Raw genomic sequence first — 110,582 nt, 5'->3', positions numbered from 1 at the left:
CGTCGGGTGGCCGAGGCGCTGGCGGTGACCGGACTCACCGCCTTTGCCGATTGTGCGCCCGCGCAACTGTCAGGCGGGCAACGGCAACGGGTGGCATTGGCGCGCTGTCTGGTGGCCGATCCGCGCGCCTTTCTGCTGGACGAACCGCTGGCCAATCTGGATCTGTCGCTGCGGGCCGCGATGCAAGACGCGTTCAGCGCCTTTCACCGCCGCCCCCTTTGATCCGGCAGCCCGGTTCCTGATCTGCGACACGCCCAACGCCGATGGAGGCATGGCCTAGCGCATCGTGCAGGACTGGCGCGACCCTGACTCTTGGCGGACGGACGCTGCTGTGATCCTGCCAGCCAAAGACTTCTGCCTGATCCGCCATGGCGAAACCGACGCCAATCGCGACCACCTGATCGCCGGGCGGACCGAGGCACAGCTGACCCCGGCAGGTCTTGCCACCGCAAGGGCGCTGGCGCGACATCCCTGGCCCGCCGCCATCACAGTTTTCACCAGCCCGCAGCAGCGCGCGCGGAACTGGCATTTCCCGCCCGGTCGGTTCATGTGGTGGCGGACCTGCGCGAACGTGATTGGGGCCGGTTCGAGCTTTGCCCACTGGCAGACCTGCCGCCACGCACCGCCACACCCGAAGGGGGCGAAGGTTGGGAGCCGCTGCTGACCCGCATCGCCGGGGCGCTGTGTCTGTGCTTGGAGCAGGCGCACGGCGCGTTGCCGGTCATCGTCGCGCATTCCGGGGTGATCCGTGCCGCCCGCGCCCTGACCGGTGGTGATTTCACCGGGCCTTCGGCCCCCAACGCCACCCCGCTGCTGTTCCGCGCGCCTTGTGCCGGATCAGGTGGGCACTGGCGGGAACAACCGATGTTTGCAGAACGGAGTCTGTCATGACCTGTGTGATCTTTGATGTCGATGGCACCCTCGCCACCTTTGACGCCGACCGGCTGGGCCATCTGGTGCATGGGGTGGAAAAGCGCTGGGATGATTTTCATGACGCCATGACCGATGCCCCGGCGATCCTGCCCATCGTGCGGCTGTTGCTGCATCTGAAGGCGCAGGGTGAGGGCATCGTGATCTGCTCTGGTCGCCCGGCAGGCTGGCAGCCCCGGACCGAAGACTGGCTGCACCGCGCAGGCGTCCCCTTTGACGCGATCTACCTGCGCCAGCCCGACGAGGATGCCTTGCCCGACCCGGACGCAAAGGCGCGTGCGCTGGAGCGCATCCGTGCCGATGGTCACGCGCCCTGGTTGGTGGTGGACGACCGCACCTCGGTCGTGGCTTTCTGGCGCGCCGCCGGGCTGACCTGCCTGCAATGCGCGCCGAGAGATTTCTGAACCCTGTCTTGCTGCAAGCTGCTGTCAGTGCCTGTCATGTTTGTTGAATCACAAGGCGATATATCTTATTGATTATTCAAATCATGCTGGCGCATTGATTTGCAGGGGATATATGTTGCTGACATTAAAGCACTATGAGTTGCTGTGCGCTCTGGCAGAAGACCTGCATTTCGGTCGTGCCGCGATGCGTCTGGGAATATCACAGCCTCAGCTTACCCAGCAGCTGAAACAAATGGAAGATATTGTCGGCGCGCTGCTGTTTGACCGTACCCGTCGCCGGGTGTCGATCTCGCCTGCCGGGCTGCTGATCCTGCCCGATGCCCGTGCGGTCGTGCGCCATGCCCGGCGGGCCGAGGATGTCGCCCTGCGCGCCGGGCGCGGGCTGCTGGGAGAGCTGTCGCTGGGCTATGTCGGTGCGGTCGCCTTCAACGGGGTGCTGACCCGCATTCTGGCCAACTTCCGCTCACGCGCAGCGCAGATCGACCTGCGGCTTGTGATGATGGATCTGGACCGCCAGTTCCCCGAAGTGGCGGCGGGCAATCTGGATGTCGGTCTGGTGCGGCTGCCCTATCCCGACGTCCCGCCCGAGATCGTCGCCCGGACCCTGCACCACGAAGCGCTCTGGATCGCTTTGCCCGATGGCCATCCGCTTGCCGGTGAGGCCGAGGTCAGCCTGTCCGATCTGGGTGGCGCGGATTTCATCGCCACTCACTTGCCGCCAAACACCGGCTTTTCCGCCGCCGCCCATGCCGCCTGGGCCGAGGCTGGCATCACGCCGAACATCGTGCACCGCGCGCCGCAGTTTGCGGCGATCGTGGCACTGGTCGGGGCCGGTCTGGGGGTGGCGATTGTGCCGGAATCGATGCGCAATGCGCTGTTGCCGGGTGTGGTTTACCGCCCGCTGCGCGGCACCACGGCGACCGCCCCGATTGCCCTGATCTATCGCCGCGACCGCGAAAGCCCGCCGTTGAACCTGTTTCTCGCCAGTATCGAGGCGATTGCGACCGAAGGACTCTGACATGCCGACCATGACTTCCGAAACCTTTACCGCCTGCGATGGCCTGCACTTTGGCTACCGCCCCGCACAGGGCGCGGCCCCGGTGCTGGTGTTTGGCAATTCGCTGGGCACCGACCTGCGGGTCTGGGACCGGGTCATCGCCCGCCTGCCCGCAGACTGGGGCATTCTGCGCCATGACAAGCGCGGCCATGGCCTCAGCGTCGCGCGCACCGGGCTGAGCATCGAGACGATGGCAGATGATGTCGAGATGCTGCTGGATCATCTGAACATTGCCCGCTTTGTCGGCGTGGGCCTGTCTGTGGGCGGTCTGATCCTGCAGCGGCTGGCCCTGCGCCGGTCGGACGCGATGCCGCACCTGGTGCTGTCCGATACCGCCGCCAAGATCGGATCGCCCGAGATCTGGAACCCCCGCATCGCGGCGGTGCTGGATCAAGGCATCGCCTCGATTTCCGATGCGATCCTGTCGCGCTGGTTCGCCCCGGGCTATGCGGCCACGCCAGATTTCCAGATGTGGCGCATGATGCTGGAGCGGACCCCGGCGCAGGGCTATGCCGATGTCTGCGCCGCGATCCGCGATGCGGATTACACGGATGATCTGGCGCGGATCACGGCAAAGACGCTGGTGGTTGTCGGCAGCGACGATGCCTCTACCCCGCCCGCGCTGGTGCGCGCCATGGCAGACCGCATCCCCGGTGCTGCCTTTGCCGAAATCGCGGATGCGGGCCACCTGCCTTGTGTCGAGCAGCCCGACGCCTTTGTATCGCTGCTCAAGCAGCACCTGGCCTGAAACGGCAGGTCCGGCGGCTGCGCTCAGTCGCCGGACAGGCCCACGGTCACCCCGCCGCAGACAAACAGCGTCTGCCCGGTCACAAAACCGGCGGCGGGCGCGCAAAAGAACGCCACCGCATTCGCCACATCCTCTGGCTCGCCCATCCGCCGCACCGGCACCTTGTCGATGATCTGGCGGGTCAGCGGCGCGTCTGGCGGATTGTTGGCCCAGAACGCCTGCGTGCCAATCGGGCCGGGGGCGACGCAGTTCACCGTGATCCCGAACGGCGCCAGTTCCAGCGCCCAGGTCCGCGCCATCGCCTGCGCCGCGCCCTTGGTTCCGCTATACAGCGTGCGCAGTTCCTTGCCCAAGGTAACGCGGCTGGTGTTCATCACGATCCGGCCCTGCCCCGCCGCCTTCATTCCCGGCACAAAGGCCTGCGCGCAGATCAGCGAGGTCCGCAGGTTGATGTGGAACAGCCGGTCAAAATCTTCCAGCGCCACATCCTCCAGTGCCGCCGGGGCGACCAGCCCGACATTGTTCACCAGACAGCTCACCGGCTCCGCCGCTGCAATCGCCGCAGCCGCTGCGACCGCCGCCCCGGCGTCAGACAGATCCACCTGCACGAACTGGTCCGGTTGCCCTTCGGGCCGGGCGATATCCAGAACGATGGTCCGAAAGCCATCTGCCGCCAGCCGCGCGGTGATGGCAGCCCCAATCCCGCGCGCGCCCCCGGTGATGACAGCGGTTTGCGTCACCTGTCATCCTCATGGATCGACGAGGGGTGACGGCACAATGGCACCACATCCATCTTCATCCAGGGGTACAGCGGCAATCCGGTCAGTACCTCATGCAGATGTGCGTTATCACGGCAATCAAAGATCGAGATGTTCTTGTACTGCCCGGCAACCCGCCAGATGTGCCGCCAGATTTTCTGCCGCTGCAGATCCTGCGCATAGGCCTTTTCGCGTGCCTTGATCTCCGCCATTTCGGCCTCGGGCATATCCGTCGGCAGAAGAACGGTCATTTCCACTTGATACAGCATTTATCCCTCATTCAGCGTGTTGCGTCGGTCCAGATAGGCTTGCCGCCAGCGGGTCACGAACACCCGCTCGAACAGATCGCCCTGATGAAACGGGTCGGCGGCAATAAAGGCCTCGGCCTCGGCACGGCTCTCGACTGCCACCAGATACAGCCCGCCACTTGCCGCCTGCCCGTCATCCGAAAGCTTGGCCCCGCAGGCCAGCAGCAGGTGCCGCTGCGCCTCCAGATACTCCAGATGCGCGGGCCGAAGCCGGAGACGCAGGTCTCCGGCTTCGGCTTTGTCGAATGTCTCGATCATGTATGGCATCAGATCAGGCCCCCATCTGACCCCAGATCACGACGGCCCCGCCAAAGATCACGCCCAGATAGAGCAGAATCAGCACCATATAGCCCATGATGTCGCGCAGCTTCAGCCCCGAGATCGCCAGTGCCGGCAGCAGCCAGAACGGTTGCACCATGTTGGTCCACTGATCACCGATCTGCACCGCAACAGCGGTCGCGGGGATCGGTGCTCCCAGCTGGCGCGCGGCTTCCATCATCACCGGGCCCTGAATCACCCACTGCCCGCCACCCGAGGGCACAAAGATGTTGATCAGACCGGCCGAGATGAACGACCAGATCGGCAGCGTCTCGGCGGTCGAGATGCTGACAAACCAGCTGGCAAAGGTCACGATCAGGCCAGAACCGGACAGGATACCCAGGATACCGGCATAGAACGGATACTGGATGATCACGCCGCCCAGAATCTTCACCCCGTCATTCAGCGCCGCCAGAAAGCGGTTGGGCGTCACAAACAGCAGGATGCCGAGGAACAGAAAGACGGTGTTGACAAAATTCAGCGTGATGGCACCGCCGTTCCACAGATAGAGAACGGCATACAGCACCCCGAACAAGCCGGTGCCAACGCCGATGATCACACTGTTGTTCAGCTTTTCGGCAATCGAGTCGCGGCTCGTATCCGGCTCGGTCACCCGCGCCTGCTCACCGGCATTCACCTCTTTGATGTCAGCCGGATCTTTCGGCAACAGCATCGCGTTGAAGAACGGCAGCGTCAGCACCACCAGCGCGCTGGTGATCAGCATGATCGGCGAAAAGATCGTCTCCGACAGTGGCACCAGTCCGATGGTTTCTTCCAGAAAGTGTCCGGGGGTGTTGATCAGCAGCGGCACCGAGCCCGACAGGCCGATGCCATAGATCGCAAAGCCGGAATAGCCCGCCGCAATCACCAGCGGATAGTGCAACCCCTTGACCTTGTGCCCCAGTTTCTGCGCGATCAGCGTACCGATCACCAGACCAAAGCCCCAGTTCATCCAGGTCGCCACCCCCGCAATCATGGTGGCGGCAATGATCGCCCCGCGTGGGGTGGTGACCGGCGCAATCAGCTTGTCCATCAGCCAGTTCACCAGCGGCGTCCGGGCCAGGATATAACCCGCCAGCAGAATGATCGTCATCTGCATGGTAAAGGCGAGCAGGCTCCAGAAATCCTTGCCCCAGTATTGCGTGGCTTCCAGGAATCCTGTGCCCTGACCGAATACGGCAAGGACGATGGTCAGCGCCGTCAGGATGATCGCCACAACCAGCGGGTCGGGCATGTAGCGGCTCATGATCCGCATGAAGAAATTCGCAAGCGTGTTCATCTGTTCTCCTTCAAAGGCTTCCCCGAGCCTTATGTTATATGCTTATCAAAACTTATCAGTTATATTGTCAACGTATAAATTGACCGGAGCATATGATGCAGAACAGTGTGACCATACTGGGAGCCGGTGTGATGGGCCTTGGCCTCGCGCGGCATTTCTTGCGGGCGGAGTTTGTGGTCGCGGTGATCGACCCATCGCCCAAGAGCCTTGAAAACGCACGGGTTCTTTTGGCGCCCGCCGTATTATCAGGCCCCACGCCCCTGTTGGTAACTGCCTTCGCCGACCTGCCTGACAACTGGCGCGACTGCCCGCTGGTGATCGAAGCCGTGCCGGAACGGCTGGACATCAAACGGGCCGCCCTCGCCGCGGTGGAATCGTTTTTCCGGCCCGATACCCTGATCGCCTCCAACACATCGGGGCTGACGACGACAGAGCTGACCGAAAGCATGGCCCACCCGGAGCGGCTGGCCATCGCGCATTTCTTCAATCCGGCGGATGTGATTCCGGTGGTGGAACTCGTCGCCTCGGCCAGTATGCCCGCAGCGCGGCTGGACGATCTGGCCACGCTTCTGCGCCGGTCGGGCAAGCTGCCCGCGATCCTGCACCGCGAAGTGCCGGGCTTTGTCGCCAATCGCATCCAGCACGCAATGATGCGGGAATGCTTTCACCTGCTGCAGGAAGGTGTCGCCGATGCCGCGACCATTGACGACATCCTGCGCTGGTCGATCGGGGTGCGGATGGCGGCCTTTGGTCCATTTCTGCAACGCGATCTGAACGGGCTGGACACCCATCTTGCCATCGCAGATTACCTCTATCCCGGCCTGTCATCCACGACTAGCCCGGCTCCGACCCTGCGGGCCAAAGTGGCGGCGGGGGATCTGGGCCGCAAAACCGGGCGCGGCTTTTACGACTGGGACGCGACGCGCGAACAGCGGGTCCGGACCGCAGAAGCGGCGCTTGCGGGGCTGATCCGCGATCTGACCGCGCAAGAGATGAAAGAGGGAGAGTAGAATGCAACGCTGGAAACACCGCCCCGACGGGTCCAACTGGGGCCGCTTTGGCCCTGATGACGAGCTTGGCACCCTCAACCACATCGGCCCCGACCAGCGCCGCGCCGCTGCCGCCGAAATCCGCGAGGGGCTGGCGTTCTGCCTGTCGCTGCCGCTGGACATTCCCGGCACCGTCACCATTCACCCGCGCCGCAAACCGCCCCGGCTTCAGCCGACCTTTCTGGGCGACACGCCCTATATCAATTACCCGCTGGAGAATGTCGCAGCAGGGCTGCAGGACGTGCTCAGCGATGATCAGGTGCTGCTGTCGACCCAGTATTCCACCCAATGGGATTCTCTGGCACATGTCGGCGCGCTGTTCGACGCTGACGGAGACGGCGTGGCCGAGCCGGTCTATTACAACGGATTCCGCGCCGGCACCGATGTCGAGGGCCAGACCGAGGGCAGCCCGCATGGATCGTTTGCACGGCGGCTGTCGGTGTCGGCCATGGCGCAAAGCGGTGTGCAGGGGCGCGGCGTGCTGGTCGATCTGCTGCGTGCCTTTGGCCCCGACCGGCGGATCGTCGGCCTTGACGATCTTCTGTCGGTGATCGCGGCCCAGCAAGTCGAGGTGCGGCAGGGGGACATCCTGATGCTGCGGACCGGCTATGCCGAGGCGCTGTGGGACATGCAAAGCGCGCCCGACCCCGAACGGCTGGACCAGACCGGCGCGGTGCTGGATGGCACCGATGAGGCCTTGAAAACCTGGATCAGCGACAGCAACATCGCGGCGATTGCCGCTGACAATTACGCGGTTGAAAACCCGCATCTGTCGCCGGATGATTGTTGCTTCAGACTGCCGCTACACCATCATTGCCTGTTCAAGCTGGGGATGCCGCTGGCCGAGCTGTGGTACCTCCGCGATCTGGCCGGGGCTTTGGCCGAACGCGGGCGCAACGCGGTCTTTCTGACCGCGCCGCCGCTGCGCCTTCCGGGCGCGATCGGATCTCCCGTCACGCCCATTGCAACGATCTGAGTAACCTCGGTTGCGCCTGTCCGCTAGGGTCGCTGTGCGCCGGTGGTGGTCAGGTAGATGGCATAAAGCGACGATGTAGCGGTGATAAACAACCTGTTGCGGCGCGGGCCGCCAAAGCACAGGTTTGCCACCGTCTCGGGCACCAGTATCTTGCCCAGACGATGCCCATCCGGGCCAAAGCAATGCACGCCATCGGCAGCGCTGGACCACAGATTTCCGGCCAGATCGGTGCGGATGCCATCCGGCACGCCTGCGTCGATCAGCGCAAACACCCGGTCGCGCGACAGTCTGCCATCCTGCACATCAAAGGCGCGGATATGGCGCGGCGTGTCGGGGTCATGGCTTGCGCCAGAGTCGGCCACGTAAAGCGTTGATTCATCGGCTGAAAACGCAAGCCCGTTGGGTTGGGTGAAATCATCAGCAACGCGCGTGATTGCGCCGGTTGCGCCATCCACCCGGTAGACGCCACGAACGGGTTGTTCCGGCGTGGCCTGATACCCCTCATAATCCGACAGAATCCCATATGTCGGGTCGGTGAACCAGATGCTGCCGTCGGGGTGAACCACAACATCATTGGGAGAGTTCAGCCGCTTGCCCTGATACGCCTCGGCCAGCACGGTGGTTGTGCCATCGGTTTCGGTACGGACCACCCGACGCGTGCCGTGTTCGCAGGTGACAAGACGCCCCTGACGGTCACGGGTCTGCCCGTTGGCAAACTGCGATGGCTGGCGAAAGGTTGTCACGCTGCCCCCCCCGCCGACAGCCGATGCCGCATCTGCTGCCCAGCGCAGAATACGCTGGTTGGGAATATCGCTGAACAACAGGCATTGCAGATCGTCAAACCACACCGGACCTTCGGTCCAGCGGCAGCCGGTGTAAAGCTGGTCCAGCGCGGCTGACCCGATAATTAGGTTTGAAAAGGCGGGATCATCGATCTGATAGAGAGGGGCGGCCATGGGAAGTCCTCTTAGCGGATGGCGTCTTTGCGGCCACTGGCCAACAGGATGACGGTGATGATGATAACGCCGGTCATGATCAGGCGGACACCGGCGCCGACGCCGTAGGTGTTCAGCATCGACACAACCAGAAACATGAACAAAGACGCGCCCCAGATGCCCGGCACGTTGCTGTCACCGCCCGCCACAGCGGTGCCACCGATCACCACAACGGCAATCGACATCAGCAGGTATTCGGACCCCATATTCAGCGCCGCCCCACCCGAGAAACAGGCCAGAAGATAGCCGCAGATGGCGGCGAGAATGGCGCAGAACAGGTAGGTGACAAAACGGTTGCCATCCACCGCAATGCCCGCCATCCGGGCGGCGGGCAGACTTTGGCCGATGGCCATGATCCAGCGGCCATAAGGGGTGCGATGCAAAAGCACCCAAGCAACCGCGGACATCAGCAGCGCAACAAGGGCAATGTTGGGAATGCCAAGGCTGGTCGATGTGGTAAAATCGGCGAGCACTTGCGGCGGTTTGATGCGCAGCCCACGATTGGTCCAGATCGCGGCGGATTGCACGACAAAGCTCATGGACAGGGTGGCGATGATCGGCGGAATGCGCAGTGCCTTTATCAGCGCATAATTCAGCGTGCCGACGCCGCCCCCGATGAAGATCGCGATGATCAGGCCGTGCAGAACCAGACCGTTCTGACCGTCCATGTATTTCAGCGCCACGGTTCCGGCGAGCGCCATGGTGGCAGGCACCGAAAGGTCGATATTACCGGGGCCGAGTGTGATCACGAACATCTGCCCGATCCCGACCAGCACCGAAAACGCGGCAAAGGTCAGCGCGGCCTGACTGAGACCGACGGTTGAGGCCCCGCCCGTGACGCCGATGGTGGCAAGCCAGACCGACACTGCGGCGACAAAGGACCAGATCCATGGCTTTGCAAACAGGGCTTTCATCGCGCACCACCTTTGCTTTCCAGACGGTTCAGTAGCAGGCGCACGGCCAGCACGATGATCAGTATCCCCCCTTGTGCGCCAATCTGCCAGTCGGGCGAGATCCGCAGGAATGACAGGAACGACCCCGCCAGCGTCAGCGTCAGCGCGCCGATCACCGCACCGACGGGTGAGATACGGCCGCCGGTAAACTCACCGCCGCCCAGAATGACCCCGGCAATCGACAGCAATGTGTAGCGCAGCGCGATATTGGCATCTGCGCTGGTGGTCAGCCCGACGAGGCAGATGCCAGCAGCGACGGCAAAGCAGGCCGCCAGCGCATAGGCCGAAGCGCGGGCCGCAATGACGGACCATCCTGCGCGCTGCACCGAACGCTGGTTGCCCCCGACGCCCCGGATCAGCACACCCAGCGATGAGCGCATGATCAGCAGATGCGCAAACACCGCCAGCAGCACACTGGCGATGATCGCCATCGGCACCAGCGGCGGTTTCGAGATCATTACCGCCCGCGCCCATTCCGGAGCCGTGCCCCCCGGCGCAGGCAAGATCAGCACAGCCAGCCCACCCCAGACAAAACTCATCCCAAGGGTGACGACAATCGACGGCAGATCGCGCAAATAGATGATCACCCCCAATGCCGCATAGGTGGCGATGGCCCCCAGCAGCACCAGTACGCCTAAGATCGGCGTATCATGCAGATAGGTGGCGGCCACGCAGGCGACAAAGCTGACAAAGGTGCCCATCGACAGGTCAAGATCGTTCACCGCCATGATCAGCATCTGCGCAATGGTGGCCAAGGCAATCGGTACGGCCAGATTGAACAGCAGGTTCAGGCCGTTATAGCTCATCGCCCGGGGCTGCAGATAAAACACCCCTGCCAGCAGCAGCAGCAAAGACGCCACCGGAACGGCGATACGAAGCATGTCAGTGGAAATCCTCATGCTGCCGTCCCCTCGAATGAGGCGGCCAGAATGTTGTGCTCACTGATCGCGTCGCCGGTGAGTTCGGCCACGATGACCCCTTCGCGGAAGACATAAACACGGTCGCAAAGCTGCATTTCTTCCATCTCGGTCGAGTACCAGACAAAGGTGCGGCCCGCTTCGGCCTCGGTGCGGATGATGCCGTATACCTCTTGCTTGGTGCCGACATCGACGCCGCGCATCGGATCATCCATGAGAACGACAGGCGCGCGGGTGGACAGGGCACGGGCGAACAACACCTTTTGCTGGTTGCCGCCCGACAGAGACAGGATCGGGTTTTCCATATTGGCGGTGCGGATCTCAATCCGGGTCTTCCATGTGGCCCCTCGCGCAGTTTCCGCCCCGTCCTGCAACAGCCCCCGGCGCGACAGATCGCTCAGCGTTGCAATTGTCATGTTCTTCAGGATGCTCCAGCGGTCAAAGATGCCGTTCTCGCGCCGGTCCCCGGCAACAAAGGTGACGGCGGGGTCACGGCGCGGCCACCATTGCGGGGCGTGATGATCGAACAGCGCCAGCAGCATCCGGGTCTGGCCATGGCCGCCTAGACCCGCCAGCCCGACAACCTCACCCTTGCAGGCGCGGAACGGCTGGCCTTTGGCCATAGGCAGGTCCAGCACAGACTGGCTTGCACCTGTGCTGCGGCGGGCTGTGGCCTGATGTGTGGCAACACTGCCCATCGCCTTGACCAGTCCGGCATGGTCAAAACCACCTGCGGCCCGTTCGGCAACGATTTTGCCATCCTTCATCACCACGATGCGACTGGCGGTCTCAAGTATTTCATTCAGCATGTGGGAAATCAGGATCACGGCCCCGCCCGCCGCCACAAAGCGGCGGACATGGGCCAGCAGTTGCGTGGCAAGCCCGGCATCGAGGGACGAGGTTGGCTCGTCCAGGATCACCAGACGTGGCGGCTGGCCTGCATCAGAAAACGCCATGGCGATTTCCACCATCTGACGCTGCGCAATCGACAACACCCCGACCTGATCGCCAACATCAATGCCATGGCCGGGAAACACGGCATCAAGGCTGGCCGCTATGATCGCGCGCGCGCGCGCACGCCAGCCAAAGCCGCCCAAAGTGCGGTGCATGATGCGCGTATTCTCGATGATGCTCAGGTTCGGACAAAGCGACAGCTCCTGAAACACACAGCGCACACCGCGATTGCGTGCCACGCCGATGCCGTAGGGCGCAAGCCGGGTGCCATCGCTGAAAATCTCGCCCTGCTGCGGGGTCAGGCCACCGTTGATGACCGAGACGATGGTGGATTTGCCCGCGCCATTATGGCCGACAAGGCCAATACATTCACCGGGCAGAATCGCAAGCGACACCCCGTCAAGCGCCCGCACCTCGCCAAAGCGCACGGCGGCATCGGAAACTTCGAACACGGCTGGGGGCAAGAGCATGGGGGTCTTTCGATCGCGACAGGTGCAGGACATCCGCCCATGGCGGTTGGGTGCCAGCGCGACGCATCGCGCTGGCTGTCAGGGCATTATTTCGCGGCGTCGATCACCGCGATGGCATCAGCCTGACTGTATTCGACATTGGCAACGCCACCCGCCTGCGTGTTGGCAAGGTTGTCTTCCAGAGTGTCCTGATCAATGCGCAGGAATGGCACTGTCAGATCTTTCGGCACCTCGTTGCCGTCAAGGATCTGCTGCGCAACCCAGAACGCCAGCGTCGAGACGCCGGGGGCAATGGACACCGACATGGTGGCATAGCCGTTGGCGTCTTTCTGCTCTTTCCACCACTTTAGCTCGTCTTCGCGGTTGCCCATCACGATGACCGGCATCGGGCGATCCGTGGCAGCAATCGCCTGTGCCGCGCCGTAGCCGTCGCCGCCTTGGGTCACAACGCCTGCAATCTCGGGCAGCGAGGGCAGGATGCCGGCGACAGCCTTTTGCGCCACGTCCTGTGCCCAGTCGCCATGCACAGAACCCACAATCTTGAATTGCGGGAACTGCGCCACCCCTTCGGCAATGCCAGCCGAGATTTCATCATCGACAAACACCCCGGCAAGCCCCCGGATTTCCAGCAGATTGCCGCCTTCGGGCAGTACCCCTGCAAGGTATTCAACCTGACTCCGGCCCATTTCCTTGAAGTTCACCGCAATGCGCCAAGCACAGGGCTCGGTCACGATACCGTCGAATGACACCACGGTAATTCCCGCATCGCAGGCCTCTTTGACCGCACCGTTCAGGGCAGTGGGCGACGCTGCGTTCAGCACGATCGCATTATAGCCCTGCAGGATCATGTTCTGAATCTGGGCCGCTTGTTCGGTGGCCTGATTTTCAGCCGTGGTAAATGCGTCAGCGCCCGCGACGGTGCCATCCGCAACCGCCGGGCCCGTGATGGTTTCCCAGCTGGTCAGCATGGCCTGACGCCATGAGTTACCGGCATAGTTGTTTGAAAGGGCAATCGTTTTATCAGAGGTCTCTGCCAATGCGGGCATCGCCACAGCAAGGATCGTGGCCGAGGCCAGCAACATCGTTCTGGTATTCATGTCTCTCTCCCTAAGTGTGCTGCGCGCGTGGCAGCCTTTCTTTTGCCGCCTCGCGGGGCGGCCGAATTCTGCTTGTCTTCCTGTTGAGCTTCCTCCTCCCAACAAGATCAGGATGGGCGAGAAGCCAGAGTCTGTACAGGTTTTATCAGGCAGTACATTTGCGGGATTTCGCCGCGAATCTGCGGGTTCCCGCAAGGGCGGTGCGATGAATGCTGTAGGTCTGGCGAGACTTCTCTGCGATGATGACTCGTTGACGGAGGTTGCTTTAGCAGAGGGTCCAGGATGGTCGAAACCTCTCCCGCGGTTCTGCTGAAACATCTGTTCAGTATCTCGCATCTGATGGCCGGGCAGCTTGATTTCCGGTCTGCCATTCAGGCGGTCGCGACCGAAATTGCACAGATATTGCCGCATGATCATCTGGATGTGTGTATCCTGGGCCTGAACGGACAGTTTCATACCGCCTATGAAAGCGGGATCGAAACCGACTGGGGCAAGAAACCGCACGCGCCCATCGCCAACAGCCCGATCCGGGAGTTGTTGCAGGGGACGGTTGATCACATCCTGACCAAAGACGCCTGCATGGACCCACGGTTTCAATGTGCAGGGGAGTTTTACAAGCCGATCCATGACCACGGATTGCGCGCCCGCATTCATGTGCCGATGATGGTGCATGGCGAAGTGATCGGGGCCTTCAGTGCCTCCATGCAGCGGGCCGAGGCTTACGATTCCGAACACGTGCGCATCGCGCGCTATATTGCTGATCTGCTGTCACCGTATTTCTATGCCCTCCGTGCGGCAGAACAGGCCCAACATTCGGCAATCATCGAAGCTGCGGCGCGCGCGCGTGAAGAAGGGTTGCGGCTGGGGGCGCTGAAGCTGACCGAGGCGCTGGAAAGCGAACGTCAGCGGATTGGTATGGATCTGCACGATCAGACGCTGGCCGATCTAACCCGGCTGGCCCGCCATCTGGAGCGTCTTCCCCATGCCAGCCCAGCCCCGGCAGAAGCGTTTGACCCGGTCATCCGCGGCCTGCACCGCTGTATGCAGGATCTGCGTCAGATCATCGAACAGGCCAAGCCGTCCGTGCTGCAACTGTTCGGCTTTGCCCATGCCGTGGAACATTATCTGGATCGGGCAATCCGCGACTCGGGCCAAGGGATAGACTGGACGCTGACCGACGAGTCCCACGGGGCATTCGATGCGCTGGAACCGGCGATCAGCGTCGCGCTGTATCGCATCGCGCAAGAGGCGATCAACAATGCGGTCATTCATGCCGAAGCAGGCCGCATCACGGTTCAGCTGACGGCAACGCCTGTGCAGATTTCGCTGGCTGTCAGCGATGATGGCTGTGGTATTGCGAAAAAGCGCACCCGGATTGGCAGCGGAATTGACAATATGAAGACGCGGGCGCGGCTGATCTCGGCGCGATGCACCTTGTCTGCAGGAATTGGTGGCGCCGGAACCAGCGCCAGTATTGTGCTGCCGTTGGCGGCAGTGAGACAGGACGTGGCGGAATGAATGCGGCCCATATGGAAGTTCTGATTGTCGAAGACGACCTGTTGCACCGGATCTATCTGCGCGAACAGGTCAGTGCCGCGCTGCCGGAATGCGACACCATCTTTGAGGCCGAAAACGGCGCGCAGGGCGAAACGCTGGCGCGCGCGCATCGCACGGCCCATATCGTGATGGATTTGCAGATGAACGCCCGCAACGGCATCGAAGCCGCGCGCACGATCTGGCTTGAACGTCCCGACACCCGCATTCTGTTCTGGTCAAACTATGCCGACGAAGCCTATGTGCGTGGCGTCAGCCGGATCGTGCCAAATGGCGCAGCCTATGGCTATGTTCTGAAATCCACCTCGGAAGAGCGGCTTAAACTGGCACTCCGCAGCATATTTGTCGAAAATCAATGTGTGATCGACAATGAGGTGCGCGGCATGCAGCAGCGCAGTTTTGCGCAAGCCTCGGGCTTCAGCGAATCCGAATACGAAATCCTGATGGATATTGCGCTGGGGATGACCGACCGAGCAATTTCAAAGCGCAGGCATCTGTCGCTACGGTCGGTGCAGAACCGTTTGCAGCAGATCTACAGCAAGCTGGAAGTTCACCAACCTCCCGAAACCCTCCGTGAGGATGGCGCCTTCAATCTGAGGGCCAGAGCTGTCACCGTTGCAATGATGCGCAAACTGCTGAACTACGGCGCATTGGAGAAGGCCGAGGCAGAGCTGCAATCCTGGCTCAAGGGGAGCTAGCGGCTGCCCAAGGACACCAAGGCCATGTCATCGCATAGCCTTGCGATCAGGATCGGACAGGCGTTGCCGCAGCGTGCAGCGCAAATGGCCTGTCAGTGATTGTGCCTTGGCAGCGTGCTGCTGATCCGCACGAATTTGTCGGCCCCCTCGATGGTGGCGCCATCGACAAGCTGGGTAACCGTTGCCCGGTACATTTCTTGCCACGGCGTCGCCGAGGCGGGCACGGGCGGCAGACCCTCTTGCGTTCGGGCGGCAATCTCATCCTCGTCCACCAGCATGTCACAGCGCCCGGCATTCAGGTCAATCCTGATCCTGTCGCCAGTGCGCAGCCATGCCAGCCCGCCGCCCGCCGCACTTTCGGGTGAGGCGTTCAGGATCGAGGGGCTGTCCGCCGTGCCCGATTGCCGCCCGTCGCCGATGGTGGGCAGGCTGGTGATGCCCCGCTGAATCAGGCGATCCGGCGGCTGCATGTTCACCACTTCGGCAGAGCCGGGCCAGCCAAGCGGCCCTGCGCCCCGGATCACCAGAATCGAGCGCTCGTCGATCTCAAGCGCGGGGTCATTGATGCGGGCATGGTAATCCGTTGACCCGTCAAAGACAAAGGCCGTGCCCTCAAACACCCCTTCGCGTCCCGGTTCAGACAGGTAGCGGGCGCGGAACTCATCCGAGATCACACTGGTTTTCATGATGGCGAAATCGAACAGGTTGCCCCGCAACACCATGAACCCCGCCCGCTGCATCATCGGCTTTTCATAGGGACGGATCACCTCACGGTCGGTCGCCTCGCGCCCGGCCAGATTGTCCGCAATGGTTTTGCCCGTCACGGTGGGGCAAGTGCCATCCAGCGCCCCGGCCTGAAGCAATTCCCACATCACCGCAGGCACGCCGCCCGCGCGGTGGAACCGTTCGCCCAGATAGGCCCCGGCTGGTTGCACATTGGCCAATAGTGGCACGTCATAGCCGTGAGTCTGCCAATCCTCGGGGTGCAGTTCGGCACCGGCATGACGCGCCATCGCCATCAGATGCGGTTGCGCATTTGTCGATCCGCCAATGGCCGAATTGACCCGGATCGCGTTCAGAAATGCCGCCCGTGTCAGGATCTGCGACGGGCGCAGATCCTCATGCACCAGTTCCACCGCGCGTAGTCCGGTGCGATAGGCAATCTGGCCCCGCTCCCGATACGCCGCCGGAATGGCCGCACAGCCGGTGAGTGACATGCCAAGCGCTTCGGCAATGGCGTTCATGGTCGAGGCCGTGCCCATCGTGTTGCAGTGCCCGATCGACGGCGCGGAATCGAGCGCTGTCTGCAGGAACTCGTCGCGCGTGATCTCGCCTGCCGCGAACTTGCGGCGCGACTGCCAGATGACAGTGCCGGACCCGACCAGTCGCCCCTCGTGCCAGCCATCCAGCATCGGGCCGCCCGAAAGCACGATTGCGGGCAGATCGACCGTCGCGGCGGCCATGATCGCCGAAGGCGTGGTCTTGTCGCAGCCGGTGGTCAGCACAACGCCGTCAAACGGGTAGCCGTACAGCAGTTCCACCAGACCCAGATAGGCCAGATTGCGGTCCAGCGCAGCGGTGGGGCGCTTGCAGTTTTCAAACAGTGGATGCGACGGGAACTCGATAGCGATGCCCCCCGCATCGCGGATGCCGTCGCGCACCCGCTTGGCCAGATCCAAATGGTGGCGGTTGCAGGGGTTCAGGTCGCTGCCCGATTGCGCGATGCCGATGATGGGCCGCCCGGAGCGCAGCTCTTCCGGCGTTGTGCCATAGTTCATGAACCGCTCAAGATACAGCGCAGTCATGTCGGCATGATCGGGGTTGTCGAACCAGTCCTGGGAACGAAGACGGCGGGGCGACGGGTCGGTCATGGCATGTCCTTGTGTTCATAGGCGGGCATCGGATGGGCCTTAGCGCGGCGCTTCAAGTTCGTCTTCGATATGGGCGCGGATGATCTGGTCAAAGCTGTCCTCGGCGGTGAAGCCCAGGGCGCGGGCGCGGGCGGCCTCGAAACCGGGGGCCCAGCCTTCGCACATGCGGGTGATGGTGGCGTCGGGTTCGCGGCGGATCAGGGCGACGGCACTTTCCCCCGCGACACGGCGCAGGGCCTCGATCTGCTCACCCACTGTAGCACTCAGGCCCGGCATCGACAGGTTGCGGTGTGGTCCAAGTTTGCCCAAATCCATTGTCGCTGCATGCACCATGAACCCCACGGCAGAGCGCGGCGAGGTGTGCCAGTGCCGGATGCTGTCGGGCACCGGCAGGATGGCGGGCTTGCCCACCAACGGCTCGCGCAGGATGTTCGAGAAAAAGCCCGACGCCGCCTTGTTTGGCGTGCCGGGGCGAATGCAGATCGTGGGCAGGCGGATGCCGATGCCGTCGAAGAAACCGTGACGGGAATAGTCGGCCAGCAACAGCTCGCAGATCGCCTTTTGCGTACCATAACTGGTGAGCGGGGTGGTGTGAAACGCGTCCGGGATAGGATAGGGCAACGGCGCTCCCATCACCGCGATGGAGGAGGCAAAGACCACACGCGGATGATACCCGTCGGCTGCATGCGCGTGACGGATGGCGTCGAACAGATCGCGCGTGCTGTCCAGATTGATGCGGTAGCCCTTTTCGAAATCGGCCTCCGCCTCTCCTGAGACGATGGCGGCCAGATGAAAGATCACGTCCGGCCTGCCGTCGATCAGTTGTTGCGCGATGCCGGATGCCGACAGGTCTGCGCTGAAGGCATCGAGACGTCCGGGGAACCCGGCAGGCGCCTCTGGCACGACAACATCAACCAGTGTGAGCGCGGAAACCTCGTGCCCACCAAGACCGTCGCGCATAAGCCGGTCGACAACCTTGCGGCCCAGCATGCCAGAAGCGCCGGTGATCAGGATGTGCATGTACGTCCTCCGCGATACTGGGTGACAATCCACCCTCTTGAGTTCGTATGATTGTCTGATAACCTGAAAACTACAAGCGGAGAGAAAGCTCACCATGACTGGCGCACTCACCCAGATCAGCCGAACTGAACATCTGCCTGCCCGGATCGCAGCCCAATTTGCGCGGCAGATCCAGGAAGGTGACCTGAAACCGGGCGACAAGCTACCCACCGAAAACACAATGTCGAAGAATTTCGGCGTCAGTCGCACGGTGATCCGCGAAGCCATCGCCCAGTTGCGCAACGAAGGGATGATCGAGACACGCCAAGGTGTCGGTGCATTTGTGATTGACCGGCCAACCCGCCACATCCGTCTTGATGATCGCCGTCAGATGGACACACACGGCTTTCGCGACTTGTTCCAGCTGCGTGTGCCGTTGGAAATCGAAGCGGCGGGATTGGCCGCAACCTATCACAGGGCCGAGCATTTGCGGCAGTTGGATGAGGCCCTGCAACGTATGAGCGTCGCCGGCGGCGATGATGGCATCGTGGCAGATCTGGATTTTCATCGGATCATCGCCGCAGCGACGGGAAACGATTACTTCGTGCAGTTTCTGGGTGCGGTGTCGGATCGGATTCTGCAAACCATTGTCGAATCACGGGAGCGGACCCGTCTTGACGAGATCGTGGCCATCGTGAACCGCGAACACACCGAGTTGCGTGATGCCATCGCGGCACGCGATCCGGTTCGGGCGCGCGCCGCAATGCGCGCGCATATGGTCGGATCGGCCGAGCGCATTGCCTTGCGGCTGGAATTCTACCTCTGACTACCGTTGGCTGGTGTTTGAAAAGATTCGGTGGACAGGCCCGAGTTCTCTCAAGTAGAGTTTAGTCATCATGTTGTCTGACATCATCAGACCGTTCAGTGCTGGAGGCGCTGACGTAAGCGGGGGAGACTGAATTTGACTTCACGGCAAGCTTTGGCGGCTTTCGGGCTGTTGCCCGACGATGCTGCAAGCGCGACCCTTGTGGGCCGGGTCTGGTCTGATCAGCAAGCCGGGCCTTGCCCTGTTGTGCTGCGGGATGGGCATGTGTTCGACCTGACCAGCGTTTCGGCCACAATGTCGGGCCTGCTGGAACGCAGCGATCTGCATGCCGCACTCACCACCCTCGGCCTGCCGGATCTTGGGCCGCTTGACGGGTTTCTGAACGGGGATGCAGGCCATCTGCTGGCCCCGGTTGACCTTCAGGCGATCAAGGCTGCGGGTGTTACCTTTGCCGACAGCATGCTGGAACGGGTGATCGAAGAACAGGCGCGCGGTGATTCTGCCCGCGCGTCCGAGGTCCGTGCGCGGCTTGCGCCGGTGATCGGCGACAGCCTGCGCGGTGTTCAGGCAGGTTCAGAAAAATCGCGGCAGGTCAAAGCCCTGCTGCAGGAGATGGGCCTTTGGTCGCAATACCTTGAGGTTGGCATCGGCCCCGACGCCGAGATTTTCACCAAGGCGCAGCCGATGTCGTCAATGGGCTGCGGCGATCTGGTCGGCATCCATCCGATGTCGGAATGGAACAACCCGGAACCTGAGGTCGTGCTGGTGATCCGTTCGGATGGCACCATTCTGGGTGCCACGCTGGGCAATGACGTAAACCTGCGCGACGTGGAGGGGCGTTCGGCCCTGCTTCTGGGCAAGGCCAAGGATAACAACGCCTCCTGCGCCATCGGCCCGTTCATCCGGCTGTTTGACGCGGGCTTCACCCAAGCCGATCTGGATCAGAGCACGGTTTCGCTGCATGTCGAGGGCGAAGACGGCTTTGTGATGACCGGCGAAAGCCTGATGGGCGCGATCAGCCGCACCCCGACCGATCTGGCGGGTCAGCTGCTGAACCGCTCGCATCAATATCCTGACGGCGCGGTGCTGTTTCTGGGCACCATGTTTGCGCCGGTGAAGGATCGTCGTGGCGCAGGTCAGGGCTTTACCCATGAAATCGGCGACCGGGTCGAAATCGCCTCGCCCCGTCTTGGCCGACTGGTCAACTGGGTGGACCGGACCGACCGTTGCCCGGAATGGACCTTTGGCACCCGCGCGCTGATGCAGAACCTGATCGCACGCGGTCTGGGCGACAGGGTGTGACATGACAAGGGTGTCGCGGTTCTTCTTCCGGTTCCTGGACATCCTGCTTGCCCTGCTGCTGTCAGCCATGGCTCTGATGGTGTTTGTAAACGTCGTCATGCGCTACACGATGAATTCGGGACTGCCCCTGTCGGATGAGTTGTCACGCTTTGCCTTTGTCTGGCTGACCTTTATCGGCGCGGTCGTGGTTTACCACCATCGTCAGCACATGGGGATGGAAACCGTTGTCGCGCAGTTCGGGCGTCGCGGGCGGCTGGTGCTGATGGGTCTGTCAGACATGCTGATACTGGGCTGTGCTGTTGTGCTGACTCATGGCACCTGGAAACAGCTGCCGATCAACGCGTCGATGAGCGCGCCGGTCTCGGGCCTGTCGATGGCATGGGTCTATGGCATCGGGTTGTTCACAGGGGCAGGGATCATCCTGATCACGCTGGAGCGTCTGTACCGTCTGGCCACGGGTCGCATTACCGAGGCAGAGATCCGCGGATTTGGCGGCGAGATGGATGATCTGTACAACACCGCTGAAAGGCCGCCGGTCAAGGCCGGGGAGCGCGGAGAATGACCCTTTTGGTGTTCATCGTCTCGCTTCTGGCGTCGATGGCGGTTGGCGTGCCGGTGGCCTTTGCGCTGATCTTCTGCGGCGTGATGCTCATGACCTTCATGGGCATGTTCAACACCCAGATCATCGCGCAGAACATGCTGATCGGCGCAGATACCTTTACGCTGCTGGCCATTCCCTTCTTTATCCTTGCTGGCGAGCTGATGAATGCCGGCGGATTGTCCAAACGCATCATCGAATTTGCCATCACCTGTGTCGGCCATATCCGGGGCGGGCTTGGTCTGGTTGCGATTATTGCGGCGATCATCATGGCCTCCATTTCGGGATCAGCTGCGGCAGATACGGCGGCGCTCGCCGCGATTCTGATTCCGATGATGGCAAAGGCGGGCTACAACGTGCCGCGTTCGGCGGGGCTGATTGCGGCGGGCGGGGTTATCGCTCCGGTCATCCCGCCATCCATGGCCTTCATCATCTTTGGTGTTGCCGCCAACGTCTCGATCTCACAGCTTTTCATGGCGGGCATCGTGCCGGGGATGCTGATGGGTTTGTCCCTTGTCGTGACCTGGCTGATCGTGGCGCGGAACGACAATGTTGAAACATTGCCACGGACCGGATGGGCCGAACGGGGCCGCGCATCTGGCAGGGCAATCTGGGCGCTTGGTATGCCGGTGATCATTCTGGGCGGCATCAAGATGGGTGTGGTTACCCCGACCGAAGCTGCGGTGATCGCCGCTTTTTATGCGCTGTTCGTAGGCATGGTCATCTACCGCGAGCTCAAGATTTCAGACTTGCCCGGCGTGCTGATCGCGGCAGGTCGGACCACGGCGGCAATCATGTTTCTGGTCTGCGCCGCGCTGGTTTCGGCATGGCTGATCACGGCGGCTAACATCCCCAATGAAATCATCGGCTACATCGAGCCACTGATCGAGAGTCCACGCGTGTTGATGCTGGTCATCATGCTGCTGATCCTTGTGGTGGGCACCGCGCTGGATCTGACGCCGACAATTCTGATCCTGACGCCGGTGCTGATGCCGATCGTCGCCAAGGCCGGGATCGACCCGGTCTATTTCGGGGTGATGTTCATCATGAACTGCTGCATCGGCCTGCTGACACCGCCGGTTGGCGTGGTGCTGAACGTGGTCAGCGGCGTGGGCCGGGTGCCGCTTGGAAAGGTCATCCGGGGGGTATGGCCGTTCCTCATCGCCCAGATTCTGGTGATCCTGTTGCTGGTGGCATTCCCCAACATCGTGATCGTACCGGCAAGATGGTTTTACTGACGACACATTCCTGGGAGGGAAACTATGAAACACTCTGCACTGAAAACGGCACTGTTCCTGACAACCATCGTCGCGGCGGCCAGCCCGGCCTTTGCGCAGTTCACCGAGCGGTCATTCCGTGTCTCGAACGGCATCAATGAGGATCATCCGGTCGCCGTGGGCATGCAGGCCATGCAGGCCTGTCTGGACGAGAAAACCGGTGGCATGATGAAGATGCAGGGTTTCTGGGGCGGCGCTCTTGGCGGTGACCTGCAGGCCACGCAAGCGGTGCGCAGCGGGCTGCAAGAGGCGGTTGTCACCTCCTCCTCGCCGCTCGTCGGCATGGAATCCGCACTTGGCGTCTTTGACCTGCCCTTCCTGTTCCGCAGCCCGGAAGAGGCCTATGCCGTGATGGACGGGCCATTTGGCGAAAGCCTGAACGAAAAGCTGGATGCCATCGGGCTGGTCAATCTGGGCTATTGGGAAAACGGCTTCCGCAATATGTCCAACTCTCAACGGCCCATTGAGACCTGGGAAGATTTCGAGGGCATGAAGGTGCGGGTGATGCAGAACAACATCTTCCTCGACACGTTCTCGAACTTTGGCGCCAATGCCACGCCGATGTCGTTTGGCGAGGTGTTCTCGGCGCTGGAAACCAAGGCGATTGACGCACAGGAAAACCCCTATGTGACCATCGACACCTCAAAATTCTACGAGGTGCAGTCTTACATCAGCGAAACCCGGCATGCCTATACGCCGTTCCTGTTCCTGTTCTCGAAGGCGATCTTCAACACCTACTCGCCCGAAGAGCAGCAGGCGCTGCGCGATTGCACCATCGTCGGACGCGATGTCGAGCGCGCGGCGATTCAGGAGCTGAACCTGAAATCACTGGCCAAGATGGAAGAGGCTGGCTTGAAGTTCAACACCATCTCGCCCGAAGATCAGGCGGCGATGCTGGAGAAATCGCAGGTCGTTTATGAAAAGCACAAAGCGACCATCGGGGAAGATGTTGTGGATCAGGTTCAGCAGATCCTGACCGAACTGCGTGCCGCCCAGTAACCGCCGCAGCGAAAGCGTCTTTCACTGACCGGGCACCCGGAGGCCGATACCAGCCTTCGGGTGCCTGAATGACAACGGGGCCTTGGAATGAAATCGGGACTGACCGGCAACATGGCCGGCGCACTTTTGATGCTGCTGGGCATGGCGGCTTTTGCCGGGAATGATGCGATCGGCAAATGGCTGGTTGCCGATTATGGTGTGGCGCAAGTGATCCTGCTCCGCTCTCTGGCGGCCTTGCTGATCATGGCACCCCTTATCCTGCGCGGCGACCGCGTTGTTGCGCGTCTTCGCTCTGCGCCCCGGCCGGGCTTGCAGGCGCTGCGCGCTGTATGCGCAACGGCAGAGGTGTTCTGCTTTTACTTCGCCGTGTATTACATGCCCCTCGCCGATGTGATGGCGTTCTGGATGGCCGCGCCGATCTATGTTGTGGCAATCTCGCCTTTTCTGTTGGGTGAACGCGTCGGCAAACGCACGTGGATGGCCGTGGCCGTCGGCTTTGTCGGCGTGCTGATCCTGCTTGCCCCATCGCTACAACTGTCCGGTCCGGGCGCATTCTTTGCATTGTTGGGCACCGCTGCCTTTGCCGGGATCATGATCCTGGGCCGGTCACTGCGCGAAACGGCTGATCGTGATCTGGTCTTGTTCCAGCTGGCGGCGGCGGGGCTTGCCGGGCTCGTGTTCGCGCCGTTTGACTGGCAGCCCCTGCGTTCGGGTGGCGATCTGGCGCTGCTCTTTCTGCTGGGGGTGGTGGCGACGGCGGCTCATATGCTGGTGACCCGCGCGCTGAAGCTTGCCGATGCCTCTGTCGTCGCACCGCTGCAATATTCCTTGCTGGTCTGGGGCGCTGCTTTCGGCTTCCTGATCTTTGGTGATGTACCCGCGCCGGCCATGCTGATCGGCGCGGCGCTTATCGTTGCGTCAGGTCTGATCGTTCTGCGACGCTGAATGGCGTCGGAAAAGCGGGCGAGCTTTTGTATGGATGGAGAATCGCAAGGCATCGGCGGAAAGTTGCAAGCGTAAGAGATATGGCTAAACAACCAATTGGATTTGAACGATACTATATCAGATGCAGGCCGAGTCGCAGCTTTGGGCCATGGGTTCATACGAAGGGGGGCTTGGCCCTTCCCGCCGGGCCTGATGTAGCACAGGGCTTTTGACACGATACGGATACAAGATGCAAAGTCTTACTGGCCGCAATGTCATGATCGTCGAGGATGATTTTCTGATTGCCGCCGACTTGGCAGATCACTTTCGCGCAGCACGCGCGCATGTGCTTGGACCGTTTTCCACTGTTGCCGCTGCGCTTGACCATACAGCCAAGGCAGAAATGGCAGTGCTTGACCTGAATTTGCGGGGCCACAAGGTTTATCCTCTGGCAGATGAATTGATGGATGCCGCAGTTCCGTTTGTTTTTTATTCCGCGCAGGATCTTGCGGCGATTCCCCGACGTTTTGCCCATATCGCGCGGCTGCCCAAACCTCTTGTTGCGCAGGAAGCCGCCACGCAACTGAGCCGCAAGCTGCACGAAGCCAGCATAATCGCCCTGCTGCCACGGCTGCGCCTTTCGGCGCGGCTGATCCTGAAGGATTCTCTGGCCGCCGATCGGCTCGTCGAGGCCACGCTGACGCTGGCGCTTGTGGAAAACCGGGCTCTTGGTGAAACTCCGCAGCTGGCAGAGTGGTTGCATGTCCTGATGGACAAAGCACTGAAGACGCGTGGCCGTGAGCTGATGAACTGAGGAAATCACCGGCACGCAGGTCAGTACCATAGCTTGGCCTGTCTGATCGACCTCGGCATAACAGATACGCGCGAGGGGTCTTGTCCGAGGGAACGTTTGACCCTTGGAATGGATTACTCCTTACCGAAGGAATAGGAGTACCCGATGACCAGCCACCCAGAAAAACCAACTGAGACCACAGACCAGCCAGCTGACGATCAGGTGCCGGTTTTTGATCAGGCCCGCGATGACCTGCCTTGGCCGCAGGATGATACGCTCCCGGCTGACGAAGAGGGCAATATCCTGCCAGGAAATGACCCTTTGGACGAAGATCCGAACGACAACGGGCAAGACGAACAGTTCGACCCCGAGGATATACGCCGCAGGCGCGATCTGGGGGATGGGACCGCAAGCATATCCCCAACCCCGACCGGTAAACCCCCACAGAACTGACTGCAACCAGTACGCGCGCCTGTGATTTCATCCGCGCCGAAAGCCTCCCGCCGGAGGCTCCGACGAAAAGATCGGATGCCTGCGGCAGGGGGCTTTGGACGCAAATGACCCGCTCGGCAGCGGCTGGTCCTTGCTCTCGAATGTCGCCAGAGAAAACACGGTCGACCAAGGCCGGGCAGACGCGCGACCTATGCACCGGCGCAGAGAAAGGCGGTCGGAGGACGCGGGTTACGGGTCTGAACGTGGGAGCTTGTTTTGCATCGCATCTATAAGCCGTTGCAAATGCTCAGGCAAAGGGGCCGTCACATCGGTCTCAAACGCACGCCGCAGGCAGCGATCAAGCTGATCTGCGCATTCTGCCGTGGGGCTGATCTGCCGCGTTGGTTCACCTGCCACTGTGTGCTCCTGCTTCACTTTGTTATTGTTGAAGGTGGTCCGGTTGGTCCTGGTCCTGTTTCATGAGGTTAGTGCGGCCGCGTGCCCGTGTGCGCAGTGACGTTGAACGATTTTCTCAGCCATTCCATTGTTTGGCCTGTGTTGCGGGGGTCTGGCGGATGGCGCCACAGGCGGGGCATCGGCCCGGATCGTCGCGCAACAACCCACAGCTGCAGCAACAGTTTTGCCCATCTCCGGGAGGGACAGTTCCCAGTTCTGGCGGTGGAACGATGGGAAGACCCAATCCCGGCTGTTGTGCAGGAAAGGCCGACAGCTGGCCCGACGGTTCGATATAGGCGTGGCTGACTGAAGCAAGGTTCATTACACCTTTCATCCGCAGCATTTCCATCAATTCGAAGGCGCCGATCCTGTGAATGTTCAGACCATCATTCAGGATCTGGCCATTGTGCAGGACTTCATGGGGCTGACCGTCAATCACCGCTTTGACCTTGGTCCACCGGCGGATCACGACATCAACCAGTTTATCCAGGCAGACAATGCCAAACACCACCAACATGGCATGCACCAGTGGTACATCCGGGTAAAACAGCGAGTCGCCGACAGCCGATCCCAAGGCGATGACAAGCAGGAATTCGGTCAGCGACAGCTGTGCGATGCTGCGTCCGCCGATCCATCGCAACAGCGCGAGGGTCCAGAGCCATATCACCCCGATGCGAAAGACGATTTCCACGAGAAACAATGGCGGCGCATCCCCCAGAAACATGCGCATCCAGTCAAAGGCGACGACCGGCTGATCCATTCTTATCTCGATTTCTTGAAGGGGTGAGGGTGTCCCGGCGCATGCGAGGGGAAGATGTCACGCGCCGGGGTGAGCTCAGTCTGTATGCTCTGGCAGGTCTTTCAGCTGGTCTTTGGTCCATGGCGTCGTGCCATGCACCTTGCCATTTTCGTCGCGCATCAGATTTAGCTGATCTACGCTGACCAGCACCTGTTTGGAGCCGATCCCGAGAAACCCGCCGACATCCAGCACAACATGCATTGTTGGCCCTTGACCGTGAACATGTGAAACCGTTCCGACCTTTTCGTCATCCGCCCCGTAGATCGGGGCATTGGCAAGAAGAGCTTCGTTCAGTTCATGCGAGGGGATTGCAGTGTGTTTGCTGTGGTCCATGACGACCTCCTGTGTTGCTGGTGCGTTGCAATGCACCCGGTAAAGAAATGCCACCTGCGCGGCAGCGATCTCACCGTGACAACAGATCAGCCGCGGAATTGTTCCGCCCCGACCTGAACTGCATCGCGGTCGGCGGATTGGCCGGGAACATTGGCTACTTCCGGTGGTTTGGCCATCAGGATGAGTGACGGAAAGGAAACGCTATGAATGTCGAAATGTTGACGGCTGTGGTGGTTTTTGGCAGTCTTCTGGGGATCGCGCTCGTTGGCCTGACCCTGTCTAACCGGGAGGCCGAACGGCTGGCTGACCGCCTTCATCGGCGTGACCGGATGGCATCCGGGGAAAGTGTCAGGGCGGACAAGGACAAGTTTCCGCCGATCCCCAGCTAACCACAAAATCATTCGCTGCATCCGTCCAGCAAATCAGCCGGCCTGCGCTTTCGGTGGGCGCTACTGTGCCGTGCTCGCCCCATCCGGGTTCATCGTGGTCTGTGCCCGCACAGCGGCACGCACGATCTCGCGGATTTCCACTGCCATTGCCCCTTCGATGATTTCCGGGCCGTCAGGAACCGCGCCGGGATCTTCCTGATGATCCTGCATGACCGATACAGTATCCAACGCGTCACGCAGATCGCGTCCGCCATCCTGCCTCAGCAACTGGGCAAGGATCAGCGCCAGCACCTTGCGCTGGGCCAGAAGGCGGCCTTCGACCGCTTCGATGGACAGGCTTGTGGCGGCACCGGCCGTGCCGGGATCTGTGCGGTTATCTGATGTTTGCGGCATGATCGTCTCCATTTTGCGGGGCAGATGTATTTCAAACCAGACGCAATAAAGGTGGCCCCGCAGTGCGCGGGACCACCCTCTGCCGTCGAAAGCAAGGGAACAGAGAGCGGGATTGCTTTCGAAAGCTCAGGCAGCTTCGAGCGCAGCCTGATTGACAGAGCCATCAGCCAATCCGGTCAAGGCTTCGTCAGTCGCCGATTCCTCTTTCAGGGTGGCGTCCAGCAGCTTGGCTGCATCTTTCATGCCGAGAACCTCGGCCCAGCGTTTCAGAGTGCCATAGCGGGCGATCTCATAATGCTCGACAGCCTGCGCAGCAGCGACAAGGCCCGCATCAATGGCTGGCATGCCCTTGAAGGTCTCCAGAACCTCTTCGCCTTCTTCGATGATCCCCTCAATGGCGGGGCAGGTCTTGCCGACAGCCCGTTTGCCGAGGATTTCGAACACCTGCTGAAGACGCTCCACATGGGTCTGGGTTTCTTCGGCATGTTTTTCAAACGCAGCCTTCAGATCATCGGATTGCGCCCCTCGGGCCATCTTGGGCAGCGCCTTCAGGATCTTGCGTTCTGCGTAGTAGATGTCTTTCAGATTTTCGAGAAAGAGATCGTTCAGGGTCTTGGTTTTCATCGCTCACTCCATCGGTTTCGTCTGCTTGAATTGCTGCCTTGCAACTCCTGTTGATCAACCGAGGGAGGGTGCGTTTGTTCCCGTGACCCCACCTGATATCAGAGCCGGAAAACAGAACGACCCGCCGGCAGAACCGGCGGATCGTTGGCGTTACAGGCGGGCCCGTTCAGCCTGCAAGCGTTGGCTCGCGGGCCCAGAACCGCAGAGAGGCGCAGTTTTCCAGAAAGGGGGCGATGTCTTGTGGCATCTTGATCTGGAAGTATCCGTCATCAAGCATGGCACTCAGCCCTGACGCCTCCACCAACGCATCTGCCTGATGCAAGGCGATGAATTTACAATGCGCATGGGCGTCGCGCAAAAAGTCCTGCGCGTCCGGGTTGGCAGCGACGGGCTTATCCGTCTTGCCGAACAAGATCGCGACCGCATCATACAACACCGAGGGGCCGCCGCCGATTTTTTCCTGTGCCGGATGCAGTGTGCCGGCGCTGTCGGTGATGCCGCCGATGCTGGGGGCTACCAGCTTGACCTGCACGCCTGCCTTTTCCGCTGCCTCACGCAATGCGGCCAGAATGTCAGCATCCGCCCCGTCAGACACCAGCAAGCCGATCACACGGCCGGAAAAATCCTCCGGGCCGTTCAACAGGATGCTGAGCGCAGGGGAGGCTGGCAAATCCTGCCGGGTCGGCCGCGCGGCGGGGACGGGTTCGGGCATCTGCGCCAGGCCCAGACCGGTTGAGACCGCCGTTGCCAGCTCGGTGTCGATCCGCAGCAGATGCGCGACGATGCGGGCGCGGATGTCTGCAACCTCGCATTTTGACAGCTCAAAGATCAGCGCATCGCGGATGTGGCCTTTTTCCACCTGGGTCTGGCTGATGTAGAACTGCCGGGCCTGACTGTAGTGATCGGCGAAACTCTCCGGGCGCAGGCGGCGTTTTTCGCCCGCTGTCTTGTCGACAAAGCTGACATAGCCTTCCAGCGGATGCGCGCGCGGCCCCACGCCCCAGCCGTTCGGTTCATAGTTCACGCGGCCCTTGCGGTTCGCGGTCTGCATGTGCCCGTCCTGTTGAAAGTTGTGAACCGGACAGCCACGCGGCGCATTGACCGGCAGTTTGGTAAAGTTGGGGCTGCCCAGACGTTTCAACTGGGTGTCGAGGTACGAAAAGTTGCGGCCCTGAAGCAGCGGGTCATCGGTAAAGTCGATGCCCGGCACCACATTCTGGGTGCAGAACGCGACCTGTTCGGTTTCGGCAAAGAAATTGTCCACCACCCGGTCCAGCGTCAGCGTGCCGATGATCTCGACCGGCACCTGCTCTTCGGGGATCAGCTTGGTCGGGTCCAGCACATCAAAGTCGAAACTGTCGGCAAAGGCCTGATCGAACATCTGCACGCCAAGATCCCATTCGGGGAAATCGCCACGCTCGATCGCTTCCCACAGATCGCGGCGATGCCGGTCGGGATCGGCCCCGTTGGTTTTTACTGCCTCATTCCACGTCACGGATTGCAGCCCCTGACGCGGCTTCCAGTGGAATTTCACAAAGGTCGACTCGCCCTTCGCATTCACAAAACGGAAGGTGTGAACGCCAAACCCTTCCATGGTACGGAAAGATCGCGGAATGGTGCGGTCAGACATCTGCCACATGATCATGTGCATGGATTCAGGGGTCAGCGAGATGAAATCCCAGAAATTGTCATGGGCCGATTGCGCCTGCGGAAAGCCCCGGTCGGGCGCGGCTTTGACGGCATGAACAAGATCGGGAAACTTCATCGCATCCTGAATGAAGAAAACCGGAATGTTGTTGCCGACCAGATCCCAGTTGCCTTCGTCGGTGTAGAACTTGACGGCAAAACCCCGGACATCACGGGCCAGATCAAAAGAGCCTTTCGACCCCGCCACAGTTGAAAACCGGACAAAGGTTTCGGTGATTTTGCCTTCGGTCTGAAACGGGGCGGCACGGGTGATTTCGGGGATGGCGCGGGTGCACTCAAAGATGCCATGTGCACCAAACCCACGCGCATGAACCACCCGTTCCGGAATACGTTCGTGATCGAAGTGAAAGATCTTTTCGCGCAGCACGAAATCTTCCAGCAGGGTCGGTCCAGGTGCGCCCGCGCGCAGCGAATTCTGGTTGTCGGAAATGGTGACACCCTGCGCTGTCGTAAGGCGTGGGCTGTCTTCAGCTGCATGTTGATGGATTTCGCCGCCGGCCCCGTAGTCAGAGACCAAGGGTTCGATGGTACCCGGCGGTGTGGCGGGCGCAGTCGGATGCTCTTTTGACATGGAGATTGCCTTTCTGAATGGGACGTCGCGCCAGACCGCGTGGGTTTGTCCGGGGCGATCAGCGTGCATTCCGGGCCAGTTCTGAAACCCGGCGATGGGGTGGATGCGATGCGGTATGCGGTCAGACGGCTGGGACGACCGCCTGACCTTGGGCCTCAGACCTTTGGCTTGTCTTTGGGCTTTTCCCCATGAAGCACCGGTTCGACCTGATCTTTGGCCTCATCAACGGCGGCCTGAGCCACATTGCTGAGTTTTGATGCCAAAGTCTCCCCGTCAGAGGGAAGCAGCCCTTCATCGCGGGCGGCATCTACTGCGGCGTCATAGGTATGCTGCGCCGCATCAACCGCCCGGTGCTTCAAAGCTACAGACGCCGCCTTTGCTTCATCCCGCAACTGATCGCCTTGCGAGCCGATCCATTCATCTTCGGTCCGGGTGCGGGGCAGGGCCGCGCCAACCACCGCCCCCATAAGAACCGCCAGACCACCGATCAGCAGCGGATGATCTTCCAGCCGGGTGGCCACGCTTTGCTGCATCTGTCCTGCGGTGTCACGGGCCTGTGCCATGCCGGTCTGCAAGCGATCTTCGACCGAGGACGTCAGATCGGCGGCCCGCTCGGTCGCGTGGCTGACAGTTTCTTTAACCCGTTCGATACCATCATTTGCCGCAGCCATAGCATGCGACATGGCACCGGGTTCTGACGTGTCGTGCCGGGTGGTGTTCGTGCTGCGGGATGGCCCTGCACTGCGGGCATCGCCGCCAAAAGCAAGCCATGCAACGCCCAGTCCGATCATACCAAAGGCAAGCGGGTTCGATTGCACCTGCTGGCCCATGGTTCTGACAGTGGCGGCGGCATCATTCACCCCAAAGAACCGACCGGCCTCGCCAATGATCTGGTCAAGGGACATGCGGTCTTTCAGCTCATCCAACGTGCTTTCCACATTGGCACGCTGCGTTTGGGCGTCCTGTTCCAGTTTGTCTGCGGTATTCATCACAATTGCTCCTTTGCAAGCTGTACGTCGCGGCGCACCTGCTCCATTGTCCGTTCAGCGCTGACACTGGCGGAGCGGAGTTCCGCGCGCCCGCGCAAGATCAGGGCGATGCCGATCACGACCAACAGGCCGCCGACCAGCAGTGAGGCCCAACCACCGCCCATCCATGTCGCAAGCGCAATCACCAGCGCTTGCACCAGAACCAGCAGCGCCACCATCATCAGAACACCCCCTACGGCGATGATCTCGAGTCCGGCACCAACGCTCCGGCCTGCTTCGATCATTTCTGCGCGCAGCAGACGGCCTTCGGTCAGAACCAGCCCATTCAGGTTGCGGAACAGATCAGCGAGCAGTTCGGGGATTGTCCGGTTTCCCGGCGGCATAGGGTCTTCAATTGCCATCAACCCCTCCTCTGCTCGCATATGCCTGACGCGGGTCGGGCGCGGTGCCGGAGGACTGGCGCATGCCAGAGTGGGTGGCGGGTTGCGACGTGGCCGGGGACCGGGTGCTATCGCTGCTGGTGGACTTTGAGCCGTCGCCGCTGGCCACCATGAGTCGGCCAATGGCGAGACCCGACAGCACACAGCCCGCGACAAAGAATGCCGGATTACGGCGGCTGTAATCGGTCAGAATGTGGCGGATATCATCAACCGAATGGGTTTCCAGCGTGGCGCGGGCACTTTCCATGACATGGACCGCCTGACTCATCAGCGGCGACGGAGCCTCTGCCCTTTTCGAAGCATCGCGGACCGCATCTTCCAGCGCCTTTACCTCTTTGCCCAGGGATTCCCGGCGTTTGTCCAGTTCGTCGACGATCAGGTGCGACATCGTTGCCCCTGTTTTGCGCCTCTCGTCCTGAAGTCGCTCGCCGGCTTCGCCGACACGTTTGCGAAGATCGTCCACCTCGCGGCGCGCCGCTTCGGCAATGCCGCTGTGAAACGCGGCATCATCCGTTTCCGGTGCTGGGGTGCCTGTCTGCTTGGTCGTTTGCATAGCATTTTCCTCTCTGAAGGCGATCGCAGGGCCCTCGAAAGGCTCCTGTGTTTGCCGCTTTGTGTTGGGTGAAACCGCCAGAGGCGGGATTTGTTCGCGCCGGATACAAACATCGGTCTGGCCCTGCACTTTATTATGTATCGCAGGTCACCCCTGATGATCGGCGGAGCAGCGGAACAAAGCCGGGCGCATCTGGTTCATCCTTCAAAATGGAAATGGAGGACGGCATGACGAAATCTCTGCCAGAGAATGAAGCGCTACGGCGTAAGGGGCCGGTGCTGGATCAGCGGCAACAGCAGATTGATCCGGCGGGACAGCATAGGGTTGATCAGGACGAGGTCAGCGCCAAACGCTCGCAAAAGCAGCCGGGTCAGTCGCTGACCGATCCGCAAGAGGAGCCTGACGATGCCAAATGAACCCGGACCTGCCAAGGAAAAGCGGCCAGAGCCGCCAAAGCGCAAGAATGCGCAAGACGATCACGAAGGTTCGGCGCACCGGCCTGAGGAGTTTCAGCGCGGTGACCCTACTCCGGCGAAAGATCCGTCAAGGCCTGCGTAGTTCCGCTGGTCAGAACGGACGGCTGAGATAGGGTGATTCTGCTTGGCCAAAGCGCCAATCAAGTTCGGTTGCGCGTGAAATGCCGATGCGCGGGCCTTGCACGATGTCGGGGGTGTGATCTGCCCCAGACAGGAAAAAATCCGTGCGGTCAAAGGGTCGAAAATTGTCGCCCGGGGTTATTCCCAAAGCCTGAGACAACCGGCCAGGTCCGGCGCAAAGCTGTCGCAAAGGCATCTGACTGCGGCGCTGCGTCATGATGTCTTGACCCGTCAAAGGTTCCAGAGCACGCAACAACACGGCTTCGCCTGCGGCACAGACGACATTCAGGCACAGGTGCAACCCGTATGACCGATAGACATAGGCGCATCCCGCCGGGCCGAACATGGCAGCATTGCGCCGGGTCGGACCGCGAAAGCTGTGCGAAGCCGCGTCATCCTGCCGGTACGCCTCGGTCTCGACAATCCGCCCGCTGACACCCCGGACGTAAATTGCAGCCCCCACAAGATCACGCGCCACAGTAACTGCATCGCGCCGAAAGAATCCCTTGGGAAGCGGCGCAACAAAGGGCACGTTACCCGTCATGATGCTGATCCGATGTTCTGCTTTCAGAGCGCGTCGGCACCCAGCGCCTCTTTCACCAGTTGGCGCGCCCGGATGACCCTGCTTTTCACAGTTCCTACGGCACAATTGCATAAACTGGCCGTCTCTTCACAGGACGCGCCGAGCACGACGACCAGAATAAGCACCTCGCGGTAATGCTGTGGCAAGCGGTTGTGTGACTCAGGAAACGTATTCGTGCTGGCGAAGTTCCATCGCTGCTCTATATAAATCAGCGTTGTGAGAATTCAGGTAAAACGATGTCGGTTAAGAACCACGATACGGATCCCTCTGCAGAAGATCTTGTTGATCTGGCGTCGGAACTTTTGAAGGGCATCGCCGCAGAGCCCGTGCCACACCATCTTGTCGTGTTGGCGCAACAGCTGCAGGCAGCGCTGGAACACCATGCCGGCAAGGGTCATAAACACGCAGACATGCCAGAGCAGTCTGACCCCGATCAATCTTGTACATGACATCACCGGCTTGGCTATTGCACGCACTCATTGGTTCGCAAATCCTCTTTTCTGACGTTGGCAACAGGCTCAGGTAGGCATCGCTGATGTTTCTGAGACCGTCATCAAATGCAGATAGGTCTCCGGGATGGCCGTTTTGACCGGGCACTCCCGCATCCACAGCCGTTATCAAAACAGCTCCGCCTGTCGGTGCTAGGTCTGCCGCACATCCGGTCAGGAGGTTCGTGCCAGTTGTTTCAGCCAATCATGAACTTCGGGCACGGTTTCCAACACATGCCGGGCCGCTGTCGGCTTTGCCGGGCCAACGCGCACAGAGACGCCGCCGTTTTGATTGGTCCATTCAAAACCGATCTCATCGGATGTGTCGTCGCCCAGAAAGACCGGCACACGGTCGCGGAACGGCGGGCGGTTCATGAACCATGCAATCGCAGCGCTTTTCGTCGCCCCTTCGGGCAGAAACTCCACTCCCGCGTGGCCCTCGACAAGTCGGTAGCCATCGGGCAGCAGCGGCAGGGTTTCCCGGCACTGGGCGATGACCGCAGGCAACGCCTCGGGCGCTGCGCGGGTGTGAATGGCAAGAACCGGGCCTTTGTGCTCGAAATAGACGCCATCTGCTGCCGCAAATTTCTCTTCAAGGGCGGTGAACGCCGGGGCGACGAGGGCGGCGGCCTCGTGCCCGGTTTCGCGCTCTTCGCCCAGCATCAGCTCGATCCCGAATGTCCCGGCTGCCGCCAGGCCGATCTCTCCAAAGAGCCGTTCGACCATTGCCAGATTCCGGCCTGTCACAAAGGCGACTGCGCCATCAAGCTTTTGGTTCAGGTCACCCAGAATATGCGCCAGTTCCGGCGCTACGCGAACTGCATCAGGATGGCTGGCGTGTTCAACAAGTGTCCCGTCAATGTCGAGAAACAGAGCGGTTTCGGACAGCTCAGGAACCGGGGGTTTCTGCATCGTTTTTCCTTGTCGTCTTGCGGAGTGAAATTTCGGACGGGCTGCGCAGCGGCGCACGGGCCAGACGGTCTTGCGTCTGCGCGCCGCGTCGCAGCAATTGGTTGCGGGCGCGCACATGGGCCGCGTCTTCCAGCAGCCGCCCGGCCCATCGGTAGATATTCTTGCTGCGCACGGTTTCGCGCATCCGCCGCATGCGTTCGGTTTGTTCCGTCCGGGGCATTTTAAGCGCGGCCCGGAGCGTGGCTGTCAGCTTCGACAGATCGAACGGGTTGACCGCCAGCGCCTCGGGCAGTTCCTGGATCGCGCCAGCAAAACGGGACAGGATCAAAACCCCCTGTTCATCTTCCCGCTCGGCCACGAATTCCTTGGCGACCAGATTCATGCCATCGTGCAGGCTGGGAACAACGCAGACATCCGCCTCGCGGTACAGCCTGCTCAGCTCATCGCGGTCGGCGTGACGGTCGGCAAAAAGCAACGGTTTGTAATCTTCGGTGCCAAAGCGGTCATTGATCGCCTGACTGATCCGCAGACAGTCTTTGTGAAGTGTGCGATACGATGTCACCTCACCCCGACTGGGCGCTGCGACATAGTAAAGATGGACCCGACCGCAATGCTCTGGATGCTGGGTCAGAAGATCTTCGAAAGCCTGAAGAAATTCGGGAATGCCTTTTGTATAGTCCAGCCGCCCGACCGCCAGGATCAGCTTTGCTCCCGGCTTAATGCCCAAGGCTTCGCGCGCGGTGGGAGAGGATATGGCCGTCCGAAGCGGCTGGTCCGGCCATGCGATGGAAATCGGATAGGTGCGGACCTGTGAAGTCTTGCCGCCATAGCGCACCGACCAGTTTTCGTGATTGATCCGGCTTTCCAGCGTGCGGTCGATGCATTCGACAAAATTGATGCGGAACAACGGCACCTGAAACCCGATGATGTCAGACCCCAGCATCCCGTCAAGGATTTCCGTGGCATGGGGACAGATGCCAAAGACCTCTGCATTGGGCCAGGGGATATGCCAGAAGGTCACGATGGTGGCGTTCGGCAGGCGTTCGCGGATCATGCGGGGCAGCAGGGAAAAATGGTAGTCTTGCACGATGACGATCGGGGCCTCGGTGCGGGCCTCCTCAATCACAGCATCGGCAAAACGGGCATTGACGGTCTTGTAATGGTTCCAGTCATCCTCGCGGAAGATGGGCCTGACGAAAGCGTTATGGCACAGCGGCCAGAGGCCCTCATTCGCAAAGCCCAGGTAATAGCCCTTTTCCTCTTCGGGGCTGAGCCAGACCCGGCGTAATGCATAGCTGGGATTGTCGGGCGGCACCTGAATCCGGTCCTGATCATCCACGGTTTCCCGGTCTGCCGATCCGCTGCCATGGGCAATCCAGGTGCCGCCACAGCCACGGGCAATCGGCTCCAGCGCCGAGACAAGCCCACCGGCGGGGATCGCACAGCGGATACCATCCGGTCCGGCAGAGTGGATATAGGGTTCGCGGTTTGAAACGATAATCACATCCGATCCGGCCAGTTCCTGCCCGATCAGGGTCCGCAGTCGCGCCAGATCCCAGTCATTCGGATTATGGGCAATGGTTGACTCTGCCCCTGCAGCATCGGGCCGGTTCAACCGGTCAGAGATGGCCGTTTTCGCATCTGCAAGAGCTCTGCTTACGGCAGAGGTCAGCTTGCCCGGATCAAGAAAGGTGCGCAACCGGTTCAGCCTGCTTCGGTGAGGATCAATCAAGACCGACTGAAGGGGATCAAGGTCAGAGTTGTTGTCCTGCACGTTCATCTTGTCCTGCATTGTTGTCGCGCGTCAAAACCACGCTTGAAAGGGACCGGGCGCACACGGAATGAAGGGAAACCAGCATCGATGAAACAAAACGCCCTGCGTTGATAACGCTGGCCACGCCAGATGGTTCCGCTTTGGCGGCATGTTCAGTCAATGTGATAAACAAGTGCCGGAACAGATGCACCGCCCGAACGGGTGACAGTGCAGGTCACCTGATCGTATTTCCGCTGGAATTCGACACTGACCTTTGTTCCGCCCACATCAAGGTTCCTGACGCTGAGCTGGTCGATCCCGGCAGGCAAGCGTGGGTTGATCACCCGCACATCTCGCGCATAGGCATCAATATCCAGCCCCAGCGTTGTTTTCAGCAACAGAAAGGCAGAGGCCGCGGCCCACGCCTGTGGCACACAGGCGACAGGATAGGCCACCGGCCCTTCACCCGGCACGCGTGCAAAGCCGCAGAACAGTTCAGGCACGCTTTTGCCGAAATGAAACGATGCCTCGAACAGCCGGGCAAGGGCGCGTGGGGCACTTTCGGGTTCGGAATAATGGTCGATCCCGGCGCTGCAGATCGCCGTGTCATGGGGCCAGACCGAGCCGTTATGATAGGAAAGCGGGTTGAAACGGGACTCGCCGATCGCGACTGTACGCAGACCCCAGCCCGACAGAAAGTCAGGTTTCAGCAAGGCACGCGCAACCGCCTGCCCGCGGTCCGGCGACGGAAGGCCAGAGTAAAGCAAGTGGCCGGCATTGGTTGTCCGCACAGCACATTGCCGGGATGCACCGTCGAGCGCCAGAGCGTAGAACTCGGCTTCCGGCATCCAGAACAGATCTTCGACGGCCTGTTGCAACTGCCGGGCACTGACCTGCAAGGTTTCGCTATAAGCGTTATCCCCGCGCCGGAATGCCATGTCTGCCATGCCGGTCAATGCACGATAGGTATAGCCCTGCACCTCGACCAGACTGACCGGACCCTCTGCCAGTGTCCCGTCGGCATGGAAGACGGCATCGGCGCTGTCTTTCCAGCCCTGATTGCGCAGGCCGGTTCCACGCCCGCGGGCATAGGAAACCAGACCGTTTGCATCGCGTGCGCGCGTGGTCTCGATCCAGGAAATCGCACGTTTGAGTGAGGGCCAAAGCGTGTCTACGAAAGCATCATCGCCGGTTCGGCGGGCGTATTCTGCGGCCAGATGCACGAACAGCGGCGTTGTATCCACGGCGCCATAATAGCGCCCGAAAGGGACTTCGCGCAGATGGGCCATTTCGCCGCCGCGGATCTCATGCAGGATCTTGCCCGGCGCAGCATCAGAGAATTCGTCGTATTCCGTCGCCTGTGTCTCGGCGAGAAAGCGCAGCACCCCTCGTGCGAGGTCAGGATCGAGCCAGAGCGTGGCGAGGGCGGTGATGATCCCATCCCTGCCAAAGGCGGTGGAAAACCACGGTATACCAGCAAAGGGGTACGGGCCGGTGTCGAGGTCAGACGAGAGCAGGGCGATATCGGCGCGGGTCCGACTTAGCCAATCGTTGAACAAGGGGCCAGAGGTCTGGATAGATGCGCCGCTCTGACGCTTGGTCTTCATTGCACGATGGGCGGCGGCGCGGTTGATCCGGTGTCTTGTCCGCCCCGGATCTGTCCGTCCGGCACCCGCCTCCAGGTACAACAACCGCCGCGCGCCACGCGGCACATGCATCACAAGACGGATTTCGTCGCCTTCCGGAGTCGCTGTGATGGGTTGCGACAGGCTCAGTGTCAGTGCCCTGCTGGCACCATCCAGACCCTCATAGCCAAAGCCGATATGGGTGCGACCGGTTTCAATCGGCAACACCTGGCCCCGCGCTGCACGTTTCATACCCCGCACTTCGAAGATATCGCGGAAATCGGCGGCAATCTGAAAGCTCAACGGCAAATCCACCGGCCCGAGGCTGTAATTCGTGACCGCAATCCGCTCGAACATCCGGCCATCGCGCAAAAACCGAGTTCGGTTCACATGCAGATTGCCTTGAGCCAGCGTATCGCCATGGTCGAGCTCAACACTGGCATTGGTCAGGTTGGCCTCGAAATACACATGGTCGCCAGACAATGCCGCCCCCAGAAGCACTGGCCGACGCCCGCCGATGCGCAGCACAAAGTGCGACAAAAGCCGGGTGTCATTGCAGAAGTACCCATCGGCAAACCCCTTGATATCGCCGTGATCATTTGCCAGCAGGAAACAGGTTTCGTCTTTCAGCGAGAACTGGCTGATGCCGGGGTTCAGGGCGTCATTCTGGTCATCGGCGATCATTGTCAGCGGATCGACCATATGTTCGTCAAATGTGGTTTGTTGGGCATCCATCGGCGGCCTCCGGTATGCGGGCATGGGAAAATTTGTGCGAAGTCAAAAGACTGCGTTTACGGGCTCAGTTTGGCGACCCAACACTGCGTAAGCTGCGACGTAATCATCCACCATCCGCGCGGCATCGAACCGACGCTCAAAGCACTTCCGCACTTCACCACGATCCAGCGCAAGGGTCAGCGGAACAGCTGCAATAGCCTGTTCCAGTGTATCGACCACAAAGCCCGATACGCCATCGTCAACGATTTCTGCCATCGCCCCGTTGCGCCAGGCAATAACCGGCGTGCCATGCGCCATCGCCTCGATGACCACCAGACCGAATGGCTCGGGCCAGTCGATCGGGAACAGCAAGGCTGCGGCATTGCCCAGAAACGCGGGCTTTTCAGCTTCGGATATTTCTCCGACATAATCGACGCAGTTGCCATCAATCTGCGGCTCGATTTCGCGATGAAACCACGCCCGGTCGTCATCGTCGATCTTGGCGGCAAGTTTCAGTGGCAGACCGGCGGCCTTGGCGATGGCGATGGCACGGTCGGCCCGCTTGTCCCGTGAAAACCGTCCGATAAATGCCAGATAGGGCGCGATACCGGCGGCGGGTCGTCCCGACAAGGGCCGGTAAAGATCACGCGGCAAGCCATGATAGATATTGGCCACCCAGTTCGCCTGTGAAAGCGGTTGCCGCTGGTTCAGCGAGATGGAGTTCATCGCCATATCAGGCCATCGCGCCAATGCTGCGGGCAGATCTGCGTAATCCAGCCGACCATGCGGCGTGGTCAGCGTTTTGGCCGCAAAACCTTCGAACAACGGGAAGTGCTGAAAATGCGACAGGTGGCAGTGGATCACGTCAAATTCCGCCTGCTGCGCACGCACCTGATCAAGCATGGCCAGATGTGCAGCGATGGGGGAAACCCTTGGCGCAGGGTCTTCGCGCAATCCACAGGCGCGGGATTCGACCAGAGTTGCAGCCGTTGCGGACCCGGCCGCAGCGAAAAGGGTCACGTCATGCCCGCGCGCGACAAGGTGATCACACAGGGTGGCGATGATGCGTTCGGTGCCGCCATAGGCGCTGGGTGGAACCATTTCGAAAAGTGGCGCCACTTGAGCGATGCGCATAAGTATATTCTCCCACTCGACTGAATGATGAACGCGCCAGAGCCGCATTCCGTTCCCGGCATGGCGGGCAAGTTTGGCCCGTGAGGGTCTGCCAAGGCACGTGGCGGGAACCAACACGCCTGCTTCCGGTTACATTCCTGACCCCAGAAACCGGAGGATTTCACGATGACCCGTCCATGTATTGCCGCAAAATTCGCTCCTTGCCTGCTGGCAATTGGCCTTGCCGCTCTGCCCTCTCTTGCGTTCGGACAGATGGCACAGACGACGCAGACAGCAGAGGCCACATTTCTCGATGGCGAGGGGGTCCAAACTGGCAAAGGGTATTTGACAGAGACGCCCTCGGGTGTGCTCATCGGGCTGGAGATAAATGGGTTGCCGCCCGCTCGCTGGGTTGCTTTTCATGTGCATGAAACCGGCTCGTGCGACCATACCGGCCAGCATGAAAGCGCAGGCGGGCACTTTAACCCAAGCAATGTTGAACATGGTTTCCTGAGTGAAACCGGACCACATGCTGGCGATATGCCAAACATCTGGGTTGATGATGCTGGTACCGCGCGGGCCGAGGTGTTCAATCCCTTTGTCTTGCTGGCCGAAGGGGAAAACAGCATTCTTGGCCGGGCGCTGATGATTCACGCAGAACCAGATGATCACAAATCCCAACCTTCTGGCGCAGCGGGGGAGCGTCTGGCCTGTGCCGTGATCGAATGATTGAACCGGCATGGGGCCGTGATCTGCCTTTGCATGCTTTCGGCCAATTTCATCTTGCGGTGAGGATACAAAGGTGCGTGTTTAAACGATGAAGCAGGCATCATGACCCCATTCACCGATCTCCGCCCGCTGCGCTGCGCCCTGATGGCGCTGACTTTGGCATTGTTCCTTGTGTTTCCGGCTGCGGCCCAGTCGGACGATCCGGCCAGATTGACCGATGCCCCGATTACAACCACGCTGACCGCGACCGAGGACAACCTTATCCGGGATCGCCTGCAAGACGTGCTGCAAAGCCTGCAAGGCTATGAAAATGTCACAACAGCAGTGCGCGGTGGCGTGGTCACGCTCACCGGCAGGGTGCTGAGCTATGATGAAGTCGAGGCGCTGGATCAGATTGCGGATCGCGTCGAGGGGGTGGTGGCCGTTCAGAACTCGGTCGAGGTGACCACAGATGTCCGTGAACGGGTCTCGCCTGTTCTCGACAGGATGATGCGACGTTTGACGGCTTGGATCGCGGCGATTCCGGTTCTGCTGATTGCGGTAGCGGGCGGAGCGTTGGTGGTTTGGGCGGGGTTTCGGTTTGCGCGGCTCAGTCAGCCGTGGAACCGTCTCGCCCCAAACGAATTTGTGGCCGAGGTGTTGCGGCAGGTCGTGCGGGTGGCAGCGGTTCTGGCGGGTGTTGTGGTCGCTCTGGACATTCTGGGCGCATCGGCGCTGCTGGGCACGGTGCTGGGGGCGGCGGGGATTTTTGGGCTTGCCGTCGGGTTCGCGGTGCGCGATTCCGTCGAGAACTTCATTGCGTCAATCATGCTGAGTCTGCGAAGCCCGTTTCGTCCGCGTGACCTGATCGAAATTGGCGGCGATGTCGGCAATGTTGTCCGGCTTACCTCGCGCGCGACCATTCTCATCTCGCCTGATGGCAATCATATCAGTATTCCTAATGCGACAGTCTTCAAATCGCGGATCATCAATTACACCCGGCACCCCAACCGGCGGTTCAGTTTTGATATGGATATCACGTCAAACGGGGCCCTTACCGGCCTCGACAAGGTCATGCTGGCCGCGCTGCAACAGGCGGATTTCATCCTCACCGAGCCGGGGCCATCGGTCTGGGCAACCAATATCGGAGATACCGGGGTCCGGTTTCATTGTGTCGGCTGGATCAGGACGGCCGGAGCCAGCTTTGAGGGTGCCCGCAGCGACGCCCTGAAACGCGTGGCCGCAGCTGTCGAGGAGGCTGGGGGACAGATCGGGGCGATGCGGCTGAGACTTATGGAAGTCGATCCACTGGACGCCACGGATTCTGCGGACATGACCCAGACCGAGGCGATCAGTCATATCATCGAGGCAGAAATCAACAGCGGCGAAGGCACCAACCTGCTGACGCCGGAGGTGGAGCGGGAGTAAATCAGACTGCCGGTTTCCGCACTCTGGCAGGTTTTCATACAGCATCCTCATTCTTCTTGCGGGTCTCGGCAGCCTTTTTGGCGGACGCCGAACGCTCTGCCGCGGAACGCGCAGCCGACGCTTCACCACCCTTTTTCCCACCCTTCTTTGCGGCGGGGTTTCCAGTTTGGGTGCCCCGCCCAGAGCCGCTTTTATTGCCGCCCCCATCATCCTTGTTGACGGTGGCCCAAGCGCGCTGTTCCGCCTCTTCTTTCCCGACGCCGCGCTCTTCATAACTGTCGGCAATGTGCTCGGCCTTGCGCTTTTGCTTGTCGGTGTATTTGGACTTGTCTCCCTGGGGCATGCGGATCATCTCCTTTGCTGCTGCTCACGCTACTCAATCGTCCTTGTGACGGTTGCGGTGACGCTGCCATGGCCATCGGCCCTCAATCTCTACTTCCAGCGTAAAGCTCAGGAAGGTGCGGATCAGAACGATCATTGCCAGTTTGCCCAGGCTTTCTGTCGTGGGGTCTATGGTGACCGTTCCGACAATATCTGCCGCGATCAGAAACTCGACCCCGATCAGTATGCTTTTGGCCAGACGGGTGCGGAACAGATCAAAGATCTTTTCCCCCTCCCGGTGCCGGACCAGGTTGCGCACGGCTTCGCACAGCGCAAATGCGGTTCCTGCCACAATGGCCAGTACGCCGCAGACTTCAAGAATTTGAGCAACAGTATCGAGATAGACTTGCCGCAGCTCCAGAACCATATGTGCGGGCCTTTCAGCGCCATGGGCCGGGGCAGGCCCTTTCCTGCCCCGGCGGCTTTGTTCAGCGGATCAGAGATCGGTGACGAGCGTGCAAAGCTGGCTCATGTTTGCCGAGGCTTGATCCACGCTCAGGGTGCCGGTTGCAGACATGTCACCCGTTGCAGTCGTCTCACCGGTGGTGGCATCACCTGCCGTGGTGGCATCGCCTGTGGCGGTCGTCGTGTCACCCGTGGTTGCGGTGTCGCCGGTTGCGGCAGCGCCATCTGTCGCCGTGTCATCCATGGCGGTGTCATCTTTGGCGGTCGCGCCATCGGTGCTGAGGGCGCCGTCAGCGCCCGCGACAGGTGCTGCGGTGGCCGGATCACTGGTGCCGGTGTCGCCGGTCGAGAGGGTGTCGAGGGCTTGGGCACCGTCAGCCCCCGTGGCATCTGCATTCACCATTTCGCAATGCTGGCGCACGCGGTCCTGCTGCTCGGGTGTCAGGCTTGCCCAGTTCGTGGTGATCTCATCATCGCCGCGCAGCGTACCAGCCGTGGTGTCGCTGAAAAACGCTTCATTGATCGTGTCATCCCAGTCAAGCGGCGTGCCTGTCGCGCCGGCGCCGGTATCGGTCCCTGTCGTGGCGTCCTGCGCAAAGACAGCAGTGCTGGTGCCAAGGGCGATGACAAGCGGAAGGGCGAATGCGGGGGTGAGTTTAAGGGTCATTTTATCTCCTCCTGAGGGGTGATGCCTCTTTCGAGGCGTTCAGTCAGTCAACATCAGGGCTTTCGGCTTGTTCCTGATGCGAGGGGGTGGTTCTTGTTGTGATTGCGCTGGCCGCCTTGTTCATTCAGCGAACCAGCACCGGAAGCGACGAGTCGTAGCCGCTTCCGTCTGGGCCGTACCGGCCTCAGATCTGGGTGCTTGTGCCGCCTGTAAGGTCCGTGCCCATGCGCTTTACCCGCAGGTTGTTCTGCACATGGGTCACGCCGGAAACGGCGTCGGCGCAGTCTTCGGCATAGCGCTTGGCATATTTGGATGTGACTTCGCCCGCCAGGGTGACCTCGCCGCTTTCGACGGTCACATCAATTTCACTGGCATCGACACGTGGGTCATCGCTCAGCCGGTCGCTGACATCTTCGCGGATGCGCTCATCCGAACGCTGATAGCCGCGCGGACCTTTGCCGCGATGGTCCTGCTCGCGTCGGCGGGCGGCCTCTTCGTCACCAAACCATGATGCGATTTCATCGCCAGCGCGGGTCAGCATACCGCGTTCATGATCGCGGGAGGAGCCATAGTCACGGGAATACCCGGCATCCCGCCGGTCATACCCGCCAGAAACCCCGGCACCATAGCCCAAGCCACCAGAGGCCATACCGCCACCGTAGCCAAAACCCGCGATGAACGAATCTTCGGGGTGGCGTCTGCCGTGCGCAGGGCTGTCGTAGCGGCCGCGCTGGTCTTCATAGCCCCGCCGCTCTTCGAAACCGCCCCGCTGCTCAAAGCCGCCCTGTGCGCCGCGCCGGTCATAATCGCTGTTCCAGTCGCTTTGGCGTTGAGGGGTCTGACCCTCGCTTTGCCAGTTCCTCTGATCGTCGTCATGGTTCCCGCGCTGTTGGCTGCGGTCGGATCTGCGGTTGTCATGTCGTGAATTGGCCATGTCCATTTTCCTCCTGAATGGCATTCGTCCTGACCCGCGATGGTCGCGGATGTCGTACAAATGAAACCTTCAGGGGTGGCGAATGTTCCGGCTTATGTCGCGTCAGAAAGGCCCCCACACGGCCCTGTGAAGTGCGTCAGCTCTGCAAGCCCGCGATGATCTTGTCAGGGGTAGCGGGCAGTTCACGGACCCGGACGCCACAGGCATTGTGGATCGCGTTCAGGATCGCCGCACCGGCCCCGCAGATGCCCAGCTCGCCCAGACCCTTGGCGTGCAGCGGGCCGACATAGGTGTCGCTTTCGGTAAGGAAATGAACCTCCAGCGGTGGCACATCGGCGTGGCAGGGGATGTGATACTCGGCCAGATCGCGGGTGACGATGTGGCCATCCCGCGGGTCATGCGCCATCGCTTCGGTCAGGGCCATGCCAAGGCCAAAGGTCATGCCGCCCAGACATTGCGAGCGGGCGGTCTTTTCGTTCAGCACACGCCCGCAGGCAAAAACCCCCAGCATCCGGCGCACACGGACCTCCCCAGTCCAGCGGTTGACCGCGATCTCGGCCCAATGGCTGCCCCATGTGGCCTGCCGTACCGTGTCTTCGGTCTTGCCGGGTTCCAGATGGCCGTCGCCTGTCAGCTCACCCGTCAGCAGCGCGTCCAGCGGGCGCGAGACATTGCCCGTACGGACCTGACCGTTCTGCAAGGTCAGATCCGCCTCGTCACAGCCGATCAGGGCGGCGATCTGGCTGCGGATTTCGGCGCAGGCAAGGTAGACGGAGGTGCCGCTGGAGGCCGCGCCGAACGACCCACCAGAGCCGGAGGCGGGCGGGAAGTCGGAATCCCCCAGCCGCACCTCGACCCGGTCGACCGCCAGCCCCAGCGTTTCGGCGGCGATCTGGCCAAGGATCGTATAACTGCCGGTGCCGATGTCGGTCATGTCAGTTTCGACAATCGCCCGCCCATCGGCTTGCAGCGTCACGCGGGCGCGGGATTCGATGAGCGAGTTCACCCGTACCGCTGAGGCAACACCCATGCCGATGTACCAGTCGCCCTCACGCCGCTGGCCGGTCGGGCGGCGGTCGGACCAGTTGAAGCGGGCCGCGCCTTCGCGCAGCGCTTCGGCCAGTTTGTGGCTGGAAAACGGTCGGCCGGTGCAGGGTTCGGTGTCGGGGATGTTGCGCAGCCGCAGCTCAACCGGGTCTATGCCCGCCGTTTCTGCCAGTTCATCCATGGCGCATTCGAACACCGTCGCTCCTACCGCCTCGCCGGGCGCGCGGACCGAACCGGCGCAGCTGCGGTGAACGCGGGCGATGGCATGGACGATCTGCCGGTGTGCGGCTTGATAGGTAAAGGGCGTGGCCTGAGTGACGGGTTCGGAAAAGCTTACGCCGGGAAGGTTTGACACCAGCGCCTCATGCCCGATGCCGGTCAGCTTGCCTTGCGTATCGCAGGCCAGCCGGATGCGCTGGCGGGTTTCCGAGCGGCGGTGTGCCAGATCGAACACCTGTTGGCGCGTCATCACCACCTGAACCGGCCGCCCCAGCTGCTGTGCCGCAATCGCGGCAGCAACGGAGTCGGCGTTGATCCCGAGTTTCGAGCCAAAGCCGCCGCCGACATAGGGGGCCAGCAAACGCACCTGATCGGGCTTGATCCCAACAGCATCGGCCAGCTGTTCGCGGCTGGTGGCCAGCATCTGATAGCCCGCCCGCACAGTCAGCGTGTCGCCCGACCATTCGGCGGTGGCGGCATGCGGTTCCATCGCCGCTGCGGTGTGCGACGGCGTGTGCCAGATCTGATCGAGCGTGTGGGACGCATCCTGCATCGCGCGGTCCAGATCGCCGGTGGCGGATTGCTTGTCTTCGGGCCGTTCCGGTTCGACCGCTTCGGGATCAACCGGCACATCCTTGGCCTCGTAAGTAACCTGCAACGCCTGTGCCGCCGCCTGTGCGGCCTCAAGGGCTTCGGCCACCACGACGGCGATGGCCTGACCCATGTATTCCACCTCATCCGGCCCGGCTGTCGGACCCTCAGTCGCCATGCCCTGTGCTGCGTAGCGGATCAGGCGCGGATCGTGGATCACCACCATCGCGCCGGGGGCGTCGCCGATGCTCAGCACCTTGCCCGCCGGGATCGCGGCCTGCACCAGCACGCCATAGAGCAGCCCTTCGGGCCGGGCCTCGGCGGCATAGGTGGCGCGGCCGGTGACCTTCAGCGGCCCCTCCAGCCGGGAGACGGGTTTGCCCAGCACCCCCTGCGCCATGTGATCGAGCGGGCTGTCGGGGATGGGGGCATCAACCTTGAGGTGGCGGGTCATGCTGTAGCCTCCATGCCGGTCGCATCGCGTAGCGTGGCAATCAGGGTGCGGCGCAAGAGCGGGATCTTGAAATCATTGCCGCCATACCCTCCCGCGGATTGCAGGATCAGGTCAGCGGCCCGGCCAAACAGCGTGTCCGAAGGTTCCTGACCGATCAGCAAAGCCTCTGCCCCGGGATCGCGCCACGGCTTTGCCGCGACGCCGCCAAAGGCCAGTGCGGCATGGGCGATGCGGTTGTTTTCCATGCCGATGATCGCCGCCACCGACACCAGCGCAAAGGCGTACGACGCGCGGTCGCGCACTTTGCGATAGCGTTGCTGGCCCCCGGCGGGGGCGGGCAGCAGGACGGCGGTGATGATCTCACCGGGGCGCATCACGGTTTCCACATCCGGCGTGTCGGCCGGCAGGCGGTAAAACTCTGACAACGGTACCTGACGCGGGGCGGGGCTCTCGATTTCCACCTCGGCATCCAAAGCGCGCAGGGCCACCGCCATATCGCCGGGATAGGTGGCGATGCAGGCGGGCGAGGCGCCCAGAATGGCATGATTGCGGTTGACCCCGCCGATGGCGGCACAGCCCGAGCCCGGTTCGCGTTTGTTGCAGGGCATCCGTGTGTCATAGAAATAGGGGCAGCGGGTGCGTTGCATCAGATTGCCGCCGGTTGTGGCCATGTTGCGCAACTGCCCGCTGGCCCCGGCCAGCAGCGCGCGCGACAGCAGCGGGTAATCGCGCCGGATCACCGGATCGGCGGCCAGATCGCTGTTGCGCACCAAAGCGCCGATGCGTAGCCCGTCGCCGTGCGCTTCGATCCGGTTCAGGTCCAGTGCGGTGATGTCGACCAGCGCCTTTGGCGTCATCACCTCGTGCTTCATCAGGTCCAGCAGATTGGTGCCCCCGGCGATGATCGTCGCCCCGGCGGGGCGGTCTGTCAGAGTGCTGGCGCGGTGATAGGTAAAGGGCTTCATGCGGCATCCCCCTGCGCACCGGCGGCCTGCCGGATGGCGTCGACGATATTGGCATAGGCCGCGCAGCGACACAGATTGCCGCTCATCCGTTCGGCGATTTCGGCATGGGTCAGCGCGATGGGGCCGGTCAGATCCGCGCTGGCGTGGCTGGGCCAACCGGCGGCGATTTCCTTTAGCATGGCGGTCGCCGAACAGATCTGACCCGGTGTGCAATAGCCGCATTGAAAGCCGTCATGGTCCAGAAACTGCTGTTGTAGCGGCGACAGCGCCTCGGGCGTGCCCAGACCTTCGATGGTGGTTACGGGCTGATCCTGCACCATGCAGGCCAGTGTCAGGCAGGCGCTGACCCTGCGGCCATCCAGCAGCACGGTACAGGCCCCGCACTGGCCATGATCGCAGCCCTTTTTGGTTCCCGTCAGGCCCAGATGTTGCCGGAGAGCGTCGAGCAGAGTGGTGCGCGGATCAAGGGTCAACTCATGCGAGGTACCGTTGACGGAGAGGGAGATCTGCATGGGGCCTCATGAGTCTGGCTGGGGGCTGGACATGGTGCTGTGTCACCGGCGGGGCCGGGTGGAGTGTGTTCGGGTGCAAAGACCGCCGACCGCTATTCCTGCGGCAGCGGTGCCGGTTCGTCTGGTGCGGCGGCGTCGGCTGGCGGGGGCGGTGTCGCGTCGGTCTCGGGCGTGGCGGGGCCATCTTCTGCGGGGGCTGCCGGGGCCGCTCCCTCTGGTTCTGCAGGTGCCGGGGCTGCAACACGGTCGCTGTCAATCGGCGCCTCGGTGATGCGCCCGTCTGCGGCAGCAACGCGCCAGACGGTGTTGCCGGCATCATCTGCGATCAGCAGTGCGCCGGTGCCGTCAAGGCCAAGGCCGACCGGGCGGCCACGGGCCTGATCCTCGTGCAGAAAGCCGGTCACCACATCCTGCGCCATGCCGTCTGGCACGCCATTGGTAAAGGGCACGTAAGACACCTTGTAGCCGTTGAACGTGTCGCGGTTCCAGCTGCCGCGCTGGCCCACAAAAGCCCCGTTGGCATAGGCATCGGGCATTGCCGCGCCGTTGGTGAACACCAGACCCAGCGCCGCGACATGGCTGGACAGCGCATAGTCGGGCGCGATGGCGGTGGCCACCAGATCGGGCCGGGCCGGGCGCACCCGCTCGTCAACATGGTTGCCGAAGTAGCTGTAGGGCCAGCCGTAGAACGCGCCGTCCTGTACCGAGGTCATGTAATCCGGGACCAGATCGGGGCCAAGCTCATCCCGCTCGTTGATGACCGCCCAGAGCATGCCAGAATCGGGATTGAAGGTCAGCCCGTTGGGATTGCGCAGGCCCGAGGCATAGATCCGCGCGGCACCGGTGGCGCGGTCAATCTCCCAGATCGCGGCGCGGCCCTTTTCCGCCTCCATTCCATTTTCGGCGGCGTTCGAGTTCGACCCGACGGACGCATAAAGCATCGTGCCGTCGGGGCTGAGCGCCAGATCCTTGGTCCAGTGATGGTTCAGCGGCCCACCGGGCAGCGGCGTCAGCACCGTTGGCGGCGCGGTGATGGTGTTCTCCCCCAGCGCGTAGGGATAGCTTTCGACGCCATCCGCCGCCGCGACATAGAGCGTGTCGTCGATCCAGGCGAGGCCAAAGGGAGAGTGCAGGTCGGTCAGCAGATCATGGCGTTCGTCTACCACGCCATCGCGGTCAGTGTCGCGCAAGAGGGTGATCAGATTGGTGTCACGATCCGGCCCGTCGCCCCCGCCCGCAGCAAAGGCCATGACCCAGTCGCGGATGTAGTCTTTTGGCCGAAACCGCGGCTTTTCCTCGGGGGCGCGGGACTGCACCACCAGCACATCGCCATTGGGCAGGGTGTGAACGGTGCGCGGGTTGACCAGATCGGTGGCATAAGCCGCGATTGTCAGCCCGTCGGGCACGGTCGGTGTTTGCCCCTCGGCCCAGCCCACCACCTCGGCCACCTTTACCGTGGCCAGAAGATTCACGTATTGCGGTTCGGGCAAATACGGATCAGGGCCGATCTGGCGGGTGATGTCAAACTCACCCGATCCAGCGTCCTGCGCATGGGCAGGATGGGTCAGGGCGAGGATAAGCAGCATCGCCGTGCCGGAAAGCATCAGCCTCTGCTGCGGGAAACGGGTGGCGCATGTCACAGTGGATTTCGTTGCGGATGTCATCGGGTGTCGTCCTTTTCGGGGCGAAGGTGCAGGGCAAAGCGAGCGCTAGAAATAGGGGCGGTGAACAATTGCGCGCCGCCGCAGCACGGCAGAGCCGAGCATCAGCAAACAGGTCAGTGCCGAAAGACCGACCCCCCAAGGGACAATGGCTGTCCAGCCATCACCGGCATGAAGCAGGCTGTTGAGAAGCGCACAGATCAAGACGGCCACGTTCAGGGCAACAATGCTGCCCATCGGGCGGTGACGATGAACGGCAAGATCAACCAGCCAAAGCAGGGCGGCAATACCACCCGCAATCAGGCCGAAAAACAAAAGCCAGGAAGAAAAATCTTTCCACATCAGCACTGTGGTCTGAATGTAGGCAATATCTGTCAGCAGGGTAAGCGCGAAAAACGCGGCAGCAAAATAGCTGAATGTGGTCAACCCCGGCACCGGGACATCTGAAACGCCATGATAGCGGGAGTGGGTGGAGTTCATCCGGTGTCCTTTCGCAAGCGATGCCAGACAGAAACACCTTGGGCGCAGTTTTGTTCCCCCCGATGTGTTTCCCGAGAGGGATCTCGTTCGCGACCAGTGGCATTGCCTGCGCCACCGGGGCGGGAATCAGAACCCTTCCCACAGGCCGGGGGTTGTCGCCACCTCCAGCATGTTGCTGTCAGGATCGCGGAAATACAGGCTGTGGCCGCCGCGTTTCCAGTCTGACGTGCCTTCGATTTCGATGTCATTCGCAGCCAGATGCGCGCGCCATGGCTCTAGCTGATCGGCCGCGATGGCAAAGGCCATGTGGATCTGACCGTTTGCGTCATGCGGCGGGATCAGACCGCTAGCGGTGCGTACAGGCGCAGTGGTGCCACCGCGCAGGAACAACAGCAGCACCGAGCGCCTTTTCACATCATAGGCCCGCATCCGGTCATCCGCATGCAGGACGGGCAGGCCCATAACCCCTTCGTAAAACGCTGCTGCCCGGTCAAGGTCATCGACATAAAGCGCAGTTTCCAGAATGGACAACATCTCGGGCATGGTCGTGGTCACTCCTCTCCGGTGGCATACAGGTGCAGAATGCGATCTTCGTCGATGCCGCCAAGGGCGGTAAAGCCGTCGCCGCGCTGAAAATCGTCGATCCGCAGGTGGGGAAAGACGAAGTACTTGGGGGCCACGTGGTCCTGCGTCGCGGCAAAGATCACCCGGCTGATCCCGGCAAAGCGCATCGCCGCAAGGCACATCTCGCAGGGTTGCAGGGTAGAGATCAGGGTGCAGCCGGTCAGGTCAGTGGTGTTCAGCGCCTGCGCCGCGCGGGTGATCGCCACCATTTCTGCATGCTGGGTCGGGTCAGACTGAAGATGCACCTCGTTTTCACCCGTGGCGATAACACTGCCATCGCGGATGATGCTGGCAGCGATCCCGGCCTTGCCGGTTTCAGTCTGTGCTGTCAGCGCCCGGTCAATGGCGTCGCGCATTGCATCGCGCTCGGATGGGCTGATGGAGTGAGCGGTAGCTTTTGTCATGCCTGTACCGTATCAAATGAAAGGGTCAGGTGATCATACTCGCCTGTTGTCGTATGGGTGATCGTCTCGAACCCGCGATGCGCGGCGAGTTCGGCGCAGAACAGGTCACGCGCGGCATTTGGGGTGAGCGTGGTCTGGGTGTCGCCCTGCCAATGTACCAGAACGCACTCGGCCCCATCGCGCGCGTCGCGGGCTACCAACTTTGCTGTCTGTGAGATCTGATCCGAGGTGAGGTAGTAGATGAATTCTGACAGCATGATCAGATCATACCCGCCCACTGGCCAGTCATCCGGCAGGGTGGCGCGACGGGCCTGCGCATGGGGAAACGGGGCCAACGCCTTGACCGCCTGCGCAACCGCCAGATCCGAGAAATCCAGCGCCAGAAGCCTGTTGCAACGACGCGCCAGCCGTGCGCTGAGCACACCGATGGAGCATCCTGCTTCCAGCGCCGAGTCGTAATGCGCACGGGTCAGCGCCGCCAGCGTTGCATCATATTTGCGCCGCTCATAGGCACTGCTTTGGTAATCCCAAGGGTCGGGATTGGCGCGATAGAGCTGGTCAAAGTGGTCTGAGCTTTGGGTCATGCTATCCCCTCACGCAGGAAAAGCTCTGGCGTGGTGATGAAGTGCTGCTGCAGGATGTCGCTCATCCGGAACCCGGTCGGGTCATCCGTGATCAGCCCGGTCATCTGCGAGGCGTGCGCCGCGACCGCTCTGGCCTTGCGGTCCTGCCAGGTCTGCGTGTCAAACTTGATCATCGCGGCGGGATTCAGCGTGGGGATCTGTTCCAGAAAACGCCCCCAGATCGGATAGGACCAGTAGGCCAGATGGGGAAGCCGAGCCGTAACAGCGGCTGCCATGCGGGCGACGCTGATGTGGTCATGGTGCGGATCGCTGCCCCACGCAGCCCAGAGCGCAGTTGTCGTTTCACTGACAAGCGGAACAATGCGGTCTGCTGCCGCCGCGATAGCATCGTCATCCTCAGGGGTGGCGGCATCGGGGTAGTTCAGCATGATGGGGGCCGGCCCGTGCCCCCCGGTCAGGATCGCCACAGCCTGCTGCACCTCAGCCTCCCTAAGCTGGCGCAGCTGCTCCGTTGGGTACAGGCGCGAGCGTGGGTGTGAATGGCAGCCGTCGGTCACCACCACCACCTGCACCTTGCGTCCGGCCTCGGTCAGTGCGGCAATTGCCCCGCCGCAGCCCAGAGTTTCGTCATCGGGGTGCGGGGCCAGCAACAGGACATCACCATTGCCGGACACGTTGTTGATCGTGGTCCAGGGCGCCAGACGGGCCGTTTGGAGCAGGGGTGTCATGTGATGCACTCTCCCAATGGGGCGGTCCGGGCCAGCAGGCTTGCACCGGCCTTTGCCAGCTTGCCATCCAGATTTGCCTGCCGCAGAAAGAACGCCAGATCCCGGCGGATGCGGTCGGCAGGGTTTTGGGTGGCAAAGGCCTGTGTGCCCAGAATGCGTTCCGCCAGTGCAATGCCGGACTGGCAGGCCTGTTCCACCGCTTCACGCGCCAACAGGGCCTGAGTCACGCATTGGTCTGTGGGCGCATCGGTGGTGATCGACCTGCAGCACGCCTCGACCCAGAGCCGGGTGGTCTGCGCATGGATCGCCAGCTGCGCCAGCCGCGCCCGCTGATGCGGGTCATCGCCCTGCTGCCGCGCAAGGATATGGCGCCGGGCCTCTTCGGCCAAAGCCTCAAGCCCGCCACAGTGCAGCGCGCAATACCGCCAGATCCCGCCTTCGAAATGCGGCTCTTGCGTGTAATCACCGGGCAGTCCCAGCGTCTGCGCCGTCACCCCGGTCAGATCATAGCGACCTGATGCGGTTGCCCGCATGCCGCTGACCTGCCAGGTCGACAGATCGCCGCGGTCGGAATCGCGCACATCGACCAGAAATAGTTGCGGCCCCTCTGGCAAAGTGACCGGTACCACCGCCCAGGACAGCAGGCCGATGCCCGAGCAAAACTGCTTTGCGCCGGAGAGGGTTACTGTATTGCCATGCTGTGCGGTCACGGTGACCGGGTCTTTGCCCTCGGCCCCCCAGACGCCAAAGATCGCGCCCGCGCCCGCGCCAGCGGTGACCTGCATCCGCTGCGCGGAGGTGCCGTAAAGATGAACGAGCAGCATCGCATTGGCGTGGCCTTCAACGATCCGCCCGACCGCTAGACTGGCCCGACCGATCCGGCGCAACAGCGTGGCACCCGCCAGCGCGTCGCCGCCCGGTGAGGTATGCCGCACCAGTTCCGACAGCAGCCCGCAGTGGTGCAAAAGCACCAGATCGGCGGCCAGCGTGACCTCGCCCCGTTCAGCCGCCGCCGCATGGGCGGCGACCGTGGCAAGCGCCTGGCCAACGGGGTCTGTCGGCGAAAATTTTGCCTGTGTCATCTTAGCCCGCGCTCCGTTGGCGCAGCGCAGGTTCCGCCGTGCGTTCGTGCTGCCCGGCAAGTGCCGCCTGCAGCAGGGGCAGCTCGGCCCGGCACCCGCTCATCCGCAGCCGGACACGGGCCAGCGCCGGTGAGCTGGCTTCGATCCGTGCGAGAAAGGCACCCAGCCGGGGCGGCAGGGGCGCGGACATCAGACGCACCGCCTCGGCAAATCCCAGCAGGTCGGCAAGCCGGGCCTGCAGCGCGATCGGGTCGGGCCATGCGGCGCGCAACTGGCCGCGCAGCCGGTAGCGCAGGACAAAGGTGGCGGCAGGTTCCAGCCATTCATCGGCCAGCGGGTCGCTCTCGACCGCGCGCGCCCGCAGCGCGCCCGCCATGCCGCCGCCGGTGCGCCCGGTCATCCGGCACGAGGTCTCGACAATCACCGTATCGGAATGGCGCAGCCGGAAGTCGTGTTCTTCGGCAAGGGCCGCAAAGGCGCGGTCTTCGCTCATGGCAATGGCGGGCATGCCGCCGACAGTTTCATACAGCTCTCGGGTAAAGGCGAGGCTGGCCCCCGGCGCGGTGAGATGCGGCGGGTCGGGGTCATGCGACTGCGGGTCCAGAAGGGCCGCGACTTTGACGGCAACAGACATGTAATCGGTCTCTACGGTGCAGTGCCGCGCGACCGCCTCTGGCAAGGTGCTGGCCTCTGCCGGATCGGCGACGAACCGTCCGCAGATCAGGTCTGCCTGTGTCAGCTCATGCAGGTTCCGGGTGATCCAGTCGGGACGCACCGAGCTGTCGGCGTCGGTTGTCATCAGCACGCCATGGGCCGGCACCCGCTTTGCCGCAAGATCCAGCCCCACCCGGCGCGCCGCCCCCGCATTGGCCTCCTCGGGCGCAAACAGGCAGGCGACCAGCACCAGCGGCACCTCAGGATGGGTGAGCGCCCAAACAACGGCATGGTCATGGGTGGCATCGGTTGAATTGTTGACCACCACGATCAGCCCCGTCACCACGGGCTGCGCGGCGCGGATCGCCACCGCTGCCGCATCAAGGCAGCGGACAATCCGCTGCGCCTCGTTTCGGGCTGGGATGACGATCGCCGCAGACCACGGGCCGGTCGAGCCAAAGGCGGTGATCATCGTACTGAGCGGACAAGGGGCCTTTGACATCGGGGCGTACACTCCTCTGAACAGTGTTCGGATCGACAGGTCGGTTCGTGCGGCCTGATTTTGGCAATGACCGCCTCCGTCACGGAGTCTCGGGATTGTTCAGAAAAGGTCGCGTTTAGAGTCGTTTGGGAAGAACCGGAGACAGGACGATTTGTTCCGCAGCACCAAAGCAGATTTGTGCTCTTCCGTACCAAAGACCGGTGCGATGCCGGGAGCATTCGGACCAGGATGAAGACGCCGCGGGCAAACGATTGCCCTATCCGTTCACGACCATGGCAAAGCCAAGCGCCATCGCCAGCGCAAAGGCGACGAGGGCGGCGGCCAGAAGACGGGCGTAGGTTTGTCGCATGCATTACACCAGATCAAAGATTTCGGAACTGATCCGGCGCGCGGGCACACCCAGCGCGGTCAATCCCTTTGACACCGCCTCCAGCATCGGGGCCGGACCGCAGAGCATGTGCGGCCAGTCGTGGGTCATGTCGGGCAGGTGGCGGGCGAGCAGGTCTTTGTCGATCATCCCGGTTTCGCCCTGCCAGTCTTCGGGCGCCTCTTCGGGCACATGCACGATGGTCAGGTCGATATCCTGCGCGATGGCGCCAAGTTCCTCGCGGAAGGAGGCCTCATCCAGCGTGCTGTTGGCGTAGAGCAGGATCACCGGGCGCGGGTCGTCGCGCGATTGCAGAGCGTGCAGGTTTGACAGGATCGGGGTGATCCCAACGCCGCCGGCAATCATGACAAAGCCCTCGGCGGTGGCCTCGCGGTCAATGGAAAAGGTGCCGAAGGGGCCATCGACATAGGCCAGAGTGCCGGGCGGGGTTTTGGCCATGCGTTCGGAATCGTCGCCAAGGGGCTTGATCGAGAAGGAAACCTCTGGCCCCCGGTCCGGTGCGGTCGAGATGGTAAAGGGGTGTTCACGCAGGGCCCACGGCGCGTGGCCGATGGTCAGCCAGGCGAATTGCCCCGGCTTCCACGCACGCAACGGCTGACCCTCGGGGCGCAGGGTAAGGGTGTGGACGCCGCCACGCTCGGCCTCGTTCGAGGTCACGCGCCACGGGTTTCGGGCCAGAACCATCGGGCGCAGCAGGCGGGACCAGGCGAGGAAGGCGGCCCAGACCAAAGCGATGCCAAGCCACAGGGTGCGGCTGCCCGCCATTGCGCTGTACTTGCCGACGCCCAGCACATGCGCCAATGCCGCAAAAGTGCCGGTGACGGCGAGGGCGATGTGGAGGATGCGCCAGCCGTGATACTCCAGCCCGACCCGTTTGCGCAGTTCAGAGCTGAGGATCAGCGCCCCGAAACAAACCAGTGCAACGCGGCCCGCTGTCAGCTCCCACCGGGCGGTCAGGGGGTTCAACTCGCCCAGGGCGGGTTGATACCAGATGTAGAGGATGCCGAAATGCGTCAACATCAGCCCAAGCACCCCCCAGCTGAGAAAGCGGTGGAACAGGTAGATGATATCGGCGCCAAACGGCGTGGTCAGCAGCTTGACCCGTCCGGTCAGTGCGAACTGAGCAATGGCGAGGGTGAGGGCGGCGAACCCGCAGCCCATGGCGAAATCCCACAGCGGGTGGACTGCGGTAGGGCGGTCGCTGCCAAGCAGGATCAGCACAAAGGGCAGAGCGATGATGCCAAGACCGGCGATCAGCCAAAGACTGGCGCGCAGCGCCACCACCAGCGGGCGGTCGGCGGTGCGGACAAAGGCCTGCGGATCAGGGTGATCGGGTGCGTTCATTTACAAGGAACGGGCTGTGCGCCGGAAACGTTCCGTGAAAGCCATAAAAATCTGAAGAAACCGGGGTGTTGGACGAAAATTACGGGAAACCTATGGAACGAACCGGCGCGGTTCTGGTTGGTTTACCGGCGAGATGTGATGCGCGGTAGCGGGCTCGTCAGGATTGAAGACAGATTGGGATTTAAACGATGGGTGTTGACGCCGTGCCATATTGCGGCCCCCTGATTGCCCCGGAGGCGCTGATTTATGCGTGGAACGGCGATCCTTGGCTGCTGTTTGTGCTGGCTTGCGCGGGTTTTGCAGCGCTTTGGCTTCGGTCGCGGGTTGGTTTGACCGCTGGGCAGGACCGGGCGCTGATGCTGACGGGAATTGGGTTGGTGGTGGCGTTTGTGTCGCCGCTTTGTGCCGCGACGGTGGCGCTGTTTTCAGCGCGCGCGTTGCATCATGTGGTTCTGGTGTCTTTTGTAGCTCCGGCCTTGGCTGTCGCGCTTCCGTGGCGTGCGCTGCCTGCGGCTGTGGCGATGGGATTGACCTCGGTGGTGTTGATCCTGTGGCATGTGCCTGCGGTCTATGATGCGGCCTGGGCCAGTGTGGCGGTGTACTGGGGGATGCAGGGCGCGCTGTTGCTACCGGCCTGGCTGTTCTGGTCGGCGGTTCTGCACCCGGAACAGCGGGCGGAGGGGCTGTTTGCCCATGCGCTGGGCATCGGTGGGCTGGCGGCGGTGATGGGGTTCATCGGGGCGGTGCTGACCTTTGCTTCGACCGCGCTTTACCCACAGCATCTGGTTGGAGCGGAAGCATTCGGGCTGACACTCCTGTCCGATCAGCAGCTGGCGGGGCTGATCATGTGGGTGCCGGGGTTTCTGCCGCTCGCAGGGATTGCATTCTGGATGGTGCGGCGCGGCTGGAAACAGGGGTTCGCCGCGTGATCGCCTCGCTGAAGTTTTTGCATATTTCGGCCTTGCTTTGCTGGTGCGCGGCGCTGATCGCGCTGCCGCTGTTGCTGCATCATTATCGCGGAGCGCGCAGTCAATCGCGGTTCACCGAGTTCCGGCTGATCACGCATTCGGGCTACATTGTCTTTGCCACGCCCGCTGCGGTGATTGCGATTGCGGCGGGAACCGCGCTGATCTTTGTGGCAGAGGTGCGGGCCGAATGGCTGTGGGTAAAGTTGATCTTTGTCTGCGGCATGACGCTGGTGCATGCGTGGATCGGTCATCTGATCCTGCGGTCGGGTGAAGGCGAGGGAAACTATCGAATGCCGCCACCGCTGATCGCGATTGCCTTTGTGGTGCCGCAGATTGCGGTGGTGCTGTGGCTGGTGCTGGATAAGCCCGATCTGGCGTGGATCGTGACGTTGTTGCCCGCGATACTGCTGGAAACTCAGGGGGGATCTCTGTGATCATTCTGGGTGCCGATCTGATAATCAAACACAAGCTTGCCGCCATGCCAGCCGGTGATTGCGGTCATGCCTGCGGTCACGGTGGACAGCAGCACCCCCCAAGGCAGAACGGCTGCGGCGGCATCGTCAAGCCGGATGATCCAGTTCACGCCCAGCATGGACAGCAGCATGACAGCAAGGATGAAATGGGTCCAGCTGGCCGAGCGGATACGGATGCCGGGTACGGCCAGCAGTTCCATCGTGCCGACGATCCCCGCCAGCACGCCGACCAGAAAGCCGACGCCTGCCGCCCAGAGCGCCACGCGCGGCCAGAACAGATCGCCGGTCCACCAGTACAAAGCATCGGCGGCAAAGGTGCAAAAGGCCAGCGTGATCGGGAAAGCGACCATCATCGCATGCAGCGGATGACCGGCGATGGCGATCTTCGACTCGGTCGCGTTGAACGAGGCGCGTTCCTGAATCGGGTCGGTCAACGGCTTTGGCGGTTTGGGTGTCATATGGGTGCAGCGCCTCAATCAGATGGTCGGGGGTATGGGTATAAGGCCGCAGTTGCCGGTTTGGTTCCGCTATTGGCGGGCTGTCAGGGATCGTTGTCAACGCTGGACCCTGCCGGGCCCTCGGCCTCGCTGGTGGCCGGGCTGTGGTGGGCGATGCTGATCGGGGCGGGGTTGATCACCGCATTTGTGCTGATCTTGCTGGCGGTGGCCTGGCGCAGGCCCGAGGGCAAGGGCGCTGATGAGCGGGTCTGGACGCTGGGTCTGGGCGTCGGATTTGTGATGACCGTGCTGGTCGCGCTGGTCGGCTACGGGTTCTGGGTTGGCGAGCGGATCCTGCCGCGCGATGACGGCGCGGTGCGGGTGACGGCCGAGGCCCGGCAATGGGGCTGGACCTTTACCCAGCCAGGGCCGGATGGGGCACTGCTGGAAACGCGCGATGTGCTCTATGTGCCCGCAGGCGTGCCGTTTGATATCGAGATCACGGCAACGGATGTGATCCACAGCTTCTGGGTGCCGCGTCTGGGCGGCAAGATGGATGCGGTGCCAGGCCGGGTCAACGTGGCGCGGCTGATGGCGGATGCGCCGGGCGAGCATGAGGGGCTGTGCGCCGAATTCTGCGGGATCGGGCATAGCGTGATGCGATTTACCGTGGTGGTCTACGAGCCGGGGGCGTTTCCCGATCTGACAGTGAGCGGGGGCGACGATGAGTGATGCAAAGCGCAGCGATGTGACACCACAGGCGAACCCGCCGCAACGGGCGCTGACCCTGCACCGCGAGCTGACAGCAGTGTGGAGCGATCTGCCGGGGTGGCGGGGGGTGCTGGCTTCGGTCAACCATACCACCATCGGGCTGCGATTCATGGCGACGGCCGGCGTGTTCTTTGCCATCGGCGGCGTGCTGTCGATGCTGATCCGGGCGCAGCTGGCCACGCCGCGTGGGGCGTTCCTCGATACCGCACTCTACAACCAGATTTTCACGATGCACGGCAGCATCATGATGTTTCTGTTCGCCATTCCCATGCTGGAGGGGCTGGCGCTGTGGTTGTTGCCAAAGATCCTTGGCGCGCGGGACATGGCATTTCCGCGCCTCTCAGCGCTGGGATACTGGTGTTATCTGTTCGGCGGCACGATCATTCTGTTGTCGCTGCTGGCAGGCGTGGCCCCGGATGGGGGCTGGTTCATGTATACGCCGCTGTCGGACAAGACCTATACGCCGGGGATCAACGCCGATGTGTGGCTGCTGGGGATCACCTTTGTCGAGATTTCCGCCGTGGCGGCGGCGGTCGAGATCACGGTGACCATTCTGCGCTGCCGCTCTGCCCATATGCCCCTTTCGCGGATGCCGCTGATGGGATGGTACATGCTGGGCACAAGCGTGATGATGCTGGTGGGGTTCCCGCCGCTGATCCTCGGCTCGATCCTGCTGGAGATGGAGCGGGCGTTTGGCTGGCCATTCTTTGACGTGGCGCGCGGCGGCGATCCGCTGCTGTGGCAACATCTGTTCTGGCTGTTCGGCCACCCCGAGGTCTACATCATCTTTCTGCCCGCGGCGGGCGCGCTTTCGACCATCATTCCGGTGATGAGCCGGACCACCATCCTTGGCTATGGCGCAGTGGTGGCGGCGGTGCTGGGGTTGGTGTTCCTGTCGTTCGGGCTGTGGGTCCACCATATGTTTACCGTGGGCATCCCGCATATGGCGCTGGCGTTCTTTTCTGCCGCGTCGGCGCTGGTGGCAGTGCCGACGGCAGTGCAGGTCTTTGCGTGGATCGGCACGATCTGGAAGGGGCGGCCGCAGCTGAAGCTGCCGATGCTGTATGTTCTGGGGTTCTTCCTGACCTTTGTGATGGGCGGGCTGACCGGGGTGATGCTGGCCATCGTGCCGTTCAACTGGCAGGCACATGACACCGCCTTTGTCACCGCGCATCTGCACTATGTGCTGATCGGGGGATTCGTGTTTCCGTTGATGGCGGCGCTGACCTATTGGATGCCGCTGATCTGCGGGCGCGCGCGGGTGCCAAAGTTGGGCGAGGCCGCGTTCTGGCTGATCCTGATCGGGTTTCACGGCACATTTTTCATCATGCATCTGACCGGGCTGCTGGGGATGCCAAGGCGGATTGATATCTACCCCGACAACCCGGAGTGGGTGCTGCCCAATTTGGTCTCATCAATCTTCAGCATGGTGCTGGCGATGGGGTTTGCCCTCTTTGTCTTTGACATGGTGATGCAATGGTTTTTCGGCGCACTCAGCCGCCGGAATCCGTGGCAGGCGCCGACGCTGGATTGGGCGATGGCGCTGCCTGCCCCGGCGTACAACTTCGCCTCTCTGCCCGCACCGGGGCGGGACGATGCCGCTGCTGCCGTGCCACTGGCGCGGGGCGAGGGGATTTTGCCCGGTGCGCCGCGCGGTTGGCGCGAGACGCTGGTGGTCGAGCCGGGAAGCGGGCGGCCGGATCATATCGCGGTGTTGCCGGACAACACGATACTGCCCTTGGCGACGGCGGCGGTGATCGGCAGTTTTTTCATGCTGATGCTGGCGGGGATCTATTGGCTGACCCCAGTGGCGATCATGGCCATTGTTCTGGTGGTCTGGCGCTGGGGCATGGTGATGGGCACCGGGCAGGATCACGCGCCGGTTCACGCGGCCCCCGGTCTGCCGCTGCCGCTGCATTGGCAGGTGCGGGGCACCTTGGCCTATGGCGGCGCGGTGGCAACGCTGGTGGCGGACGGGTCGCTCTATGCCTGCCTGCTGTTTGGGGTCGGGTTCTTGTCTGTGGTGGCTCCGGGCTGGCCTGCGCCGGAGTCGGGCCTGACGGGGGTTTGGCCTGCGGTGTTGGTGGCGGTGGCATTGGGGGCGATGGCCGTGGGTTCGGTCACGGCGCGGCTGGCAGAGGCTGGGCGCGGGGGTGATCTGGCCCGACAGCGCGCGCTGCTGGGCGTAGCGGCAGGGGTGCTGGCGCTGGTCGCGCTGGCTGGGCTGGCGCTGCTGCTGGATGATCCGAGGCGCCATGCGCGCGATGCGCTGCGCGGAGTCTTGCTGGGCTTTGCCGTGGTGCATGGCGTAATCGCGGCGCTGTTGGCGCTGCGCACCTATGCCGATGCACGGGACGGGCGGATGGGGCCTTCGCGGCGCGGGGCGACTCCGGTGTGGCGGCTGTGGCAGGATTTTGCACTGGCCACCACGGCTGTCTCGGCGCTGCTGGTCGCCGGGCAGGAGTTGTTCTGATGCGCTGGGTGGTGGGAATGATGGCGGGGCCGGTGTTGTGGGCAGTGCTGTTTGCCGCTGTTTATGCACTGCACGGGATCGGCTGCGCGTGGGGCTGGACCGGCGTAGCGGCACCGTTTGGCAGTCTGCATATCGTGGCGATGGCCGGGGTCTGGCTGGCGGGGCTTGTCCTCCATGTGGGGATTCTGGCCGCCGCGCCAAAGGGCCCCGCACGGGAGGCGCGGTTGCACCGGATGGGTGCGTGGATCGGGCTGGTGGCGAGCGGTCTGACGCTGCTGCCGGTGCTGCTGACCTCGACGTGTGGTTGATGCAACCGAAAAAAGTCAGCAGGCCTCGTTGGTCCTGATCCGTGACCCAGACAGAGCAGCCGCTTACATGCCGATCGGACCGTCGCTGCGGGGGGGCATGTCATCGGTCAGCGGTACGGTCTGACGCTCGATCAGGCGATGAACCCGCTGCTCCCCCTCTGTGCTGCGATGCAGGGATTTGAGCTGATTGGAGTTTTCAGCATCGGCAAGGGTGCGACGTGCGTTATGGCGCAGGTAGTCGATCCATGTCGGCACATGATAGCTTTCGATCCAGATTTCCGTCCGTTCGATATCACGCATCAGGGTCCAGTGCCGTGCCCCGTCGCGCAGCCGGATACGGCGACGTTCGCGCATGAGTTTCAGGAAAAGCTCGGTGTCCTTATGGGCGATGTTGTGATCAATCATTATCATGATCGGGCCGGAGCGGGGTTTGAGATCTATCATCGGCTCAGGCGCACGAAAGCGGCCCAGCGGGCCAAGTTCATCGGCGGGAAAGGCCGGAAGTGGCAACCACAGGCCAAGAACCCCACCCAGCCCCAGCAGAGCTGCGGCCAGAGCAAAAGCGGTTGGCAGGCCCTGCGCCTCTGCCAGCGCGCCCCAGAGCCAGGAGCCGAGGGCCATGCCGCCAAAAGTTGCCGTCTGGTAGAATGAAAGCGCCCGCCCCACCACCCAACGCGGTGTCGACAGTTGCACCGTGACGTTGAACAGCGCCAGCGCCAGAACCCAGCTCGCGCCCGCCAGAAGCAGCGACAGGCAGGCCACAATCAGCGAGCCTGAAAACCCAAGCCCCAGCAGCGCCAGCGCATAACCGGCAAAGCCCAGACGCACGACCGATTCATTTTGCAGGCGGCGCGCCAGCTGGGTATTGGCGATGCCGCCCCCGATGGCCCCCAGTCCGAACACACCCAGCAGAATGCCGTAAGTCTGGGCCGTGCCTTGCAGCATATCGCGCGCCACAAGTGGCAACAGCGCCAGCGTGATCACGGCAGCGGTGCCAAAGATCGCGCCGCGCAGCATCACGCGCAGCAAAGCAGGTGACATCATCACATAGCGCAGCCCGGCCCCGATGGCAGAGCCGACATGTTCGGGCGGCAGATCGGCGCGCGGATAATCGGGACGCCAGACGATCAGTGCGCGGATCAACGGCAGGGTCAGCAGCGCGTTCAGCACAAAGGCCACCGCAGGCCCGGCGATGGCCACGATCATGCCGCCAAGCGCCGGGCCGACGCTGCGCATCATGTTGAAACTGAGGCTGTTCAGTCCCACAGCGGCGTGCAGATTTGCGCGGGGCACGATATCGCCCATCGAGGCCTGCCAGGTGGGATTGTACAGAGCTGATCCGCAGCCGACCAGAAAGGTGAAGCCCAGCAGCATCCACGGGGTCAACCCGCCGGTCCATGCGGTTACCGCCAAAGCGGTCGAGGCCAGTACCATTGCCATCTGGGCAAAGATCAGGATGCGGCGGCGATTGTAATTGTCGGCCAGCGCCCCGGCAATCAGGGAGAAGGCCATGATCGGCAATGAATTCGACGCCTGCACCAGCGACACCATGGCGGGAGAGGTCGTAAGCGTGGCCATCAGCCAGCCTGCACCCACCGTCTGAACCAGAGTGCCAAGATTGGACATCATCGTTGCGGACCACAGGCGGCGATAGGTCTGATGCCGCAGCGGATCAAGGAAGACCGGCAGCTTCATCGGGTATGCTGCATCCGCTGGGCGGGGGCGCCGGTGCGGTCAGTGGCTGGTGCGCCGATGGTCAGGTTTGTCATATGGCAGTCAGCCCCTCTTGCGCCGGGTCCGGTGTGCCAAGGCTGGCGACGTGCTGGGTCAGCCAGTCTTGCAGCATAAGAATGGCTGTAGCAGGGGTCGGATGCTTTCGCCAGTCCAGATCGTGGCTTTTGCTTGGTCGGCGGGCGTGATTAAGCTGGCGGACCTGGATAGGTTTGGGATCATGATTTCTGTCTGTAAAGAAAGTGTTGCGCGGATGAGGGCGAATGCAGCCTGATGTGATCATCATCGGCTCTGGCATGGGCGGGGCCACATTGGCGGCTGCGCTGGCACCCACGGGGCGGCGGGTTGTGATCCTTGAACGGGGGGAGCATCTGTCAGACTGTCCCGAAGCGCGTGACCCCGGTGCGATCTTTGGCCGGGGGCATTTCCGGCCAAAGGAAACCTGGCACGATGCGGCGGGCGCTGCGTTCAATCCCGGCAACTATGCCTTTGTCGGTGGCAATACCAAGTTCTACGGCGCGGTTCTGCTGCGCTGTAGGGTCGAAGATTTTGCGCCGTTGCGCCATATCGGCGGCACAACGCCGGGCTGGCCCATCGGCTATGACACGCTGGAGCCGTGGTATGGCCGGGCCGAGGTGTTGTACCGGGTGCGCGGCGATGTGGCGGGCGATCCGACCGAACCTGCGCATTCCAGCCCATATCCGTTTCCGCCGGTGCCGGACGAGCCGGATATCGTGACGCTGCGCCGCGCCTTTGCGGCGCAGGGGCTGCATGTCAGTGCCTTGCCGCTTGGTGTCGATCTAGACAGCTGGCTGGCCCGTGCGCCAACCACATGGGATGCGTTTCCCGATACCACAGGGGCCAAGTCTGACGCGGAAAGCTGTGCTCTGGCCGCGGCTTTGCTACACCCGAATGTTACGCTGCAGACGGGGACAAAGGTGGTGCGCCTGCTGTCCGAAGGCCGCCGCGTGACCGGGGTCGAGGTGGAGCGGAACGGTCAGCGCGAGGTGATGACCGCCCCTGTGGTCTGCCTGTGCGCGGGTGCGGTGATGTCGGCGGCGCTGCTGCTGGCTTCGGCCAATGCAGACCATCCGACCGGGCTGGCGAACAGGTCCGATCAGGTGGGGCGGAACTTCATGAACCATAACCTGACCGGAATGGTCGCGTGGAACCCTTTGCGGCGAAACCGGACTGTTTATGAAAAGACCATCCAGATCAACGATTTCTACCTGACGGGTGGCCCGAATGGCGAGCCGCTGGGCAATATCCAGATGCTTGGACGTATCACCGGGCCAATTCTGGCGGGTGAGGCCGGGCTGCCGCTGTGGTTGGCGCGGCACATTGCGGATCATTCGATTCACATCATGGCCATGTCAGAAGATCTGCCGGACCCGGACTCTCGTGTGATGTGGCGCAATGGCGGTGTGGTGCTGGACTGGCGGCGCACCAACGTGGCGGCGCATGATCTTTTGGTCAAGCGGCTGACACGGGCGATGCGCAAGGCGGGCTGGCCGATTGTACTGTCGCGGGGGTTCCCGAAATCCAAACCCAGCCATCAATGCGGCACAGCCCGCATGGGCAACGATCCGGCGGCGTCGGTGGTGGATGCCAACCTGCGGGCGCATGACCTAGACAATCTGTATGTCATCGATGCCTCAGTCCTGCCGACCTCGGCTGCGGTGAACCCGTCGCTGACCATTGCCGCCCTTGCCCTGCGGGCGGGCGATCATATTGCGCAAAAGGGCTAGGCCCGGCCGCTTGAGTCAGAGCGGGGTCAAAGCTTGTCGATCTGGGTAAAGACCTTTGCCAGCACGCTGTTCAGGGCGACCCGTTCGGCGGGGGAGACGGTGAAAAAGCTCAGGTCAAACACCTGACGTGCCTCTTCCAGCGCAAGTGCGCGCAGGCGGTCGCCCTTTTCTGTCAGGCAGGCTTCGGTCACGCGTCCATCGGTTGGCCGGACGCGGGTGGTGACCAGCCCGTCCGTAATCATGCGCTGCACCACCTTTGTCGTGGTGTTCAGCCGCATGGTCGACAGTTCGGATATCTCGGAAATCGACAGATAGTGTTCTTCGTACAGCGAAATGAGCACACGCCAGTGCGGCACGTCGATGCCAATCGGTTTCAGCCGCTTTTCCAGAACCTGCACATAGCGGGCATTGACCCGGCTGATCCAGTAAAACGGCCAGTCTTCCTTGGCGAAACGGGAGACATCATCGGTCACGGGCAGCACTTTCCTGCGAGAGTCATCTGATTTGCTAAGGTGTTGGCAAAGACTGCTGCAGTTTAGACGTGTGTCGCTGCAAGGTAAAGTAATCTGAACGTAACAGGTCACGTTCCGCCTTATGTCAGGCCTTGAAACGATCAAAGCGATAGGGTGCCGGATCGACTATTGGCGTATAGGCTGACACGAGATCAGCGGCCAGATGGCCCGCTGCGGGGCCGGTGCCAAAGCCGTGGCCGGAAAAGCCTGTGGCGAGGGTCAGGCCGGGAATTTGCGCGACAGCAGAAATCACCGGATCGGAATCCGGCGTCACATCGATGGTTCCGGCCCAGGACTGCGCGATCTGCGCCGTCTCAAACACCGGCCAGGCGGCGCGCAGATTGCGCAGCGCTTCGGCGTTCAGGTCGTGGTTGGGCAGCGGATCGGTGATGCGCTCCTTCTCGAACGGGCTGGCGGCGTCGGGTGCCCAGTGCCGTGCCGTGGCAAGCTCGCGCAGAAACGCCTTGCCCAGCCCGATTTTCAGCGCGCCACGTTGCGCGCGCAGCTGCGGCAGATATGCCAGACCGATGCGCAGATGATCGGGGGTGAGCGGGGCATCAAGCCTGCCACGCTGGGTGATGGTAAAGCCGCCGTCGAGCCGCTTGCGGAAGGAAAAGTCGGGCGCGCCGATGGCAATCTCGGTCGGTCCGTCCATGGGCATGGTGCGCAGAACGGAACAGACCAGCGGCAGCGTCGGCAGAGAAATGCCCATGTTGCCAAGGAAACGGCGGCTGCCAAGGCCACCGGCCAGTAGTACCTGATCACAGGCAATCTCGCCGCGTTCTGTGATCACAGCGCTGACCTTGCCGCCTGCGGTGCTGATCGTGCGAACGGCACAATTTTCCACGATCAGCGCGCCTTTGGCGATGGCAGCGCGGGCGATGGCGCTGTTGGCGAGCGTCGGTTCGGCCCGCGCGTCAGACGGCGTATAGATGCCGCCCGCCCATGTGCCACGCCCGCCGGGAACCAGTTCGTTGATCTGAGACGGTGTCAGCAAGCACGACCCCAGATCCAGATGGGCGACCGAGGCGAGCCATTTTTCGTACAGTGCCATCTGCGTACCGGAGCGCGCGGCGAACAGAATGCCGGTCTGTCGGTAGCCGCCATCCTCGCCCGTGCGGGCGGGCATCTCGGCCCAGAGCCGGTCCGCCGCCAGTGCCAGTGGCACATCGGCGGCGGCGCGGCTGGTTTTGCGCACCCACCCCAGATTGCGTGAGCTTTGTTCGGCCGCGATCCGGCCCTTTTCCACCACCACCACCGGAATGCCGCGTTCGGCCAGCGTCAGCGCCGCCGAAAGACCGACGATTCCGGCCCCGATCACGACCACTGTGGTTTTCGCGGGGATATCAGCGGTGGTCTGAACGGCAGAGATGACGGGGGCCATGCAGGGCTCCTTCCGGGGTCAGAGGGTGATGGAAAGCCGTTCGGTGTCAGCCGTGGCTGCCCCGCGATAGGCAGTGACCTCGATCTCGACCTTGTAGACGGTCGAGCCGAGCGGCGGGCAGGTGACGGTCAGCGCCGGGTCAACCCCCCGGAACATGTCACCGAAAATCTCCATCACTTTCGGGGTGTCAGATGGCTCCTGAATGAAGACGCGGGCCGAAATCACATCGGCAAGGCTGGCCTGTACTGCCGCCAACGCCCCGGAGATATTGGCGAACACCTGCCGGGTCTGATCCTCGACTCCTTCGGGAATCTCTTTGGTGGCCGGATTGCGACCTGCGGTGTTGGAGACAAAAATCCAGTTGTCGACGGCGACGATGCGGGAATAGCTGCTGATCTCTTCCAGCCGGTTGCCGGTCTTGACCTTGGTGATGCGGGTCATGGGATATCCTTCTTGATCGGGAATGGGTCAGCGCAGAACAGGGGTTTCCCACAGGTTCAGCGGCACGCCGATGCCGGCGGCAATGGCGTTGCGGTAAACCACAGTGCCCCAGGCCACATCTTCGACCGGCATGCCGCCAACCGACATGATGATGATTTCGTCATCGTTCTGACGGCCGGGGGCGTCGCCTGCGACGATCTTGCCGATGTCTTCCAGCTGATCGGCCTGCATGATGCCTTCGGCGATCATATCCATGAATTTCACACCGATGATCGGCACATGCACATGGGCGGGCTTTGGCAGTTCTTCGAACCACGCTTCGTACAGGCCGGTGTTGTCCACCACCTTGCGCACATCGGGCGATTGCATGGCGTCATCAATGTTGCACAGCGCTGGCATGGCGAGGAAAGCGCCGGGCTTGACCCATTCGCGCTTTACCATCGGGTAGGTTGCGGGGTCGCCGACGGCGCCCGAGTTGCAATAGGTCACCAGATCAGAGCCGCGCACCACCTGTTCGATGGTGTCAACGATTTCAATCGTGGTCACCTGCGGATAGGTTTCCTTTAGCCAGGCGGTGAAGCTGTCGAGGCTTTTCTGACCCCGTCCCTTGATCTTGACGGTGTCGATCAGCGGGCAGGCGGCGATAAACGCGGCGAGGGTGGTCTTTGCCATAACCCCCGGCCCCATGATGCCGACAATGCGCGAATCCTTGCGGGCCAGATGCCGCGCGCCGACGCCGGGAATAGCCCCGGTGCGATAGGCCGAGAGCAGGTTGGCCGACATCAGCGCCAGCGGTGCGCCGGTATCGGCATCATTGAGGATAAAGGTCAGGATCGAGCGGGGCAGGCCCTTTTCGCGGTTGGCGATGTTTGATCCGTACCATTTCATCCCGGCCATCCGAAAGCTGCCGCCCAGATAGGCAGGCATTGCCATGAACCGGCGGTCGGCGGTGGGTTTGGGCATATCGGGAAAGGGCGAGTTTTCGGGAAAGCTGATCGCCGCGCCGTGGCTGTCGCTGTTCGGTCCGGCCATGCGATAATCGCCGTGATAGAGCAGGCCGAACATTTCCTCCATGCAGTCCACACAGGCTGGCATGTCGGTGACACCGGCCCGGATCATGTCCTGTTCGGACAAATAGATAAAGTCGATGCGGGTCGATTCGGTCATCGGCGGGTCTCTCCTGCTATGGGGGAAGCGGCTGTTGACCTAGTTCTGCCGAACCCGCCCGGTCGCGCCATCGCACAGAGCGCCAGAATTTCGATATTTCACGCCAAGACGCCGCATCTTGCGCAAAACCGTGGTCAGGGAGCGGAGGGGCGGCGGCAGGCGCTGGGCTCTTGCCCGGTCCAACTGCGATAGGCGCGCCAGAACACGGTGCCATCGGCATATCCAAGAGTAAGAGCCACCTGTGACAGCGGCATGTCGGTTTTCTCCAGCAGCGTGCGGGCCAGATCGGCGCGGTGTTCCTGCACCAGAGCGCGGATGCTGGTGCCCTCTTCGGCCAGATAGCGTTGCAGGCTGCGCGCAGACATCCGCAAATTCGCGGCGACGCTGGTCAGCGTCACCGGACGCTGGCCAAGCGTCACACTGATCACCCGTCGCACCCGGTCAACCACGGTTGCCTGCGGCTGATGTTGCTGGCTCAGGTCGGCAATGTGACGTTCCAGAATGCCGATCATGCCGGAATCTTCGGTGCGGTGCCGCCGTATCGCCTCGTCCCGCGACAGGATCAGCCGGTTGGCGGACTGATGGAACAGCACAGGCGCGCGGAACAGTTTCTGCAGCAGGTGGGGATCAGAATGCTCCCCATGTTCCAGATGCACTTCGAGCGGTTGCCAGTTCGGGGAAAAGCTTTGGCGGATCAGCTGACATACGGTGGCAAGCGAGAACTCTGCATCCTGCCGCCGTGGCCAGATCGTGCTGTCGGACAGCCGGTAGGTCCAGACGAGATCGCCCCCCACCTCGAACAGGCTGGAATGGGTGCCTTCTTGCAGAATGGACGTGTCATTGGCGATCCGGGCAAGGCCGGACTGGATGGTGGGAGAGATCGACAACAACACCCCCGCAGGCCCCAGATCTGCCGGACGCATCCGCATGCCAACCAGCAGCCCAAGGCTTTGGTTGCCCAACACCTGAGCGGCGCGTTCAAAGTGATCGACATATTGCGCCAGCGGCAACAGGGCATAGGGGTCCGCCGAGGTGGCAGGGTCTATTCCGATCCGGCTCATAATATCAGCAGTGGCGCCCACAGAACTGGCAATAAAATCGACCAGCGGACGCACTGCCGCTACCCGGATCAATGGCTGAGGACGATTCAGGGCGCTTTTTGCCATTTCAAGGGCCTATTTCCGGGGATGGCGTGAATTATCTATATATTGGCACATTTCGCAATAGGTGACGGTACGATTGCATTCATAATCACGTAATAAAACAAATATCAGGGAGTCACCATCATGTCACTTGACGCAACGGCACAGGCGCCTGACGGCGAGCGCCTTGCCAAAAATTCCATCGGACTTTTGCATATCGTCTTTTTTGTGGTCGCTGCTGCGGCGCCACTGACGGCGGTGGTCGGTGCCACGCCGGTTGCCTTTGCCTTTGGCAACGGGGCCGGGGTGCCGGGAGCCTTTGTTCTGGCCGGGCTGCTCTATCTGCTGTTTTCGGTAGGTTTCACCGCGATGAGCCGGCATGTCGGCGGGGCGGGGGCGTTCTATACCTATATCGCTCAGGGTATTGGTCGCCCGGCGGGGATCGGTGGCGCTCTGATCGCACTGATGACTTATACGGCGGTGCAATGCGCCGTTTATGCGCTGTTTGGCGTGTTCTTCTCGGGCACCATGGCGGGGCTTGGCATTGACCTGCCGTGGTTTGTCTGGTCGCTGCTGGCTGTGGGGTTGGTGCATCTGGCCGGGCAGCGCAACATTGCGTTCTCGGGCCGCATTCTGGGCGTGGTGATGATCGCCGAGGTGCTGATCCTGCTGTTGCTCAACCTGGCCATCGTGCTGCAAGGCGGCGGACCAGAGGGCATGAGCGCGTCAAGTTTCGCGCCAGAGGTGGTGTTTACGCCCGGTCTTGCCGTCGCGCTGGTCTTTGTGGTCGGCTCGTTCATCGGCTTTGAATCGACAGCGATTTTCGGGGAAGAGGCGAAAGATCCTGACCGGACCATCCCGCGGGCGACCTATGTTGCTGTGCTGCTTATCACGGTATTCTACGCATTCTCGACATGGGCTGTGGTGCAGTTTTACGGGCCGTCGAACATTCAGGCGGCTGCGGCGGCCGAGGGCGGGCTAGAGTCACTGTATTTCGTGGCGGCCGAGCAGGCTCTGGGTGGCTGGTCGGTGACGCTGATGAACATACTGTTGTTGCTGTCGCTGTTCGCCTGTGTGCTGTCGTTCCATAACACGCTGAACCGCTATTTCTTTGCGCTGGGCCGTGAAGGTCTGTTGCCACACAGCCTTGGCCGGGTGCATGCGACACATGGCTCACCGGCACGGGCCGGTGTGGCGCAGTCGCTGACGGCTGCGGCATTGCTGATCGCGTTTACCTTGGGCGGGGCGGACCCTTACAAGGTCGTGTTTTCCTGGATGTCGGGCTTGGCGGTGCTGGGGATTCTGGCAGTACAGATCATGGTTTCGGTTGCAATCATCCTGTATTTCAAGCGCACTCACGGCACCGAACATTCGGCGTTGGTGACGGTGGTGGCGCCTGTGCTGGCCTTGGTGGGATTGGTCGGGGCCTTCCTGCTGGTGTCGATGAACACCGACCTTTTGACCGGATCAGATCACGTGCTGGTTCAGGCCTATCCGCTGCTGATCGTGCTGGTCGGGCTGTGCGGTCCGCTGCTGGCCCGGTCGATCCAGAGCCGCAAACCGGAACTGTATAACAATCTGGGCCGCGTGTTCGAATGACCCCGCGACCGGGCGCGGGATGCGCCCGGTCCATCCGGTGATCGCGGGCTCGCCAGCTCTGATCAACCCCTCTTCTGCACCTGCCGCCCTGCGATGGGCGGCCTTTTTCGTGGCCTCATGACGCATAGAGATCTTTCAATAGCCCTACAGCTGTTTGCAGCCGCCGCGCTGGCGCTTGGTCTGGCGCAGATGCTGGGGCTGACCAATCCGTATTGGGCAGCGATGCCGGTCTGGGTGGTGCATCAGATCTGGCGAGAAGATCTGCTGCGGCGGGCTGCGTTGCGGGTGCTGGGGACGCTGGCTGGTGCCGCACTGGCGCTGGGTCTGCTGGCGCTGGGACCGCCGGATTGGGTGATTGCGGTGGTGTTGTCGTTGCTGGTCGGGGTATCGGCGGGCGTGGCATGGTGGATCGGGACTGTCATGAGCTACGGCGCATTCATGCTGGGAGTGACGCTGTTTGTGGTGTTACTGCCCGCTCTGGCCGGGTCGGCCCCGGATGTGCCTGCGACGTCAGCAGCGATGGACCGTATTCTGTGTACGTTGATTGGCGTGGTTTCGGTGACTGCTGTGACCTTTGCCTTTACGCCGCCGCGCTCGGTGCCGTTGCCGCCACGGGTGATACGGGGGCGGACCCGTGCAGCGCTGCGGCGGGCGCTGTTTTGTGTGGCAATGAGTGGTCTTGCGGCCGGGTTGGTGATGCTTTGGCCCCGGTTTGATGTGCTGACCGGGGCGATGACGCTGACGGTCTATCCGATGATCCTGGCTGCGGCCCCTGATCCGAGACCGATCTGCCGGACTCTGGTGCCGGGGGTCGCGATTGGGATGCTGGCGGCGCTGACATTTCTGGCCCTGGGCACACCGCTGCGCCTCGACGGGGCGGGGGTCGTGTTTGCGGTGACGCTGGTGTTTCTGGCAGCGGGGGCTGTGCTGCGGGCGCATCCACGCACGGCGGGTATGGGGCTGGATGCCAACATGTGCTTTTTGCTGCTGGCAGAGGTCGGCACATGGCGGCATGCGCCGGAAGATGCCGCTGTGGCGGGGGCCTGTGCACTGGCCGCCGCCGGGTTTGTCGTGCTGGTCGCGCCCGCCGGTCTGGGCCGGGCTGTCAGGCCCGCGCCTCCAGTGGGTGAAACGCCCGGTTGAACCAGATCAGCCCGCCGGGCTGGTCTGACAGGCGGGTGGCCAGCACTTCGCAGAACAGCACGGAATGGGTGCCTTTGGGCTGACTGTCAGCAATGCGGCAGTCAAAAGCGACCGCTGCATCCTTCAGGACCGGCGCGCCCGTCGCCAGCCGGTCCCATTGCGCGCCTGAAAACCGGTCTTCGCCGGTCCAGCGGGCAAAGCTGCGTGACAGATCCTGATGCCCGTCGGCCAGCACATTGACGCATAAAATCCCATTGGTGACAAAGGCATCATGGGCAAAGGCATTGCGGTTGATGCAGACCAGCAGGGTCGGCGGGGTGTCAGTGACCGAACAGACTGCCGAGACGGTGATGCCATGCTGCCCGGCAGGGCCATCGGTCGTGACCAGATTGACGGCAGCGCCAAGGCGGCTCATGCCGTTGCGAAAGGCCTGCATTTCTGGGGCGATGGGCTGTGTCATGGGAATCTCCGGTCAGAGGTCGAGCACGAGGGTTTTGGTGCAGGCACGTGAACAGCAGGCGCAGATCATCGTGCCCTCTTCGCGCTCGTCTTCGGTAAGGAACTTGTCGCGGTGGTCGGGTGTGCCGTCGAGGACGTCGGTGACGCAGGTGCCGCAGACGCCCTCCTCACACTTCACCTCGATTTTCACACCCGCGCGGGCAAGGGCCTTGGCGATGGTGTCATCGGGGCCGACAGTGACGGTCAGGCCGGAGCGTTTGGCGATCACCTCAAAGCTGGTGCCGGTGGTGTCGACATCGGCCGAGAAATATTCGCGGTGGACATTCGCGGTCTGGTGGCCTGCGGCTTCTGCCGTGGTGATCACCCAATCCATGAAGCCTTGCGGGCCACAGACATAAAGACGCGTGCCGGGGGCGGGGGGCGGCAGATCGCGCGCAAGGTCCAGCCGCTGCGCGTCGGGTTGGTCGTCAAAATGGAACACTACGCGGTCGGCCCAGGGGGCGGCGGCGATCAGCTGGCGAAAGGCGGTGATCTCGGCAGACCGGGTGCAATAGTGCAGCGTGAAATCGCGCCCCAGCGCATGCAGGCGCTGCGCCATAGCCAGCATCGGGGTGATGCCGATGCCGCCGCCCAGCAGCACGGTGCGGCTGGCGGTCTCGTCCAGTAGGAAGTGGTTGCGCGGACCCTCGACCTTGAACACCGTGCCGGGTTGGGCCAGACGATGCACCGCCTCGGACCCACCCCGGCTTTTCGGGTCGCGTAGCACGCCGATCTCGTAATGGTCGGTCTGCGAACAGTCCGAGCACAGCGAATACTGCCGCCACAGGTCAAGCGGACCATCGGACAAGTGGATATCCAGATGCGCGCCGGGGGTGACGGGCGGCAAGGCCGCCCCATCCGCCCGCGCAAAGCGCAGCCGGATGATATTGCCCGGTTCCTCGATCCGGTCGGTCAGGGTCAGGTGCATGGTGTCGCTCATCGCATGTAGATCCCGCCATTCACGTCCCAGCAGGCGCCGGTGACGAAAGATGCCTTTGCCCCGGCCAGCAGCGCGACCAGTTCGGCAACAAAGACCGGGTCGCCCAATTCCCCCACCGGGATGCCGGCCAGAGCGGACTGCATCTTTTCCGGCGTGATCACAGAACGCACCATCGGCGTGTCCATCGGCCCCGGCGCGATGGCGTTGCAGGTGATGCCAAACGGGGCCAGATCACGGGCGAACACCTTGGTCAGCGTCAGGATCGCGCCTTTGGATGCCGCGTAATGCGCTCCGGTCGCAGTGCCGCCATTCTGACCGGCCAGTGAGGCCAGATTGACGATGCGCCCGTAACCACGTTCCTTGAAATGGCGGCCAAAGATCTGGCTGCCGGCAAAGGTGCCGCCGGCATTGACCGCCAGTACCGCGTTGAACTCTGCCGGATCAATCTCCAGCACTGGCTTTACGGCGGTGCGGGCGGCATTGTTGACCAGCACCTCCACCGATCCCCAGCGCTCGACGCATTTATCGAGCACTGTCTGGAAGTCTTCGGGCTTCGCGACATCCAGCGTGGCGGTGATCGCAGACTCCCCTGCAAGGTCCAGCTCGGACGCCAGCGCCAGCGCCTCCTCGCCGGGGTTTACATCGGCGATGACGACGCGAAAGCCCGCACGGTGCAGGGCGCGGCAGATCTCTGCCCCCAGACCGCGCGCGCCACCCGTGACCACAGCGGTCTGCATCTGTTCGGGAAGCGGCTGCATCAGAACAAATAGCTGAACGAGTTCAGCATCCCGTCAGAGTTCAGAAGCCGCACCACTTTTGCCCGGATGCGAAAGCCGCTGTCGGTGGCAACAAGAGTGTGCGTCATGTTTGCCGCCCAGACTCGTTGGCGACCGAACTTGTCCTCGATCACGTGCTCGGCGCTGCGGATCGTGATCACATCGCCTTCGGCCTTTTCGATCACGATGCGCGAGACGGTGCGCACGGTTTGTGCGGGCGGGGCAGAGGAAATCGAGAACCCCTGCCTGAACCGCTCGATCCGGTCACGCCGCATCTTGTCGTTGTCATGGCACAGGTTCAGCGCATTGGCGAAATCGGTCGTGTCGCCAATGGGGAGGGTATAGAAACCTTCGGGCTGCCACAGGTCCAGCCAGCGGTCGTATTCCTTGGCATCCAGCAGGTCTGCCTCTGCCCAGAGAAATTCTGTAACCTGCGGTAGCAGGCCGGTGGTGTCGATCTTGCTCATCTCGGTCATTGCGACATCATCCTTTTCCACATCTTGTAAGCCGCCCGCATGCCGGTTTCGGCGCTGATATGGCCGCGCGGGCCAAGCGTGCCGGGGGTTTCATCGACAAGGCCACGATTGACCAGAATGGGAAGGTCTTCGCCGCCCTTGGTGCCGCGCTGCACCCGCTCCCAGACTTCGGCATCATCGGGGCTGCCAAAGCCCATCGGGCCCTGAAAATGCTCGTGCAGGCGCAGGCGCATCTGGTTCGCCGCCGCCGGGCCGCCTTCCATGCCAAGCGCCATGTGGCGGATATCGGTCTGTTCCACCGAGATCGGCGTCAGCACACGGAAAAACGCGAGGCTGAAAGACACGTTGGGAAACAGATTGAGGTTGAATCCGGCCCCACCGACCGCACGGACAATCTTTTTGACCTGATCCTCGGGGTAACCTTCATCGCGCAGTTCCTGCGCCAGTTCGGTGAACCGCTCCGGGATCGGCGCGTCGAGATTGTCATCCAGATCAATCAGTTCGGGGATCATCGCCATGACCGAGTGGCCATTGCCCAGATCTTCGACAAAGCCCTTGCCGGTTTCAAGGAACTGGAAAATCTCGTTGGTCTCGCCATCCAGCGATTGCAGGAAACTCTTGTGAACGACGGGGAAGTGATAGGCATCGGTGGTGTTTTCCAGCTGCACTTTCCAGTTCATCGGCACGGTGAACTGATGTTCACCCAACACCGTGACCGGGAAGCCGCCGCCCTGTTTCATGAACAGGTCGATGTAGCGGCAAACCTCGGACCCCAGAAAATCGACCAGCGGTTCGATGTCTTCGTTAAAGGTGGCAAAGACCATGCCGTTGTAGCTTTCGGTCCGCAGACGTTGCAGCCCGTGCTGGTCCTTGTTGAAATCATCGCCATATTGCTCGGGATAGGGCAGGGCGCGCAGGCTGCCATCCAGGCCGTAGCCCCAGCCATGATAGGGGCACTGGAACGAACTGGTCTTGCCCTTTTTCACTTCGCATACTGTGGCAGCGCGGTGACGGCAGCGGTTGACCATGACATGGATCGCACCTTTGCGGTCGCGCACCACGATCACCGGCTCCAACCCGACGGTGGACAGCTTGAAACTGCCCTTGTCGGGGAATTCGCTGTCATGCGCGACAAAGACCCAGGTTTTGCGGAAGATCTTGTCCATCTCCAGCTTGAACAGATCCGGGTCTTCATACATCTGGGTCGCGACCTTGGCGTCTGACGAATAGAGCGCGTCAAGATCGCTGAATTTTGGCATGTCTAGGGACATTTCAGCGTTCCTTTCAGAGTGCGGGAATGGTGAGAGCGCGGCCCATCCGGGCCTCGACGCGCATGAATTTCCAAAGGCGGTGGTCCTGATCATCCACCACGATGGTCCGCAGCAGGTTGCAGGCGGCCATCACCGCCTGACGGTCGGTGAAATCCGCAAGGATATACCAGGTCGCCGGGGTGCCGGTGGACATGCCGACCATGGTCTGGTCGTCATCCATAGTGCCGACGATGCTGGTGCCGGGTACGGCTGCGATACCGGACATCAGCGCCTGGGTTGCCTGCCAGACAGGGCCGATCTGGCCAAAGGGCAAATCGAAAAACGCCGGCTGCATGGAAAAGCAAAGGAGGGTGCGGATCGGAGTGGGTTCGGACATTTTGGGCCTCATCAATCAGGAAATTACGGATAGCCGGGCGGGGTTTGCTGGCCGAACAGCGCCGCACCAGCGGCCTGCCAGCTGCCCGCGCCGATAAAGGCGTGTTGCGCCACGCAGGCAGCGTCGATCATGTTGCGACCCAGCGGGTGGCCGGTGGCCATGGCATCCGACCCGCCCAGCACAAAGGCCAGACGCGCCGCCTCTGCCGCGTCCTGTGCGGCCTTGGAGGCGGTGTGGCGCAGGCGGATGTGCGTGGCGGGGTCCACTTCCCCCGCTGTCTGCATCTGGTGCCAGGCCTCATTCATCGCGTCGTAAAACGCAGCGCGGGCCCCATCCAGCAGCCCCTCGGCGCGGGCAAAGTCGATCTGGACATAGGCGCGCGCTGCCGGGCTGGGCGCGCCGGTGATCGAGCTGCGGGCCAGAGCATCCTGCCGCAGCCAGTCCAGCGCGGCGCGGGCTGCCCCAAGACCGACGACAGCCAGAACCTGTGCTGCCAGCGCCATGGCGGGGTAACGGAAGATGGCATCATCCTGCTGCGGCTTGCCGCCACGGATAAAGGTCCAGTCTTCGGGCACAACGACCCCGTCTGCCACGATGTCATGGCTGCCGGTCGCCCGCAGGCCGACCGTGTCCCATGTCTCGTCAACGATCACGCTGTCACGCGGCATGATCGCGGTGCGCGGCAGGGGGGAGCTTTCGCCCTCAACCCGGATACCCGCACCGACGATCGACGCCCCCATCACGCCCGACCCCCAGGGCCAGCGGCCCCGCACCTCCAGCCCGCCGGGCACGCGGCGGGCTGGCTGGGGCGGGAACATCGCCCCGGCAAAGACGGTATCGGGATCATTGCCATAGATCGCGGCATAGGTTTCGGGCGGCAATGCGGCCAGATAGGTGGACGAAACACCAAAGCTGGCCACCCAACCCGCCGAGGCGTCGGCTGAGGCAATGTCTTCGATCAGCTTGCAGAAGTGCGCAGGCGAGCAGGCATCGCCGCCAAAGCGTTCAGGCACAAAGGCGCGGTAGATACCGACCTGCTGAAACCGGCGCACGATATCCTGTGGAATATGGCGCAGGGTCTGAAACTCGTCACGGCGGCTGCGGATCTCGGCCTTGAGCGTCTCAAGCGCTGACGGCGGGGTGTGAGAATTCATCTGATCAGTCCTTGGTCTGGAAATTCGGAACGGTGTCGCAAAACCACCGGGCGATCGCGCAAAGCTGTGCATCGGCCCCCTTGCGGCCGACGATCTGCAAACCGGCGGGCAAGCCGTCGCTGGTCAGGGTCGGCAGAACAATGGCCGGGTGGCCCGACAGGTTGAACGGGCGCAGGTAACGGGTCAGCGGCAGAACCTTGGCCGGGTCGGTTGCTTCGGTCAGCAACGGGGGAATTGTCGGCAAAGCGGGCGTGAGGACCGCATCATAAGTGTCAAGCAAGGCATCGACCTGGGCGGTAAAGCTGCTGCGGATGGCCTCGGCCCAGGCGAGGTCTTTGGCCGGGATCGTCATGGCAGTGGTCAGGCGGCTGCGGATATCGTCGCCCAGCGGGGCAGCACTGGTCACCAGATGGCCAAAGGCCTGCGCCGTCTCGTGTCCGATCACGATCATTCCGGCGCGGAAGGCATCGTCGAGCAGCGGCAGGTCGGCGTAAGGCATGTCATAGCCTTGCGCCATGATCGGCAGGATCAGACTGTCGCCCACGGTGCGGTCAAAGTCGGTACGCAGCCGCGCAAGGCGGGGGGCTTTGGTCAGGGCTTCCGGGGCAAAGCCGGGGTCAAGCGCTGCCATGGCACGCTCGATCATCGCGACAGTGCGTGCAAAAGGGCCGACACAGTCGAGCGAGCTGTTCGTCGGATGCGCGCCGCGTCGGTCGATGCGGCCGAACGTGGGTTTGAAGCCGATGACGCCGCAGCAGATCGCAGGCTGGCGAACCGAACCGCCGGTATCGGTGCCGATGGCAAAGTCCACCTCGCCCGCCGCCACCGCCACCGCAGAGCCGGAGGAGGAACCGCCGGGGATACGGTCGGGCCAGCGCGGATTGACCGGGGTGCCGCCATGGGCATTGATGCCGGTCATGCCATAGGCGAGTTCGTGCATCAGGGTTTTGCCGGTGATCCGGCAACCGGCCAGCAACAGGTTTTGCACGGCGGCGGAATGGGCGCTGGCCGGTGCGACCCAGGCAAAGGCGGCAGAACCGCAGCGGGTCGGATAGCCCTGAATATCAAGGCAATCCTTGACCGCGACCCGCAGTGCGTCAGCAGGCGTGTCCGGTGCGGCAATCGACATTTGCGGGTCGATCCCCGAGAGGGTTGGGCTTGGGTGGCTCATGCTGCCTTCTTTGCTGTTTCAGACCGCTTGGCCTGATCCCTGTTACGTGAAAGTTACCGTAAAGAGGCAATCCGTCAACATGATTCGTGACGGAAACATCAAAAATATATTTGATAACAACGGGATAATGGCAAAAAGGGACCGCTGCCCCGGTTGGCACGGCACCTATGTCATGGCTGCTCAACCGCGATACGGACTTAGAGCTTTTAGAGAGCATAGCAGGAAAATCCGTTATCTTTCTTGCGTCTTTTGCAAAGGTGTTTTCCGGTGACGGCGTTTCATCCGAAATCAGCGTCTTGGTCCTTATGAGCCCCGATCTGGTGTCGTTTACGTGAACATTACCGCTTGACCGTCGCGGTAAGCCCCCGCACCCTGCAGCTCTATCGCGGCTGCCCGGGGACCATTCGGGGCCTGCCAATTCCGACCTACATCGAACAGGACAGATCCCATGACCACTGACACCGACATTGCCACCCTGATCCGCCGTATCGAAGTGCTGGAAGCCGAGGCTGATATCCGCCGCATTCAGGCGCGCTATATGTTTCTGTGCGACACGCCGATGCCGGAATATGGCGTGAAGAATGATGCCGAGCGCATTGACCTGATCATGGCGCTGTATACCGAAGATGCGGTCTGGGAAGGCGTGGGCGAGTATTACAATGGCCAGTTTGGCCGGGCTGTCGGCGCTGCCGCGATCAAGAAGCATTTTGAGGGCTTCTGGGGCGGCAAGACCGATCCTGCGCTGATTTTGAACTGCCATTACCTGACTTCGGAACAGATCCACATTCACGCGGATGGCACCACCGCCGATGGCCAATGGGTTCATATGCAGCCGTGGTTGTTTTCGGATGGCAAAGCGCTGCTGCGCTCGTCGCGGCTGAACAACACCTTCCGCAAGGAGCCGGATGGCGTGTGGAAGATCACCCGCACCCGGACGGAAAACGTGTTTGTGGCACCGCTTTCTGCCACCTGGGCTTCGGACTATCCGTCGAAATCGGTGCTGATGCAGCCCTGAAGGGGTGGGGGCGGTTTGCGCCGCCCCCTACCGTCAGTCACGCCAGCGTGGGTGCCGGGACAGGGCGGCCTGATGCGCCGCCTCGAAATCCGGGCCGGGTTGTTGAGCGCGGACAAGATCGAGAAACGGATCTTCGACCGGGCCACGATGGTCGGCCAGCTCTTCCAGCACGGCATGGGCGCAGAAAGGTACATAGGCCTCGGCATAGCCACCTTCTTGCACCATCACAATACGGCCCTGACAGTGGCTTTCGGCAAAGTCGATCACCTGCCGTGTCATGGCGCGGAAGCTTTCGCTGTGCAGCAGCATCCGGGCCAGCGGGTCCACCGCATTGGCATCCAGACCGTTGACCACGATCAGCATATCGGGCGCAAAATCACGCAGGGCAGGCAGGATGATATGATCCATCGCTGCCATATAGCTGTCATGCCCTGCGCCGGGCCAGAGCGGCACGTTGAGGGAATAGCCCTTGCCCGCGCCGGCGCCCGTCTCCGTGGTTGCACCGGATGCGCCGGGGGGAAAGCAGGCTTCCTGATGCAGCGACAGGGTGAACACCGATGGGTCGTCCAGAAAACAGGCCTCGGTGCCGTTGCCGTGGTGTACATCCCAGTCGAGGACCGCGATCCGGCCGATGCCTGCGGCCTGAGCCGCGCGCACAGCAATGGCGACATTGGCCAGCATGCAAAACCCCATCGGCATATCGGGCAGGCAATGGTGACCGGAGGGGCGCGATACGGCATAGGCCCGGCGGCGCTGACCGCTCGCGACCTGCATCACCGCTCCCAGCACCTGTCCGGCAGAGAGGCAGGCAATCTCCCATCCATCCGGTCCGAACGGCGCCGTCGGATGCAGGGCGCCGCCGCCCGCGTCGGACAGCTCTTTGAATTGGTCAAGATAGCTTGCAGGGTGAATATGCTCCAACACCTCGCGGGGGGCGGGGGGTGAGGCGACGATGTCAAAGGCATTGGTCAGACCCGAAACCTGCATCAGCGACCACAGCCGCCGTTTGGGTTCGGGCGAGTCGGCGTGACCTGCCCCCGCCGGGGGCTGGACCCAGCCGCCGACCGGCATCACCAGCGCCGAGAGCCCGGCGGAAAACCAAAGTGTCTTTTCGTGAAAATGGAACGACGGGCGGTGTGACGCATCTGTCATGTGGTTTCCTTTTCAATAAACCGCGCGGGCATTTGCCGTCGGATCGGGAACAGCGCGATGTTCCAGCGTTCTGTGACCAGACCCCAAATACCGCGCGGGGCAAACAGCATCATCGCGATGGCGATGGCGCCAAAGATCAGCATCGACCAACCCTCCAGCCCCGACAGGGCTTCGCGCAGCGCAAGAAAGATCAGGGTGCCGATGATCGGGCCTTCGATGGTGCCGATGCCACCGATCACCACGATAAAGATCACATAGGCCGCCCAGTTGACCGAGAATGCCGCATCCGGGCGCACATTGATCTGGGTGATATAGATCAGCGCCCCGGCGGCCCCGGTTATGGCGGCGGCAAACAGGTAGACCCGGCGTTTGGTGCGCGTGGTTTCAACGCCAACCGCCTGCGCGCCCGGTTCACTGTCGCGGATCGCCATCAGCCCCAATCCGGTGCATGACCGCAACAACCAGACCGCGCCCGCCACCGCCACTGCTGCCAGTGCGAGCGCGGCGTAAAAAGTGATATCCTCGCGCAGTCCCCGCTCAAAGCCGCCAAGGCTGCGCACCGCGCGGCCCCGGCCCCCGCCCAGCCAGTCGATGCTGGCATTCGCGGCCAGACGCAGCACTTCGGCGATGACCCAAGTGGCGACGGCGAAATAGGCGCCTTGCAGCCGGAACAACAGCCAGCTTGCGGGCAGCGCGGCAAGGGCTGCCACCGCGGCCGCCAGCGGCAGGGTCAGAAACGGGTTCAGCCCCAGATCTTCGGCCAGCACCACCAGTGCATAGGCCCCAATGCCGACAAAGGCCTGCTGCCCGATCGACACCAGCCCGGCATAGCCAGCCAGCAGGTTCCAGGCCATGGCGAGCGACAGAAAATACAGAAACTCCACGACTGAGCGTTGCTGATAGCCGCTGCCCCAAAGCGGCAGCGACAGAAGGACAAGGCCAAGCCCGGCCAGAATAAGGATGCGTGGCATGGCTCAGCTCCGGTCTATGGTTTCAGGAAACAGGCCCGAAGGCCGGACGATCAGCACGGCCAGCGTGGCCAGATGACCCGTCAACTGGAACCAGCTTGGGTTCAGCGCCCCGCCAATGACCTGCGACAGGCCCAGGATCATGCCGCCGACCAGCACACCGTTGAGCGACCCCATGCCGCCGATGATGATCACCTCAAACGCAAAGATCAGCCGGATCGGGCCGTCAAAGGCCGAAAAGTTTGACCGCATCCCCATCAGCACGCCCGTTACCGCGATGATGGCACAGGCCAGACCCATGGCGAGCGCATAGACATGCTTTGGATCAATCCCCATCAGTGCGGCAATCTGCGGGTCATCCGAGGTGGCGCGGAATGCCCGCCCGATCAGGGTATAGCGAAACAGCAGCTGTAATCCTGCCATCAGGGCAAGCACCGCGCCTAACGTGATCAGCGGCAGTACACCCACAGTCAGCCCCGGCAGCAGCGTGACGCCCGCCGTCTCCAGCGTACCCTGACGCAGCACCATACGGTCTGCCGAAAAGCCCATCAGCAGGCCGTTCTGGATCACAAAGGCCAGACCAAAGGTGATGATCACCGCCGGCATCATGCCGTCTTTCAGCACACGGTTCAGCACCAGACCCTGCAAGGCATAACCAAGGCCGAACATCACCGGGACCAGCACGATCAGCGACACAAGCGGCGACAGCCCCAGCATCTGCGTCACCGCCAGCGCCAGAAACGAGGCCAGCACGACCAGATCACCATGCGCCAGATTCACCGTACGCATGATCCCAAAGGTCAGCGACAGGCCAAGGCCAAGCAGGGCATAGAACCCGCCCAACAGAACCCCGCTTACGAGAGTTGATAAAACGATCATGCAGATACTCCGAAATAGGCGTCCATCAGGGCCTTGCGATCCGTGTCGGCGCAGGGGCCGGTCAGGTTGACGCGCCCTTCCATCAGGCAGCAAAAGCGGGCAGCGACCGAAAGGCTGCGGTTGATGTCTTGCTCGACGATCAGCAGACCCATGCCTTCGGCGGCGATATCGGGCAGGGCGCGGTAAATCTGGTTCACCACAATCGGGGCCAGCCCCAGCGAGATTTCATCCATCAACAGCATCTGTGGGTTTGACATCAGCGCCCGGCCGATGGCGACCATCTGCTGCTCGCCGCCCGACAGATCGAGGCCGCGATTGTCGCGCCGTTTCACCAGTTCGGGGAACAGTTGATAGATCCGCTCCAGCGTCCACGGGCCTTTGCGGCCAGCATAGGCCCCGATGCGCAGGTTATCTTCGACTGTCAGACTGCGAAACAGCCGCCGCCCTTCGGGCACCATGGCGATGCCCTGTGCGGTCAGCCGGTGCGCGGGCTGACCGGCGATATCCTGACCGTTCAGCCGCACCCGGCCTGCACTGGCCGGGAGGGCGCCACAAATCACCTTCATCAAGGTCGATTTTCCAGCCCCGTTCGAACCAACCACCGCCAGAGTCTCGCCCGCCGCAACAGAAAGCGAGATGTCGCGCAGGGCCTGAAACTGATCGTAATGGGCGGCCACGTTTTCCAGATGCAGCAAGGTCATGGCATCAGCTCCAGTGGCGGCTCATCGCCAAAATAGGCGCGGCGGAAGTTGTCAGAGGCCAGCACCTCCAGCGGGGTGCCGCTGGCAATCAGGCGGCCAAAATCCAGCGCAATCAGGCGCGAGACGACCGAAATCAGCGCGTGGACGATATGCTCGATCCAGATGATCGCGACGCCAGAGGTGTTGATCTCACGGATCAAAGCGACCAGATCCTGTACCTCGAAATCCGACAAACCGCCTGCAATCTCATCCAGCAGCAAGACCTTTGGCCCGCAGGCCAGCGCGCGCGACAACTCCAGCCGCTTGCGCCCCATCAGCGACAATTGCCCGGCGGGCAGGGCGTGACGATCCAGCAGACCGCTGCGGCGCAAGGCATCATGCGCCGCCTGTTCCGCATCGGCACCGTGCAGCCCGCCACCATGAAGGGCTGCGGTCAGCGTGTTTTCCCAGACCGTCAGCCCGGAAAAAGGTTGCGGAATCTGGCTGGTGCGAACCAGTCCCGCCCGACAGCGGGCCGCTTGCGGCAGGTCACTGGCAGAGACGCCAGCGAACAAGACCTGCCCGGCGCTGGGGCGCACATCGCCGGACAGCATCTTTAACAGCGTGGTCTTGCCTGCGCCGTTGGGACCGAGCACGCCAAGAGCCTCGCCGGGCGCAAGCGTGAACGATACGTCTGACACCACGGTCACCGCGCCGTAGGAACGGGTCAGCCCCCGTGCTTCCAGCACGGGGGGAAGTGTGTCGGGGGGCATCGTCACCAGACCTTTGGCAGCAGAGTGCCATCGATGGCAACTTCAGGTGCGGTGGCGTTAAAGGTGCAGACCAGTCTGAAGCCGCCTGCGCCATCTGCCTGCCACTGGCCGCCTGCCAGCGGGGTCTTTGCGACGTTTGGTGCAAGGTCAAAGCCGCCCCATTTCACCGGACCGACACAGGTGGTCAGATCGGTCGCGTTCATCGCTTCGACAATTGCATCGGGTTCGATGGCGGCGGCGCGTTTCAGAACATCGACGGCCACTTCGAACAGCGCATGCACATAGCCGGTGCCTTGCAGCCATTGGTTGCCGGTGGCCATTGTATAACCCTCGGCCAAGGCCGTCGTGGTTTCGCCGGTCAGCGACGAGGTGAACGGATACTGCGGCCCCCAGTAAACCTCGCCCGACAGGTTTTCGCCCAGACCATTGGGGAAACCGGCGATGCCTTTGGGCGTCAGCGCAGCTTTGGCGACCGTGACAAATTTCGGCGCAAACCCCTGTTGTTTGGCCTGCGCCATGAACGTGGCCAGATCTGGGGGCAGCATCACGCCGGTTACGATTTCGACCCCGGCGGCCTTGAACGCATTGATCTCCGCCGAAAAATCATCCTTCAGGTTGGTGTATCGGCCCGGATCGACCAGCGTGAACCCGGCTGCCTGCAATGCGGGCGGAAAGCCAAGAGTGCTGTCGGAAAACGCGATGCCATCCGGGTCGTTTGGCCAGAGCGCACCAACCACCTTGTTGGTTTCCAGCCCGTTCCAGAGACCGAAATACACTTTCATCAGGTCTTCGGCACCCCAGAAGAAATGGTTGGTGTACTTGAAAGATTTCTCGCCCGGCACGCCGCCGCGCCCGAAATACCAGGATTGCCAAGGCGTTGCTGCCGAAATGCAGGGCACGCCGTTCAGTTCGCACAGATCGGCCACCGGATTGGTCGTATCAGGGGTGGAGCCGACCAGCACGATATCAACCTCATCCTGAAAAATCAGGTCCGATGCCATATCGCCGGCGCGGTTCGGGTCCGATTGGGTGTCTTTTTCGATGATCTCGATGGCGTAGGTGCCGCTGGTGGTTTCCAGCGTATCGCCAAGCGTGGCGCGGATGGCGTCGATCACATAGCCATCACTTTCGGAGATGCCGCTGAGCGCACCAGAGCGGGGCGAGACATAGCCGATACGGATGGTGCCGTTCTGGGCAAAGGCCCGGCGCGGGGGCAGGGTGGCAGTTGCCGCGATAGCGGCGGAGGATAGTATGAGGTGGCGGCGGGTGAGGTGTCTGGACATGATGAGGTTCCTGTCAGAGTTGAGGATGGTCAGGCGTGGGCGGCGCGGATCATGTCGGCGGCTTTCTCGCCGATCATGATGGCGGGGGCATTGGTATTGCCCGAGGGCACGCTGGGGATGACCGAGGCATCGGCGACGCGCAGACCCTTGACCCCGTAAACCCGCAGAGCCGGGTCCACGACTGACTGGGCCGTGACTCCCATCGCGCAGGTGCCGACCTGATGATGATAGCTGCCAACGGCGGCGCGGGCGTAATCGGCAAGCGCTGCATCATCGTTGCGGGCAGGGCCGGGATAGACCTCACCTTTCACCCAATCCTTCAGGGCAGGCTGCGCCACGATTTCGCGCAGTTGCTTCATCGAGGTTACCAGTGTCTGCACATCGTAATCGGTGGCCAGCAGGTTCGGATCCAGGTGCAGCGGATCGTTGATATCCGCGCCGGTCAGCCGGATTTCCCCGCGTGACGTCGGGCGAAGACCCGCCGCATGCAGGGTAAAGGCGTTCATCGGCCCCTCAAAGCCGGGCGCATAGGCGGGCACCGAAAAGAACAGCGGTTGAGTGTCAGGCACCACGACCGACGGGTGCGAGCGCAAAAAGGCGTGGACCTGCATCGGCGGCAAAGCAGGATCGGTGGGAAATGGGTAATCGTCGCGCGATTCAAACACCATCGGCAGCAGCGTGTGGTCATGCAGGTTCTGTCCGACACCGGGCAGATCGACGACCGGGGCAATGCCAAAGCCATCCAGATGCGCAGCGGGGCCGATGCCCGACAGCATCAGGATGCGGGGGCTTTCCAGCGTGCCCGAACTCAGCACCGCTTCGCGGCCCACGCCGATGTCAAACCGTTCAGCCCCCCTGCGGCACGTGACGCCGACGACCCGGCCGCTCTCGATCACCACTTTCTCTACCCGTGTTCCGGGCAAGACGGTCAGGTTGGGCCGGTCGCGTGCCGGGGCCAGGAAGGCGGCAGCGGTCGAGGCCCGCTGGCCGTTGCGTGTGTTGAACTGTATCCGGCTGATGCCGTCCAGGGTGGCCCCATTGTAGTCGGGGTTATAGGGGATGCCCGCCTGTACGGCCGCGTCAATCAGGGCATCCATCACCGGATGCGCGGTGTAATCTGTCGTCACCCGCAGCGGGCCCCCAGTGGCGTGAAAGGCGTCAGCCCCGCGGTCGAAGTCTTCGGATTTCCTGAAATAGGGCAGCACATTTGCCCAGTCCCAGCCGCGGCAACCTGCCAGCGCCCAGGAGTCGTAATCCATCGCATGACCACGCACATAGATCATGCCATTCATCGCCGATGATCCGCCGATCACTTTGCCACGCGGCCAGTAGATCTGCCGGTTGTGACAGTGCTTCTGAGGCACGGTGGACTGGCCCCAGTCATAGTCGGAATGCCAGATCTCGATGGTGCGCAACGGGGTAGAAACCATGCCGGGCGTGTCGCCATGGCCGCCCTCGATCAAGAGGACCGTGGCGGTTTCATCTTCGCTGAGCCGGGCGGCAAGCACGCAGCCAGCAGAGCCGCCGCCGCAGATGACGTAATCATAGGTTTTGCCGGTGGTGTCGACGGCGGGGAAGGGGGCAAGAGGTGTCATGTCAGACCTGTCGCTGGGTGACGCCGGGCCATAAGCCGTCGGTCCGCGAACCGGGGCTGCGGGCGTCAGGGTTGGGAGGAGGTGTGTGGTGCGAAAGGTCGGGGGTCAGCCGGGTCTGGTGAGGGTCATTTCGGGGGCTCCTGTTGGGCGGCCGGGGTCTTTGCGCCCCTTGGCCGGATTGATCTGCGCGGCCCCGAGGGGCCACGCCGGTTCTTTATGATGGATCAGCGGTAAGCGATGCAGACCGATTTGGTTTCCAGATAGTTATCCAATGCGCCCGCGCCATGTTCGCGCCCGATGCCGGATTGCTTTACGCCACCAAAGGGCATGTTCTGGTCGGGAATGTTGTGACTGTTGACCCAGACTGTCCCGGCCTGAATTTTCGGCACATAGCGCATCACCTTGTTCAGATCGCGCGTCCAGAGCGAGGCACCAAGGCCGTATCGGGTGTCATTGGCCAGCCGGACCGCGTCATCCGGGTCGGTGAAGGGGGTCATGGTGACCACAGGACCGAACACTTCGTCCTGCATCAGCGCCATGTCTTGCCGGACATCGGTAAAGAGTTCGGGGGCGACGTAAAACCCGGTCTCGGGGGCGGTGCCATTGATCACAGGCGTTGCCCCATCCTCCAGCCCACGGGCGATGCATGCCTTTACATGCGCCTGATGCCGGGCGGAAACGACCGGATTGATCTGGTTTGCAGGATCAAGGCCAGATCCGATCGCCAGGCTGCGGGTGACATTCGCAATCACCTCCAGCGCCTTTTCATAGATGCCCTTCTGCGCATAGATCCGCACTCCGGCGCAGCAGGTCTGGCCGGTGTTGAAGAAGGTGCCGATCCCGGCGGCTGCGCCCAGCAGGTCCAGATCCATATCGTCGAACATGACCATGGGGGCCTTGCCGCCCAGTTCCAGCGTCACGCGCTTCATGTCTTTCATCGCCTGAATACCGATCAGCTTTCCGGTTTCGGTCGATCCGGTAAAGGTGATCTTGGCGATGCCAGGGTGGGCAACCAGTGCCGCCCCGGCTTCGTGCCCGGTGCCGGTCACCACGTTCACCACGCCTTCGGGAATCCCCGCCTCCAGCGCCAACTGGGCCAGACGGATCGCGGTAAGCGGAGTTTCCTCTGCGGGTTTGAGCACCACGGTGCAGCCTGCGGCCAGCGCTGGCGCGATCTTCCACGTCGCCATGTTGAGCGGAAAGTTCCACGGGGTGATCGCCGCCACGACGCCCACAGGTTCTTTGCGGGTGAATGCCTGATAGCTCATGCCCGGCGGAATCGGGATCGAGACATCCAGCGTGGTTCCCTGGATCTTGGTCGACCAGCCTGCCATATAGCGGAAATATTCTGCCGATGACTGCACTTCGATGAGGCGCGACAGCAGGATCGACTTTCCCTGATTAAGCGTTTCCAGCTGGGCCAGTTCTTCGCCATTCTGTTCGATCAGATCGGCGAGTTTCAGCATCAGCCCCTGGCGCTGAACCGGCAGCATCCGTGACCATGGGCCCTCGAATGCAGCTTGTGCCGTTTTGACGGCACGGTCCACATCGGCCGCTGTTCCTGCCGGAACCCGGCTCAGTTCGGCGCCGGTGGCGGGGTTGAATACGGCAAAGGTATTTCCCGAAGCTGCCGCCACGGTGTCTGCTCCGATCACCATTCCGGGGGATTTCAGGAAGGCCGCCACGGCGGGCATGATTTCTGATACAGGGCTGTCAGGTGGCGCGATTCTCATTTCAGGCTTCCTTGTCTGTTGGATTAATATGCATCTTTCACGTGCATTATCATGTAAATTCTGTTGACCTCAGCTGTTGCTGTCAGCCATTTGGCGCTCTGCCTAGAATGCAGGCATCATGCCGTTGTGCAGGTCGGTCGAAGCACGAAGTTGAAAGCCGCATGCCATTGTTCGGTCGGGCTTTGCACTGGCCTGAAATCGGCGATCAACGATGCCTTGACCCCAAACACCGCATCCGAGGTCAGATACGCATCACCGCTGACAAAAATGTGCGTGATCAGGCGGGCATGACCGGGGGCGGTGACCCGGAAATGCATATGCGCGGGACGCCAGGGGTGGCGGCCAAGAGCACCCAGCATCTGCCCCACCGGGCCATCATCGGGAATCGGGTATGAGACTGGCTTGATGCCGCGAAAGGCATAGGCTCCGTCAGGGCCGGTGCGGAACACGCCGCGGTTGTTCCACTTTGGCTGCAGGTCCGGCTGCTGCACATCATAAAACCCGTCGGCATTGTCGGACCACACATCGACCAGCGCATTGGCAATCGGCGCGCCATTCAGATCCAGCACACGGCCCTCATACAGGCAGATCTCGCCCTTGCCATCCAGACTGATGCAGGTGCCCAAGGGCAATTCCGGCGCGCCGTCCACATGGAACGGGCCAAAAACGGTGGAATCCGTGGCACCTGCCGGCACCCGGTTGTTGACAGCATCAACCAGCATCGACACCCCAAGCGCATCGGACAGCAGGATGAATTCTTGCCGGGTATCGGTGCAGATCTGTCCGGTGCGGGTCAGAAAACTGATCGCGGTTTCCCATTCTGCCTCGGTCAGCGTGACATCCTTGATGAAGGCATGCAGGTGGTTGACCAATGACGTCATCACCTGGCGCAGCCGCGGATCGGTCGCTACCCCGATGCGGTCGTTGACCGTTTCGGCGGAGGTGGCTTCGGAAAAGTAGCTCATGGCGGTCTCCTCAACCGGGGATGGGCGCTGCGCCGGTGTGGGCACGGGTGATGAGTGCGGTCAGCGCATCGCGCTCCAGCGGGCGGGGGTTCCAATAGGGATTGGCCAGTGCCAGATCGACAGCACGGGGAATGCCGGTTTCGGGCATGCCAAGCGCCTCCAGCGAGGTAGGGGCACCGACCGCGTGGCCAAGCGCATAGAGCGCCTGTGCAGGATCGGGGCCGAGCACGGTGCGTAGCAGCGCCATCGCCTCTGGTATCGCTGGGGCGTTGTAGGCCAGCGCATGTGGCAGCATCAACGTGTGGGTTTCGGCATGGGGCAGATCAAACGTGCCGCCCAGCGTGTGGCACAGCTTATGGTGCAGTGCCATGCCAACCGAACCGAGACAGATGCCGCAGAGCCACGCGCCATACAGCGCATCGGCGCGCGCAGTGCGATTGTGCGGATCGCTGCTGATGGCGGGCAGAGCGCGAACCAGTGCTCTTATCCCCTCCACCGCCATCAGGTTTATCACCGGATTGGTATCGCGGGCATAAAGCGCCTCGACCGCATGGGCGATGGCATTGATGCCGCTGGTCCCCGACAACGCCACCGGAAGGTCCAGCGTGTAGTCGATATCGTAGATCACCACCTGTGGCAGCACCTTTGGCGTGGTTTGCGTGCGCTTTTGCCCGCCCGAGGTCTCACCCAGAATCGGGGTCATCTCGGACCCGGCATAGGTGGTGGGCAGAACGATCTGCGGCAGGCCGGTGCGCAGGGCAATTGCTTTGCCAAGGCCGGTGGTGGAACCGCCCCCGATGGCCACCACCACATCTGCCTTAAGCTGGCGGGCGCGGTCGGCTGCAAGATCGCTGACATCGACCGGCGTATGCATGACCGCACCGGCGAACACGCCGACCGTAGCCTCACCCAGCAGATCGGCAAGCCTTTGCCCTTGGGCTTCCTGCGCCGGTGTCGTCAGGATCAATGCGCGACGGGTGCCAAGCCGGGCCATTTCGTCGGGCAGGGCTGCCGTGGTGCCGAAACCAAAAACGACGCGTGACGGATGACCTGTGTAGATAAACCCGGAGCCGGTCATGATACGCTGCCTGTAGCTATCTGATAATCCACCTGATGCCGGGCGATGCGCAGCCCGGCCAGCCGGTCCCGCACGGCAAGATGTTCGGGGTGAACCGCATAGGCGGCGAGTGCGGCTTCGGATTCAAATTCCGTCAGCAGCAGCATATCGCAGGCATAGTCGATCCGACTGATATCGACACCGATCTCAAGACGCGTCATGCCGGGGATGCGATCCCGCAATGCCTCGAACGCGTCGCGGACCGCGTTGATGGCATCGCGTTTTTCGGCGTCATTGCTGCCGGTCACATCCCACATCACGATGTGGCAGATCGGGGAAGCGTTGGCATCTTTCATAGGGGACTCCGGTATCTGACGTTCCGGGCTGGGTTCCGGTTGCGTCACAGTGGCACCATGTAATTGCAGGATAAATCACGCAATTTGCGAAACATCATTGCAGACGCCGCAAAGATTGGTGCGAAAGCAAACAAATTATAGCTGATTCGGCACAACACTGTTATGGTAATATTACTGTAACATGACAGCGGGTGGCCCGAATGGACCGGATTACAGAGCTACAGGTTTTCGCAGCGATTGCTGAAGAAGCAAACCTGACCAGAGCCTCTGAAGTGCTGGGTCTGTCAGTATCCGGGGTCAGTCGGACCTTGTCAGCACTGGAGACACGGCTAGGGGTGCGGCTTGTACAGCGGACAACGCGGCAAATGTCGCTGACTTCTGAAGGCGAGAGCTTTGCGCGCAATGCGCGCGAAATCCTGAACAGCCTGCGCGAGGCCGAGGAAAGCGTGATCCGGGGCGCGGCAGAACCGTTCGGCACGCTGCGCATCGGGGCGTCGTTGTCATTTGCGCTGCTGCATCTGATGCCGGTCATCCAGACCTACAAGGCGCGCTATCCGCTGGTGCGGATCGAGATTCAGGCTTCGAACCGCTACTGTGACATCATCGAAAACGGGCTGGATCTGGCCATCCGCACCAGACGAGCCGAGGCTGACAGTTCCGTCACCATCCGCAAACTGGCCGAGGTGCCGCGGATGCTGGCTGCCGCACCGGGCTATATTGCCAGATACGGCACGCCAGAGCATCCCGACGATCTGCGAAAGCACAAGTTGTTGTTGTATTCATTGGCCGAAGACTGGGATGTGCTGACCCTGACGAAAGCAGGCACGACCAGCCGCTTGAATGTGTCGGGGGATCTGGTGGCAAATGATGGCCAGCTGTTGCGTGACGCGGCACTGGGCGGCATGGGGATTCTGGTTCAGCCCGCCTATATCATATATGACGATCTGCGCGCAGGACGACTGCTGCCGGTATTGCCAGACTGGACACCCTGCGGGTTGACCATGAACCTTGCCTATCCTACCCGCAGTTTCCTGCCGATGCGTGCGCGCCTGTTCATTGATGCCTTGGTCGGACACTTTCGCGAGAATGGTTTTGAGAGTCTCTGGGCAGAGCAATTTGTAGGATCAAAGCCTGTTTTTGAGGCAGATCCAGAGCTGTTTACCGTGGTCGCAACGCCAGAACAGGCCAGGAAGGCTGTTTTGCAAAAATCGCAATAATACATGAAAAATCACGTGCTAGCGTGAGGTGTTGTTGGCGGGGTCTGCCCTGCCACGTTCCAGAAAAAACGATGCCAACAGGAGAATGAAATGACTGCTTGCACCCTTGCACAGCATATCCGCCGTGCCACCGTGGTTTGTGCCGCGGTTGCGGTCAGCGCCGTGACGACATCTGCCGCTCTGGCCGAAGATGTCTTGCGCTCGCTGACTGCCTTTCCCTCTACCGACAATACATCACAGCTGTATGTCCGTTTCGCGGATGCCGTGAATGAGCGTGGCAAGGGTATTGTCCGGGTTGATGTGATTGGCGGTCCCGAGATCGTGCCGGGGCTGCAGCAGATTGAGGCCGTCGGGCGGGGCGTGGTCGACATGACCTTTGGCCCGATCAGCTATGCGCTGGGAAGCATGCCAGAGGCTGACGCCTGGGTTGGCAGCGACCTTGATCCGATGGTAACCCGTGAAAACGGCGGCTTTGCACTGGTTCAGCAAGTTGCAGCGGAAACGCTGGGCATTCACATCCTGGCGCGCTTTGCCCCGGCTGCGCCGCTGCATCTATATCTGCTGGAGGAACCTGCCCGCAAGGAAGACGGATCAATTGATCTGACCGGGAAACGTCTGCGGGCGTCGCCTTTGTATAATGCTTTTTATGAAAGCCTTGGCGCAATTCCCGTCAGCATCCCCGTGCCGGATGTTTATACCGGGCTGGAGCGTGGCACCTTTGACGGGCTGGGCTATCCGCCTTCGGCAATCGAAGGCTGGAACTGGGACCGCTTTCTGAAATATCGCGTTGATCCCGGCTTTTTGCAGGCCGATCTGGGAATCTACATCGCGCCCGCCAAATGGGCCACGCTGAGCGAAGAATCGCGCCAGATCCTCACGGAGGTTGCCATTGAGTTTGAAGCCAGCAGCTATGAGGACTGGCAAAAGCTGACCGGCGATGTGAATGCGCGTTTCGAGGCGCAGGGCATGCAAGTGGTGCAACTGGAAGGCGACGCCGCCAAGGCTTTTGTCGATGCGGCACATGATGCGGTCTGGAATCGGCTGAAAGCCTCGGGATCGCCGCATGCAGATGCGCTACGCGCGCTGTACTTCTCGCGCTGAGAACGCCCGGTGCCGGGCCCTTCGGTCCGGCACCCAGCCAGGAAAAGCACAATGATCCTTCTGAAACTCTATGACCGCATAATTTTGGGGCTGGCGGCACTGGGGGCGGCCAGCCTGGCCGTCGTAACGGTGCTGATCATCTATGATGTGCTCAGCCGTAATCTGGGCTGGACACCGCTGAATGCAACCAGTGCGATTGTTGAATATGCGCTGCTGTTCAGCACGATGGCCGCCGCGCCATGGCTGGTGCGTATAAATGGGCATGTCTCGTTGTCATCTGTCATCAAGCTGACCCCGCGCGCCGTGCAGCGGGGGGTCAATCGCTTGGTATTGCTGATTGCGGCAAGTGCGGTTGGCATTCTCGCCGTGGTGTCAGGCCGTATCGGGCTGCGGCAATGGCAGTCTGGCACGATCGACATGCGGTCAGTCGATCTGTCGGGCTGGCTGCTTTACGCATTCATGGCGCTTGGCTTTGCGCTGATGGCCACCGAGTTCTTGCGCATGTTGCTGCGGGGCGAAGAGTACACTGGCGCCGGGGGCGAGCATTGACATGATGGAATGGTATGAAGCGACCGCCTTTCTGATCGGTGGTCTGATGGTTCTGATGCTGTTCGGGATGCCGGTGGCGGTGGCCTTTCTGATCATCAACATGGCCGGGGTCATGGTGCTGATGGGCGGCATTGGCGGGATCGAGCAGCTGTTGACCAATGCGACGGCGGCGGTCACGTCATTCACGCTGGCTCCGGTTCCGCTGTTCCTGATCATGGGCGAATTGCTGTTTCACTCGGGTCTGGCCATCGGCGTGTTCAACGCTCTGGACAAGTGTTTTGGCGGGGTGCGGGGACGGCTTGCATATCTGACCGTGGGTGGCGGCACGATCTTTGCCACGCTGTCGGGGTCGTCGATGGCGAATACAGCCATGTTGGGATCTACTTTGATGCCCGATATGTTGAATCGCGGTTACAAGAAATACATCGTCATGGGGCCGATCATCGCTACGGGTGGCCTTGCAATGATCATTCCGCCGTCTTCTTTGGCTGTACTTTTGGGGTCACTGGCGCGGATCGACGTGGGTGCGTTGCTGATTGCGGGGCTGATCCCCGGTCTGGTGCTGGCGATGCTCTATGTCGGCACCATCTGGCTGATGATCCGCATCGACCCTGAAGCGGCCCCCGGTTACACGCCTGAAACGCACAGCCTGCAAGAGGTGCTGGGCGGCTTGATCCGCGATGTGCTGCCGATGGCGCTGGTGATCTTTGCCGTGGTTGGTCTGATCCTGCTGGGCTGGGCGACGCCGACAGAATCCGCCGCCTGTGGCACAGCGGCCGTCGCCATTCTTGCGCTGTTGTACCGGCGGTTGAGCATGGAGGTGATTGTCAAATCGCTGCGCGGCTCGGTCAAGGTATCGGCGATGATGCTGATGATTATCCTTGGCTCGACCACCTTTTCCCAGATCCTTGCGTTCTCGGGGGCTTCACAGGGGCTGATCGCCTTTGCCACCAGCTTTGATCTGTCGGCCTATGCCATGTTGCTGGCCATGCTGATCGTGCTGATCATTCTGGGCATGTTCATGGATCAGCTGTCGATTATGATGCTGACCTTGCCGATCTTTATTCCGCTTGTCGTGCTGTATGAGTTTGACACCGTCTGGTTCGGGATCGTGATGCTGCTGGCGTTGGAGTTGAGCCTTGCCACTCCGCCATTCGGACTGTTGCTGTTTGTCATGCTGGGGGTGGCGCCGCGCGGGACAACGATGAAAGAGGTGGTGTACGCATCCGTGCCATTCATTCTCTGCACACTCGTCCTGATCGGTCTGCTGGCGGCAGTGCCGGATCTGGCACTGTGGCTTCCTTCGGTGATGCGCTGAATGGTCTGGGGCGACGTTGCGCGCCCCGGACTGTCTCTTGCCAAAGGGCTTTCGGTGCGCCATCCAAGGGCATGAGTGATTTCGCCAAAAATGCCCGCTTTGCCACCGATGCCCTGCGCGATCTGTTTGATCCGACGCCGTTGCAGCGCAATGACTATCTGTCGCAGCGGTTTGGGGCCGACATCTGGCTGAAGCGCGAAGATCTGTCGCCGGTGCGGTCTTACAAACTGCGCGGTGCCTTTACCGCAATGCGCAAGGTGCGTGAGGCAGAGCCGGGGCAAGAGCATTTCGTCTGCGCCAGTGCGGGCAATCATGCGCAAGGGGTGGCCTTTGCCTGCCGGCATTTTGGCGTGCGCGGCACGATTTTCATGCCGGTGACGACACCGCAGCAAAAGATCGACAAAACGCGGGTTTTCGGCGCAGGTCAGGTGCAGATCGTGCTGACAGGTGACTATTTTGATCAGACACTGGCAGCCGCCAAGGCGTTTTGCATCGAGAAAGACGCGTATTTTCTGTCACCCTTTGATGATGCCGATGTCATTCTGGGGCAAGCCTCGGTCGCGGTTGAAATGCTGGATCAGCTGGGCGGCGACCCCGATCTGGTCATCTTGCCCGTGGGCGGCGGTGGGCTTTCGTCAGGGGTGACGCGCTATCTGCGCGAGGTTGCGCCAGAGGTGGACTTTCGCTTTGTGGAGCCGCTGGGCGGCGCCTCGTTGCTGGCCGCGCTGCGCGCGGGGCAGCCTGACACGCTGAGTACGGTGAACAGTTTTGTTGACGGGGCTGCTGTCGCGCGTTTGGGGGACCAGACCTTTGCCCTGCTGAAATGGGTTGATCTGGCGCAGGTCTTGCTGGCCCCCGAGGACCGCATCTGCATCACCATGCTGGAGATGCTGAATGTCGAAGGCATTGTGCTGGAGCCTGCCGGAGCGCTGTCGGTGGATGTTTTGCCGGAATTGGCAGAGGTGATCCGGGGCAAGACGGTGGTGTGTGTCACATCCGGCGGCAATTTCGATTTTGAACGTCTGCCCGAGGTGAAAGAGCGGGCGCAGCGCTTTGCCGGGTTGAAAAAATACTTCATTCTGCGGATGCCGCAGAGGCCTGGTGCGTTGCGCGAGTTTCTGGAGATGCTGGGACCAGAGGATGATATCGCGCGGTTTGAGTATCTCAAGAAATCGGCGCGCAACTTCGGTTCGGTCCTGATTGGAATTGAAACAAAATCACCAGAGAATTTCACCAGACTGTTTGCGCGGCTGGATTTGGCCGCGTTTCCCTATCGTGACATCACCAACGACGGGATTCTGTCAGAATTCCTGATTTAGGCTGCCAGCGTCTTTATGCCACCCAGAAAGGCGGCTCGGGACTGATGATAGATGTCGATGACCGCATCCAGTGTCACGTCGTCAAACCCAGTGGCGGCGCGGCGTTCGCCAGTCTGGCAAATCTGCGCGAGTTCGGCAAAGCCGAGGTTCAGCGCGCTGCCCTTGAGGAAATGAAGATCGCTTTCCACAGAGCCGGTATCTGACAGGGCCCGCAGGCGGGCGATCACCTCATCCGTTTCCTGCAGAAAAATTGCGACGATCTCTTCGAAACACTCAGGCCCGATTTCGCCAAGCAACTCTTGAACGCGACGCCAATCAATCATCACACCACCCGTCATTTAGGCCCCAATGGTAACCTGTCCTTTTGTCAATAATTGACGTTAGGGGTTAAGCTTTTGTTATCAAAATTAAGCGCAAATCGGGCAATAAGCGAAAGTTTTAGTTTTCACGGATGGTTAAGGTCCGGGCTGTCAAATCATTCTGTGCAGCATGGACGAAACCCGATGATCCTGACGGACCTCCGCAGCCTTGATTCCCCCGGCGGTGCATCAGCACAGCTGGGGCCTTTGCGGGTGCTCATTGTCGATGACAGCAAGGCCCAGCGGATGATGTTGACAATGTCGTTGTCGCGCTGGGGCTATGAGGTGGACGAGGCGGCGTCGGGCGAAGATGCGTTGATTGCATGTCAGGCTGTGGTTTATGACATTATCCTGTCGGACTGGATGATGAATGGCATGTCGGGGCTGGAGCTGTGCGCCGCATTCCGCGCGCTGGGGCGCGAAGGGTATGCCTATTTCATCCTGCTGACATCCAAATCCGAAAAGACCGAAATCGCCAAAGGCTTGGAGGCGGGCGCCGATGACTTTCTGACCAAACCCGTCTCGGCCGACGAGCTGCGCGCACGGTTGCGCGCGGGGGAGCGGATCGTCGGGATGCACAAAGAACTGGTGCAGAAAAACCACTTGCTTGGAAAGACACTGGCCGAATTGCAGCGCGCGCAGGAAATGGTTGACCGCGATCTGATCGAAGCGCGGAAACTGCAGCAAAATCTGGTGCGGGAGCGGTTCCGCGACTGGGGGCACGGCGCCGCCACCTTGTTTTTGCGGACCTCAGGTCATGTGGGCGGCGATCTCGCCGGCTTTTTCGAATTGGATCCGACGCATGTGGCGCTGTATTCGGTGGATGTCTCCGGTCATGGTGTTGCCTCTGCCATGATGACCGCGCGGCTGGCAGGTTATCTGTCGGCGGCCGCCCCGGATCAGAACATCGCTTTACAGCGCCGCGCTGACGGCAGGTTTGACGCTTTGCCACCCGAAGAGGTTGCGGCACGGTTCAATCGGACAATGCTGGAGGATTTGCAGGTCGATCAGTATTTTACCATGGTCTATGCCCAGGTCGATCTGCTCAGCGGCGCGGTGGCTCTGGTGCAGGCCGGGCATCCCTATCCGTTGATCCTGCGCCGGGATGGCCGGATTGACCGGCTGGGCGATGGCGGTTTGCCGATCGGGCTGCTGGGTGATGCGCTGCATGAGCGGGTGACGGCACAGCTGTACCCCGGTGACCGGCTGTTCCTGCTGTCAGACGGGTTGACGGAATGCCCCTCACCACAGGGGGATGAGTTGGGGGATGACGGGCTCGAAGCGTTGATACGCAAGAACAGTGGGCTGGACTCTGCGCAGTTGCTGGATGCGCTGATCTGGGATCTGGCGGCGCATATGGGGTCAGAGGATTTTCGGGATGATGTGTCGGGACTGCTGTTTGATTATCGGGGCTGATTGCGCAGCGCGCAGGCCAGAAATGCCCGGTCTCCGGTGTTGGTGATCTGCTTCAGCGCTTGATCCGCTGGCATCCAGACGGCAGTGTGCCCCGGCTCTGACGGCGGTCCGAGCCGAAGGACGGGGCGGGCCAGATAGATGGTGCAGACCTTTTCGGCCCATTTGTTGTATTCCGGCATATAGGTGAACCGCCGGTACGCCCCCAGCCTGCGTGTCACGGCAATTTTCCAGCCGGTTTCCTCGAACACTTCGCGGTGCAGTGCGGCGACCGGATGCTCACCGGCGTCGATGCCGCCACCAGGCAGCTGAAACTCGGGTCTGGGTTCCGCCTGATGCGTTGTCAGCAAGGTCCGGCCATCCAGCAGCACGGCATAGACGCCGGGTCTGGGGCGGTATGTCTGGCCGGGTTTGACCGCTTCCCCATAACGCCGCATGCGATTGCCCCCTTGGTCGTGGTGTTGCCCTGCCTATATAGGCGCGGTATGCCAAGATTGGCTCGCTAAGGAAACCCCATGACCATTGGTTCGCAGATCGCCTGGGACGATACCGTCCTGCCCTTTCAACTTGACCAGTCCGACATCCGCGGCCGTGTGGTGCGGCTGGATGGTGTGCTGGAGCAGGTTTTGTCGCAACACAGCTACCCGCCGCTGATCGAGGCGCTGGTGGCCGAAGCCGCTTTGCTGACTGCGCTGATCGGTCAGACGGTAAAGCTGCGCTGGAAACTGAGCCTGCAGATCAGGGGCAACGGTCCGGCGCGGCTGATCGCAACCGACTATTACGGGCCGACCGATGATGGCCAACCGGCGCGGATCCGAGCCTATGCCAGCTATGACGCCGACCGGCTGGATCTGACGGCGGATCCGTTCAGCCAGATTGGCACCGGCTATTTCGCGGTGATGCTGGATCAGGGCGAGGGCATGGTGCCGTATCAGGGTTTCACGCCGATTGCGGGCGGATCGCTGTCGTCTTGCGCCGAGACCTATTTCGCGCAGTCCGAACAGCTGCCGACCCGGTTTTCGTTGACCTTTGGTCAAAGCGCGGAGCCGGGGCGGGCAACGCATTGGCGCGGCGGCGGGGTGATGCTGCAGCACATGCCCAAAGCCGGAATGAGCGTGGCCGCCGAGGCAGGTTCGGGCGAGGGTGGCTTGCTGACGCATAGCGACATTCTGGGCGGGGAAGAGGGCGAAAGCTGGACCCGCGCGAATGTGCTGCTGGACACGGTCGAGGAGATCGAGCTGATCGGGCCGCAGGTGACCCCGGCGGAATTGCTGGTGCGGCTGTTCCACGAAGAGGGGCCGCGCGTGTTCGAGTCGCAGCCGATCCGTTTCGGCTGTTCGTGTTCCGAGGACAAAGTGCGCAACACGATGTCGATCTATTCGCAGAAAGACATCGAAAAGATGACAACGCCCGAGGGCATCGTGACCGCCGACTGCCAGTTCTGCGGGGCACATTACGAGATGGACCCGAAGACTTTGGGCTTTGAGGGCAAGAATGGATGAGATTGCGCGTCTGCTGGGGGCAATGCAGCGCCCGGCGGGCGAGTCGTCTGATTTTGACCTGAACCCCGGCCTTCAGCCGTCCGCCGGCCGCGTTCTGCGCCCGGCGGGCGTGCTGGTGCCGGTCTGGACCCGGCCTGAGGGGGCACGGGTGATTCTGACCAAGCGCGCGTCGCATCTGAAACACCATCCGGGGCAGATTTCTCTGCCCGGTGGCAAGGTCGAGCCTGTCGATGCCTCGGTTCAGGCTGCAGCGCTGCGTGAGGCGATGGAAGAGATCGCCTTGCCGCCCGCAATGGTCGAGGTGATCGGCCATTTGCCTGTGCATGAAACCGTGACCGGGTTCAGCATGACCCCGGTTTTAGGCTTGATCAGAGACGATTTTGCCCCAATCGCAGAAGCAGGCGAAGTGGAGGAAGTGTTCTCGGTACCGTTGTCGCATGTGCTGAACCCGGCCCATTATGTGATCGAACGGCGGCTGTGGATGGGTCAGTGGCGGCGCTACTATGCAGTGCCTTACGGGCCGTATTACATCTGGGGGGCAACAGCGCGCATTCTGCGCGGTCTGGCCGAGAGGGCGGCGCGATGAGGGTTGCGGGGGCGTGGCTGGATCATCCCGGCACGCAGGCGCTGTGCCGGATGCTGGAAAATGCGGGATATCGGGCGCTGTTTGTCGGCGGCTGTGTGCGCAACGCGCTGATAGGCGTTGCGGTGGCGGATGTGGATATCGCAACGGATGCCTTACCCAAAACAGTCTCTATGCTGGCGGAAAAGGCCGGATTCCGGGTGGTGCCGACCGGGATTGATCATGGCACAGTCACGGTGATCACAGAGGGTGTCGCGCATGAGGTGACAACCTTTCGCCGCGATGTCGAGACCGATGGCCGCCACGCGGTGGTGGCATTTTCGGACCGGGTGGAAGAAGACGCGGCGCGACGCGATTTCACCATGAACGCACTTTACGCAGACCGGACAGGCGCGGTTGTCGACCCTTTGGGTGGGCTGCCCGATCTGCTGGCGCGACGGCTGCGCTTTGTGGGTGATGCTGAGGCGCGGATCGCCGAGGATTATCTGCGCATCCTGAGGTTCTTTCGGTTCTTTGCGCATTATGGCGACCCAGCAGGTGGCATTGACGCGGAGGGTTTGGCGGCCTGTGCTGCCAATTCTGCAGGAATAGAGACACTTTCTCGGGAGCGGATCGGGGCCGAGATGCGCAAACTGCTGGCGGCGGCTGATCCCGCCCCTGCGGTGGCGTCGATGGCGGCGACGGGGATTCTGGCTGTGGTTCTACCCGGCGCAGAGGCGCGCGCGTTGGCGCCGTTGGTTCATCTGGAAGGCACGCTTGCACCGCGCTGGTTGCGACGACTGGCAGTTCTGGGTGGTCAGGATGTGGGCAACCGGCTGCGGCTGTCGCGGCGTGAAATGGCCGATTTGGGCCGTATCAGAGACGAAATCGGTGGTACACGCAGCCCAGCGGCTCTGGGTTTTGTAGTGGGGGAAACCTTGGCAACCGAGACCGTTCTGGCGCGCGCTGCAGTGATGGAGCAGCCCTTGCCGGACGGATGGGAGGCAGAGGTCGCCCGGGGGGCTGCGGCAGAGTTTCCCTTGCGTGCGGCGGATCTGCTCGACCGGGTTCAGGGGCCGGCGCTTGGGGCGGCGCTGGAGGCCGCGCGACAGCGCTGGCTGGCCAGCAATCTGACGCTGACGCGCGCGCAACTTTTGGGTTAAACGGTTTTCCTCGGACATTAATGGGAGTATATGCCAGCGATAACCCGCAAAAGGCTGTTCCCCGTGTTTTCTTATTTTGAAAGGCTCGTGGACCCTTATGGTCCCTACGAGCAGACTGATACGCCGCCGCGTAAACTGTGGCCATTTCTCAAGCAATATATCATCCCGTTCCGCGGGGTTTTCGCTGTTACAGCGGCTCTGTCGGTGGTCTCGGCTTTCGCCGATGTCGCCTTGATCTGGTATGTCGGGCGGCTGGTTGATCTGCTGTCCACCACCGGGCCGCAGGCGGTCTGGGCCGATTACGGCACCGAGATTCTGCTGGTGGCTGCGGCGATTCTGATCCTGCGGCCCATTCTGCTGGTGGCCAATGTGGCGCTGCTGCACAACACCATTCTGCCGAATTTTGGCACCATGATCCGCTGGCGGGCGCATACCCATGTGATCCGGCAACCCGTGGGCTGGTTCGAAAGCGATTTTGCCGGGCGGATCGCCAACCGGATCATGCAGACCCCGCCGGCGGCGGGGGATGCGGTGTTCCAGACCTTTGACGCGGTGGCTTTTGCCAGCGTGACGGTGGTGGGGGCCGGGATCATGCTGGCGGGGGCGGATGTGCGGCTGCTGCTGCCTCTGGTCATCTGGTTCGTGCTTTATGCCTGGCTGGTGCGCTGGACGGTGCAGCGGGCGGGGCCTGCGGCCAAGGCGAGCTCCGACGCGCGCTCGGCAGTGACGGGGCGGGTGGTGGATGCCTATACCAACATCCATTCGGTCAAGCTGTTCGCGCACCACGACATGGAGCTGAACTACGCCAGGGATGCGATCGAAAACGCGCGCACCACCTTTGCCAAAGAGATGCGGATCGTCACAAAGATGGATCTGGCGCTGACCGTTCTGAATGGCGGGCTGATCGTGGGCGTGACCGGCTGGGCGCTGATCCTGTGGTATCAGGGGCAGGCGACGGTGGGCACAGTCGCGGCGGCGACGGCGCTGGTCTTACGGCTGAACAACATGACCTACTGGATCATGTGGGCCTTTACCTCTCTGGTGCAGGCGCTTGGCGTGGTGGCCGAAGGGATGGAGACGATTACCCAGCCGATCCAGCTGGTCGACAAGCCGGGCGCAAAGCCTCTGGCGCTGACTGCTGGCAAGATCGAGCTGGACGGGGTGAGCCATCACTACGGGCGTGGATCGGGCGGTTTGCAGGATCTGTCGCTGACGGTGCAGCCGGGCGAAAAGATCGGTGTAGTCGGGCGTTCGGGGGCCGGAAAATCGACCCTCGTCAAGCTGCTTTTGCGGTTTTACGACACCGAGGGTGGCGTGATCCGGATCGACGGTCAGGATATTGCGCAGGTGGGTCAGGACTCGGTCCGGCGGGTGATCGGGATGGTGCAGCAAGACAGCAGCCTGATGCACCGCTCGGTGCGCGACAATATTCTGTACGGCCGCCCGGATGCGTCAGAGGCCGAGATGATCGCGGCGGCCCGACGCGCCGATGCGCATGAGTTCATCCAGACGCTGGAAGACCTTGAGGGCCGCAAAGGCTATGGCGCGCATGTGGGCGAACGCGGAGTCAAGCTGTCGGGCGGGCAGCGGCAGCGGGTGGCGCTGGCGCGGGTGATCCTCAAGGATGCGCCGATCCTGATTCTGGACGAGGCGACCAGTGCACTGGACTCAGAAGCCGAGGCCGCCATTCAGGAGGCGCTGTTTGGCGTGATGCAGGGCAAGACGGTGATCGCGATTGCGCACCGCCTGTCGACCATCGCCATGATGGACCGGATCGTGGTGCTGGAAGACGGCCATATCGCCGAGCAGGGAACGCACGCCGAGCTATTGGCGTTGAACGGGCTATATGCTCGGTTCTGGGCCCGACAGTCCGGCGGCTTTATCGGGCTTGAGGAGACGGCATGAGTGTTCTGAAACGGCTGGGCGATTTTATCGACGCCTTTCGCCCGGCTGACGGGCAACCGCCGCAACAGCTTTGGCCTTTCATGCGCTGGTGCCTGAAAGGGTCGTGGCCAATGCTTGGGCTGGCCGGGGTGTTTTCGTCGATTGCCGGAGCGACTGAGGTGGTTTCGGCTGTCATTCTGGGCTGGGTGATTGACGCGGCCCTGAACGCGGGGCCGGAGCGGTTTTTTGGTGATCATGCGGCTTTGATCGGCATGTTCGTGCTGTTTTATCTGGTGCTGCGGCCGATGGCGTTTGGCATTGCGGCGGCGTCGAACAGCATTGTGGTCGGGCCGAATGTGCTGCCGCTGGTGCTGTCGCGCCTGCACCGCTGGACGCTGGGGCAGGCTGTGACCTTTTTCGACAATGATTTCGCTGGCCGGATTGCGCAAAAGCAGATGCAGGCAGCGCGCGCGGTGACGGATGTGGCGACCGAGGTGATCAACACGGTCTGCTTTGCGCTGGCCTCGGTGATCGGGTCGGTGGTGTTTCTGGTGGTGATCGACGCGCGGATCGCGCTGGCGCTGGCGGTCTGGCTGGTGGTCTATGTGGGTCTGATCCGATTTTTCATGCCGCGTGTTCGGATCAATTCTGCGGCGCGCGCTTCGGCACGGGCGATGGTGTCGGGGCAAGTGGTGGATACGATCACCAACATCAAGACGGTAAAGTTATTTGCTCATGCCGCGTTTGAAGATCGGGTGGCGCTGAAAGCTATGGAGGTTTTCCGCGAGCGTAGTCTCGAATTTGGTGTGATCTCCACCTGGTTCCGGCTGTCGCTGATGACGGTGGCAGGGGTTCTGCCGGTTTTGCTGATTGGTGGCACGGTGGTTCTGTGGCAGCAGGGGCTTGCCACCGCTGGCGCAATTGCTGCGGCTGGTGCAATTGCCATGCGGATTGCGCAGATGTCGGGCTGGGTCAGCTTTACGCTGATGTCGATTTACACCAGTGTCGGCGAAGTAGAGGACGGGATGAAAACCCTGTCTGTGCCGCACCAATTAGCAGATGCACCCGATGCAGTGGATCTGGAAAAGGTGCGGGGCGAGATCACTTTTGCTGGGGCCAGCTTTGCCTATGGCCGACGCCGGGGTGGTGTTGCCGACCTGAGCCTGACCATTCGTGCGGGCGAAAAACTGGGGATCGTTGGCGCCAGTGGGGCCGGCAAATCGACCTTGGTGGCAATGCTTTTGCGGCTCTATGATTGCGAAAAGGGGTCGGTTCTGGTGGACGGGCGCGATGTGCGCGATGTGACGCAAGAGAGTTTGCGGCGGCAGATCGGGATGGTCACGCAGGAAACCGCGATGTTCAACCGGAGCGCACGCGATAACATCGCCTATGGCCGCCCGGATGCGACAGAGGCCGAGATCATCGCGGCAGCGCGGGCGGCGGAAGCAGATGGCTTTATCAGCCAGATGATCGACCACACCGGGCGCAAAGGCTATGATGCGTTCTTGGGTGAGCGTGGAGTCAAGCTGTCTGGCGGCCAGCGGCAGCGGATCGCCTTGGCGCGCGCGTTTGTCAAAGACGCGCCGATTCTGGTGCTGGATGAAGCGACATCGGCGCTGGATTCCGAGGTCGAGGCCAACATTCAGACCGCGCTGGACCGGGTGATGCAGGGCAAAACCGTGCTGGCAATTGCGCACCGCCTATCCACCATCGCGGCGATGGACCGGATTGTGGTGCTTGACGACGGCCGCATTGTCGAAGAAGGCACACACGAGGCGCTGTTGGCGCAAAATGGCCTGTATGCCCGCTATTGGAACCGTCAGTCGGGCGGGTTCATCGGGTCGGATGAAAAGGAAGCGGCAGAGTGATACTTACAATTGACCGGCTGGGACACCTTGGCGATGGGATCGCGCAGGGCGAGAACGGGCCGGTCTTTGTGGCCGGAATGCTTCCCGGTGAGGTGGTCGAGGGCGATCTGGAAGGCGACCGTCTGGTTAACACCAGAATCGTGACGCCAAGTGCGGCCCGCATCAAGCCACCCTGTTCGCACGCCCGGACCTGCGGCGGCTGCCTGATGCAGCACGCGTCCGATGCGATGGTGGCCGACTGGAAGACGGCGCATGTCGAGGGGGCTTTGGCCGGGCAGGGGCTGCATGCGCCGTTCCGGCCGATTCTGACTTCTCCGCCCCGGTCGCGGCGGCGGGCAACCTTTGCGGCGCGGCGGACCAAGGGCGGCTCGATGATCGGGTTTCATGCCCGTGGCTCCGATGCGCTGGTGCAGATCCCGAATTGTCAGCTGGTGCATCCTGACCTGATGGCCGCGATGCCGGGACTGGAAGAGCTGGTGCGTCTGGGCGGGTCACGTTCGCAGGAAGTGGCGCTTATGGTGACGCGGGCACTTGGCGGGCCGGATGTGGTGGTGACGGGTGGCAAGCCGCTGGATGGGGCGCTTCGGCTGGAGCTGGCCCGGGTGGTCGAGGCGCATGCAATGGCGCGGCTGACCTGGGATGGCGAGACAGTGGCGCTGCGCGCGACGCCGATCCAGACTATTGGCAAGGCGCGCGTGGCGCCGCCTGCGGGCGCGTTTCTGCAGGCCACCGAACATGGCGAAAAGGCCTTGTTAGAGACAGTTCGGGAAGCATTGGGCGCACAGAAAAAGATTGTCGATCTGTTCGCCGGAATCGGGACATTTGCCCTGCCGCTCGCCGAAATGGCCGAGGTTCATGCGGTCGAAGGCGACCCCGCAATGGTGGCCGCGCTGGACAAGGCATCGCGCAATACAGAAGGGTTGAAGCCGATCAAGGCCGAAGCACGTGATCTGTTCCGCCGCCCGCTGGAGCCGGACGAGTTCAAATATGTGACCGGCGTGGTGATTGACCCGCCGCGCGCGGGGGCCGAGGCGCAGATGCGCTGTCTGGCGGAGTCAAAGGTGCCGGTGATTGCCATGGTGTCGTGCAACCCGGTGACCTTTGCTCGGGATGCGAAAATACTCGTTCAGGCAGGGTATCTGCTGGAATGGGTGCAGGTTGTCGATCAATTTCGCTGGTCAGCGCATGTGGAACTTGTGGGCCGCTTCGTTCGGTAGCATATCCCCTGACACAGTTGGACCGGCCAACGCCCGGTCCCGTTCAGGAGAAGATGATGACGCGCGCAAGTGTAGGTGAGTGGCTGGATCGACCGTTGGTCAGAAATGCCATCATCGGGGTGATCCTGTTCAACGCGGTGATCCTGGGGCTTGAAACATCGTCTTCGGTGATGGCGCGCGCGGGCGGCGTGATCCTGTTTCTGGACAAGGTTTGTCTTGCGATTTTTGTGGCCGAGATTGCCGCGAAGCTTTACGCGCAGGGTCTGCGCTATTTCCGCAATGGCTGGAACCTGTTTGACTTTGTGATCGTTGGCATTGCGCTGGTGCCGGCCGGGCAGGGGCTGTCTGTGCTGCGGGCGCTGCGGATCTTGCGGGTGCTGCGCGTCATCTCGGTCGCGCCAAGCCTGCGCCGGGTGGTGGAGGGGTTCATCACCGCGCTGCCCGGCATGGGGTCGGTGTTCCTCCTGATGGCGATCATCTTTTACATCGGCTCTGTCATGGCGACAAAGCTGTTTGGCGGGGCGTTCCCCGAGTGGTTCGGCGATCTGGGCAATTCAGCTTATACGCTGTTTCAGATCATGACGCTGGAAAGCTGGTCGATGGGCATCGTCCGTCCGGTGATGGATACGTTTCCGCAGGCGTGGATGTTCTTTGTGCCCTTCATCATGGTCACCACCTTTGCGGTGGTGAACCTGCTGGTCGGTCTGATCGTGAACTCGATGCAGGATGCGCATTCCGCAGAGGACAACCTGAAGACCGACGCCTATCGCGACGAGGTGTTGGCGCGGTTGGTAGCGATCGAGGCCCGTCTGGCCAAGGCTGATGACACACCCGTGAGCAAGTGAGTTCCCAAACCCGCTAGGCAGGACCGCTAAAGTTCGGTATGCGGGCATAAAAAAGCGGGGCAGGCAGATGCGGTTTCTTCGGGTATTGGTGCTGTTGGCCTTGGCCTTTGGGCTGGCAGCCTGTGGCAACAACAGCAAGTTCAAAACCTATAACGGCCCGGAGGTGACCTCGGTTCAGGTCCACAAGGGCGCGCGGAAGATGTATCTGCTTCACCACGAAAAGGTGCTGAAAACCTACGATATTGCCCTTGGCTTTACGCCGGTCGGTCACAAGGAATTTGAAGGCGACGGGCGGACGCCGGAAGGCACCTACATCATCGACCGGCGCAATCCGAATTCTGAATTCCATCTGTCGATCGGCATCTCATACCCAAATCAGGCCGATCGCGAATATGCAAAGTCACTGGGCAAATCGCCGGGGGGAGACATCTTTATTCACGGCGGGCCAAAGAGGAAAGTGTCGCGCCGGGACTGGACGGCGGGCTGCATTGCAGTGACGGACAAAGAGATGGAGCGCATTTATGCCATGGTCAAGAATGGCACGCCGATTCAGATCCTGCGCTGAGCCCGGACCGGAGGTCAGCCCCCGGTAACGAGGCACCACCAGATCTTGCCGTTTGGTTCCTGATACCAGGAAAAACCGATGTCGCGGGCCGAGGGGTCCAGGATGATGGCGCGGGTTTCCGGCTGCTTCATCCAGGCCGCCAGCGTCACCAGCTCGGTCTCGAACGTTTCGGAAATCAACTCGCCCTTCAGACCCGCAGTGTAGCCGACGCGTTGTACACGGGTCAGTGGTGATGAGCCGTCAGAGCCAAAGTGCCATGGCCGGTTCTGCACTGACATATCACGCGCATGAGTGGCGGCGGCGGCGTTCAACGCAGCGTTGAAGGCCAGAGGCTGGGCATTCTGGGCACGGCGCAGGGCGTTGACCGAATCAAGAAGCCGGAACGAAATCTCGTTCTCGGTGCCGGGGGCAATCTTGTAGACCTGCGGCAGAGGCTGTCCGCTGGCATCGACGGGCACAGCGGCAGTCTGCTGGACACATGCCGAAAGAAGCCCAACTGCGCCGAGGGTCAGGACCAGGCGTCTGTTCATCGTGAATTCCGATCGTTCCGGCCCGAAGGCACCATGTTTCCTGCGCTGTGTAGCGAAACCGATCTGGTATTTCAAACCCAACTCTGCGTGACCGTGCCGGTTGACAGCGGTTTGATTTGCGGGCTTTGGCCGATCAGAGTATGAAACCAGCAATAATTCAACCTCAGGAGACCTCGTATGAGTGTCGAAGATCGGATTAAACTGAACCGGCGGACCTTTCTGGGAACCGCCGCAGCCGGGTTGGGTGCTGGCCTGACGCCGGCCTTTGCTATGAACGGCTCGACCGAGATGGACGCCAGCGTCGCGACCGGCAGTGTCCGCAACAACGTGTCCAGCTTTCGGATGCTGCGCTGGCAAGACTATTTCGACAACACCCGCAATGGCGCAATTCTGGTCGATCTGACCTCGCGTGCGCTGCACTACTGGTCTGACGATCAGGCCACCTATCGGCTTTACCCGACGTCAGTTC

114 protein-coding genes and 2 pseudogenes (2 of these 116 running past the window's edge) are annotated in these 110,582 nt (G+C 62.0%); 45 read left to right on the top strand and 71 right to left on the bottom strand.

The annotated features are described in order from the left end of the window. The 5 genes and pseudogenes from D1012_RS09880 to pcaD all read left to right on the top strand — a co-directional run. A pseudogene (locus D1012_RS09880) lies at positions 1-222 on the top strand (ABC transporter ATP-binding protein) (it extends 236 nt beyond the left edge of the window). A 64-nt stretch (positions 223-286) separates the two neighbouring features. Next, a pseudogene (locus D1012_RS09875) lies at positions 287-891 on the top strand (histidine phosphatase family protein). Next, positions 888-1,334, top strand: a complete 447-nt coding sequence (locus D1012_RS09870) for a phosphatase domain-containing protein (protein WP_118151628.1) — start codon at positions 888-890, stop codon at positions 1,332-1,334. Before D1012_RS09875 ends, D1012_RS09870 begins: the two are co-directional and overlap by 4 nt. Positions 1,335-1,446: 112 nt before the next feature. Further along, positions 1,447-2,352: a LysR family transcriptional regulator gene (locus tag D1012_RS09865; protein WP_118151626.1), complete on the top strand. Its 906-nt coding sequence runs from the start codon at positions 1,447-1,449 to the stop codon at positions 2,350-2,352. 1 nt (position 2,353) lies between these two features. Further along, a complete protein-coding gene (gene pcaD, locus D1012_RS09860; protein ID WP_233517078.1) occupies positions 2,354-3,139 on the top strand; it encodes a 3-oxoadipate enol-lactonase in 786 nt (261 codons plus the stop codon). Between the two features lie 23 nt (positions 3,140-3,162). On the opposite strand, the gene D1012_RS09855 is transcribed toward pcaD, so the two are convergent. From D1012_RS09855 to D1012_RS09840, 4 genes are read right to left on the bottom strand one after another with little or no spacing between them, the layout of a single operon-like run. Beyond that, a complete protein-coding gene (locus D1012_RS09855; RefSeq protein ID WP_118151623.1) occupies positions 3,163-3,879 on the bottom strand; it encodes an SDR family NAD(P)-dependent oxidoreductase in 717 nt (238 codons plus the stop codon). Beyond that, entirely contained in the window at positions 3,876-4,166 is a 291-nt protein-coding gene (gene catC / locus D1012_RS09850) for a muconolactone Delta-isomerase (RefSeq protein WP_118151621.1), read from the bottom strand. Before catC ends, D1012_RS09855 begins: the two co-directional genes overlap by 4 nt. Beyond that, complete coding sequence (locus D1012_RS09845; RefSeq protein WP_118151619.1) at positions 4,167-4,472, bottom strand: YciI family protein; 306 nt, start codon at positions 4,470-4,472, stop codon at positions 4,167-4,169. Between the two features lie 4 nt (positions 4,473-4,476). Beyond that, entirely contained in the window at positions 4,477-5,802 is a 1,326-nt protein-coding gene (locus tag D1012_RS09840) for a short-chain fatty acid transporter (protein ID WP_118151617.1), read from the bottom strand. Between the two features lie 95 nt (positions 5,803-5,897). Between D1012_RS09840 and D1012_RS09835 the strand changes: the two genes are divergently transcribed. Next, positions 5,898-6,812, top strand: a complete 915-nt coding sequence (locus D1012_RS09835) for a 3-hydroxyacyl-CoA dehydrogenase NAD-binding domain-containing protein (protein WP_199489468.1) — start codon at positions 5,898-5,900, stop codon at positions 6,810-6,812. A 1-nt stretch (position 6,813) separates the two neighbouring features. Further along, on the top strand, positions 6,814-7,827 hold the full coding sequence (locus tag D1012_RS09830; RefSeq protein WP_118151613.1) for a cyclase family protein: 1,014 nt from the start codon (positions 6,814-6,816) through the stop codon (positions 7,825-7,827). 23 nt (positions 7,828-7,850) lie between these two features. Here the strand turns inward: D1012_RS09830 and D1012_RS09825 are convergent, their stop codons facing one another. The 5 genes from D1012_RS09825 to D1012_RS09805 form a co-directional block, all read right to left on the bottom strand. Next, positions 7,851-8,783, bottom strand: coding sequence for an SMP-30/gluconolactonase/LRE family protein (locus D1012_RS09825; RefSeq protein ID WP_118151611.1), 933 nt, complete (start codon positions 8,781-8,783; stop codon positions 7,851-7,853). Between the two features lie 11 nt (positions 8,784-8,794). Next, positions 8,795-9,736 carry an ABC transporter permease gene (locus D1012_RS09820; RefSeq protein ID WP_118151609.1) on the bottom strand — a complete coding sequence of 314 codons (942 nt, stop codon included), beginning with the start codon at positions 9,734-9,736 and terminating at the stop codon, positions 8,795-8,797. Then, positions 9,733-10,674: an ABC transporter permease gene (locus tag D1012_RS09815; protein WP_118151607.1), complete on the bottom strand. Its 942-nt coding sequence runs from the start codon at positions 10,672-10,674 to the stop codon at positions 9,733-9,735. The genes D1012_RS09820 and D1012_RS09815 overlap by 4 nt, the downstream gene beginning before the upstream one ends. Continuing rightward, positions 10,671-12,116, bottom strand: coding sequence for an ATP-binding cassette domain-containing protein (locus D1012_RS09810; protein ID WP_118151605.1), 1,446 nt, complete (start codon positions 12,114-12,116; stop codon positions 10,671-10,673). Before D1012_RS09810 ends, D1012_RS09815 begins: the two co-directional genes overlap by 4 nt. 86 nt (positions 12,117-12,202) lie before the next feature. Next, positions 12,203-13,213 carry an ABC transporter substrate-binding protein gene (locus D1012_RS09805; protein WP_118151603.1) on the bottom strand — a complete coding sequence of 337 codons (1,011 nt, stop codon included), beginning with the start codon at positions 13,211-13,213 and terminating at the stop codon, positions 12,203-12,205. A 282-nt stretch (positions 13,214-13,495) separates the two neighbouring features. On the opposite strand from D1012_RS09805, the gene D1012_RS09800 reads away from it, so the two are divergent. Beyond that, on the top strand, positions 13,496-14,731 hold the full coding sequence (locus D1012_RS09800) for a GAF domain-containing sensor histidine kinase (protein ID WP_118151601.1): 1,236 nt from the start codon (positions 13,496-13,498) through the stop codon (positions 14,729-14,731). 11 nt (positions 14,732-14,742) lie between these two features. Beyond that, on the top strand, positions 14,743-15,465 hold the full coding sequence (locus tag D1012_RS09795) for a response regulator transcription factor (protein ID WP_118151835.1): 723 nt from the start codon (positions 14,743-14,745) through the stop codon (positions 15,463-15,465). 92 nt (positions 15,466-15,557) lie between these two features. Here D1012_RS09795 and D1012_RS09790 read toward each other — a convergent pair whose 3' ends face one another. Next, positions 15,558-17,336 carry an IlvD/Edd family dehydratase gene (locus D1012_RS09790; RefSeq protein WP_118151599.1) on the bottom strand — a complete coding sequence of 593 codons (1,779 nt, stop codon included), beginning with the start codon at positions 17,334-17,336 and terminating at the stop codon, positions 15,558-15,560. Positions 17,337-17,375: 39 nt separating this feature from the next. Then, positions 17,376-18,356 (bottom strand): D-erythronate dehydrogenase, encoded by a 981-nt coding sequence (denD, locus tag D1012_RS09785; protein WP_118151597.1) that lies wholly within the window; start codon positions 18,354-18,356, stop codon positions 17,376-17,378. Between the two features lie 94 nt (positions 18,357-18,450). On the opposite strand from denD, the gene D1012_RS09780 reads away from it, so the two are divergent. The 8 genes from D1012_RS09780 to D1012_RS09745 all read left to right on the top strand — a co-directional run bounded on the left by D1012_RS09780 (position 18,451) and on the right by D1012_RS09745 (position 25,507). Continuing rightward, the gene (locus tag D1012_RS09780; RefSeq protein ID WP_118151595.1) at positions 18,451-19,161 is read left to right on the top strand and encodes a FadR/GntR family transcriptional regulator; all 711 of its coding nucleotides are present in this window, start codon (positions 18,451-18,453) and stop codon (positions 19,159-19,161) included. Between the two features lie 135 nt (positions 19,162-19,296). Then, complete coding sequence (locus D1012_RS09775; protein WP_118151593.1) at positions 19,297-20,463, top strand: fumarylacetoacetate hydrolase family protein; 1,167 nt, start codon at positions 19,297-19,299, stop codon at positions 20,461-20,463. A gap of 1 nt (position 20,464) precedes the next feature. After that, a complete protein-coding gene (locus D1012_RS09770) occupies positions 20,465-21,025 on the top strand; it encodes a TRAP transporter small permease (protein ID WP_118151591.1) in 561 nt (186 codons plus the stop codon). Continuing rightward, a complete protein-coding gene (locus tag D1012_RS09765; protein ID WP_118151589.1) occupies positions 21,022-22,299 on the top strand; it encodes a TRAP transporter large permease in 1,278 nt (425 codons plus the stop codon). The genes D1012_RS09770 and D1012_RS09765 overlap by 4 nt, the downstream gene beginning before the upstream one ends. Positions 22,300-22,323: 24 nt before the next feature. Beyond that, entirely contained in the window at positions 22,324-23,337 is a 1,014-nt protein-coding gene (locus tag D1012_RS09760) for a TRAP transporter substrate-binding protein (protein WP_118151587.1), read from the top strand. 87 nt (positions 23,338-23,424) lie between these two features. Further along, positions 23,425-24,282 (top strand): DMT family transporter, encoded by an 858-nt coding sequence (locus D1012_RS09755; protein WP_233517077.1) that lies wholly within the window; start codon positions 23,425-23,427, stop codon positions 24,280-24,282. A gap of 229 nt (positions 24,283-24,511) precedes the next feature. Beyond that, positions 24,512-25,075, top strand: a complete 564-nt coding sequence (locus D1012_RS09750; RefSeq protein ID WP_118151585.1) for a response regulator — start codon at positions 24,512-24,514, stop codon at positions 25,073-25,075. A gap of 144 nt (positions 25,076-25,219) precedes the next feature. Continuing rightward, the gene (locus tag D1012_RS09745; protein WP_118151583.1) at positions 25,220-25,507 is read left to right on the top strand and encodes a hypothetical protein; all 288 of its coding nucleotides are present in this window, start codon (positions 25,220-25,222) and stop codon (positions 25,505-25,507) included. Positions 25,508-26,018: 511 nt separating this feature from the next. Here the strand turns inward: D1012_RS09745 and D1012_RS09740 are convergent. The 9 genes from D1012_RS09740 to D1012_RS09700 form a co-directional block, all read right to left on the bottom strand. After that, entirely contained in the window at positions 26,019-26,702 is a 684-nt protein-coding gene (locus D1012_RS09740; RefSeq protein ID WP_118151581.1) for a DUF421 domain-containing protein, read from the bottom strand. Positions 26,703-26,777: 75 nt separating this feature from the next. After that, a complete protein-coding gene (locus D1012_RS09735) occupies positions 26,778-27,074 on the bottom strand; it encodes a PRC-barrel domain-containing protein (RefSeq protein WP_118151579.1) in 297 nt (98 codons plus the stop codon). Positions 27,075-27,160: 86 nt separating this feature from the next. Next, on the bottom strand, positions 27,161-27,475 hold the full coding sequence (locus D1012_RS22410; protein ID WP_158569297.1) for a hypothetical protein: 315 nt from the start codon (positions 27,473-27,475) through the stop codon (positions 27,161-27,163). A gap of 48 nt (positions 27,476-27,523) precedes the next feature. Then, the gene (locus tag D1012_RS09725; RefSeq protein WP_233517076.1) at positions 27,524-27,856 is read right to left on the bottom strand and encodes a hypothetical protein; all 333 of its coding nucleotides are present in this window, start codon (positions 27,854-27,856) and stop codon (positions 27,524-27,526) included. A gap of 126 nt (positions 27,857-27,982) precedes the next feature. After that, a complete protein-coding gene (locus tag D1012_RS09720; RefSeq protein ID WP_118151575.1) occupies positions 27,983-28,480 on the bottom strand; it encodes a YciE/YciF ferroxidase family protein in 498 nt (165 codons plus the stop codon). Between the two features lie 166 nt (positions 28,481-28,646). After that, positions 28,647-30,758, bottom strand: a complete 2,112-nt coding sequence (locus D1012_RS09715; RefSeq protein ID WP_118151573.1) for a catalase — start codon at positions 30,756-30,758, stop codon at positions 28,647-28,649. Positions 30,759-30,913: 155 nt separating this feature from the next. After that, positions 30,914-31,747, bottom strand: a complete 834-nt coding sequence (locus D1012_RS09710) for a hypothetical protein (protein WP_118151571.1) — start codon at positions 31,745-31,747, stop codon at positions 30,914-30,916. Then, positions 31,747-32,148, bottom strand: a complete 402-nt coding sequence (locus D1012_RS09705) for a phage holin family protein (RefSeq protein ID WP_118151569.1) — start codon at positions 32,146-32,148, stop codon at positions 31,747-31,749. Before D1012_RS09705 ends, D1012_RS09710 begins: the two co-directional genes overlap by 1 nt. Continuing rightward, positions 32,138-32,740: a hypothetical protein gene (locus D1012_RS09700; protein WP_118151567.1), complete on the bottom strand. Its 603-nt coding sequence runs from the start codon at positions 32,738-32,740 to the stop codon at positions 32,138-32,140. The genes D1012_RS09705 and D1012_RS09700 overlap by 11 nt, the downstream gene beginning before the upstream one ends. A 227-nt stretch (positions 32,741-32,967) precedes the next feature. Between D1012_RS09700 and D1012_RS09695 the strand changes: the two genes are divergently transcribed. Beyond that, a complete protein-coding gene (locus D1012_RS09695) occupies positions 32,968-33,156 on the top strand; it encodes a hypothetical protein (RefSeq protein WP_233517075.1) in 189 nt (62 codons plus the stop codon). 151 nt (positions 33,157-33,307) lie between these two features. Here the strand turns inward: D1012_RS09695 and D1012_RS09690 are convergent, their stop codons facing one another. Together D1012_RS09690 and D1012_RS22935 are read right to left on the bottom strand one after the other, a co-directional pair. After that, a complete protein-coding gene (locus D1012_RS09690) occupies positions 33,308-33,880 on the bottom strand; it encodes a DNA-3-methyladenine glycosylase (RefSeq protein WP_118151565.1) in 573 nt (190 codons plus the stop codon). Between the two features lie 23 nt (positions 33,881-33,903). Beyond that, the gene (locus D1012_RS22935) at positions 33,904-34,065 is read right to left on the bottom strand and encodes a sigma factor-like helix-turn-helix DNA-binding protein (RefSeq protein WP_267897825.1); all 162 of its coding nucleotides are present in this window, start codon (positions 34,063-34,065) and stop codon (positions 33,904-33,906) included. A 90-nt stretch (positions 34,066-34,155) separates the two neighbouring features. Between D1012_RS22935 and D1012_RS22405 the strand changes: the two genes are divergently transcribed. After that, entirely contained in the window at positions 34,156-34,368 is a 213-nt protein-coding gene (locus D1012_RS22405; protein WP_147335656.1) for a hypothetical protein, read from the top strand. A gap of 213 nt (positions 34,369-34,581) precedes the next feature. Here the strand turns inward: D1012_RS22405 and otsB are convergent, their stop codons facing one another. From otsB to D1012_RS09660, 4 genes are all read right to left on the bottom strand, one after another. Continuing rightward, complete coding sequence (gene otsB, locus D1012_RS09675; protein WP_118151559.1) at positions 34,582-35,319, bottom strand: trehalose-phosphatase; 738 nt, start codon at positions 35,317-35,319, stop codon at positions 34,582-34,584. Continuing rightward, entirely contained in the window at positions 35,297-37,099 is a 1,803-nt protein-coding gene (locus D1012_RS09670) for an alpha,alpha-trehalose-phosphate synthase (UDP-forming) (RefSeq protein WP_158569295.1), read from the bottom strand. The genes otsB and D1012_RS09670 overlap by 23 nt, the downstream gene beginning before the upstream one ends. A gap of 146 nt (positions 37,100-37,245) precedes the next feature. Next, positions 37,246-39,432 (bottom strand): amylo-alpha-1,6-glucosidase, encoded by a 2,187-nt coding sequence (locus tag D1012_RS09665; protein ID WP_158569293.1) that lies wholly within the window; start codon positions 39,430-39,432, stop codon positions 37,246-37,248. A 42-nt stretch (positions 39,433-39,474) separates the two neighbouring features. Beyond that, positions 39,475-40,545, bottom strand: coding sequence for a glycosyltransferase family 4 protein (locus D1012_RS09660; protein ID WP_118151553.1), 1,071 nt, complete (start codon positions 40,543-40,545; stop codon positions 39,475-39,477). Positions 40,546-40,710: 165 nt separating this feature from the next. On the opposite strand from D1012_RS09660, the gene D1012_RS09655 reads away from it, so the two are divergent. Further along, positions 40,711-41,253 (top strand): superoxide dismutase family protein, encoded by a 543-nt coding sequence (locus D1012_RS09655; RefSeq protein ID WP_118151551.1) that lies wholly within the window; start codon positions 40,711-40,713, stop codon positions 41,251-41,253. 102 nt (positions 41,254-41,355) lie between these two features. Continuing rightward, on the top strand, positions 41,356-42,660 hold the full coding sequence (locus tag D1012_RS09650; protein ID WP_118151549.1) for a mechanosensitive ion channel domain-containing protein: 1,305 nt from the start codon (positions 41,356-41,358) through the stop codon (positions 42,658-42,660). Positions 42,661-42,694: 34 nt separating this feature from the next. Here the strand turns inward: D1012_RS09650 and D1012_RS09645 are convergent, their stop codons facing one another. The 16 genes from D1012_RS09645 to D1012_RS09570 form a co-directional block, all read right to left on the bottom strand. Continuing rightward, positions 42,695-43,012: a type II toxin-antitoxin system RelE/ParE family toxin gene (locus tag D1012_RS09645; RefSeq protein WP_199489467.1), complete on the bottom strand. Its 318-nt coding sequence runs from the start codon at positions 43,010-43,012 to the stop codon at positions 42,695-42,697. Between the two features lie 24 nt (positions 43,013-43,036). Next, the gene (locus D1012_RS09640; protein ID WP_199489466.1) at positions 43,037-43,408 is read right to left on the bottom strand and encodes a DUF1622 domain-containing protein; all 372 of its coding nucleotides are present in this window, start codon (positions 43,406-43,408) and stop codon (positions 43,037-43,039) included. Positions 43,409-43,477: 69 nt separating this feature from the next. Next, positions 43,478-44,113 (bottom strand): hypothetical protein, encoded by a 636-nt coding sequence (locus tag D1012_RS09635; protein ID WP_118151547.1) that lies wholly within the window; start codon positions 44,111-44,113, stop codon positions 43,478-43,480. Positions 44,114-44,297: 184 nt separating this feature from the next. Further along, the gene (locus D1012_RS09630; protein WP_199489465.1) at positions 44,298-45,047 is read right to left on the bottom strand and encodes a BON domain-containing protein; all 750 of its coding nucleotides are present in this window, start codon (positions 45,045-45,047) and stop codon (positions 44,298-44,300) included. Positions 45,048-45,183: 136 nt separating this feature from the next. Then, positions 45,184-47,358 (bottom strand): xanthine dehydrogenase family protein molybdopterin-binding subunit, encoded by a 2,175-nt coding sequence (locus D1012_RS09625; protein ID WP_118151542.1) that lies wholly within the window; start codon positions 47,356-47,358, stop codon positions 45,184-45,186. Then, positions 47,355-48,323 (bottom strand): FAD binding domain-containing protein, encoded by a 969-nt coding sequence (locus D1012_RS09620; protein ID WP_118151540.1) that lies wholly within the window; start codon positions 48,321-48,323, stop codon positions 47,355-47,357. The genes D1012_RS09625 and D1012_RS09620 overlap by 4 nt, the downstream gene beginning before the upstream one ends. Then, on the bottom strand, positions 48,320-48,835 hold the full coding sequence (locus tag D1012_RS09615) for a 2Fe-2S iron-sulfur cluster-binding protein (protein ID WP_118151538.1): 516 nt from the start codon (positions 48,833-48,835) through the stop codon (positions 48,320-48,322). The genes D1012_RS09620 and D1012_RS09615 overlap by 4 nt, the downstream gene beginning before the upstream one ends. 92 nt (positions 48,836-48,927) lie before the next feature. Then, entirely contained in the window at positions 48,928-50,499 is a 1,572-nt protein-coding gene (locus tag D1012_RS09610; RefSeq protein ID WP_233517074.1) for a PQQ-dependent sugar dehydrogenase, read from the bottom strand. 45 nt (positions 50,500-50,544) lie between these two features. Further along, positions 50,545-50,976 (bottom strand): DUF2231 domain-containing protein, encoded by a 432-nt coding sequence (locus D1012_RS09605; protein WP_118151534.1) that lies wholly within the window; start codon positions 50,974-50,976, stop codon positions 50,545-50,547. Between the two features lie 126 nt (positions 50,977-51,102). Then, on the bottom strand, positions 51,103-51,519 hold the full coding sequence (locus D1012_RS09600) for a VOC family protein (RefSeq protein WP_118151825.1): 417 nt from the start codon (positions 51,517-51,519) through the stop codon (positions 51,103-51,105). An 8-nt stretch (positions 51,520-51,527) separates the two neighbouring features. After that, positions 51,528-52,004, bottom strand: a complete 477-nt coding sequence (locus D1012_RS09595; RefSeq protein WP_118151532.1) for a nucleoside deaminase — start codon at positions 52,002-52,004, stop codon at positions 51,528-51,530. After that, positions 52,001-52,588, bottom strand: a complete 588-nt coding sequence (locus D1012_RS09590; protein ID WP_118151530.1) for a class I SAM-dependent methyltransferase — start codon at positions 52,586-52,588, stop codon at positions 52,001-52,003. Before D1012_RS09590 ends, D1012_RS09595 begins: the two co-directional genes overlap by 4 nt. After that, complete coding sequence (locus tag D1012_RS09585) at positions 52,585-53,316, bottom strand: PIG-L family deacetylase (RefSeq protein ID WP_118151528.1); 732 nt, start codon at positions 53,314-53,316, stop codon at positions 52,585-52,587. The genes D1012_RS09590 and D1012_RS09585 overlap by 4 nt, the downstream gene beginning before the upstream one ends. Continuing rightward, positions 53,313-54,398 carry an acyl-CoA dehydrogenase family protein gene (locus D1012_RS09580; protein ID WP_118151526.1) on the bottom strand — a complete coding sequence of 362 codons (1,086 nt, stop codon included), beginning with the start codon at positions 54,396-54,398 and terminating at the stop codon, positions 53,313-53,315. The genes D1012_RS09585 and D1012_RS09580 overlap by 4 nt, the downstream gene beginning before the upstream one ends. Before the next feature lies 1 nt (position 54,399). Continuing rightward, a complete protein-coding gene (locus D1012_RS09575) occupies positions 54,400-55,554 on the bottom strand; it encodes a glycosyltransferase family 2 protein (protein ID WP_118151524.1) in 1,155 nt (384 codons plus the stop codon). Positions 55,555-55,906: 352 nt separating this feature from the next. Further along, complete coding sequence (locus D1012_RS09570; RefSeq protein WP_118151522.1) at positions 55,907-57,286, bottom strand: ferredoxin reductase family protein; 1,380 nt, start codon at positions 57,284-57,286, stop codon at positions 55,907-55,909. A gap of 188 nt (positions 57,287-57,474) precedes the next feature. Between D1012_RS09570 and D1012_RS09565 the strand changes: the two genes are divergently transcribed. Then, the gene (locus D1012_RS09565) at positions 57,475-58,215 is read left to right on the top strand and encodes a cytochrome c oxidase assembly protein (protein WP_118151520.1); all 741 of its coding nucleotides are present in this window, start codon (positions 57,475-57,477) and stop codon (positions 58,213-58,215) included. Next, positions 58,212-58,688 carry a CopD family protein gene (locus D1012_RS09560; protein ID WP_158569290.1) on the top strand — a complete coding sequence of 159 codons (477 nt, stop codon included), beginning with the start codon at positions 58,212-58,214 and terminating at the stop codon, positions 58,686-58,688. The genes D1012_RS09565 and D1012_RS09560 overlap by 4 nt, the downstream gene beginning before the upstream one ends. Here the strand turns inward: D1012_RS09560 and D1012_RS09555 are convergent. Continuing rightward, complete coding sequence (locus D1012_RS09555; protein ID WP_118151516.1) at positions 58,670-59,185, bottom strand: DUF2231 domain-containing protein; 516 nt, start codon at positions 59,183-59,185, stop codon at positions 58,670-58,672. The genes D1012_RS09560 and D1012_RS09555 overlap by 19 nt on opposite strands. 93 nt (positions 59,186-59,278) lie before the next feature. On the opposite strand from D1012_RS09555, the gene D1012_RS09550 reads away from it, so the two are divergent. The 3 genes from D1012_RS09550 to D1012_RS09540 are packed head-to-tail and all read left to right on the top strand — an operon-like array spanning position 59,279 to position 62,716. Then, the gene (locus tag D1012_RS09550) at positions 59,279-59,896 is read left to right on the top strand and encodes a cytochrome c oxidase subunit II (protein ID WP_233517073.1); all 618 of its coding nucleotides are present in this window, start codon (positions 59,279-59,281) and stop codon (positions 59,894-59,896) included. After that, positions 59,889-62,408, top strand: coding sequence for a cytochrome c oxidase subunit I (gene ctaD / locus D1012_RS09545; protein WP_118151512.1), 2,520 nt, complete (start codon positions 59,889-59,891; stop codon positions 62,406-62,408). Before D1012_RS09550 ends, ctaD begins: the two co-directional genes overlap by 8 nt. Further along, a complete protein-coding gene (locus tag D1012_RS09540; protein ID WP_118151510.1) occupies positions 62,408-62,716 on the top strand; it encodes a hypothetical protein in 309 nt (102 codons plus the stop codon). Before ctaD ends, D1012_RS09540 begins: the two co-directional genes overlap by 1 nt. Positions 62,717-62,779: 63 nt before the next feature. Here the strand turns inward: D1012_RS09540 and D1012_RS09535 are convergent, their stop codons facing one another. Next, positions 62,780-64,411, bottom strand: coding sequence for an MFS transporter (locus tag D1012_RS09535; protein ID WP_118151508.1), 1,632 nt, complete (start codon positions 64,409-64,411; stop codon positions 62,780-62,782). Positions 64,412-64,710: 299 nt separating this feature from the next. Between D1012_RS09535 and D1012_RS09530 the strand changes: the two genes are divergently transcribed. Further along, the gene (locus D1012_RS09530) at positions 64,711-66,195 is read left to right on the top strand and encodes a GMC oxidoreductase (RefSeq protein WP_118151506.1); all 1,485 of its coding nucleotides are present in this window, start codon (positions 64,711-64,713) and stop codon (positions 66,193-66,195) included. A gap of 26 nt (positions 66,196-66,221) precedes the next feature. Here the strand turns inward: D1012_RS09530 and D1012_RS09525 are convergent, their stop codons facing one another. From D1012_RS09525 to D1012_RS09505, 5 genes are all read right to left on the bottom strand, one after another. Further along, positions 66,222-66,668, bottom strand: a complete 447-nt coding sequence (locus D1012_RS09525; RefSeq protein ID WP_118151823.1) for a MarR family winged helix-turn-helix transcriptional regulator — start codon at positions 66,666-66,668, stop codon at positions 66,222-66,224. Between the two features lie 124 nt (positions 66,669-66,792). After that, positions 66,793-68,091, bottom strand: a complete 1,299-nt coding sequence (locus tag D1012_RS09520; protein ID WP_118151504.1) for an NAD(P)/FAD-dependent oxidoreductase — start codon at positions 68,089-68,091, stop codon at positions 66,793-66,795. 18 nt (positions 68,092-68,109) lie between these two features. Beyond that, on the bottom strand, positions 68,110-68,532 hold the full coding sequence (locus tag D1012_RS09515; protein WP_118151502.1) for a Rid family hydrolase: 423 nt from the start codon (positions 68,530-68,532) through the stop codon (positions 68,110-68,112). 27 nt (positions 68,533-68,559) lie between these two features. Further along, positions 68,560-69,699 (bottom strand): ornithine cyclodeaminase family protein, encoded by a 1,140-nt coding sequence (locus D1012_RS09510; RefSeq protein WP_118151500.1) that lies wholly within the window; start codon positions 69,697-69,699, stop codon positions 68,560-68,562. Between the two features lie 134 nt (positions 69,700-69,833). Continuing rightward, complete coding sequence (locus D1012_RS09505; RefSeq protein ID WP_118151498.1) at positions 69,834-70,760, bottom strand: AraC family transcriptional regulator; 927 nt, start codon at positions 70,758-70,760, stop codon at positions 69,834-69,836. Between the two features lie 225 nt (positions 70,761-70,985). Here D1012_RS09505 and D1012_RS09500 point away from each other — a divergent pair, with 225 nt between their 5' ends. Together D1012_RS09500 and D1012_RS09495 are read left to right on the top strand one after the other, a co-directional pair. Further along, positions 70,986-72,440 (top strand): APC family permease, encoded by a 1,455-nt coding sequence (locus D1012_RS09500; protein ID WP_118151496.1) that lies wholly within the window; start codon positions 70,986-70,988, stop codon positions 72,438-72,440. Positions 72,441-72,557: 117 nt separating this feature from the next. Continuing rightward, positions 72,558-73,583 (top strand): FUSC family protein, encoded by a 1,026-nt coding sequence (locus D1012_RS09495; RefSeq protein WP_158569288.1) that lies wholly within the window; start codon positions 72,558-72,560, stop codon positions 73,581-73,583. Here D1012_RS09495 and D1012_RS09490 read toward each other — a convergent pair. Genes D1012_RS09490 through D1012_RS09455 form a run of 8 tightly spaced genes read right to left on the bottom strand, consistent with a single transcriptional unit; the run spans position 73,546 to position 80,245 of the window. Continuing rightward, on the bottom strand, positions 73,546-74,043 hold the full coding sequence (locus D1012_RS09490; protein ID WP_118151492.1) for a flavin reductase: 498 nt from the start codon (positions 74,041-74,043) through the stop codon (positions 73,546-73,548). The genes D1012_RS09495 and D1012_RS09490 overlap by 38 nt on opposite strands. A 12-nt stretch (positions 74,044-74,055) precedes the next feature. Continuing rightward, positions 74,056-75,021 carry a PDR/VanB family oxidoreductase gene (locus tag D1012_RS09485; protein WP_118151490.1) on the bottom strand — a complete coding sequence of 322 codons (966 nt, stop codon included), beginning with the start codon at positions 75,019-75,021 and terminating at the stop codon, positions 74,056-74,058. Next, on the bottom strand, positions 75,018-75,779 hold the full coding sequence (locus D1012_RS09480; protein WP_118151488.1) for an SDR family NAD(P)-dependent oxidoreductase: 762 nt from the start codon (positions 75,777-75,779) through the stop codon (positions 75,018-75,020). Before D1012_RS09480 ends, D1012_RS09485 begins: the two co-directional genes overlap by 4 nt. Continuing rightward, positions 75,779-76,273, bottom strand: a complete 495-nt coding sequence (locus D1012_RS09475) for an aromatic-ring-hydroxylating dioxygenase subunit beta (protein WP_118151486.1) — start codon at positions 76,271-76,273, stop codon at positions 75,779-75,781. Before D1012_RS09475 ends, D1012_RS09480 begins: the two co-directional genes overlap by 1 nt. Continuing rightward, positions 76,270-77,544, bottom strand: coding sequence for an aromatic ring-hydroxylating oxygenase subunit alpha (locus tag D1012_RS09470; protein WP_118151484.1), 1,275 nt, complete (start codon positions 77,542-77,544; stop codon positions 76,270-76,272). Before D1012_RS09470 ends, D1012_RS09475 begins: the two co-directional genes overlap by 4 nt. Positions 77,545-77,557: 13 nt before the next feature. Beyond that, positions 77,558-77,920 carry a hypothetical protein gene (locus D1012_RS09465; RefSeq protein ID WP_118151482.1) on the bottom strand — a complete coding sequence of 121 codons (363 nt, stop codon included), beginning with the start codon at positions 77,918-77,920 and terminating at the stop codon, positions 77,558-77,560. Between the two features lie 23 nt (positions 77,921-77,943). Next, positions 77,944-79,074 (bottom strand): acyl-CoA dehydrogenase family protein, encoded by a 1,131-nt coding sequence (locus tag D1012_RS09460; RefSeq protein ID WP_118151481.1) that lies wholly within the window; start codon positions 79,072-79,074, stop codon positions 77,944-77,946. A 4-nt stretch (positions 79,075-79,078) separates the two neighbouring features. Continuing rightward, positions 79,079-80,245 carry an amidase gene (locus tag D1012_RS09455; protein ID WP_233517072.1) on the bottom strand — a complete coding sequence of 389 codons (1,167 nt, stop codon included), beginning with the start codon at positions 80,243-80,245 and terminating at the stop codon, positions 79,079-79,081. Positions 80,246-80,693: 448 nt separating this feature from the next. On the opposite strand from D1012_RS09455, the gene D1012_RS09450 reads away from it, so the two are divergent. After that, positions 80,694-81,260, top strand: coding sequence for a nuclear transport factor 2 family protein (locus D1012_RS09450; RefSeq protein ID WP_118151477.1), 567 nt, complete (start codon positions 80,694-80,696; stop codon positions 81,258-81,260). Positions 81,261-81,293: 33 nt separating this feature from the next. Here the strand turns inward: D1012_RS09450 and D1012_RS09445 are convergent, their stop codons facing one another. The 11 genes from D1012_RS09445 to D1012_RS09395 form a co-directional block, all read right to left on the bottom strand. After that, complete coding sequence (locus D1012_RS09445; RefSeq protein WP_118151475.1) at positions 81,294-82,412, bottom strand: class II histone deacetylase; 1,119 nt, start codon at positions 82,410-82,412, stop codon at positions 81,294-81,296. After that, entirely contained in the window at positions 82,409-83,383 is a 975-nt protein-coding gene (locus D1012_RS09440) for a branched-chain amino acid ABC transporter permease (protein WP_118151473.1), read from the bottom strand. The genes D1012_RS09445 and D1012_RS09440 overlap by 4 nt, the downstream gene beginning before the upstream one ends. A gap of 3 nt (positions 83,384-83,386) precedes the next feature. Then, positions 83,387-84,259: a branched-chain amino acid ABC transporter permease gene (locus D1012_RS09435; protein WP_118151471.1), complete on the bottom strand. Its 873-nt coding sequence runs from the start codon at positions 84,257-84,259 to the stop codon at positions 83,387-83,389. Next, positions 84,256-84,960 (bottom strand): ABC transporter ATP-binding protein, encoded by a 705-nt coding sequence (locus D1012_RS09430; protein ID WP_118151469.1) that lies wholly within the window; start codon positions 84,958-84,960, stop codon positions 84,256-84,258. The genes D1012_RS09435 and D1012_RS09430 overlap by 4 nt, the downstream gene beginning before the upstream one ends. Next, a complete protein-coding gene (locus tag D1012_RS09425; RefSeq protein ID WP_233517071.1) occupies positions 84,957-85,712 on the bottom strand; it encodes an ABC transporter ATP-binding protein in 756 nt (251 codons plus the stop codon). Before D1012_RS09425 ends, D1012_RS09430 begins: the two co-directional genes overlap by 4 nt. Positions 85,713-85,714: 2 nt before the next feature. Next, entirely contained in the window at positions 85,715-86,995 is a 1,281-nt protein-coding gene (locus D1012_RS09420; RefSeq protein WP_118151466.1) for an ABC transporter substrate-binding protein, read from the bottom strand. A gap of 29 nt (positions 86,996-87,024) precedes the next feature. Further along, entirely contained in the window at positions 87,025-88,590 is a 1,566-nt protein-coding gene (locus D1012_RS09415; protein WP_118151464.1) for a GMC family oxidoreductase, read from the bottom strand. 224 nt (positions 88,591-88,814) lie between these two features. Further along, positions 88,815-90,323: an aldehyde dehydrogenase family protein gene (locus tag D1012_RS09410; protein ID WP_118151462.1), complete on the bottom strand. Its 1,509-nt coding sequence runs from the start codon at positions 90,321-90,323 to the stop codon at positions 88,815-88,817. A 116-nt stretch (positions 90,324-90,439) separates the two neighbouring features. Further along, entirely contained in the window at positions 90,440-91,288 is an 849-nt protein-coding gene (locus D1012_RS09405; RefSeq protein ID WP_118151460.1) for an intradiol ring-cleavage dioxygenase, read from the bottom strand. A 10-nt stretch (positions 91,289-91,298) separates the two neighbouring features. Further along, positions 91,299-92,366, bottom strand: a complete 1,068-nt coding sequence (locus D1012_RS09400; RefSeq protein ID WP_118151458.1) for a maleylacetate reductase — start codon at positions 92,364-92,366, stop codon at positions 91,299-91,301. Further along, a complete protein-coding gene (locus D1012_RS09395; RefSeq protein WP_118151456.1) occupies positions 92,363-92,701 on the bottom strand; it encodes a Dabb family protein in 339 nt (112 codons plus the stop codon). Before D1012_RS09395 ends, D1012_RS09400 begins: the two co-directional genes overlap by 4 nt. Before the next feature lie 200 nt (positions 92,702-92,901). Between D1012_RS09395 and D1012_RS09390 the strand changes: the two genes are divergently transcribed. The 5 genes from D1012_RS09390 (at position 92,902) to ilvA (ending at position 98,205) form a co-directional block, all read left to right on the top strand. Continuing rightward, complete coding sequence (locus tag D1012_RS09390; protein ID WP_118151454.1) at positions 92,902-93,918, top strand: LysR family transcriptional regulator; 1,017 nt, start codon at positions 92,902-92,904, stop codon at positions 93,916-93,918. Between the two features lie 90 nt (positions 93,919-94,008). Then, positions 94,009-95,019, top strand: a complete 1,011-nt coding sequence (dctP, locus tag D1012_RS09385; RefSeq protein WP_118151452.1) for a TRAP transporter substrate-binding protein DctP — start codon at positions 94,009-94,011, stop codon at positions 95,017-95,019. Positions 95,020-95,070: 51 nt separating this feature from the next. Next, positions 95,071-95,568 carry a TRAP transporter small permease gene (locus tag D1012_RS09380; protein WP_118151450.1) on the top strand — a complete coding sequence of 166 codons (498 nt, stop codon included), beginning with the start codon at positions 95,071-95,073 and terminating at the stop codon, positions 95,566-95,568. Positions 95,569-95,572: 4 nt separating this feature from the next. Further along, positions 95,573-96,886, top strand: a complete 1,314-nt coding sequence (locus D1012_RS09375) for a TRAP transporter large permease (protein WP_118151818.1) — start codon at positions 95,573-95,575, stop codon at positions 96,884-96,886. 71 nt (positions 96,887-96,957) lie between these two features. Beyond that, entirely contained in the window at positions 96,958-98,205 is a 1,248-nt protein-coding gene (gene ilvA, locus D1012_RS09370; protein WP_118151448.1) for a threonine ammonia-lyase IlvA, read from the top strand. On the opposite strand, the gene D1012_RS09365 is transcribed toward ilvA, so the two are convergent. Continuing rightward, complete coding sequence (locus D1012_RS09365; RefSeq protein ID WP_118151816.1) at positions 98,202-98,528, bottom strand: Hpt domain-containing protein; 327 nt, start codon at positions 98,526-98,528, stop codon at positions 98,202-98,204. The two genes, ilvA and D1012_RS09365, sit on opposite strands and share 4 nt — an antisense overlap. A gap of 180 nt (positions 98,529-98,708) precedes the next feature. Between D1012_RS09365 and D1012_RS09360 the strand changes: the two genes are divergently transcribed. Beyond that, positions 98,709-99,980 (top strand): PP2C family protein-serine/threonine phosphatase, encoded by a 1,272-nt coding sequence (locus tag D1012_RS09360; RefSeq protein ID WP_118151445.1) that lies wholly within the window; start codon positions 98,709-98,711, stop codon positions 99,978-99,980. Here D1012_RS09360 and D1012_RS09355 read toward each other — a convergent pair. Next, complete coding sequence (locus D1012_RS09355; RefSeq protein WP_118151443.1) at positions 99,968-100,414, bottom strand: NUDIX hydrolase; 447 nt, start codon at positions 100,412-100,414, stop codon at positions 99,968-99,970. The genes D1012_RS09360 and D1012_RS09355 overlap by 13 nt on opposite strands. 78 nt (positions 100,415-100,492) lie before the next feature. On the opposite strand from D1012_RS09355, the gene hslO reads away from it, so the two are divergent. The 8 genes from hslO (at position 100,493) to D1012_RS09315 (ending at position 109,583) form a co-directional block, all read left to right on the top strand. Further along, entirely contained in the window at positions 100,493-101,479 is a 987-nt protein-coding gene (hslO, locus tag D1012_RS09350; RefSeq protein ID WP_118151440.1) for an Hsp33 family molecular chaperone HslO, read from the top strand. Further along, complete coding sequence (locus D1012_RS09345) at positions 101,472-102,065, top strand: CoA pyrophosphatase (protein ID WP_118151438.1); 594 nt, start codon at positions 101,472-101,474, stop codon at positions 102,063-102,065. The genes hslO and D1012_RS09345 overlap by 8 nt, the downstream gene beginning before the upstream one ends. Next, positions 102,062-103,204 (top strand): CCA tRNA nucleotidyltransferase, encoded by a 1,143-nt coding sequence (locus tag D1012_RS09340; protein ID WP_118151436.1) that lies wholly within the window; start codon positions 102,062-102,064, stop codon positions 103,202-103,204. Before D1012_RS09345 ends, D1012_RS09340 begins: the two co-directional genes overlap by 4 nt. Positions 103,205-103,267: 63 nt before the next feature. Next, entirely contained in the window at positions 103,268-105,109 is a 1,842-nt protein-coding gene (locus D1012_RS09335) for an ABC transporter ATP-binding protein (protein ID WP_118151814.1), read from the top strand. Beyond that, complete coding sequence (locus tag D1012_RS09330) at positions 105,106-106,956, top strand: ABC transporter ATP-binding protein (protein WP_118151434.1); 1,851 nt, start codon at positions 105,106-105,108, stop codon at positions 106,954-106,956. Before D1012_RS09335 ends, D1012_RS09330 begins: the two co-directional genes overlap by 4 nt. Continuing rightward, positions 106,953-108,173, top strand: a complete 1,221-nt coding sequence (locus tag D1012_RS09325) for a class I SAM-dependent RNA methyltransferase (protein ID WP_118151432.1) — start codon at positions 106,953-106,955, stop codon at positions 108,171-108,173. Before D1012_RS09330 ends, D1012_RS09325 begins: the two co-directional genes overlap by 4 nt. 53 nt (positions 108,174-108,226) lie before the next feature. Then, positions 108,227-109,018, top strand: a complete 792-nt coding sequence (locus D1012_RS09320; RefSeq protein ID WP_118151429.1) for an ion transporter — start codon at positions 108,227-108,229, stop codon at positions 109,016-109,018. Between the two features lie 67 nt (positions 109,019-109,085). Further along, positions 109,086-109,583, top strand: a complete 498-nt coding sequence (locus D1012_RS09315; RefSeq protein WP_118151427.1) for a L,D-transpeptidase family protein — start codon at positions 109,086-109,088, stop codon at positions 109,581-109,583. Between the two features lie 14 nt (positions 109,584-109,597). On the opposite strand, the gene dalA is transcribed toward D1012_RS09315, so the two are convergent. Next, a complete protein-coding gene (dalA, locus tag D1012_RS09310; RefSeq protein WP_118151425.1) occupies positions 109,598-110,113 on the bottom strand; it encodes a divisome-associated lipoprotein DalA in 516 nt (171 codons plus the stop codon). Between the two features lie 177 nt (positions 110,114-110,290). Between dalA and D1012_RS09305 the strand changes: the two genes are divergently transcribed. Continuing rightward, on the top strand, positions 110,291-110,582 hold the 5' end (the start) of the coding sequence (locus tag D1012_RS09305) for a L,D-transpeptidase (protein WP_118151423.1). It continues 314 nt past the right edge of the window; the window shows 292 of its 606 coding nt (coding positions 1-292); its start codon is at positions 110,291-110,293; the stop codon falls past the right edge of the window.

The sequence above is a fragment of the Pseudotabrizicola alkalilacus genome (assembly GCF_003443995.1).
Classification (GTDB): domain Bacteria; phylum Pseudomonadota; class Alphaproteobacteria; order Rhodobacterales; family Rhodobacteraceae; genus Pseudotabrizicola; species Pseudotabrizicola alkalilacus.
Note: the sequence above shows the minus strand (reverse complement) of the source record. Positions and strands in the feature narration are given on the sequence as shown.

Bases quoted from the DNA above. Each gene is read 5' to 3' on its own strand.
- D1012_RS09750 (WP_118151585.1), top strand. From the start codon at position 24,512: ATGCAAAGTCTTACTGGCCGCAATGTCATGATCGTCGAGGATGATTTT.
- D1012_RS09840 (WP_118151617.1), bottom strand. From the start codon at position 5,802: ATGAACACGCTTGCGAATTTCTTCATGCGGATCATGAGCCGCTACATG.
- D1012_RS09590 (WP_118151530.1), bottom strand. From the start codon at position 52,588: ATGACCCAAAGCTCAGACCACTTTGACCAGCTCTATCGCGCCAATCCC.
- D1012_RS09575 (WP_118151524.1), bottom strand. From the start codon at position 55,554: ATGTCAAAGGCCCCTTGTCCGCTCAGTACGATGATCACCGCCTTTGGC.
- D1012_RS09330 (WP_118151434.1), top strand. From the start codon at position 105,106: ATGAGTGTTCTGAAACGGCTGGGCGATTTTATCGACGCCTTTCGCCCG.
- D1012_RS09690 (WP_118151565.1), bottom strand. From the start codon at position 33,880: ATGACGGGTAACGTGCCCTTTGTTGCGCCGCTTCCCAAGGGATTCTTT.
- D1012_RS09790 (WP_118151599.1), bottom strand. From the start codon at position 17,336: ATGACCGACCCGTCGCCCCGCCGTCTTCGTTCCCAGGACTGGTTCGAC.
- D1012_RS09485 (WP_118151490.1), bottom strand. From the start codon at position 75,021: ATGAGCGACACCATGCACCTGACCCTGACCGACCGGATCGAGGAACCG.
- D1012_RS09735 (WP_118151579.1), bottom strand. From the start codon at position 27,074: ATGGACCACAGCAAACACACTGCAATCCCCTCGCATGAACTGAACGAA.
- D1012_RS09760 (WP_118151587.1), top strand. From the start codon at position 22,324: ATGAAACACTCTGCACTGAAAACGGCACTGTTCCTGACAACCATCGTC.
- D1012_RS09450 (WP_118151477.1), top strand. From the start codon at position 80,694: ATGACCACTGACACCGACATTGCCACCCTGATCCGCCGTATCGAAGTG.
- D1012_RS09515 (WP_118151502.1), bottom strand. From the start codon at position 68,532: ATGACCCGCATCACCAAGGTCAAGACCGGCAACCGGCTGGAAGAGATC.
- D1012_RS09615 (WP_118151538.1), bottom strand. From the start codon at position 48,835: ATGCAGATCTCCCTCTCCGTCAACGGTACCTCGCATGAGTTGACCCTT.
- D1012_RS09700 (WP_118151567.1), bottom strand. From the start codon at position 32,740: ATGCAAACGACCAAGCAGACAGGCACCCCAGCACCGGAAACGGATGAT.
- D1012_RS09415 (WP_118151464.1), bottom strand. From the start codon at position 88,590: ATGACACCTCTTGCCCCCTTCCCCGCCGTCGACACCACCGGCAAAACC.
- D1012_RS09465 (WP_118151482.1), bottom strand. From the start codon at position 77,920: ATGTCCGAACCCACTCCGATCCGCACCCTCCTTTGCTTTTCCATGCAG.
- D1012_RS09410 (WP_118151462.1), bottom strand. From the start codon at position 90,323: ATGAGAATCGCGCCACCTGACAGCCCTGTATCAGAAATCATGCCCGCC.
- D1012_RS09320 (WP_118151429.1), top strand. From the start codon at position 108,227: ATGATGACGCGCGCAAGTGTAGGTGAGTGGCTGGATCGACCGTTGGTC.
- D1012_RS09865 (WP_118151626.1), top strand. From the start codon at position 1,447: ATGTTGCTGACATTAAAGCACTATGAGTTGCTGTGCGCTCTGGCAGAA.
- D1012_RS09425 (WP_233517071.1), bottom strand. From the start codon at position 85,712: ATGCCCCCCGACACACTTCCCCCCGTGCTGGAAGCACGGGGGCTGACC.
- D1012_RS09620 (WP_118151540.1), bottom strand. From the start codon at position 48,323: ATGAAGCCCTTTACCTATCACCGCGCCAGCACTCTGACAGACCGCCCC.
- denD (WP_118151597.1), bottom strand. From the start codon at position 18,356: ATGCACATCCTGATCACCGGCGCTTCTGGCATGCTGGGCCGCAAGGTT.
- D1012_RS09820 (WP_118151609.1), bottom strand. From the start codon at position 9,736: ATGAAAGCCCTGTTTGCAAAGCCATGGATCTGGTCCTTTGTCGCCGCA.
- D1012_RS09765 (WP_118151589.1), top strand. From the start codon at position 21,022: ATGACCCTTTTGGTGTTCATCGTCTCGCTTCTGGCGTCGATGGCGGTT.
- D1012_RS09440 (WP_118151473.1), bottom strand. From the start codon at position 83,383: ATGCCACGCATCCTTATTCTGGCCGGGCTTGGCCTTGTCCTTCTGTCG.
- ctaD (WP_118151512.1), top strand. From the start codon at position 59,889: ATGAGTGATGCAAAGCGCAGCGATGTGACACCACAGGCGAACCCGCCG.
- D1012_RS09400 (WP_118151458.1), bottom strand. From the start codon at position 92,366: ATGACCGGCTCCGGGTTTATCTACACAGGTCATCCGTCACGCGTCGTT.
- D1012_RS09520 (WP_118151504.1), bottom strand. From the start codon at position 68,091: ATGGCCCCCGTCATCTCTGCCGTTCAGACCACCGCTGATATCCCCGCG.
- D1012_RS09660 (WP_118151553.1), bottom strand. From the start codon at position 40,545: ATGCGCATCGCTCAAGTGGCGCCACTTTTCGAAATGGTTCCACCCAGC.
- D1012_RS09395 (WP_118151456.1), bottom strand. From the start codon at position 92,701: ATGAAAGATGCCAACGCTTCCCCGATCTGCCACATCGTGATGTGGGAT.
- D1012_RS09540 (WP_118151510.1), top strand. From the start codon at position 62,408: ATGCGCTGGGTGGTGGGAATGATGGCGGGGCCGGTGTTGTGGGCAGTG.
- D1012_RS22410 (WP_158569297.1), bottom strand. From the start codon at position 27,475: ATGATTTTGTGGTTAGCTGGGGATCGGCGGAAACTTGTCCTTGTCCGC.
- D1012_RS09720 (WP_118151575.1), bottom strand. From the start codon at position 28,480: ATGAAAACCAAGACCCTGAACGATCTCTTTCTCGAAAATCTGAAAGAC.
- D1012_RS09315 (WP_118151427.1), top strand. From the start codon at position 109,086: ATGCGGTTTCTTCGGGTATTGGTGCTGTTGGCCTTGGCCTTTGGGCTG.
- D1012_RS09455 (WP_233517072.1), bottom strand. From the start codon at position 80,245: ATGAGCCACCCAAGCCCAACCCTCTCGGGGATCGACCCGCAAATGTCG.
- D1012_RS09835 (WP_199489468.1), top strand. From the start codon at position 5,898: ATGCAGAACAGTGTGACCATACTGGGAGCCGGTGTGATGGGCCTTGGC.
- D1012_RS09635 (WP_118151547.1), bottom strand. From the start codon at position 44,113: ATGACCCTTAAACTCACCCCCGCATTCGCCCTTCCGCTTGTCATCGCC.
- D1012_RS09490 (WP_118151492.1), bottom strand. From the start codon at position 74,043: ATGACACAGCCCATCGCCCCAGAAATGCAGGCCTTTCGCAACGGCATG.
- D1012_RS09345 (WP_118151438.1), top strand. From the start codon at position 101,472: ATGGATGAGATTGCGCGTCTGCTGGGGGCAATGCAGCGCCCGGCGGGC.
- ilvA (WP_118151448.1), top strand. From the start codon at position 96,958: ATGAGTGATTTCGCCAAAAATGCCCGCTTTGCCACCGATGCCCTGCGC.
- D1012_RS09500 (WP_118151496.1), top strand. From the start codon at position 70,986: ATGTCACTTGACGCAACGGCACAGGCGCCTGACGGCGAGCGCCTTGCC.
- D1012_RS09610 (WP_233517074.1), bottom strand. From the start codon at position 50,499: ATGACATCCGCAACGAAATCCACTGTGACATGCGCCACCCGTTTCCCG.
- D1012_RS09460 (WP_118151481.1), bottom strand. From the start codon at position 79,074: ATGAATTCTCACACCCCGCCGTCAGCGCTTGAGACGCTCAAGGCCGAG.
- D1012_RS09355 (WP_118151443.1), bottom strand. From the start codon at position 100,414: ATGCGGCGTTATGGGGAAGCGGTCAAACCCGGCCAGACATACCGCCCC.
- D1012_RS09475 (WP_118151486.1), bottom strand. From the start codon at position 76,273: ATGACCGAGATGAGCAAGATCGACACCACCGGCCTGCTACCGCAGGTT.
- D1012_RS09715 (WP_118151573.1), bottom strand. From the start codon at position 30,758: ATGTCAAAAGAGCATCCGACTGCGCCCGCCACACCGCCGGGTACCATC.
- D1012_RS09640 (WP_199489466.1), bottom strand. From the start codon at position 43,408: ATGGTTCTGGAGCTGCGGCAAGTCTATCTCGATACTGTTGCTCAAATT.
- hslO (WP_118151440.1), top strand. From the start codon at position 100,493: ATGACCATTGGTTCGCAGATCGCCTGGGACGATACCGTCCTGCCCTTT.
- D1012_RS09780 (WP_118151595.1), top strand. From the start codon at position 18,451: ATGACTGGCGCACTCACCCAGATCAGCCGAACTGAACATCTGCCTGCC.
- D1012_RS09665 (WP_158569293.1), bottom strand. From the start codon at position 39,432: ATGGATGCCCAACAAACCACATTTGACGAACATATGGTCGATCCGCTG.
- D1012_RS22405 (WP_147335656.1), top strand. From the start codon at position 34,156: ATGTCGGTTAAGAACCACGATACGGATCCCTCTGCAGAAGATCTTGTT.
- D1012_RS09580 (WP_118151526.1), bottom strand. From the start codon at position 54,398: ATGACACAGGCAAAATTTTCGCCGACAGACCCCGTTGGCCAGGCGCTT.
- D1012_RS09595 (WP_118151532.1), bottom strand. From the start codon at position 52,004: ATGACAAAAGCTACCGCTCACTCCATCAGCCCATCCGAGCGCGATGCA.
- D1012_RS09510 (WP_118151500.1), bottom strand. From the start codon at position 69,699: ATGACCGAATCGACCCGCATCGACTTTATCTATTTGTCCGAACAGGAC.
- D1012_RS09725 (WP_233517076.1), bottom strand. From the start codon at position 27,856: ATGCCGCAAACATCAGATAACCGCACAGATCCCGGCACGGCCGGTGCC.
- D1012_RS09695 (WP_233517075.1), top strand. From the start codon at position 32,968: ATGACGAAATCTCTGCCAGAGAATGAAGCGCTACGGCGTAAGGGGCCG.
- pcaD (WP_233517078.1), top strand. From the start codon at position 2,354: ATGCCGACCATGACTTCCGAAACCTTTACCGCCTGCGATGGCCTGCAC.
- D1012_RS09600 (WP_118151825.1), bottom strand. From the start codon at position 51,519: ATGCCCGAGATGTTGTCCATTCTGGAAACTGCGCTTTATGTCGATGAC.
- otsB (WP_118151559.1), bottom strand. From the start codon at position 35,319: ATGCAGAAACCCCCGGTTCCTGAGCTGTCCGAAACCGCTCTGTTTCTC.
- D1012_RS09555 (WP_118151516.1), bottom strand. From the start codon at position 59,185: ATGACACCCAAACCGCCAAAGCCGTTGACCGACCCGATTCAGGAACGC.
- D1012_RS09535 (WP_118151508.1), bottom strand. From the start codon at position 64,411: ATGAAGCTGCCGGTCTTCCTTGATCCGCTGCGGCATCAGACCTATCGC.
- D1012_RS09360 (WP_118151445.1), top strand. From the start codon at position 98,709: ATGATCCTGACGGACCTCCGCAGCCTTGATTCCCCCGGCGGTGCATCA.
- D1012_RS09870 (WP_118151628.1), top strand. From the start codon at position 888: ATGACCTGTGTGATCTTTGATGTCGATGGCACCCTCGCCACCTTTGAC.
- D1012_RS09755 (WP_233517077.1), top strand. From the start codon at position 23,425: ATGAAATCGGGACTGACCGGCAACATGGCCGGCGCACTTTTGATGCTG.
- D1012_RS09810 (WP_118151605.1), bottom strand. From the start codon at position 12,116: ATGCTCTTGCCCCCAGCCGTGTTCGAAGTTTCCGATGCCGCCGTGCGC.
- D1012_RS09805 (WP_118151603.1), bottom strand. From the start codon at position 13,213: ATGAATACCAGAACGATGTTGCTGGCCTCGGCCACGATCCTTGCTGTG.
- D1012_RS09670 (WP_158569295.1), bottom strand. From the start codon at position 37,099: ATGAACGTGCAGGACAACAACTCTGACCTTGATCCCCTTCAGTCGGTC.
- D1012_RS09530 (WP_118151506.1), top strand. From the start codon at position 64,711: ATGCAGCCTGATGTGATCATCATCGGCTCTGGCATGGGCGGGGCCACA.
- D1012_RS09375 (WP_118151818.1), top strand. From the start codon at position 95,573: ATGGAATGGTATGAAGCGACCGCCTTTCTGATCGGTGGTCTGATGGTT.
- D1012_RS09655 (WP_118151551.1), top strand. From the start codon at position 40,711: ATGACCCGTCCATGTATTGCCGCAAAATTCGCTCCTTGCCTGCTGGCA.
- D1012_RS09830 (WP_118151613.1), top strand. From the start codon at position 6,814: ATGCAACGCTGGAAACACCGCCCCGACGGGTCCAACTGGGGCCGCTTT.
- D1012_RS09815 (WP_118151607.1), bottom strand. From the start codon at position 10,674: ATGAGGATTTCCACTGACATGCTTCGTATCGCCGTTCCGGTGGCGTCT.
- D1012_RS09740 (WP_118151581.1), bottom strand. From the start codon at position 26,702: ATGGATCAGCCGGTCGTCGCCTTTGACTGGATGCGCATGTTTCTGGGG.
- D1012_RS09390 (WP_118151454.1), top strand. From the start codon at position 92,902: ATGGACCGGATTACAGAGCTACAGGTTTTCGCAGCGATTGCTGAAGAA.
- D1012_RS09435 (WP_118151471.1), bottom strand. From the start codon at position 84,259: ATGATCGTTTTATCAACTCTCGTAAGCGGGGTTCTGTTGGGCGGGTTC.
- D1012_RS09470 (WP_118151484.1), bottom strand. From the start codon at position 77,544: ATGTCCCTAGACATGCCAAAATTCAGCGATCTTGACGCGCTCTATTCG.
- D1012_RS09625 (WP_118151542.1), bottom strand. From the start codon at position 47,358: ATGACCCGCCACCTCAAGGTTGATGCCCCCATCCCCGACAGCCCGCTC.
- D1012_RS09825 (WP_118151611.1), bottom strand. From the start codon at position 8,783: ATGGCCGCCCCTCTCTATCAGATCGATGATCCCGCCTTTTCAAACCTA.
- D1012_RS09505 (WP_118151498.1), bottom strand. From the start codon at position 70,760: ATGAGCCGGATCGGAATAGACCCTGCCACCTCGGCGGACCCCTATGCC.
- D1012_RS09445 (WP_118151475.1), bottom strand. From the start codon at position 82,412: ATGACAGATGCGTCACACCGCCCGTCGTTCCATTTTCACGAAAAGACA.
- D1012_RS09405 (WP_118151460.1), bottom strand. From the start codon at position 91,288: ATGAGCTACTTTTCCGAAGCCACCTCCGCCGAAACGGTCAACGACCGC.
- D1012_RS09770 (WP_118151591.1), top strand. From the start codon at position 20,465: ATGACAAGGGTGTCGCGGTTCTTCTTCCGGTTCCTGGACATCCTGCTT.
- D1012_RS09585 (WP_118151528.1), bottom strand. From the start codon at position 53,316: ATGACACCCCTGCTCCAAACGGCCCGTCTGGCGCCCTGGACCACGATC.
- D1012_RS09705 (WP_118151569.1), bottom strand. From the start codon at position 32,148: ATGGCAATTGAAGACCCTATGCCGCCGGGAAACCGGACAATCCCCGAA.
- D1012_RS09480 (WP_118151488.1), bottom strand. From the start codon at position 75,779: ATGCAGCCGCTTCCCGAACAGATGCAGACCGCTGTGGTCACGGGTGGC.
- D1012_RS09650 (WP_118151549.1), top strand. From the start codon at position 41,356: ATGACCCCATTCACCGATCTCCGCCCGCTGCGCTGCGCCCTGATGGCG.
- D1012_RS09630 (WP_199489465.1), bottom strand. From the start codon at position 45,047: ATGGCCAATTCACGACATGACAACCGCAGATCCGACCGCAGCCAACAG.
- D1012_RS09495 (WP_158569288.1), top strand. From the start codon at position 72,558: ATGACGCATAGAGATCTTTCAATAGCCCTACAGCTGTTTGCAGCCGCC.
- D1012_RS09565 (WP_118151520.1), top strand. From the start codon at position 57,475: ATGGGTGTTGACGCCGTGCCATATTGCGGCCCCCTGATTGCCCCGGAG.
- D1012_RS09605 (WP_118151534.1), bottom strand. From the start codon at position 50,976: ATGAACTCCACCCACTCCCGCTATCATGGCGTTTCAGATGTCCCGGTG.
- D1012_RS09365 (WP_118151816.1), bottom strand. From the start codon at position 98,528: ATGATTGATTGGCGTCGCGTTCAAGAGTTGCTTGGCGAAATCGGGCCT.
- D1012_RS09380 (WP_118151450.1), top strand. From the start codon at position 95,071: ATGATCCTTCTGAAACTCTATGACCGCATAATTTTGGGGCTGGCGGCA.
- dalA (WP_118151425.1), bottom strand. From the start codon at position 110,113: ATGAACAGACGCCTGGTCCTGACCCTCGGCGCAGTTGGGCTTCTTTCG.
- D1012_RS09745 (WP_118151583.1), top strand. From the start codon at position 25,220: ATGACCAGCCACCCAGAAAAACCAACTGAGACCACAGACCAGCCAGCT.
- D1012_RS09710 (WP_118151571.1), bottom strand. From the start codon at position 31,747: ATGAATACCGCAGACAAACTGGAACAGGACGCCCAAACGCAGCGTGCC.
- D1012_RS09795 (WP_118151835.1), top strand. From the start codon at position 14,743: ATGGAAGTTCTGATTGTCGAAGACGACCTGTTGCACCGGATCTATCTG.
- D1012_RS09800 (WP_118151601.1), top strand. From the start codon at position 13,496: ATGGTCGAAACCTCTCCCGCGGTTCTGCTGAAACATCTGTTCAGTATC.
- dctP (WP_118151452.1), top strand. From the start codon at position 94,009: ATGACTGCTTGCACCCTTGCACAGCATATCCGCCGTGCCACCGTGGTT.
- D1012_RS09340 (WP_118151436.1), top strand. From the start codon at position 102,062: ATGAGGGTTGCGGGGGCGTGGCTGGATCATCCCGGCACGCAGGCGCTG.
- catC (WP_118151621.1), bottom strand. From the start codon at position 4,166: ATGCTGTATCAAGTGGAAATGACCGTTCTTCTGCCGACGGATATGCCC.
- D1012_RS09845 (WP_118151619.1), bottom strand. From the start codon at position 4,472: ATGCCATACATGATCGAGACATTCGACAAAGCCGAAGCCGGAGACCTG.
- D1012_RS09570 (WP_118151522.1), bottom strand. From the start codon at position 57,286: ATGAACGCACCCGATCACCCTGATCCGCAGGCCTTTGTCCGCACCGCC.
- D1012_RS09430 (WP_118151469.1), bottom strand. From the start codon at position 84,960: ATGACCTTGCTGCATCTGGAAAACGTGGCCGCCCATTACGATCAGTTT.
- D1012_RS09420 (WP_118151466.1), bottom strand. From the start codon at position 86,995: ATGTCCAGACACCTCACCCGCCGCCACCTCATACTATCCTCCGCCGCT.
- D1012_RS09645 (WP_199489467.1), bottom strand. From the start codon at position 43,012: ATGATCCGCATGCCCCAGGGAGACAAGTCCAAATACACCGACAAGCAA.